Origin of the sequence: Mumia xiangluensis, from assembly GCF_010994095.1 — a bacterium.
Lineage (GTDB): Bacteria > Actinomycetota > Actinomycetes > Propionibacteriales > Nocardioidaceae > Mumia > Mumia xiangluensis.
On record NZ_WJYO01000005.1, the window covers coordinates 227783 to 340879 of the forward strand.

108 protein-coding genes (1 of these 108 running past the window's edge) are annotated in these 113097 nt (G+C 70.9%); 76 read left to right on the forward strand and 32 right to left on the reverse strand.

Annotated features, from left to right (window positions below; genetic code table 11):
* The 5 genes in view from rlmN to GH747_RS16535 are tightly spaced (each overlapping or abutting the next) and all read left to right on the forward strand, a layout consistent with a single transcriptional unit that may run on beyond the window.
* On the forward strand, positions 1-939 hold the 3' portion of the coding sequence (gene rlmN / locus GH747_RS16515) for a dual-specificity RNA methyltransferase RlmN (protein ID WP_149770717.1). The gene continues 192 nt to the left of window position 1, outside the view; only the last 939 of its 1131 coding nucleotides appear in the window; its start codon lies off the left edge, out of view; it ends in the stop codon at positions 937-939.
* A complete protein-coding gene (locus GH747_RS16520) occupies positions 932-1819 on the forward strand; it encodes an HAD family hydrolase (protein WP_149770718.1) in 888 nt (295 codons plus the stop codon). The genes rlmN and GH747_RS16520 overlap by 8 nt, the downstream gene beginning before the upstream one ends.
* Positions 1816-2544, forward strand: coding sequence for an enoyl-CoA hydratase (locus tag GH747_RS16525; RefSeq protein ID WP_149770719.1), 729 nt, complete (start codon positions 1816-1818; stop codon positions 2542-2544). Before GH747_RS16520 ends, GH747_RS16525 begins: the two co-directional genes overlap by 4 nt.
* On the forward strand, positions 2544-2948 hold the full coding sequence (locus GH747_RS16530; RefSeq protein WP_149770720.1) for a thiol-disulfide oxidoreductase DCC family protein: 405 nt from the start codon (positions 2544-2546) through the stop codon (positions 2946-2948). Before GH747_RS16525 ends, GH747_RS16530 begins: the two co-directional genes overlap by 1 nt.
* Positions 2945-3670 carry an AMP-binding protein gene (locus tag GH747_RS16535; protein WP_149770721.1) on the forward strand — a complete coding sequence of 242 codons (726 nt, stop codon included), beginning with the start codon at positions 2945-2947 and terminating at the stop codon, positions 3668-3670. The genes GH747_RS16530 and GH747_RS16535 overlap by 4 nt, the downstream gene beginning before the upstream one ends.
* Positions 3671-3676: 6 nt before the next feature.
* Here GH747_RS16535 and GH747_RS16540 read toward each other — a convergent pair whose 3' ends face one another.
* Complete coding sequence (locus tag GH747_RS16540) at positions 3677-4147, reverse strand: Lrp/AsnC family transcriptional regulator (protein ID WP_149770722.1); 471 nt, start codon at positions 4145-4147, stop codon at positions 3677-3679.
* 255 nt (positions 4148-4402) lie between these two features.
* Here GH747_RS16540 and GH747_RS16545 point away from each other — a divergent pair, with 255 nt between their 5' ends.
* The 4 genes from GH747_RS16545 to GH747_RS16560 are packed head-to-tail and all read left to right on the forward strand — an operon-like array spanning position 4403 to position 8376.
* Positions 4403-5551, forward strand: coding sequence for a polyamine ABC transporter substrate-binding protein (locus GH747_RS16545; RefSeq protein WP_149770723.1), 1149 nt, complete (start codon positions 4403-4405; stop codon positions 5549-5551).
* Complete coding sequence (locus GH747_RS16550) at positions 5535-6701, forward strand: ABC transporter ATP-binding protein (protein WP_149770724.1); 1167 nt, start codon at positions 5535-5537, stop codon at positions 6699-6701. Before GH747_RS16545 ends, GH747_RS16550 begins: the two co-directional genes overlap by 17 nt.
* A complete protein-coding gene (locus tag GH747_RS16555; protein ID WP_149770725.1) occupies positions 6701-7561 on the forward strand; it encodes an ABC transporter permease in 861 nt (286 codons plus the stop codon). The genes GH747_RS16550 and GH747_RS16555 overlap by 1 nt, the downstream gene beginning before the upstream one ends.
* A complete protein-coding gene (locus tag GH747_RS16560) occupies positions 7558-8376 on the forward strand; it encodes an ABC transporter permease (RefSeq protein WP_149770726.1) in 819 nt (272 codons plus the stop codon). The genes GH747_RS16555 and GH747_RS16560 overlap by 4 nt, the downstream gene beginning before the upstream one ends.
* A gap of 185 nt (positions 8377-8561) precedes the next feature.
* Here GH747_RS16560 and GH747_RS16565 read toward each other — a convergent pair whose 3' ends face one another.
* A complete protein-coding gene (locus GH747_RS16565; protein WP_149770727.1) occupies positions 8562-9938 on the reverse strand; it encodes an aspartate aminotransferase family protein in 1377 nt (458 codons plus the stop codon).
* A gap of 143 nt (positions 9939-10081) precedes the next feature.
* Between GH747_RS16565 and GH747_RS16570 the strand changes: the two genes are divergently transcribed.
* Positions 10082-11524 (forward strand): gamma-aminobutyraldehyde dehydrogenase, encoded by a 1443-nt coding sequence (locus GH747_RS16570; RefSeq protein WP_149770728.1) that lies wholly within the window; start codon positions 10082-10084, stop codon positions 11522-11524.
* A gap of 85 nt (positions 11525-11609) precedes the next feature.
* Here GH747_RS16570 and GH747_RS16575 read toward each other — a convergent pair whose 3' ends face one another.
* Positions 11610-12254 (reverse strand): response regulator transcription factor, encoded by a 645-nt coding sequence (locus GH747_RS16575; RefSeq protein ID WP_149770729.1) that lies wholly within the window; start codon positions 12252-12254, stop codon positions 11610-11612.
* Positions 12251-13417 carry a sensor histidine kinase gene (locus GH747_RS16580; RefSeq protein ID WP_149770730.1) on the reverse strand — a complete coding sequence of 389 codons (1167 nt, stop codon included), beginning with the start codon at positions 13415-13417 and terminating at the stop codon, positions 12251-12253. The genes GH747_RS16575 and GH747_RS16580 overlap by 4 nt, the downstream gene beginning before the upstream one ends.
* 140 nt (positions 13418-13557) lie before the next feature.
* Between GH747_RS16580 and GH747_RS16585 the strand changes: the two genes are divergently transcribed.
* From GH747_RS16585 to ispG, 5 genes are all read left to right on the forward strand, one after another.
* Entirely contained in the window at positions 13558-14505 is a 948-nt protein-coding gene (locus tag GH747_RS16585; protein WP_149770731.1) for an ABC transporter ATP-binding protein, read from the forward strand.
* Positions 14502-15296 carry an ABC transporter permease subunit gene (locus GH747_RS16590; RefSeq protein WP_149770732.1) on the forward strand — a complete coding sequence of 265 codons (795 nt, stop codon included), beginning with the start codon at positions 14502-14504 and terminating at the stop codon, positions 15294-15296. The genes GH747_RS16585 and GH747_RS16590 overlap by 4 nt, the downstream gene beginning before the upstream one ends.
* A gap of 62 nt (positions 15297-15358) precedes the next feature.
* The gene (dxr, locus tag GH747_RS16595; RefSeq protein ID WP_149770733.1) at positions 15359-16597 is read left to right on the forward strand and encodes a 1-deoxy-D-xylulose-5-phosphate reductoisomerase; all 1239 of its coding nucleotides are present in this window, start codon (positions 15359-15361) and stop codon (positions 16595-16597) included.
* Complete coding sequence (locus GH747_RS16600) at positions 16594-17898, forward strand: M50 family metallopeptidase (protein ID WP_149770734.1); 1305 nt, start codon at positions 16594-16596, stop codon at positions 17896-17898. The genes dxr and GH747_RS16600 overlap by 4 nt, the downstream gene beginning before the upstream one ends.
* A 37-nt stretch (positions 17899-17935) precedes the next feature.
* Entirely contained in the window at positions 17936-19084 is a 1149-nt protein-coding gene (gene ispG / locus GH747_RS16605; RefSeq protein ID WP_149770735.1) for a flavodoxin-dependent (E)-4-hydroxy-3-methylbut-2-enyl-diphosphate synthase, read from the forward strand.
* 397 nt (positions 19085-19481) lie between these two features.
* Here the strand turns inward: ispG and GH747_RS16610 are convergent, their stop codons facing one another.
* Positions 19482-19997 (reverse strand): DinB family protein, encoded by a 516-nt coding sequence (locus GH747_RS16610; protein ID WP_149770736.1) that lies wholly within the window; start codon positions 19995-19997, stop codon positions 19482-19484.
* Positions 19998-20083: 86 nt separating this feature from the next.
* Here GH747_RS16610 and GH747_RS16615 point away from each other — a divergent pair, with 86 nt between their 5' ends.
* The 8 genes from GH747_RS16615 to GH747_RS16650 all read left to right on the forward strand — a co-directional run bounded on the left by GH747_RS16615 (position 20084) and on the right by GH747_RS16650 (position 25935).
* Positions 20084-20926 carry a GNAT family N-acetyltransferase gene (locus GH747_RS16615; RefSeq protein ID WP_149770737.1) on the forward strand — a complete coding sequence of 281 codons (843 nt, stop codon included), beginning with the start codon at positions 20084-20086 and terminating at the stop codon, positions 20924-20926.
* A 13-nt stretch (positions 20927-20939) separates the two neighbouring features.
* Positions 20940-21524: a hypothetical protein gene (locus GH747_RS16620; protein ID WP_149770738.1), complete on the forward strand. Its 585-nt coding sequence runs from the start codon at positions 20940-20942 to the stop codon at positions 21522-21524.
* A gap of 13 nt (positions 21525-21537) precedes the next feature.
* Complete coding sequence (locus tag GH747_RS16625; protein WP_149770739.1) at positions 21538-21915, forward strand: DoxX family protein; 378 nt, start codon at positions 21538-21540, stop codon at positions 21913-21915.
* Positions 21916-21967: 52 nt separating this feature from the next.
* Positions 21968-22543: a hypothetical protein gene (locus tag GH747_RS16630; protein WP_149770740.1), complete on the forward strand. Its 576-nt coding sequence runs from the start codon at positions 21968-21970 to the stop codon at positions 22541-22543.
* Positions 22540-23109: a hypothetical protein gene (locus GH747_RS16635; protein WP_149770741.1), complete on the forward strand. Its 570-nt coding sequence runs from the start codon at positions 22540-22542 to the stop codon at positions 23107-23109. The genes GH747_RS16630 and GH747_RS16635 overlap by 4 nt, the downstream gene beginning before the upstream one ends.
* Positions 23106-23675 carry a hypothetical protein gene (locus GH747_RS16640; protein ID WP_149770742.1) on the forward strand — a complete coding sequence of 190 codons (570 nt, stop codon included), beginning with the start codon at positions 23106-23108 and terminating at the stop codon, positions 23673-23675. Before GH747_RS16635 ends, GH747_RS16640 begins: the two co-directional genes overlap by 4 nt.
* Positions 23676-23695: 20 nt before the next feature.
* Positions 23696-24097, forward strand: coding sequence for a hypothetical protein (locus tag GH747_RS16645; protein ID WP_149770743.1), 402 nt, complete (start codon positions 23696-23698; stop codon positions 24095-24097).
* A gap of 77 nt (positions 24098-24174) precedes the next feature.
* On the forward strand, positions 24175-25935 hold the full coding sequence (locus GH747_RS16650; protein ID WP_149770744.1) for a proline--tRNA ligase: 1761 nt from the start codon (positions 24175-24177) through the stop codon (positions 25933-25935).
* A 55-nt stretch (positions 25936-25990) separates the two neighbouring features.
* Here GH747_RS16650 and GH747_RS16655 read toward each other — a convergent pair whose 3' ends face one another.
* Genes GH747_RS16655 through GH747_RS16665 form a run of 3 tightly spaced genes read right to left on the reverse strand, consistent with a single transcriptional unit; the run spans position 25991 to position 28126 of the window.
* On the reverse strand, positions 25991-27136 hold the full coding sequence (locus tag GH747_RS16655; RefSeq protein ID WP_149770745.1) for a GNAT family N-acetyltransferase: 1146 nt from the start codon (positions 27134-27136) through the stop codon (positions 25991-25993).
* Between the two features lie 4 nt (positions 27137-27140).
* Complete coding sequence (locus tag GH747_RS16660) at positions 27141-27587, reverse strand: ferritin-like domain-containing protein (RefSeq protein ID WP_163695705.1); 447 nt, start codon at positions 27585-27587, stop codon at positions 27141-27143.
* Entirely contained in the window at positions 27584-28126 is a 543-nt protein-coding gene (locus GH747_RS16665) for a hypothetical protein (RefSeq protein ID WP_163695708.1), read from the reverse strand. The genes GH747_RS16660 and GH747_RS16665 overlap by 4 nt, the downstream gene beginning before the upstream one ends.
* Positions 28127-28272: 146 nt before the next feature.
* Here GH747_RS16665 and GH747_RS16670 point away from each other — a divergent pair, with 146 nt between their 5' ends.
* The 9 genes from GH747_RS16670 to GH747_RS16710 all read left to right on the forward strand — a co-directional run bounded on the left by GH747_RS16670 (position 28273) and on the right by GH747_RS16710 (position 37606).
* Positions 28273-28731 carry a ribosome maturation factor RimP gene (locus GH747_RS16670; protein ID WP_149770747.1) on the forward strand — a complete coding sequence of 153 codons (459 nt, stop codon included), beginning with the start codon at positions 28273-28275 and terminating at the stop codon, positions 28729-28731.
* Positions 28731-29732 carry a transcription termination factor NusA gene (nusA, locus tag GH747_RS16675; protein WP_149770748.1) on the forward strand — a complete coding sequence of 334 codons (1002 nt, stop codon included), beginning with the start codon at positions 28731-28733 and terminating at the stop codon, positions 29730-29732. The genes GH747_RS16670 and nusA overlap by 1 nt, the downstream gene beginning before the upstream one ends.
* A 124-nt stretch (positions 29733-29856) precedes the next feature.
* Positions 29857-30156, forward strand: coding sequence for a YlxR family protein (locus GH747_RS16680; protein WP_149770928.1), 300 nt, complete (start codon positions 29857-29859; stop codon positions 30154-30156).
* Positions 30157-30267: 111 nt separating this feature from the next.
* Complete coding sequence (gene infB, locus GH747_RS16685) at positions 30268-33246, forward strand: translation initiation factor IF-2 (RefSeq protein ID WP_149770749.1); 2979 nt, start codon at positions 30268-30270, stop codon at positions 33244-33246.
* A gap of 140 nt (positions 33247-33386) precedes the next feature.
* A complete protein-coding gene (rbfA, locus tag GH747_RS16690; RefSeq protein WP_149770750.1) occupies positions 33387-33869 on the forward strand; it encodes a 30S ribosome-binding factor RbfA in 483 nt (160 codons plus the stop codon).
* Positions 33866-34756 carry a tRNA pseudouridine(55) synthase TruB gene (gene truB / locus GH747_RS16695; protein WP_149770751.1) on the forward strand — a complete coding sequence of 297 codons (891 nt, stop codon included), beginning with the start codon at positions 33866-33868 and terminating at the stop codon, positions 34754-34756. The genes rbfA and truB overlap by 4 nt, the downstream gene beginning before the upstream one ends.
* A gap of 29 nt (positions 34757-34785) precedes the next feature.
* Positions 34786-36021 carry a phospholipase D-like domain-containing protein gene (locus GH747_RS16700; protein WP_149770752.1) on the forward strand — a complete coding sequence of 412 codons (1236 nt, stop codon included), beginning with the start codon at positions 34786-34788 and terminating at the stop codon, positions 36019-36021.
* A gap of 161 nt (positions 36022-36182) precedes the next feature.
* Positions 36183-36626: a hypothetical protein gene (locus GH747_RS16705; protein ID WP_149770753.1), complete on the forward strand. Its 444-nt coding sequence runs from the start codon at positions 36183-36185 to the stop codon at positions 36624-36626.
* Between the two features lie 92 nt (positions 36627-36718).
* Positions 36719-37606, forward strand: coding sequence for a serine/threonine-protein kinase (locus GH747_RS16710; protein ID WP_149770754.1), 888 nt, complete (start codon positions 36719-36721; stop codon positions 37604-37606).
* 12 nt (positions 37607-37618) lie between these two features.
* Here the strand turns inward: GH747_RS16710 and GH747_RS16715 are convergent, their stop codons facing one another.
* Genes GH747_RS16715 through GH747_RS16725 form a run of 3 tightly spaced genes read right to left on the reverse strand, consistent with a single transcriptional unit; the run spans position 37619 to position 40064 of the window.
* The gene (locus tag GH747_RS16715) at positions 37619-38284 is read right to left on the reverse strand and encodes a response regulator transcription factor (RefSeq protein WP_149770755.1); all 666 of its coding nucleotides are present in this window, start codon (positions 38282-38284) and stop codon (positions 37619-37621) included.
* On the reverse strand, positions 38281-39672 hold the full coding sequence (locus GH747_RS16720) for a sensor histidine kinase (protein ID WP_149770756.1): 1392 nt from the start codon (positions 39670-39672) through the stop codon (positions 38281-38283). The genes GH747_RS16715 and GH747_RS16720 overlap by 4 nt, the downstream gene beginning before the upstream one ends.
* A gap of 44 nt (positions 39673-39716) precedes the next feature.
* A complete protein-coding gene (locus GH747_RS16725) occupies positions 39717-40064 on the reverse strand; it encodes a hypothetical protein (protein ID WP_149770757.1) in 348 nt (115 codons plus the stop codon).
* A gap of 112 nt (positions 40065-40176) precedes the next feature.
* Between GH747_RS16725 and GH747_RS16730 the strand changes: the two genes are divergently transcribed.
* Entirely contained in the window at positions 40177-41133 is a 957-nt protein-coding gene (locus GH747_RS16730) for a bifunctional riboflavin kinase/FAD synthetase (RefSeq protein WP_323740639.1), read from the forward strand.
* Positions 41134-41147: 14 nt separating this feature from the next.
* Here the strand turns inward: GH747_RS16730 and GH747_RS16735 are convergent, their stop codons facing one another.
* Both GH747_RS16735 and GH747_RS16740 read right to left on the reverse strand, forming a co-directional pair.
* Positions 41148-42770: a multicopper oxidase family protein gene (locus tag GH747_RS16735; protein WP_205602991.1), complete on the reverse strand. Its 1623-nt coding sequence runs from the start codon at positions 42768-42770 to the stop codon at positions 41148-41150.
* A 98-nt stretch (positions 42771-42868) separates the two neighbouring features.
* Positions 42869-43090, reverse strand: coding sequence for a hypothetical protein (locus GH747_RS16740; RefSeq protein ID WP_149770759.1), 222 nt, complete (start codon positions 43088-43090; stop codon positions 42869-42871).
* 226 nt (positions 43091-43316) lie between these two features.
* Between GH747_RS16740 and rpsO the strand changes: the two genes are divergently transcribed.
* From rpsO to GH747_RS16755, 3 genes are all read left to right on the forward strand, one after another.
* The gene (rpsO, locus tag GH747_RS16745; RefSeq protein ID WP_228552979.1) at positions 43317-43580 is read left to right on the forward strand and encodes a 30S ribosomal protein S15; all 264 of its coding nucleotides are present in this window, start codon (positions 43317-43319) and stop codon (positions 43578-43580) included.
* 328 nt (positions 43581-43908) lie between these two features.
* Positions 43909-46152, forward strand: a complete 2244-nt coding sequence (locus GH747_RS16750; protein ID WP_149770760.1) for a polyribonucleotide nucleotidyltransferase — start codon at positions 43909-43911, stop codon at positions 46150-46152.
* Complete coding sequence (locus tag GH747_RS16755) at positions 46149-47477, forward strand: M16 family metallopeptidase (RefSeq protein ID WP_149770761.1); 1329 nt, start codon at positions 46149-46151, stop codon at positions 47475-47477. Before GH747_RS16750 ends, GH747_RS16755 begins: the two co-directional genes overlap by 4 nt.
* 2 nt (positions 47478-47479) lie before the next feature.
* Here GH747_RS16755 and GH747_RS16760 read toward each other — a convergent pair whose 3' ends face one another.
* Both GH747_RS16760 and GH747_RS16765 read right to left on the reverse strand, forming a co-directional pair.
* Complete coding sequence (locus GH747_RS16760; protein WP_149770762.1) at positions 47480-48166, reverse strand: ABC transporter ATP-binding protein; 687 nt, start codon at positions 48164-48166, stop codon at positions 47480-47482.
* The gene (locus GH747_RS16765) at positions 48163-49194 is read right to left on the reverse strand and encodes an FtsX-like permease family protein (RefSeq protein WP_205602992.1); all 1032 of its coding nucleotides are present in this window, start codon (positions 49192-49194) and stop codon (positions 48163-48165) included. Before GH747_RS16765 ends, GH747_RS16760 begins: the two co-directional genes overlap by 4 nt.
* A 174-nt stretch (positions 49195-49368) precedes the next feature.
* Here GH747_RS16765 and GH747_RS16770 point away from each other — a divergent pair, with 174 nt between their 5' ends.
* Together GH747_RS16770 and GH747_RS16775 are read left to right on the forward strand one after the other, a co-directional pair.
* On the forward strand, positions 49369-50613 hold the full coding sequence (locus tag GH747_RS16770; protein WP_205602993.1) for a sensor histidine kinase: 1245 nt from the start codon (positions 49369-49371) through the stop codon (positions 50611-50613).
* Positions 50610-51236 carry a response regulator gene (locus GH747_RS16775; protein ID WP_149770764.1) on the forward strand — a complete coding sequence of 209 codons (627 nt, stop codon included), beginning with the start codon at positions 50610-50612 and terminating at the stop codon, positions 51234-51236. The genes GH747_RS16770 and GH747_RS16775 overlap by 4 nt, the downstream gene beginning before the upstream one ends.
* Position 51237: 1 nt before the next feature.
* Here the strand turns inward: GH747_RS16775 and GH747_RS16780 are convergent, their stop codons facing one another.
* Entirely contained in the window at positions 51238-51651 is a 414-nt protein-coding gene (locus GH747_RS16780) for a TIGR03667 family PPOX class F420-dependent oxidoreductase (RefSeq protein ID WP_149770765.1), read from the reverse strand.
* A gap of 173 nt (positions 51652-51824) precedes the next feature.
* On the opposite strand from GH747_RS16780, the gene GH747_RS16785 reads away from it, so the two are divergent.
* The 3 genes from GH747_RS16785 (at position 51825) to GH747_RS16795 (ending at position 56147) form a co-directional block, all read left to right on the forward strand.
* Complete coding sequence (locus tag GH747_RS16785) at positions 51825-54533, forward strand: cation-translocating P-type ATPase (protein ID WP_149770766.1); 2709 nt, start codon at positions 51825-51827, stop codon at positions 54531-54533.
* Positions 54530-55747, forward strand: coding sequence for a kynureninase (gene kynU / locus GH747_RS16790; RefSeq protein WP_149770767.1), 1218 nt, complete (start codon positions 54530-54532; stop codon positions 55745-55747). Before GH747_RS16785 ends, kynU begins: the two co-directional genes overlap by 4 nt.
* Before the next feature lie 85 nt (positions 55748-55832).
* Positions 55833-56147: a hypothetical protein gene (locus GH747_RS16795; RefSeq protein WP_149770768.1), complete on the forward strand. Its 315-nt coding sequence runs from the start codon at positions 55833-55835 to the stop codon at positions 56145-56147.
* A 123-nt stretch (positions 56148-56270) separates the two neighbouring features.
* Here GH747_RS16795 and GH747_RS16800 read toward each other — a convergent pair whose 3' ends face one another.
* Together GH747_RS16800 and GH747_RS16805 are read right to left on the reverse strand one after the other, a co-directional pair.
* Positions 56271-56474 (reverse strand): cold-shock protein, encoded by a 204-nt coding sequence (locus tag GH747_RS16800; protein ID WP_149770769.1) that lies wholly within the window; start codon positions 56472-56474, stop codon positions 56271-56273.
* A 203-nt stretch (positions 56475-56677) separates the two neighbouring features.
* Positions 56678-57718, reverse strand: a complete 1041-nt coding sequence (locus GH747_RS16805) for an NYN domain-containing protein (protein ID WP_149770770.1) — start codon at positions 57716-57718, stop codon at positions 56678-56680.
* An 82-nt stretch (positions 57719-57800) separates the two neighbouring features.
* Between GH747_RS16805 and dapB the strand changes: the two genes are divergently transcribed.
* A complete protein-coding gene (gene dapB, locus GH747_RS16810; protein ID WP_149770771.1) occupies positions 57801-58553 on the forward strand; it encodes a 4-hydroxy-tetrahydrodipicolinate reductase in 753 nt (250 codons plus the stop codon).
* 379 nt (positions 58554-58932) lie between these two features.
* Here dapB and GH747_RS16815 read toward each other — a convergent pair whose 3' ends face one another.
* Genes GH747_RS16815 through GH747_RS16830 form a run of 4 tightly spaced genes read right to left on the reverse strand, consistent with a single transcriptional unit; the run spans position 58933 to position 61225 of the window.
* Positions 58933-59232: an AzlD domain-containing protein gene (locus tag GH747_RS16815; protein ID WP_149770772.1), complete on the reverse strand. Its 300-nt coding sequence runs from the start codon at positions 59230-59232 to the stop codon at positions 58933-58935.
* Positions 59229-60020, reverse strand: coding sequence for an AzlC family ABC transporter permease (locus tag GH747_RS16820; protein ID WP_228552961.1), 792 nt, complete (start codon positions 60018-60020; stop codon positions 59229-59231). The genes GH747_RS16815 and GH747_RS16820 overlap by 4 nt, the downstream gene beginning before the upstream one ends.
* Position 60021: 1 nt before the next feature.
* Positions 60022-60678: a DUF2461 domain-containing protein gene (locus GH747_RS16825; RefSeq protein WP_149770774.1), complete on the reverse strand. Its 657-nt coding sequence runs from the start codon at positions 60676-60678 to the stop codon at positions 60022-60024.
* Positions 60671-61225: a GNAT family N-acetyltransferase gene (locus tag GH747_RS16830; protein ID WP_149770775.1), complete on the reverse strand. Its 555-nt coding sequence runs from the start codon at positions 61223-61225 to the stop codon at positions 60671-60673. The genes GH747_RS16825 and GH747_RS16830 overlap by 8 nt, the downstream gene beginning before the upstream one ends.
* Positions 61226-61264: 39 nt before the next feature.
* Between GH747_RS16830 and GH747_RS16835 the strand changes: the two genes are divergently transcribed.
* The 19 genes from GH747_RS16835 (at position 61265) to GH747_RS16925 (ending at position 85118) form a co-directional block, all read left to right on the forward strand.
* Entirely contained in the window at positions 61265-62077 is an 813-nt protein-coding gene (locus GH747_RS16835) for a thymidylate synthase (RefSeq protein WP_149770776.1), read from the forward strand.
* Complete coding sequence (locus GH747_RS16840; protein ID WP_149770777.1) at positions 62077-62616, forward strand: dihydrofolate reductase; 540 nt, start codon at positions 62077-62079, stop codon at positions 62614-62616. The genes GH747_RS16835 and GH747_RS16840 overlap by 1 nt, the downstream gene beginning before the upstream one ends.
* Positions 62617-62836: 220 nt before the next feature.
* Positions 62837-63754 carry a 4-hydroxy-tetrahydrodipicolinate synthase gene (gene dapA / locus GH747_RS16845; protein ID WP_149770778.1) on the forward strand — a complete coding sequence of 306 codons (918 nt, stop codon included), beginning with the start codon at positions 62837-62839 and terminating at the stop codon, positions 63752-63754.
* Positions 63755-63757: 3 nt separating this feature from the next.
* Entirely contained in the window at positions 63758-65449 is a 1692-nt protein-coding gene (locus tag GH747_RS16850; RefSeq protein ID WP_149770779.1) for a ribonuclease J, read from the forward strand.
* 193 nt (positions 65450-65642) lie between these two features.
* Positions 65643-67013, forward strand: coding sequence for an MFS transporter (locus GH747_RS16855; protein WP_149770780.1), 1371 nt, complete (start codon positions 65643-65645; stop codon positions 67011-67013).
* Complete coding sequence (locus GH747_RS16860; protein ID WP_149770781.1) at positions 67010-69145, forward strand: molybdopterin oxidoreductase family protein; 2136 nt, start codon at positions 67010-67012, stop codon at positions 69143-69145. The genes GH747_RS16855 and GH747_RS16860 overlap by 4 nt, the downstream gene beginning before the upstream one ends.
* Entirely contained in the window at positions 69142-70692 is a 1551-nt protein-coding gene (locus tag GH747_RS16865; protein ID WP_149770782.1) for an FAD-dependent oxidoreductase, read from the forward strand. Before GH747_RS16860 ends, GH747_RS16865 begins: the two co-directional genes overlap by 4 nt.
* A 46-nt stretch (positions 70693-70738) precedes the next feature.
* Complete coding sequence (gene nirB / locus GH747_RS16870) at positions 70739-73324, forward strand: nitrite reductase large subunit NirB (RefSeq protein WP_149770783.1); 2586 nt, start codon at positions 70739-70741, stop codon at positions 73322-73324.
* On the forward strand, positions 73321-73731 hold the full coding sequence (gene nirD / locus GH747_RS16875; protein ID WP_228552962.1) for a nitrite reductase small subunit NirD: 411 nt from the start codon (positions 73321-73323) through the stop codon (positions 73729-73731). Before nirB ends, nirD begins: the two co-directional genes overlap by 4 nt.
* The gene (locus tag GH747_RS16880; RefSeq protein WP_149770784.1) at positions 73728-74852 is read left to right on the forward strand and encodes a uroporphyrinogen-III synthase; all 1125 of its coding nucleotides are present in this window, start codon (positions 73728-73730) and stop codon (positions 74850-74852) included. The genes nirD and GH747_RS16880 overlap by 4 nt, the downstream gene beginning before the upstream one ends.
* A complete protein-coding gene (locus GH747_RS16885) occupies positions 74849-75553 on the forward strand; it encodes a sirohydrochlorin chelatase (protein ID WP_149770785.1) in 705 nt (234 codons plus the stop codon). The genes GH747_RS16880 and GH747_RS16885 overlap by 4 nt, the downstream gene beginning before the upstream one ends.
* Before the next feature lie 145 nt (positions 75554-75698).
* A complete protein-coding gene (locus GH747_RS16890) occupies positions 75699-77150 on the forward strand; it encodes a basic amino acid/polyamine antiporter (RefSeq protein ID WP_149770786.1) in 1452 nt (483 codons plus the stop codon).
* A gap of 23 nt (positions 77151-77173) precedes the next feature.
* Positions 77174-78427, forward strand: a complete 1254-nt coding sequence (gene arcA / locus GH747_RS16895) for an arginine deiminase (RefSeq protein ID WP_149770787.1) — start codon at positions 77174-77176, stop codon at positions 78425-78427.
* Positions 78428-78623: 196 nt separating this feature from the next.
* Positions 78624-81158 (forward strand): FtsK/SpoIIIE family DNA translocase, encoded by a 2535-nt coding sequence (locus GH747_RS16900; protein ID WP_149770788.1) that lies wholly within the window; start codon positions 78624-78626, stop codon positions 81156-81158.
* Between the two features lies 1 nt (position 81159).
* Entirely contained in the window at positions 81160-82833 is a 1674-nt protein-coding gene (locus tag GH747_RS16905) for a helix-turn-helix domain-containing protein (protein WP_149770789.1), read from the forward strand.
* Positions 82834-82913: 80 nt separating this feature from the next.
* Positions 82914-83588, forward strand: a complete 675-nt coding sequence (gene pgsA / locus GH747_RS16910) for a CDP-diacylglycerol--glycerol-3-phosphate 3-phosphatidyltransferase (RefSeq protein ID WP_149770790.1) — start codon at positions 82914-82916, stop codon at positions 83586-83588.
* A 3-nt stretch (positions 83589-83591) separates the two neighbouring features.
* Positions 83592-84071 carry a CinA family protein gene (locus GH747_RS16915; protein WP_149770791.1) on the forward strand — a complete coding sequence of 160 codons (480 nt, stop codon included), beginning with the start codon at positions 83592-83594 and terminating at the stop codon, positions 84069-84071.
* A 124-nt stretch (positions 84072-84195) separates the two neighbouring features.
* Entirely contained in the window at positions 84196-84489 is a 294-nt protein-coding gene (locus GH747_RS16920) for a helix-turn-helix domain-containing protein (RefSeq protein ID WP_149770792.1), read from the forward strand.
* Positions 84490-84491: 2 nt separating this feature from the next.
* On the forward strand, positions 84492-85118 hold the full coding sequence (locus tag GH747_RS16925; RefSeq protein ID WP_163695711.1) for a GNAT family N-acetyltransferase: 627 nt from the start codon (positions 84492-84494) through the stop codon (positions 85116-85118).
* Between the two features lie 13 nt (positions 85119-85131).
* On the opposite strand, the gene GH747_RS16930 is transcribed toward GH747_RS16925, so the two are convergent.
* Genes GH747_RS16930 through GH747_RS16940 form a run of 3 tightly spaced genes read right to left on the reverse strand, consistent with a single transcriptional unit; the run spans position 85132 to position 91220 of the window.
* The gene (locus GH747_RS16930) at positions 85132-85932 is read right to left on the reverse strand and encodes a DNA-formamidopyrimidine glycosylase family protein (RefSeq protein WP_149770794.1); all 801 of its coding nucleotides are present in this window, start codon (positions 85930-85932) and stop codon (positions 85132-85134) included.
* Between the two features lie 2 nt (positions 85933-85934).
* Positions 85935-90518 (reverse strand): ATP-dependent helicase, encoded by a 4584-nt coding sequence (locus GH747_RS16935; RefSeq protein ID WP_149770795.1) that lies wholly within the window; start codon positions 90516-90518, stop codon positions 85935-85937.
* A gap of 45 nt (positions 90519-90563) precedes the next feature.
* Positions 90564-91220 carry a hypothetical protein gene (locus GH747_RS16940; RefSeq protein ID WP_149770796.1) on the reverse strand — a complete coding sequence of 219 codons (657 nt, stop codon included), beginning with the start codon at positions 91218-91220 and terminating at the stop codon, positions 90564-90566.
* A gap of 108 nt (positions 91221-91328) precedes the next feature.
* Between GH747_RS16940 and GH747_RS16945 the strand changes: the two genes are divergently transcribed.
* From GH747_RS16945 to GH747_RS16955, 3 genes are read left to right on the forward strand one after another with little or no spacing between them, the layout of a single operon-like run.
* The gene (locus GH747_RS16945; RefSeq protein WP_228552963.1) at positions 91329-92255 is read left to right on the forward strand and encodes an ABC transporter ATP-binding protein; all 927 of its coding nucleotides are present in this window, start codon (positions 91329-91331) and stop codon (positions 92253-92255) included.
* A complete protein-coding gene (locus GH747_RS16950; protein ID WP_149770797.1) occupies positions 92252-93106 on the forward strand; it encodes an ABC transporter permease in 855 nt (284 codons plus the stop codon). Before GH747_RS16945 ends, GH747_RS16950 begins: the two co-directional genes overlap by 4 nt.
* Positions 93106-93912, forward strand: a complete 807-nt coding sequence (locus tag GH747_RS16955; RefSeq protein WP_149770798.1) for an ABC transporter permease — start codon at positions 93106-93108, stop codon at positions 93910-93912. Before GH747_RS16950 ends, GH747_RS16955 begins: the two co-directional genes overlap by 1 nt.
* Before the next feature lie 14 nt (positions 93913-93926).
* On the opposite strand, the gene GH747_RS16960 is transcribed toward GH747_RS16955, so the two are convergent.
* Positions 93927-94703, reverse strand: a complete 777-nt coding sequence (locus GH747_RS16960; RefSeq protein WP_149770799.1) for a hypothetical protein — start codon at positions 94701-94703, stop codon at positions 93927-93929.
* A gap of 63 nt (positions 94704-94766) precedes the next feature.
* Complete coding sequence (locus GH747_RS16965; RefSeq protein ID WP_149770800.1) at positions 94767-95588, reverse strand: TetR/AcrR family transcriptional regulator; 822 nt, start codon at positions 95586-95588, stop codon at positions 94767-94769.
* A 142-nt stretch (positions 95589-95730) separates the two neighbouring features.
* Between GH747_RS16965 and GH747_RS16970 the strand changes: the two genes are divergently transcribed.
* The 8 genes from GH747_RS16970 to GH747_RS17005 all read left to right on the forward strand — a co-directional run bounded on the left by GH747_RS16970 (position 95731) and on the right by GH747_RS17005 (position 105801).
* A complete protein-coding gene (locus GH747_RS16970; RefSeq protein ID WP_149770801.1) occupies positions 95731-97965 on the forward strand; it encodes an MMPL family transporter in 2235 nt (744 codons plus the stop codon).
* Complete coding sequence (locus GH747_RS16975) at positions 97962-98156, forward strand: DUF3046 domain-containing protein (RefSeq protein WP_149770802.1); 195 nt, start codon at positions 97962-97964, stop codon at positions 98154-98156. The genes GH747_RS16970 and GH747_RS16975 overlap by 4 nt, the downstream gene beginning before the upstream one ends.
* A gap of 33 nt (positions 98157-98189) precedes the next feature.
* Positions 98190-99005, forward strand: coding sequence for an S-methyl-5'-thioadenosine phosphorylase (locus GH747_RS16980; RefSeq protein WP_149770803.1), 816 nt, complete (start codon positions 98190-98192; stop codon positions 99003-99005).
* Between the two features lie 60 nt (positions 99006-99065).
* Positions 99066-100298, forward strand: a complete 1233-nt coding sequence (locus tag GH747_RS16985) for a fibronectin type III domain-containing protein (protein WP_149770804.1) — start codon at positions 99066-99068, stop codon at positions 100296-100298.
* A 111-nt stretch (positions 100299-100409) separates the two neighbouring features.
* Positions 100410-102674 (forward strand): catalase, encoded by a 2265-nt coding sequence (locus GH747_RS16990; protein WP_149770805.1) that lies wholly within the window; start codon positions 100410-100412, stop codon positions 102672-102674.
* Positions 102675-102869: 195 nt separating this feature from the next.
* Complete coding sequence (recA, locus tag GH747_RS16995) at positions 102870-103976, forward strand: recombinase RecA (protein WP_149770806.1); 1107 nt, start codon at positions 102870-102872, stop codon at positions 103974-103976.
* A 2-nt stretch (positions 103977-103978) separates the two neighbouring features.
* Positions 103979-104560, forward strand: a complete 582-nt coding sequence (locus tag GH747_RS17000; protein WP_149770807.1) for a regulatory protein RecX — start codon at positions 103979-103981, stop codon at positions 104558-104560.
* Between the two features lie 32 nt (positions 104561-104592).
* Positions 104593-105801 carry a M28 family metallopeptidase gene (locus GH747_RS17005; protein ID WP_228552964.1) on the forward strand — a complete coding sequence of 403 codons (1209 nt, stop codon included), beginning with the start codon at positions 104593-104595 and terminating at the stop codon, positions 105799-105801.
* Here the strand turns inward: GH747_RS17005 and GH747_RS17010 are convergent.
* Complete coding sequence (locus GH747_RS17010) at positions 105713-107146, reverse strand: CapA family protein (RefSeq protein WP_149770808.1); 1434 nt, start codon at positions 107144-107146, stop codon at positions 105713-105715. The two genes, GH747_RS17005 and GH747_RS17010, sit on opposite strands and share 89 nt — an antisense overlap.
* A gap of 51 nt (positions 107147-107197) precedes the next feature.
* On the opposite strand from GH747_RS17010, the gene GH747_RS17015 reads away from it, so the two are divergent.
* The 3 genes from GH747_RS17015 to GH747_RS17025 all read left to right on the forward strand — a co-directional run bounded on the left by GH747_RS17015 (position 107198) and on the right by GH747_RS17025 (position 108795).
* Positions 107198-107758 (forward strand): GNAT family N-acetyltransferase, encoded by a 561-nt coding sequence (locus GH747_RS17015; RefSeq protein WP_149770809.1) that lies wholly within the window; start codon positions 107198-107200, stop codon positions 107756-107758.
* 22 nt (positions 107759-107780) lie between these two features.
* Positions 107781-108245, forward strand: coding sequence for a hotdog fold domain-containing protein (locus GH747_RS17020; RefSeq protein WP_149770810.1), 465 nt, complete (start codon positions 107781-107783; stop codon positions 108243-108245).
* A 229-nt stretch (positions 108246-108474) separates the two neighbouring features.
* Positions 108475-108795, forward strand: coding sequence for a hypothetical protein (locus GH747_RS17025; protein ID WP_149770811.1), 321 nt, complete (start codon positions 108475-108477; stop codon positions 108793-108795).
* A gap of 13 nt (positions 108796-108808) precedes the next feature.
* On the opposite strand, the gene GH747_RS17030 is transcribed toward GH747_RS17025, so the two are convergent.
* The 4 genes from GH747_RS17030 to GH747_RS17045 form a co-directional block, all read right to left on the reverse strand.
* On the reverse strand, positions 108809-109702 hold the full coding sequence (locus tag GH747_RS17030) for an amino acid ABC transporter permease (protein WP_149770812.1): 894 nt from the start codon (positions 109700-109702) through the stop codon (positions 108809-108811).
* Positions 109699-110352, reverse strand: coding sequence for an amino acid ABC transporter permease (locus GH747_RS17035; protein WP_149770813.1), 654 nt, complete (start codon positions 110350-110352; stop codon positions 109699-109701). The genes GH747_RS17030 and GH747_RS17035 overlap by 4 nt, the downstream gene beginning before the upstream one ends.
* Positions 110353-110435: 83 nt before the next feature.
* Entirely contained in the window at positions 110436-111350 is a 915-nt protein-coding gene (locus GH747_RS17040; RefSeq protein WP_149770814.1) for a glutamate ABC transporter substrate-binding protein, read from the reverse strand.
* 95 nt (positions 111351-111445) lie between these two features.
* Positions 111446-112174: an amino acid ABC transporter ATP-binding protein gene (locus GH747_RS17045; protein ID WP_149770935.1), complete on the reverse strand. Its 729-nt coding sequence runs from the start codon at positions 112172-112174 to the stop codon at positions 111446-111448.
* A gap of 332 nt (positions 112175-112506) precedes the next feature.
* Between GH747_RS17045 and GH747_RS17050 the strand changes: the two genes are divergently transcribed.
* Positions 112507-113049: a hypothetical protein gene (locus GH747_RS17050; protein WP_163695715.1), complete on the forward strand. Its 543-nt coding sequence runs from the start codon at positions 112507-112509 to the stop codon at positions 113047-113049.
* Positions 113050-113097: the final 48 nt, after the last annotated feature.

Consider the following 113097-nt stretch of genomic DNA (forward strand, 5'->3'; position numbering starts at 1 on the left):
GAGATGACGGATCTGCCCGCAGGCATCCGCGACCAGCTCGTCGAGGGCCTGATGCCGCACCTGATCACGCCGGTCAAGACGCAGACGGCCGACCGGGGGACGACCCGCAAGACGCTGTGGAAGCTGTTCGACGGCGCGCTCGTCGAGTCGGTGCTCATGCGCTACCCGGACCGCGCGACGATCTGTGTCTCGAGCCAGGCCGGCTGTGGCATGGCGTGCCCGTTCTGCGCAACAGGGCAAGGCGGCCTGCAGCGCAACATGTCGACCGGCGAGATCATCGAGCAGGTCGTCGACGGGGCCCGGGCGATGGCGCGGGGCGAGATCCCCGGCGGACCCGGCCGGCTGTCGAACGTCGTCTTCATGGGCATGGGCGAGCCGATGGCCAACTACAACGCCGTCATCGGCGCCGTACGCCGGATGGTCGACGACGGACCCGAGGGCCTCGGGATGTCCGCCCGCAACATCACGGTCAGCACGGTCGGCCTCGTCCCCCGGATCAAGCAGCTGACGGGCGAGGGCATCCCCGTCACGCTGGCTCTCTCGCTGCACGCTCCGGACGACGAGCTGCGCGACGACCTCGTGCCGATCAACACGCGGTTCAAGGTCGAGGAGGCTGTCGAGGCCGCATGGGAGTACGCCCGTACGACCAAGCGCCGCGTCTCCATCGAGTACGCGATGATCAAGGACATCAACGACCAGGCGTGGCGCGCCGACATGCTCGGTGACCTGCTCCGGTCGTACGGCGACTGGGGCTGGGTCCACGTGAACCTGATCCCGCTCAACCCGACGCCAGGCTCGATCTGGACCGCCTCGGACCCGGCGGACGAGCGCGAGTTCGTCCGGCGGCTCGAGGCCAAGGGCATCCCGACGACGGTGCGCGACACCCGTGGTCAGGAGATCGACGGCGCGTGCGGCCAGCTCGCGGCGGCCGATGCCTGAACTGCCCGTCGCAGCACCGGGTGCGGCACTGCTCGCCACCGATCTCGACGGGACGCTCCTGCGGACGGACGGCACCCTGTCCGCCCGGACCCGGGAGGCGATCGCGTCCGCCGAGGCGGCCGGCGTGCCGACGGTGTTCGTGACGGCTCGTCCGCCGCGCTGGCTCGACGACCTCGCCGATGCCGTAGGCGACGCGACCGGGGGAGTGGCGCTCAGCGCGAACGGCGCCTTCGTGTACCACGTGGCCAGCCGCACGGTCACCGAGGTGGGGACGATGTCGCCCGATGTGCTGCTCGAGCTCGGCGAGGTGCTGCGGGCGGCGATCCCGGGCATCGCGTTCGCGGTCGAGCGGGCGGACGGGATGCGGCGCGAGGAGCGGTTCGCCTACGTCCGCGAGAGTCCCACGGCCGACGACCTCGACGACTGGGCCCAGATCGCGGGTCGACCCGCCGGCAAGCTGCTCGCGAAGCTCGACGGCCACGACCCGGAGGTCTTCCACCAGCGCGTGGCCGCGGCGCTCGAGGGTCGCGCCGAGCTGGGCTTCTCGGGTGCGGTCGGGCTCGCGGAGATCACGGCGCGCGGCGTCACCAAGGCCTCGGGCCTCGCGCGGTGGTCGGCGCAGCACGGCTTCGCCCAGGAGGCGGTGTGGGCGGTCGGCGACATGCCGAACGACCTCCCGATGCTGCGCTGGGCCGGCCGTTCGTTCGCGGTGGCCAACGCTCACACCGAGGTGCTGGCGAGCGTGCACGAGGTGGTGCCGACGAACGACGAGGACGGGGTGGCTGCCATCCTGGACCGGATCTGCCAGGAGCGCGGCGACCGACCTCTCGACGGACGTCCCCTCCGCTCACCTTCCTTCGACGGACAGGAGCATCCGTGATCGACGTGACCCGTGACGGCGACGTGACCACCGTGGAGCTGCGACGCCCGGAGCGTCGCAATGCTCTCGACCTCGACACCTGTACGGCGCTGCGCGAGGCGGTCGTCGCGGCGGGGTCCGACGGGACCCGCGCGCTGGTGGTGACGGGCGAGGGCACGAGCTTCTGTGCGGGAGCGGACCTGACCGGCGTGTACGGCGACGCCTTCATCGAGGCGCTGTACGGGATGCTGCAGACCCTGACCGCGGCCGAGATCCCGATCATCGCCGCTGTCAACGGCCCTGCGATCGGCGCCGGCACCCAGCTGGCCCTCGCCTGCGACCTCCGCGTCGCTGCACCCACGGCTCGGTTCGGCGTCCCGACCGTCCGCAACGGCATGGCCGTTGACGCCTGGACCATCCGGACGCTCGCTGCCGTGGCCGGTGCCGGGACCGCGAAGGCCCTGATGCTCGGTGGCGACCTGATCGACGCCGACACCGCGTACGCCCGTGGGCTCGCCGACCGGCTCGGCGACCGGGATGCGGCGGTCGCGTGGGCGCACGAGATCGCCACGTTCGCGCCGCTCACCCTGGCGTTCAACAAGCTCGTCCTCAACTCCGACCCGTCCGACGCCGCCGCCGACGCCAGGATCGCGAAGGGCTTCGACGCGTGCTGGAGCAGCGACGACGTGCGCGAGGCCGCGACCGCACGCGCGGAGAAGCGTGCTCCGGTGTTCCGGGGGCGTTGATGGCTCCGGTGCTGGTCTTCGACGGCGACTGCGCGTTCTGCTCGAGCGCGGCGCGATGGGCGCAGCGTTGGGCCCCGTCGCGTCGTGCCGACGTCGTGGCGTGGCAGCACGCCGATCTCGATGCGCTCGGTCTGACCGCGGACGAGTGCAGCGCCGTGCTCCGGTGGGTCGACGGTGATCGGCGCAGCGCCGGGCCGGCGGCGATCGCCGACTACCTCCGTACGGCTCGGACCCCGTGGCCGGTGGTCGGCGCCGTCCTCGGGACGCGGCTGGTGACCGCGGCGGCCTGGCCGGTGTACCGGTGGGTGGCCGCGCACCGCCACCAGCTCCCGGGCGGCACCCCGCAGTGCGCCATGCCCGCAGCTGCGGCCCCCGGCCGTCCCTCGAACGGAGCCGACCGATGAGCGGTCCGACCTGGTTCACCCGGCCCGGCGAGGACACACCCGGGCGGTTGAACCTCGCGTACGACGCCCTCGACCGCCAGGTCGTCGCCGGACGTGCCGACGAGCCGGCGCTCCGGGCCGCCGCGGACGACCTGTCGTACGCGGTGCTGCTCGAGCGGGTGGCGGCGTTCGGCGGGCTGCTGGGTGCGCTGGGCGTCCGGGTGGGCCACGCCGTCGCGGTGCCGGCAGCAGTCTCGGTGGAGACCGCCGTGGCCGTGCTCGCTGCCGCGCGGATCGGCGCCACGGTGTGGATCGGCGGTGAGGTCGCCGACGTCGTACGCCGCAGCGACGCGGGCCTGGTCGTTGCCGACGGCCCGCAGATGGCGGACGTGGTCGCCGCGCTCGAGACCCTCGACCCCGTACCGCCCCGCGCGGTCGTCGTCGTGCGGGCGGGGGAGTGGGCGATCGACGAGACTCGTGACGTCGCCTGGGAGCCGGCGCTCAAGGCCGGAGCGACCGATCCTGCAACCGTCGTACCCGTTGATGCCGGGGCCCCGCTCGTCACGACGCCCGCCGAGGACGCGTACGCCGTGCACACCCACGCGGAGCTGGCCGCCGATGCGGGCGCCGGTGTGCCCGACGGGCCGGTTGAGGTGCCGCTGGCCGCGACCTGGACGGCCGCGCTCGTCGGCGACCTCCTCACCGGCTTGCAGACCGGGCGCAGCGTCGTCCTGCGCGACTGACGCGGGCTACACGCCCCAGGCGTAGGTCTGCTTGCGCAGCCGGAGGTAGACGAACGTCTCCGTCGTCGTCACCTCGGGGATCGAGCGGATCTTGCTGGTGATGAGCTCGAGCAGGTCGTCGTCGCTCTCGCAGACGATCTCCGCCAGCATGTCGAAGCGGCCGGTCGTGATGACGAGGTAGTCGATCTCGGGGATCCCCGCGAGCTTCTCGGCGACCGCGACGATGTCGCCGTTGACGCTGATGCCGATCATCGCCTGGCGGGCGAACCCGAGCTCGAGCGGATCGGTCACGGCGACGATCTGGATGACGCCGGCGTCCGTGAGCTTCTGGACGCGTTGGCGCACCGCAGCCTCGGACAGGCCGACCGTCTTGCCGATCGCCGCGTACGACCGACGGCCGTTGACCTGCAGCTCCGCGATGATGCTCCGCGACACGTCGTCGAGAGTGACGCCGTTGGTGCCCTTGCGCTCGGTCATGCGCTCATCCTGCCCGACCGGGGGTGCACCTGCCGAATGGATCCCCAAATGTCTCATCCGAAGCGGTTTCGTGCGCAGTTGCGGAGCGAAACCCTTTGAATTCGTTGCAGGGCCGTAAACATCCCACGGAATCCCTTGTCAGGGAGTAGTTTCGCGTGTGACGATCCCAGCCAGGTCTTGCGGCGCGCCGGTGCCGTGCGGCACCCCGGACGAAAAGAGGTCGGACACGGTGTTGAGGCAATCGTGGTGAGGCAGATGAGTCGCCGGACGCTGCTCCGAGGTGCGGGAGGAGCGGCCTTCCTCCTGGGCAGTGCCGCTGTGCTGCCGCTCTTCGGCACGCCCGACCGGCGACAGGATCCTGCGGCGTGCGCTGCGACGGACCGCAGCTCCGACGGTCGGCTGATCGTCTCCAACTGGCCCGAGTACATCGACCAGCCCGAGGACGGCTACGTCACGACGATGGCCGAGTTCGAGAAGGAGACCGGCATCACGGTCAGCTACACCGCTGACGTCAACGACAACAACGAGTTCTTCGCGAAGGTCGTGAACCAGCTCGGAGCATGCGAGCCGGTCAACCGTGACATGTTCATGCTCACCGACTGGGCCGCGGCGCGGATGATCCAGATGGGCTGGATCCAGCCGCTCGACCCGGCCAACGTCCCGAACCTCCACAACAACCTGATCTCGTCGCTGCGTGACCTGTCGTGGGACCCGGAGCGCGGCTACTCCGCTCCGTGGCAGGCCGGCCTCACCGGCATCGCGTACAACAAGGCGAAGGTCAAGGAGGTCCGCTCGTTCGACGAGCTCCTGAACCGCTCCGACCTCAAGGGCCGCGTCACTCTGCTCACCGAGATGCGCGACACCATGGGCTTCATGCTCCTGAAGAACGGAGCCGACCCCGCCGACTTCACCGACGACCAGTGGGGTGTCGCGATGGACGACCTCCGCAAGTCCTCCGACGCGGGGCAGATCCGCGCGTTCACCGGCAACGAGTACGTGCAGGACCTGGCGGCGGGCAACATCCTGGCCTGCGAGGCGTGGTCCGGCGACGTGCTGGCGGCAGGCGATCCGAACATCGAGTTCGTGGTCCCCGAGGAGGGGCTCATGATCTGGGCCGACAACATGCTGATCCCGAACCAGGCGGAGCACCACGCGAACGCCGAGAAGTGGATCGACTACTACTTCCGGCCGGACGTCGCCGCGAAGCTCGCCGCGTACGTCAACTACATCTGCCCGGTCCAGGGGGCCCAGGCGGAGATGGAGAAGATCGACCCCGAGCTCGCCGCGGACCCGCTGATCTTCCCCGACGACGAGACCCTCGCCAAGACCAACTCGTTCATGGCACTCGAGGAGTTCCAGATGCGTGAGTACGAAGGAGATTTTGCCGATGTCACTGGTGGCTGACCACGACTCGACCACGCAGGACCCGACGAGCGCCGGGCGGGACCTGGAGCTGCGCGCGGTCACCAAGTCGTACGGCGCGTTCACGGCGGTCAGGTCGCTCGACCTGGTCGTCCCACAGGGCTCGTTCTTCGCCCTGCTGGGCCCGTCCGGGTGCGGCAAGACCACGACCCTGCGGATGGTCGCCGGGCTCGACACGCCGACCGCAGGCACGATCTCGCTGGGCGACCGCGAGATCACCTACGACAAGCCGTACAAGCGGCCGGTCAACACGGTGTTCCAGAACTACGCGCTGTTCCCGCACCTCGACATCTCCGAGAACGTCGCGTTCGGGCTCAAGCGGCGTGGGGTGAAGGAGACCAAGAAGGCGGTCGCCGAGATGCTCGCGCTCGTGGAGCTCGAGAGCCAGGGGAGCAAGAAGCCCTACCAGCTGTCCGGCGGCCAGCAGCAGCGCGTCGCGCTGGCGCGTGCCCTGATCAACAACCCCGAGGTGCTGCTGCTCGACGAGCCCCTCGGCGCGCTCGACCTCAAGCTGCGCCGCGGGATGCAGATCGAGCTCAAGCGCATCCAGACCGAGGTCGGCCTCACCTTCGTCCACGTCACCCACGACCAGGAGGAGGCCATGACGATGGCCGACACGGTCGCGGTCATGAACGCCGGCGTGATCGAGCAGATGGGCGCCCCGTCTGAGCTGTACGACAACCCGGCGACGACCTTCGTCGCGAACTTCCTCGGGCAGTCGAACCTGCTCGCGGGCGACATCCTCGGCCCCGACGGCGACGTCGTGAAGGTCTCGGTGCAGGGCACCACGGTGTCGATCCCGATCGAGCGCTGCCACTCCGAGGGCGGCAAGGGCTGGGTCGGCGTACGCCCGGAGAAGGTCATGATCGCCGAGGTCGGCGGGGAGATCGACGCTCCCGGCAACCGCTTCGAGGGCGGGGTGGTGACCGACGTGAGCTTCGTCGGCGTCTCCACCCAGTACCTCGTACGCATGCCGTGGGGGCAGGAGCTGATGGTGTTCGAGCAGAACACCGGGCGTCGTCCGATCCTCGCGGTCGGCACTCCCGTCGACCTGTCGTGGCGTCCCGAGTACGCGTTCCTCCTCGATGCGAGCCAGGACGCCAAGGCGGGCGTCGAGGACGGGGACGACTGATGGCGCGGACCCGGCGCAGGGCCCGGTTCACGGGCTACTGGCTGATGCTGCCGTCGGCCCTGTGGCTGGCGCTGTTCTTCCTCGTCCCCTTCTACTCGCTGATCGCGATGAGCCTGTACGACCCGGAGGGCTCGTCGCTCACCGGCTACGACATGACGTGGCACTTCGCGAACTACGTCGACGTCGTCCAGGCTTACTGGCGGCCGCTGCTGCGCTCGTTCTGGTACGCCGCGCTCGCCACACTCGGCTGCCTGCTGCTCGGCTATGTGCTCGCGTACGCGATCGCGTTCAAGGCGGGCCGCTGGAAGAACCTCATGCTGGTGCTCGTCATCGCGCCGTTCTTCACCAGCTTCCTGATCCGGACGCTGTCGTGGAAGCTGATCCTCGCCGACGACGGCTGGATCGTGAACACGCTGCAGGCGGTCGGCATCCTCGGCCCCGACGGACGTCTCCTCGCGACCTCGTTCGCGGTCGTGATGGGACTGACGTACAACTTCCTGCCGTTCATGGTCCTGCCGCTCTTCGCGAGCCTCGACAAGATCGACCACCGGCTGATCGAGGCCGCCGGCGACCTGTACGCGTCCCCGGCGCGCGGGTTCTTCAAGGTGACCCTGCCGCTGTCCATGCCGGGTGTCGTGGCGGGCACACTGCTGACGTTCATCCCGGCGGCGGGCGACTACATCAACTCGGAGCTCCTGGGCAGCCCCAACCAGCGGATGATCGGCAACGTCATCCAGAACCTCTTCACCAACCAGGGCGACTACGCCGCCGCGGGTGCCCTGTCGATGACACTGATGATCATCATCACGATCGGCGTCGTCCTCTACATCCGGCGCGCAGGGACGGAGGACCTCGTATGAGCCCGCTCCAGAAGGTCGGTCGCTGGATCGGCGAGCACCTCGTGCTCGCGCTGGGTCTGCTCGTGCTGATCTACATGTTCGTGCCGATCGCGATCGTGGCGCTGATGAGCTTCAACGATCCGTCGTCGCGCAACGTCTACAAGTTCGACGGGTTCACGCTGCACAACTGGCTCAACCCGTGCGAGCCGTCGGGCATGTGCGCGTCGGTGGTCCGCAGCGTGGAGATCGGCCTCCTGGCGACGCTGGTGGCGACGATCCTCGGCACGCTGGCGGCGTTCGCGCTCGTCCGGCACCGCTTCGCCGGTCGCGGACCCCTCAACACGCTGATCATCCTGCCGATGGCGGCGCCCGAGATCGTGCTGGGCTCGTCCATGCTGGCGCTGTTCGTGTCGGCCGGGTTCGGCGGCAAGCTCGGGTTCGTGACGATCTTCATCGCGCACGTGACCTTCTGCCTGTCGTTCGTGATCATCACGGTGCGGGCGCGTCTGTCCGGGCTCGACGACAACCTCGAGCAGGCGGCGATGGATCTCTATGCCACAGAGAACCAGACGTTCTGGCGGGTCACGTTCCCGCTGGTCTTCCCGGGCATCCTCGGTGCGGCTCTGCTGAGCTTCTCGTTGTCGTTCGACGACTTCATCATCACGAACCTCAACGCCGGCCAGACGGTGACCTTCCCGATGTACGTGTGGGGAGTCGCGCAGCGCGGCATCCCGATGCAGGTCAACGTGATCGGGACGGCGATGTTCGTGATCGCGGTGACGATCGTGCTCGGCAGCGAGATCACGCGGCGCCGCAGGGCCAAGGCAGCCGCCTAGCCACCGCCGTACGACGGGCTCCGCCTCGTCTCGCCTGACCCGAGGGCCGTTTGCCACGCTCCCACCGCAAATGCCCGCCATGCACCGCAAACTTCCGGTGCATGGCGGGCATTTGCGGTGGGAGCGTGGCAAACGGAGGCCGCCGCCCCCGGGGTACCTGGGGACGGCGGCCTTCGGCGTACGGGTCAGAGTAGGTTCTGGCCCTCGGTGATCACCGAGCGCAGGATCCGCTCCATCTCGTCGAAGTGCTCCTGGTCGCAGATCAGCGGGGGAGCGAGCTGCACGACCGGGTCGCCACGGTCGTCGGCGCGGCAGTAGAGGCCCGCGTCGTACAGCGCCTTGGACAGGAACCCGCGGAGCAGGCGCTCAGACTCGTCCTCGTCGAAGGTCTCCTTGGTCGCCTTGTCCTTGACCAGCTCGATCCCGTAGAAGTAGCCGTCGCCACGGACGTCGCCGACGATGTCGAGGTCGAGCAGCTTCTCGAGCGTCGAACGGAAGCCGTCCTGGTTCGCTCGGACGTTCTCGTTGATGCCCTCGCGCTCGAAGATGTCGAGGTTCGTCATCGCGACCGCCGTCGAGACCGGGTGGCCGCCGAAGGTGTAGCCGTGCAGGAACGACTCGTGGCCCTTGAGGAACGGCTCCATCAGGCGGTCGGAGGCGATCATGGCGCCGAGCGGCGCGTAGCCGGACGTGAGGCCCTTGGCGCAGGTGATGATGTCCGGCTGGTAGCCGTAGCGCACGGCACCGAACATCTCGCCGAGCCGGCCGAAGGCACAGATGACCTCGTCGGAGACCAGCAGCACGTCGTACTCGTCGCAGATCTCACGGACCCGCTGGAAGTATCCGGGCGGAGGCGGGAAGCAGCCGCCGGCGTTCTGCACCGGCTCGAGGAACACCGCCGCGACGGTGTCCGGGCCCTCGAACTCGATCGCCTCGGCGATGCGGTCGGCGGCCCAGCGGCCGAACGCCTCCGGGTCGTCGCCGTGCTCGGGGGCGCGGTAGATGTTGGTGTTCGGGACGCGGAAGGTGCTCGGCACGAGCGGCTCGAACGGCGCCTTCATGTCCGGGATGCCGGTGATCGACAGGGCGCCCTGCGGGGTGCCGTGGTAGGCGATGTTGCGGCTGATGACCTTGTGCTTGGTGGGCTTGCCGGTCAGCTTGAAGTACTGCTTGGCGAGCTTCCAGGCGCTCTCGACGGCCTCACCTCCACCGGTGGTGAAGAAGACGCGGTTGAGGTCGCCCGGCGCGTACGAGGCGACGCGCTCGGCCAGCTGGACGGCCGGCGGGTGGGCGTACGACCACAGGGGCATGAACGCCAGCTCGCGGGCCTGCTTCGCGGCGGCCTCGGCGAGCTCCTCACGGCCGTGGCCGACCTGCACGACGAACAGGCCGGCGAGTCCGTCCAGGTAGCGCTTGCCTGCGGTGTCGAAGAGATATGCGCCCTCCCCCTTCGCGATCACGGGCACGTCCGAGGTCTCGTACGTGCTGTGGCGCGTGAAGTGCATCCAGAGGTGGTCCTTGGCAGCGCGCTGAAGGTGCGCGTCGTCCCACTGTTCGCTCATGACATCGAGTATCGCCCAGGATTGGCATTCGGGCAAAGGTTTACGTTGGTTGAAGGCCGTAACAGATACGAAATCCGCATCATTTGGCGCTGCTCGCCGTGCGATCCATTGTGGGGCTCCAGCAGTTGTGCCAGATTGAGGGCATGACCGAAACCATCGCGAACTTCGTCAACGGCCAGAAGGTGGCGGCGCGCGACGGCGCCACGTACGACGTGATCGACCCGACGACCGGACAGGTCTACGCGCAGGCGCCGATGTCGCGCGAGGCCGACGTCGACGCGGCGATGACTGCCGCGCAGGACGCCTTCGACAACGGGTGGCGCGACACGACCCCGCGCGAGCGGCAGGCAGCGCTCATCAAGCTCAACCAGGCGCTCGCCGACCGTGCGGACGACATCGTCGCCGCCGAGGTCAAGGACACCGGGAAGCCGCGCGGCCTCACCGTCAGCGAGGAGCTGCCGATGGTCGACGACGCGCTCACGTTCTTCGCCGGCGCGGCGCGGGTCCTCGAGGGCCGGGCAGCGGGGGAGTACATGGCCGGCCACACCTCGATGATCCGCCGCGAGCCGATCGGTGTCGTCGCGCAGGTGACCCCCTGGAACTACCCGCTTCTGATGGGCATCTGGAAGATCGCGCCCGCGCTCGCAGCGGGCAACACCATCGTCATCAAGCCCAGCGACACCACGCCGGCGTCGACGGCGCTCCTCGCCGAGATCGCGGCCGACATCCTGCCGCCCGGCGTCCTCAACGTCGTGTGCGGAGACCGCGACACCGGACGCGCGCTCATCGCGCACAAGACTCCGGCGATGGTCGCGATCACGGGTTCCGTCCGCGCCGGCATGGAGGTCGCGCGCTCGGCCTCGGACGACGTCAAGCGCGTCCACCTCGAGCTCGGCGGCAAGGCGCCGGTGGTGGTGTTCGACGACGCGGACATCGCGGCCGCCGCCGAGGCGATCGCCGTCGGTGGCTACTTCAACGCCGGCCAGGACTGTACGGCGGCGACGCGCGTGCTCGCGGCGCCCGGGGCGTACGCGGACTTCGTCGACGCCCTCACGGAGCAGGCGAAGGGCACCCGTACGGGCCTGCCCGACGACGAGGACGTCCTCTTCGGCTCGCTCAACAGCGCCGACCAGCTCGCGCGCGTCTCCGGCTTCGTCGACCGCCTCCCCGACCACGCCAAGGTGTCGGCGGGCGGGTCACGGCCCGGCGGAGACCTCGCCGACGGGTACTACTTCGAGCCGACCGTGCTGAGCGACCTGCGTCAGGACGACGAGGCGATCCAGAACGAGATCTTCGGGCCGGTGATCACGGTGCAGCCGTTCACCGACGAGGACGAGGCCGTGCGCTGGGCGAACGGCGTGCCGTACGGGCTCGCGTCGTCGGTCTGGACCAAGGACCACGGCCGCGCGATGCGGATGGCGAAGCGCCTCGACTTCGGGTGCGTGTGGATCAACACGCACATCCCGCTGGTGGCCGAGATGCCGCACGGAGGCTTCAAGCACTCCGGGTACGGCAAGGACCTGTCGATGTACGGGCTCGAGGACTACACGCGCGTGAAGCACGTGATGAGCAACATCGAGGCTTAGGGGTTTCGACTCGCTGCGCTCGCTCAACCAGCGGGAGGAGCGCTCGCTCAACCAGCGGAGCCTCGCGCAGCGAGTCGGAGCCTGCTCACACCAGCCCGGCGTCGTGGGCGGCGATCGCGACCTGGACGCGGTTCGAGGCGTCGAGCTTGGTCAGGATGCGCGACACGTGCGCCTTCACTGTGGCGATGCTCATGTGCAGCGTCGTCGCGATCTCGGCGTTCGACATACCGCGCCCGACCGCCACCGCGACCTCGAGCTCCCGCTCGCTGAGCACGGCGAGCCGGGCACGGGCGTCCCCGTCCCCGTCACCGGAGTCGCGGACCCGCCGGATCAGCTGCTCGGTGACGCTCGGCGACAGCATCGGCTCGCCCGCCGCGACCTTGCGGACGGCGTCGACGAGAACGTCGGGCGGGGTGTCCTTGAGCAGGAAGCCGCTCGCCCCGTGTCTCAGCGCCCGCAGCACGTAGTCGTCGGCGTCGAACGTCGTCAGCACCACGACCTGCGGCGCCGCCGGGAGGCGCTGCAGCTCGGCGGTCGCCGAGAGCCCGTCCATCCGCGGCATCCGGATGTCCATGAGGACGACGTCGACCGCCGTCGTACGGAGCACGCTGAGCGCCTCGGCACCGTCACCCGCCTCGGCCACGACAGCGATGTCGTCCGCGCCGCCGAGGATCAGCCGGAGGCCGGCGCGGACGAGCGCGTCGTCGTCGACGAGCGCGACCCGGATCATGTCGGCCACGGTAGCGCCAAGGTCAGCACGAACTCGTCAGCGCTGACGCGGTGGCTCAGCGTGCCGCCGACCAGCCCGGCACGCTCCGACAGCCCGACGAGCCCCAGGCCGGAGGTCGGGAGCGCCTGCCTCGTGGTGCCGACCCGCAGGGGGTTGCGCGCCTCGATGACGATGCCGTCGCCCGACTCACCACGCAGCGTCACCGAGACCATCGTGTCGGGCGCGTGCTTGTGCGCGTTGGTGAGGGCCTCCTGCACGACGCGGTACGCCGTGCGGCCCATCCGCTCCGGCGGTCCGTGCGGCGTCAGCTCGTCGGTGAGCGCCACCCGCATCCCGGCCGAGCGTGCGCCGTTGACGAGGTCGGGAAGGTCCCGCCAGGACGGCTGAGGTCGGTCGGCGGTGTCCAGCTCTGCGCCGCGCAGGATGCCGAGCACCTCGCGCAGGTCGGTGAGTGCCAGGTGGGCGTTGTCGCGGATGACCTCGGCGGCGGAGCGTACGTCGTCGGCGGGGAGGTTCGTGCGGTACGCGAGCGCTCCCGCATGCATCGCCACCATCGAGATGCGGTGGGCGAGCACGTCGTGCATCTCGCGGGCGATCCGGGCACGCTCGGCGATCCGGGCCTGCGCGACACGGCCGGCCTGCTCGGCCTCGGCGACACGGGCGCGCTCGCGCAAGGTGTAGAGGAGCTCGCGCCGCGACCCGATGTACATGCCGACGGCGAACAGCGTGACCATCATCAGGAGGCTGAGGGCGAGAACGATCTGCCACTCGTCGTCGCGCAACGTGGGGTCGATGAAGACGACGACCGTGGTCTGGACCAGCACGAGCGAGCCGACCCCGATGATCTCGGGCCAGCGTCGACGCGTGGCCAGCGAGACCCCGGCCAGCGCGGCGGGGCCGGCGGCCGTGAACGAGACCGCGGCGATCGCTGTCGTGAGCGCGGCCACCGCGACCGGCCACCGCCGTCGCTGCGTGACGAGCCCCAGGGCGAGGAGGCCGCCGGCCAGGTCCAGCCAGAACCACAACGGCGCGTGCTGCGCCTGCCACTCGGCGACCCCAGCCAGCCAGACGACGGCGCCGATGAGGACCACCGCGGCATAGCGCCAGAGCTGGCTCGGCCAGCGCAGCGGCGGTTGGTACGCCGCGGGGTCCACCTGGTTCACGGGATCCAGCCTAGGCAGTCGGCCACCTGCGGCGTACCGGCCGTTGGTCCACGGCCCGTCGACCTGCCCCCTACTTTCGGCTAGCCAGGACCAGCCCATAGGCCGATGCCTACGACCTGGTGCGGCGCGATGCTGGTGACATGATCCAGGTCCAGAACCTTTCCAAGAGGTACGGCGACCACCTCGCGGTGGACGACATCACCTTCACGTGTCGCCCTGGCACCGTCACGGGCTTCCTCGGCCCGAACGGCGCCGGCAAGTCCACGACGCTGCGGATGCTCACCAGCCTGACCATCCCGACGTCCGGCTCCGCCACGATCGGCGGGCACCGCTACAGCGACATCCCGAACCCGGGCGCCCAGATCGGCGTCCTCCTCGACGCCTCCGCCCAGCACAACGGCCGCACCGGCCGCGAGGTCCTCACCATCGCCGCACAGACGATGGGACTCGACCGCAAGCGCGTCGACGAGATGCTCGACCTCGTCGGGCTGTCGCCGAAGGAGGCCAAGCGCCGGGTCGGCAACTACTCGCTCGGCATGCGGCAGCGCCTCGGCATCGCGTCGTCGTTGCTCGCCGACCCGCAGGTGCTGATCCTCGACGAGCCGGCGAACGGTCTCGACCCGGCCGGCATCCACTGGATGCGGCAGCTGCTGCGCCACTACGCCGACCGTGGGGGCACGGTCCTTCTCTCGTCGCATCTGCTGCACGAGATCGAGGTCATCGCCGACGAGATCATCGTCATCGGCAACGGTCAGATCGTGGCTCAGGGGAGCAAGGATGAGCTGCTCGCGGGTGCGGGCACCTTCGTCCGTGCGCTGGAGCCGGACGAGCTCGCGCGTGCCCTCTCGGTCGCCGGCATCCACGTGACTCCGGCGACGGCCGACGGCTTCAGCACCGACGCCGATCCCGCCGACGTCGGCAAGGCGGCCGCCGCTGCCGGCGTCGCGCTCGTCGAGCTGCGGCCCGGCGACCGCGCCGGCCTCGAGGACCTGTTCCTCCAGCTCACCGCGGGCAACCAGCGTGACGCGCTCGCTCCCGCTCCCGCCCCGGGCTTCGGTCCGGCCGTCCAGCAAGGAGGCCAGGCATGACCGCCGTCGCCCCGGAGGTCGGCATCGACCTCAACCGTCCCCGCGTCCCGTTCACCCGGCTCGTCGGGGTCGAGCTGCGCAAGCTCGCCGACACCCGCGCCGGCAAGTGGCTGCTGGGCGCGATCGCCGCGATCAGCGTGCTGGTCATGGTGATCATGCTGTGGGTGGTCCTCGCCAACGACATCTCCGTGTCGTTCAAGGACTTCCTCATCGCCATGAGCGTCCCCATGGGGGTCCTGCTGCCGGTGCTGGGCGTGCTGTCGGTGACCAGCGAGTGGTCGCAGCGCACCGCCCTCGTCACGTTCACGCTCGAGCCCCACCGAGGTCGCGTGCTTGCGGCCAAGGTCGCCGTCGGCCTCGTCGTCGCCCTGTTCGCCGTGATCGTGGCGGCGATCGCGGCAGCGTTCGGCAACGTCATCGCCGGCGCCGCGTCGGACGCGACCGTCTGGAACGTCAACCTCCTCGAGCTTCTCGGCTTCTACGCGATGCAGGCGCTCGGGATCCTGATGGGCCTCACGTTCGGTGCGCTGCTGCTCAGCTCGCCGGCCGCGATCGTCGTCTACTTCGCCTGGGCCTTCGTCATCCCGACGATCTTCCAGGTCGCAGCGGCGTTCATCGGCTGGTTCGAGGACCTGCTCCCGTGGATCGACTTCGCCACCGCTCAGACGCCGTTGTTCGACGGCGGCTGGACCGGTGAGAAGTGGGCCCAGCTGCTCGTGTCCGGCACGATCTGGCTGATCATCCCGTTCATCATCGGCGCGCGCCGCGTCCTGCGGAGCGAGATCAAGTAGCCCGCGGCCACCCGCACTGCCCACGACGACGTCGCGGCGGTCGTACCTGAGACACTGATCCCATGGTGCAACCCCGCGACGTCGTCGTGCTCGGATCGACCGGTTCGATCGGGACGCAGGCGCTCGACATCGTCGCCGCCAACCCGGACCGCTTCCGGGTCGTCGGCATCGCGGCTGGCGGGAGCGACCCCGTCCTCATCGCGCAGCAGGCGATCGCGCACGAGGTCGAGGTCGTCGCCGTCGCGAAGGCGACGGCGGCTCAGGACGTCCAGCTCGCCCTGTACGCCGAGGCGCAGCGCCGCGGATATGCCGAGGGCCAGTTCCGCCTCCCGCGGATCCTCGCCGGCCCCCGCGCGGCCACCGAGCTGGCCGGCACGTCGTGCGACGTGGTCCTCAACGGCATTACCGGCGCCGTCGGTCTCGGGCCCACCATCGCCGCGCTCGAGGCCGGGACGACGCTCGCGCTGGCCAACAAGGAGTCACTCATCATCGGCGGCCCCGTCGTCACGGCGCTGGCGCGGCCTGGCCAGATCGTGCCGGTCGACTCCGAGCACTCGGCGATCGCGCAGGCGCTTCGCGGCGGCACCGCCGCCGAGGTCCGCCGGCTCGTCCTGACGGCGAGCGGCGGCCCGTTCCGGGGGCGTACGCGGTCCGAGCTCGGCGACGTGACCCCCGAGCAGGCCCTGGCGCACCCCAACTTCGCGATGGGCCCGGTGATCACGGTCAACTCGGCGACCCTGGTCAACAAGGGTCTCGAGGTGATCGAGGCGCACCTGCTCTTCGACGTGCCGATGGACCGGGTCGACGTGGTGGTCCACCCGCAGCAGATGATCCACTCGATGGTCGAGTTCGTCGACGGCTCCACGCTCGCCCAGGCGTCGCTGCCGTCGATGCTGATCCCGATCGCGCTCGGCATGGGCTGGCCCGACCGCGTCCCCGACGCCGGCCCGGGCTGCGACTGGACCCAGGCGTCCTCGTGGGACTTCGCGCCCCTCGACGACGAGGCGTTCCCCGCCGTGCGCCTGGCGCGCCAGGCAGGCGCGTTCGGCCGTACGGCCCCCGCGGTCTACAACGCCGCCAACGAGGAGTGCGTCGCGGCGTTCCTCGACGGGAACCTTCCGTTCCTCGCGATCGTCGACACCGTGGGCGCGGTGCTGGCCGAGCACCTCACCGACCCCGGCGTACGCTCGGCCTCAAGCCCCTTGACCGCCGATGACGTCCTCGCGGCGGACGCTGCGGCGCGCGAGCGGGCGCGGGAGCTGATGGCGGGCGAGGCCCGGACTGCACAGGAGGCACGATGAGCGCGACACCGTGGCTGTACGCCCTCGGTGCCGTCGTGCTGCTGCTCGGGCTCGCGGTCTCCATCGCGCTGCACGAGGTCGGCCACATGTACCCCGCCAAGAAGTTCGGCGCGAAGGTCACCCAGTACTTCGTCGGCTTCGGTCGCACGCTGTGGTCCACGCGCCGCGGTGAGACCGAGTACGGCATCAAGGCGTTCCCGCTGGGCGGCTTCGTCAAGATCCAGGGCATGCTCCCGCCGAACCCGGGCGACGAGCCCGGCGTCGTCCGCAAGTCCAACACCGGCATGCTGACACAGCTGGCCTTCGACGCGCGCTCAGCCGAGTACGAGCACGTGGCGCCGGAGGACGAGCCTCGCCTGTTCTACCGGCTGGCGTGGTGGAAGAAGGCGATCGTGATGGCGGGCGGTCCCGTCGTCAACCTGGTCATCGCGTTCGTCCTCTTCGCTGCGGTCTTCCTGACGATCGGCGCGAGCACCGCCACCACCACCGTGGACTCCGTCTCCGACTGCGCGATCCCGTCGAGCGAGGCCGGCCGTACGTGCACGGACGAGGACCCCGTCGCACCCGCGAAGCAGGCCGGTCTCGAGCCGGGCGACACGATCACCTCCTTCAACGGGGACGAGATCAGCAGCTGGGACGAGCTGACCCGCGCCATCCGCGCCAACGGCGACGCTCCTGCGACCATCGGCTACGAGCGGGACGGGACGGCCCAGACGGTCACCGTCAACACGTCGGTGCTCGCCCGCACGTCGTTGGACGATCCCGACAAGACGGAGAACGTCGGCTTCCTGGGCGTCGGCCCCACGCAGGTGTACGAGCGCCAGGACCTCCTCTTCGTCGCCTCGACGATGGGCGACATGACCGTCCAGACGGTCAAGGCGATCGGCTCGCTGCCCGAGAAGATGGTCGAGGTGACCAAGGCAGCCTTCGGTGCCGAGCGCGGCCAGGACACGCCGATGAGCCCGGTCGGCGCGAGCCGCGTCGCCGGTGAGATCACCTCCAGCGAGCTCACCACAGTGACCGACAAGGTCTACAGCGTCACGCTGATGCTGGCGAGCCTCAACCTGTTCGTCGGTCTCTTCAACCTGATCCCGCTGCTCCCGCTGGACGGCGGCCACATCGCCGGCGCCCTGTGGGAAGGCATCCGCAACGGCTGGGCCCGCCTGCGCCGCCGGCCGATCCCCGGCCCGGTCGACGTGGCGACCATGCTGCCCGTCGCGTACGCCGTGGGTGCCGTCCTCTTGGTGATGGGCGTCATCCTGGTCTATGTCGACATCGTGAACCCCGTACGCCTCACCTGAGGCCCGTCGCAACCCACCCGAGGAGAGTCGTACCCGCATGGACGTCAACCTGGGAATGCCGGCCGCTCCGCCGCCGGTGCTCCGGCCCCGCCGACCCAGCCGCAAGATCAAGGTCGGCAAGGTCGAGGTGGGTGGAGACGCGCCGGTCTCGGTGCAGTCGATGACGACGACGCCTACGGTCGACGTCAACGCGACCCTCCAGCAGATCGCCGAGCTCACGGCGGCGGGCTGCGACATCGTCCGTGTCGCCTGCCCGAGCCAGGACGACGCCGAGGCCCTCCCCGACATCGCGCGCAAGTCGCAGATCCCGGTGATCGCCGACATCCACTTCCAGCCGAAGTACGTCTTCGCCGCGATCGAGGCCGGCTGCGCCGCCGTACGCGTCAACCCGGGCAACATCCGCAAGTTCGACGACCAGGTCAAGGAGATCGCGCAGGCCGCGAAGGACCACGGCACGTCGATCCGGATCGGCGTCAACGCGGGCTCGCTCGACAAGCGGCTGCTCGAGAAGTACGGCAAGCCCACCCCGGAGGCCCTCGTCGAGTCGGCCGTGTGGGAGGCGTCGCTGTTCGAGGAGCACGGTTTCCACGACTTCAAGATCTCGGTCAAGCACAACGACCCCGTCGTGATGGTCCGCGCCTACGAGCTCCTGGCCGAGAAGGGTGACTGGCCGCTGCACCTCGGCGTCACCGAGGCAGGACCTGCGTTCCAGGGCACCATCAAGTCAGCGACGGCGTTCGGGGCGCTGCTGAGCCAGGGGATCGGCGACACGATCCGGGTCTCGCTGTCCGCGCCGCCGGTCGAGGAGGTCAAGGTCGGCATCCAGATCCTGCAGTCGCTGAACCTCCGCCCGCGCAAGCTCGAGATCGTGTCGTGCCCGTCGTGCGGACGCGCCCAGGTCGACGTCTACACGCTGGCCGAGGAGGTCACCGCCGGGCTCGAGGGCATGGAGGTTCCCCTGCGCGTCGCCGTCATGGGCTGCGTCGTGAACGGTCCGGGCGAGGCCCGGGAGGCCGATCTCGGCGTCGCGTCCGGCAACGGCAAGGGTCAGATCTTCGTCAAGGGCGAGGTCATCAAGACTGTGCCGGAGTCGAAGATCGTCGAGACCCTCATCGAAGAGGCCATGCGGATCGCCGAGGACATGGAGCCGGTCGAGGGCGCAGCGCCGTCGGTCGCCGTCTCCTAGGGCTCCGGCTCGCGGGGTTTCGACTCGCTGCGCTCGCTCAACCAGCGGGCGGCGCGCGGGGTTTCGACTCGCTGCGCTCGCTCAACCAGCGGGCGGCGCGCGGGGTTTCGACTCGCTGCGCTCGCTCAACCAGCGGGGCGGCGCGGGGGGTTTCGACTCGCTGCGCTCGCTCAGCCAGCGGGGCGGCGCGGGGGGTTTCGACTCGCTGCGCTCGCTCGACCAGCGGTGCGGCGCGGGGGGTTTCGACTCGCTGCGCTCGCTCAGCCAGCGGGGCGGCGCGGGGGGTTTCGACTCGCTGCGCTCGCTCAACCAGCGGCGCGGGCTCGCGGGGTTTCGACTCGCTGCGCTCGCTCGACCAGCGGTGCGGCGCGGGGGGTTTCGACTCGAGCGGTGCGGGCTACTCGCCGACCGTGTCGGCGGCGATCTCGGTGACGATGTCGAGGTGACCGACGTGCCTCGCGTACTCCTGCAGAAGGTGCAGCAGGATCCACGCGAGGTTCGGCGGGTCCTTCTCGAACCGGCCACCGGTCCCGGCCACGTCCAGCAGGTCCGCCTGCGCGACGATCGCGCGTGACCGCTCGGCCTGCGCTAGGAACCGCTCGCGCAGCACCGCGTACGTCTCGGCGTCCGCGACGTACCACTCCTCGGTGCCGTGGAGCGAGTCTCCCCACGGGTCGGAGACCTGCTCCGCGAGGAAACCCCACACCAGCCACCGGCGCTCGACGTACGTCAGGTGCTTGAGGAGCCCGAGCGGGGTCCACCGTGACGGGACCTGGCTCACCGCCCGCTGGTCGTCGGGTGTCGCGTCGAGCGTGCGGAGCAGCGCGTCGCGGAGGTGGTCGAGCTGACCTGCGAGCAGGGCCTGCGGGTCGCGGAGCTCTGTCGGGGGTTCTCCGAGGGGCTGGACGGTCATGCGGCCGAGCGTACGTCGGCGGTCGGCCCGTGGCTCTCGTCGACCCGTACGGATAGGCTCGACCCCAGCGACTCGGAGGAGGCCCGGTGCTCAGCACGACGACAGGCGTCCGCGTCCTGCGCGAGGGTGACCTGCCTGCGCTGCAGGTCCTGATCGACCGGGACCCGATCGTCAACCTGTTCGTCGATCATCGCGCTGCCAGCACCCGCCTGTCGCCGCGCTGGCTCGGCGGCGAGATCTGGGGCTACTTCGAGGACGACGCGCTGGTGTCGGCCTGCCACGTCGCCGCCAACATGGTGCCGGTGGAGGCGACTGCCGAGGCGGTGGCCGCGTTCGCCGAGCGGGCGAGGCTCACCGGACGCCTGTCCTCGTCGATCGTCGGCCCGCGTGCCGCTGCGGTCGGACTCTGGGAGCGCGTCCAGGAGGCGTGGGGGCCGGCACGCTCGCTCCGCCTGAACCAGCCGTTCCTCCAGACGGCCGACGCGCCTCTCGTGACGCCCGATCCGCGGTTGCGCGCTGTGCTCATCGACGAGGTCGACGTCCTCTATCCCGCAAGCGTCGCGATGTTCGAGGAGGAGGTCGGCGAGAGTCCCGAGCTCCCCGGCCGCAACAGCTATCGCGCACGGGTCACGCAGCTCGTCGCCCGCGGCTGGGCGTACGCGATCATCGAGGACGGCGAGGTCCTGTTCAAGGCCGAGGTCGGCTCGGCGTCGGCGAAGGGATGCCAGATCCAGGGCGTGTACGTCGCGCCGCAGCACCGCGGCAAGGGCCTCGGCACCGCCGGGATGGCGGCGGTCGTCGAGCGCGTTCGCCGCGAGGTCGCACCGGTCGTCTCCCTGTACGTGAACGACTACAACCATGTGGCTCGGGCCGTCTACGAACGCGTCGGATTCGTCCAGACCGAGACCTTCGCATCGGTCCTGTTTTGATGAGTACAGCCAGATGAGTACGGTCGCGCTCCGCCGGACGCTGATCGGGCTCGTGACGGCCGCGGCGCTCGGCGCCGGCTTCGTCGTCTCGCCGGCCGATGCCGCCGTACGCCGTCTCGACGACCCTCGCGGCGACGCGCTGGCCGCGCTCGACATCTCCGCGGTGAGCATCCGCAACGCGAGGTCGGTCGTCACGGTGACGCTCCGGGTCCCGCGGCTCGAGCGGCGAAGGGTCGGTGGCATCACGGTCTTCGTCCGGCGGAAGGTCGCGGGCCGACCGGAGTACGCCGCCTCGAAGGTACGCCGCGGGGACCGCTGGCGGACCACGTGGCAGGAGTTCGGGGCCAGCAGGCTGCCGTGCAGCGGTCTGCGCGTACGCCTGCGCGAGCGGCGCGTCGTCGTCTCGATCCCGCAACGCTGCCTGGGACACAACCGTTCGGCCGTCCGGATCCAGGCGTCCCTCTTCACCCGCGCGTACCTGCGCGGCAACGTCCCGGACGAGGTCGTCCTCAACCCGACGCCGGGCCCGACGCTCCCCATCGACGGGGTGCCGTCGGTCCGCGGGACGCGCATGACACCCTGGGTCGCACACCGCTGACGATGGAGGACCCATGGCCCGACCTGCACGTGACGTGACCGCCCTCGCGGTCCTGCTCGGAGCCGCCGGCGTCACCCACTTCGTACGCCCGCGGCCGTACGAGCGGATCGTCCCGAAGGCGCTGCCCGCCAAGCGCGAGCTCGTGTACGCGAGCGGTGTGGCCGAGCTCGTGTGTGCCGTCGGTCTGGTGCACCCGAGGACACGGAAGGCGGCGGGATACCTCTCGACCGCGCTGCTCGTCGCGGTCTTCCCGGCGAACATCCAGATGGCCGTCGACGTGACGCGGAGCCGACGCGCCTCGGCCGCTTTCAAGGCCGGCACGATCGCGCGGCTCCCGATGCAGCTGCCGCTCATCCGTACAGCGTGGAAGGCGACCCGCGAGGTCGGTTAGGCTTCGGCCACCCGCCCCGACCCCCGAGGGCGACCCCCGCAGGAGCACCCCCATGATCCGTACCCTCCGGACCGTTGCCATCGGCGCCGCGGCTGCCGCGCTCGTCGTCGGCATGACGGCATCACCGGCCGCCGCGAAGACCCGCACCTTCACGGACAAGCGCACCGACGCCGTCGCGGCGCTCGACATCACCAAGGTGAAGGTCAAGAACAAGAAGCACGCCGTGGTCGTCCGCATGACGGTCCCGGACTTCGACAAGTCGAAGCTCGGCAGCGTCATGCTGAGCATCCGCACGAAGTCGAAGGGCCGACCGACCTTCATGGTCACCAAGGCGCGCATCGAGGGAGCCGGTTGGATGCCGCCGATGTTCCTCGATCCGACCTCGGAGGACATCATCGTCGCGTGCAAGGGCGACCGCGTCACCTTCGGCGCGAAGTCCGTCACCGTCCGCGTGCCGCAGCGCTGCCTCGGGGCCAACCGCAAGGCCGTCCGGGTCCAGCCGGTGCTGATGGGCCGCGACCCCGAGCTCGAGATGCTGGAGGAGCTGCCCGAGCCCGGACCGGACGCCCCGCTCGACGCATACCCGACTTTTAGCGCGCGCATGTCGCCCTGGGTCGGATACCGGTGAGCCGCGCCCTTCGGGGTCTCGTCGTCGGCGCTGCCGCCGCGGCGCTCGTCGTCGGCGGAGCCGCGTCGCCGGCATCGGCCAAGACCCGCAGCTTCGAGGACGCTCGCGGCGACGCCCAGGCTGCCCTCGACATCACCAGGGTGAAGGTCACGAACAAAAAGCGTGCTGTGGTCGTGAGGGTCACGGTTCCCGGCCTGCAGCGCTCGAAGCTGGGCTTCGTCGGAGTCGCCATCCGGACGAAGGCCAAGGGCCGTCCCGAGTACTCCGCCCTCAAGATGCACTGGGACGCCGTCGGATGGATGCCTCTGATGCTGTCCGACGACACTGGCGAGGACGTTCCCTGCAAGGGTGACCGGATCCGGTTCGGCCAGCGCACGATCACCGTGCGCGTCCCGCAGCGCTGCCTCGGTGACAACGTGAAGGCCGTACGCGTCGGCGCGGCGATCGCCGCTCGGGACTGGTTGGAGCACGAGGAGACGGAGCCCGAGCCTGGCCCCGATGCCTGGGGCGATGCCTACCCGAAGATCACCGGCGACGGACTGTCGCCGTGGGTGCGCTACCGATGAGGCGTGCAGTGCTGGCGGTCGTGGTCGGCGCTGTCGCCACCGTGCTGGTCGCAGGCGCGTCGGCGTCACCTGCCGCGGCCAAGACCCGTACGTTCAGGGACCAGGCCGGCGACGCACTGCCGGCCCTCGACGTCACCAAGGTCAAGGTCCGCAACACGAAGCACGCTGTGGTCGTCCGCGCGACGATCCCCGACTTCAGGAGGCGGACCGCTGACGTGGTCAGCGTCGCCGTCCGTACCCAGGCCCCCGGGCGCCCGCTCTTCGTCGCCCAGAAGGTGCGACACCCCTCAGGGTGGGCGCCCGTCGAGCTGCTCGCGGGTGGCATGGAGGCGGTCGCCTGCAAGGGCGACCGCGTGCGCTTCGCCGCCCGCTCGGTGACGGTCCGCATCCCGCAGCGCTGTCTGGAGGGCAACCACAGCTCGGTGCGCATCGGCTTCGGTGTCGGTGGCCCGGGCTCGCAGGGGCTGGGACTGGACGAGCTCGAGAACCCCGGCCCGGATCTTGCCGTCGACGCCTATCCGAGCCTCGTCGTCGACAAGCTCTCGCCGTGGGTGCGCTACCGATGAGGCGCGCGAGGAGTGCTCTCGTGGGAGCAGCCGTCACTGCGCTCGCCGTGACCGCCGCGGCAGCGCCTGCTGCTGCCGCCTCGCCGGCAGGCCACGTCACCGAGGTCGACGTCACCGACAAGCCGCACTCCGTCGTCGTACGCCTCTCGGTCCCCGACCTCGACCGGGCCGCGCTGGACCGGGTCGCGGTCGAGCTGAAGCCTCGCGGACGCCAGACGACCTTCACAGTCGGCCGCTTCCGGTTCGACGGCCGCTGGGGCCGTGTCGTGCTCGTCCAGGACGACCTCGGGGCCGTCGTCCGCTGCCGGGGCGATCGCGTGCGGGTGCGTGCGCACCGCATCGTGGTGCGCGTCCCGAAGCGGTGCCTGGGCGAGCGGGTACGAGCCGTCCGCGTCCGCGAGGCGCAGGTCGGCTACCGCTGAGCCGGCCCGTGGCCGGCCGTTAGGCTGGGCACCGCACTCTCGTGCAGCAGATCCGTCCCCGAACCAGGAGTACGCCCGTGGTCACCCGCATGTCTCGTCTCTTCCTCCGCACGCTTCGCGAGGACCCGGCGGACGCGGAGGTCCCGTCGCACCGGCTGCTGGTCCGCGCCGGCTACGTCCGCCGCGCCGCCCCCGGCATCTACTCGTGGCTGCCGCTGGGCCTGCGGGTGCTGCGCAAGATCGAGACGATCGTCCGCGAGGAGATGGACCGGATGGGCGCGCAGGAGGTGTCCTTCCCCGCCCTGCTGCCGAAGGAGCCGTACGAGGCGACCGGCCGCTGGGTGGAGTACGGCGACAACCTGTTTCGGCTTCAGGACCGCCGCGGCACCGACATGCTGCTCGGGCCCACGCACGAGGAGATGTTCACGCTCCTCGTCAAGGACCTGTACTCGTCCTACAAGGACCTTCCGCTGTCGATCTACCAGATCCAGACGAAGTACCGGGACGAGGCGCGCCCCCGTGCTGGGCTCCTGCGCGGGCGCGAGTTCGTGATGAAGGACTCCTACTCGTTCGACGTGACCGACGACGGCCTGCGCCGTTCGTACGCCGACCACCGCGAGGCCTACATCCGGATCTTCGACCGGCTCGGTCTCGACTACGTGATCGTGCAGGCCGTCTCCGGCGCCATGGGCGGGTCCGCGAGCGAGGAGTTCCTCGCGACCGCGACCAACGGCGAGGACACCTACGTACGCTCGCCCGGCGGCTACGCGGCCAACGTCGAGGCGGTCACCACCGTCGCGCCGGCCCCGCTGGACGACGCCGCGATCGCCGCGCTGCCGGCCGCGCACGTCGAGGACACGCCCGACACCCCGACGATCGAGTCGCTGGTCGCGCTGGCCAACGAGCGGTTCCCGCGCGCCGATCGCCCGTGGACGGCTGCCGACACCCTCAAGAACGTCGTGGTGTGGGTGCGTCAGCCCGACGGCTCTCGCGAGGTCCTGGTGGTCGGCATCCCTGGCGACCGCGAGCTCGACCTCAAGCGGCTCGAGGCGCAGCTGGCACCCGGCGAGATCGACGCATTCGAGGACGCCGACTTCGCGAAGCACCCGGCGCTCGTGCGGGGCTACATCGGACCGGAGGCGCTGGGGGAGGAGTCGGAGTCCGGTATCCGCTTCCTCACCGACCCGCGGGTCGTCGCCGGCACCGCCTGGCTCACCGGCGCCAACCAGCCCGGCAAGCACGTGTTCGACCTGGTGTGCGGGCGCGACTTCACCGCTGACGGCACCGTCGAGGCTGCCGAGGTGCGTCCCGGCGACCCGGCCCCGGACGGCTCCGGGCCGCTGGAGCTCGCCCGCGGCATCGAGATGGGCCACATCTTCCAGCTCGGCCGCAAGTACGCCGAGGCGCTCGGCCTGCAGGTGCTGGACGAGAACGGCAAGCTCGTCACCGTCACGATGGGCTCGTACGGCGTCGGCGTCTCGCGCGCCGTCGCTGCCATCGTCGAGAACAGCCACGACGAGGCCGGCATCGTCTGGCCCGCGGAGGTGGCGCCGTACGACGTCCACCTGGTGGCCACCGGCAAGGACGCGGAGATCTTCGACGCTGCGGCGAGCCTGGCCGAAGAGCTCGAGGCCGCCGGTGTCGAGGTCCTCTACGACGACCGCCCGAAGGTGTCGCCCGGCGTGAAGTTCAAGGACGCCGAGCTGATCGGAGTCCCGACCATCGTGGTCGTGGGCCGCGGTCTCGCCGAAGGCGTCGTGGAGGTCAAGGACCGCTTGACCGGTGTGCGCGAGAACGTCCCGCTCGACGACGTCGTGGCGCAGCTCGCCGCACGCTGACCCGTACGCGCTCCGGCTCGCCCGCGTCCGCGCCCTCGCACCCTCACGGAGCGCGTCAGAAGATGACGAGGGGGTTGACCCGGTCGAGCTGGAGCATGTCCGCGAAGGTGCCGTCCCTGCGCACGGTGCCGGCACGCTCGCGGCCAACGACCTCGAACCCGCACGCCAGCGCCACGTCCAGCGAGGCCTGGTTGCCCTCGTCGATGCGGACGTACGCCCGCAGCGCGCCGAGTCCGCCGAGGTCGCGCGGCGTGAACGCGTGCTCGACCATGAGCTCGAGCGCGTCGCGGGCGTAGCCGTGCCCGCGCGCATCGGGGTGCAGCCAGTAGCCGATCTCGACGCCGACGTCCGAGCGGTGGGGGACGCCGACGGCACCGAGCAGCACGTCGGTCACGGAGTCCACGAGCGCCCACGCGAACGACGTCCCGTCCGCTGCCGCGTCCAGCGTCGACAGGCGGAAGGTCTCGGCGTCGCTCAGCGCGTACGGCGAGGGGAACGAGGGCATCCAGCGCTGGACGGCCCCGTCGTTGCCGCCCTCGACGACGCGGACATCGTCGGTGACGTCCAGCGGGCGGGCCGAGACGCGCTCGCCGCGAAGGTTCGGCAGCGACCACCAGAGCGTCTGCGGCTCGCGGGCGCTGTCGCGGTACAGCGTGCCGACCCATCCGTCACGGTAGACGCCCCGCTCGACCAGCCAGTGGCGTACGGTGCCGCCGAACGTGAATCCGCACCGCCACGCGAGCTTGCGAGACGCCCAGTTGCCCTGGTCGGCCCACCAGATCACGGTCTGGAGCCCGAGCGTGTCGAAGCCGTGATCGAGGAGGAGTCGGAGCGCCGCCTCCATCACGCCCTGCCCACGGAACGCGGGGTGGGCGACGAACCCGACCTCGGCACGGCTCATCCCCGCGTCGCGGAGCGTGACGGTCCCGGCGTAGCGCGGCCGCCCGTCGGGGCCCTGCGCCTGCACGGCGAACGCGTGCTCGGTGCCGTCCCTCCATCCGTCGGGCACCATCTCGGTGACGAAGCCGGTGCCCATGGCGATGTCGTAGCCGAGCGGGATCGTCGTCCATCGCAGCGTCACGATGTCGCGGCACTGCACGACGAGGTCGTCGACGTCGTCCAGGCGGTGGGGACGCAGGCTGACCCGTCCGTCGGTCAGCACCGGCACGTCGTCAGGGAAGCGGGCGGCCTCGAAGGGCATGACGTCACTCCGTCCCAGGAAGAGCGCTCGGGTCGCCGCCCCACGCCAGCAGGGCGGTTGCGGAGTCGCTCGTCGCGTCGACCGCGTACGTGCGCGCCGCGCCGGAGGTCACCCCGACCACGGCCAGCCAGCTGCTGACGAGCCCGGACTCGGTCTCCTGCGCGAGTCGCCGCACGTCGGCGGTAGTGGCGACCGCGCCCGTGTCGTACGCCGGGGCAGGCTCGACCGGCGTCTGCTCGTCCCGCGTCAGCAGGGCGATCAGGTCGTCGCGCCGCTTGCGGTGGACCGCGTACGACGACGTCGCCTGGCGCTGGATCGCGGAACCGGGTTCGACCCTGCCGGCCACGAACCCGTACGCGTACACGGCGCCGTGCTCCCCGGCGAGGGCGTTCTGCAGAGCGTCGGTGGGATCGACCTCGACCGCTGTCGGATCCTCGTCGTGGGTCCTCATGCGGCGGCCCTCGTCGTTCGGAGGACGACCGCGTCCTGGGCGTAGCCGGCGCTCAGCGACGCCAGCAGGCGCGCGACGCCCTGGTCGGTCGCGGCGCCGCAGTCCTCGCGGCGCGCGGCCTGAGCCTCCTGGCTGCGCGTCGCCAGCGCGCGCACTGCGGCGGCGGGGCGTGCGGGGACGGGCGTGGGGGAGGCCGACGTCGGCGAGGTGCCTGCCGACGGGGGAGTGGCCGTCGGATCGCCCACCGCACGGTCGAGCTCCGCGAGGCGCTCCTCCGCACGTGCGACCAACGGCGCGAGAGCCGTCGCGAGCGCGGCGTGCGTGGCCGCCGTCGTGCGTACGGCGTCCAGCAGGTCCGCCTGCTGCTGACGCGCGTCCGCGAGCAGGCCGTGGTCGGGGTGGACCTCCGGATCCGGCGTCGACGGCGTCCGGTCCAGCCACGAGCAGCCGGAGACGGCGACGAGCGTCAGGAGCCCGCCTCCGACCAGCAGCCGACGACGGTCGACGCCGAGCGGGCGGTGCTGCGGTCCGGGTCTCACGGAGCGAACCTATCGGAGGGTCGTACGGCGCCGCGGCTGTGCCGTCGCTGCGCGCTCCGCACCAGCCCCTAGAATGGGACGTGGTCGATCCAGCACCACCGCGGCGCAGCACGCCCGCGGCACAACAGAAGACGGAGGCGCGCCCCATGGCTACGACACCGGTCCCCGACAGCCTCCAAGCGTTGTTGGACGACATCGTCCGGTCCCACGGAATGGACCTGGACGCCGTCGAGCTCACGAACGGCCGCATCCTCCGTGTCGTGCTCGACGCCGAGGGCGGCCTGAACCTCGACGACATCGCCGACGTGACGCGTGCCGTGTCCACCGCGCTGGACAGCGACGACTCGCTCGGCCCCGACCCGTACACGCTCGAGGTGGGCTCGCGCGGCACCAGCCGCCCGCTGACGCTGCCGCGGCACTGGTCGCGCAATGCCGGCCGGCTCGCGAAGGTGACGCCGGTCGACGGCCAGACCTTCACCGGCCGCATCGTGTCGGCTGACGATGCGGGGGCGGTGCTGCGCACCGAGACTGGGGAACGAACCGTCACGTACGCGGACGTGAAGAAGGCGAAGATCGAGCCCGAGCTCAATCGGAAGGACGTCTGATGGACATCGACATGGCTGTGCTCCGCACGCTGGAGCACGAGAAGGACCTGCCGCTGGAGGTCGTCGTGACGGCGATCGAGCAGGCTCTGCTCGTCGCGTACCACCGGACCCCGGGCGCCCGCAGCAACTCCCGCGTCGAGCTCGACCGCAAGTCCGGGCACGTGGTCGTCTGGGCCCGGGACCGCGTCGAGAACGAGACGGGCGGCTTCACGCTGACCGAGGAGTTCGACGACACCCCGAGCGACTTCGGCCGGATCGCCGCCACCACGGCGAAGCAGATCATCCTGCAGCGTCTGCGCGACGCCGAGGACGAGCAGCGCTTCGGCGAGTTCTCGGCGCGCGAGGGCGACATCGTCTCCGGCGTCATCCAGCAGGGACGCGAGCCGGGCGACGTGCTCGTCGACCTCGGACGCGTCGAGGCCCTGCTGCCGATGGCGGAGCGGGTGCCGGGAGAGTCGTACGTCCACGGCGACCGCATCAAGGCGTTCGTGACGAGCGTCCGCCGCGGTCCGCGCGGCCTGCAGGTCCAGGTCTCCCGGACCCATCCCAACCTCGTCAAGAAGCTGTTCGCGCTGGAGGTTCCCGAGATCGCCGACGGCACCGTCGAGATCTCCGGCATCGCCCGGGAGGCGGGACACCGCACCAAGATCGCGGTCCGCTCGACGCAGCCGGGCGTCAACGCCAAGGGGGCGTCGATCGGACCGATGGGTCAGCGCGTCCGCAACGTCATGTCGGAGCTGCACGGCGAGAAGATCGACATCGTCGACTACTCCGAGGACCCGGCGGACTACATCGCGCACGCATTGTCGCCCGCGCAGGTGACGTCCGTCACGGTCGTCGACGCCGACGCGAAGGCGGCGCGGGTCGTCGTGCCGGACTTCCAGCTGTCGCTCGCGATCGGCAAGGAGGGCCAGAACGCCCGTCTTGCCGCACGCCTGACCGGATGGCGCATCGACATCCGACCCGACACCGAGGTCGTCGAGGGCGCGAGCGGCGCCTGATCCAGCGCTGCGGGACGGCCCGGACGACAGTCCCAGGGCCGACCCGCTAGACTGAACGACGGTGAATCACTCGTCTCCGTCCGGTGGTGCGTCTTCCGACGCAGTCCCGGAGATCCCGGTCCGTGTGCGGCCTGTCCGTACCTGCATCGGGTGTCGAGCTCGAGTCGACAAATCCGATCTGGTTCGTGTCGTGGCGATCCACGGTGAGGCGATCACAGTCGTCACACCCGATCTCCTCGGCTCGGCGCCGGGACGCGGGGCGCATCTGCACCTCGATCTCGCGTGCCTCGAACGAGCGAAGCAGCGCAAGGCGTTCGCGCGGGCCCTCCGGGTGGAGGGACCTCTCGACACCGAGCAGGTCGACGCTCTCGTCCGAGAATCAACCAGCAAGACGCAGCCGGCGCCGCCCACGGGCGGCGCATAGACAGAAGTGGAGCACACGCTCATGAGCACTCGATGAGTTCCGTTCGATGAGCATGCACATCAACTAGCGGTTTGCGCCCTTCCGGGCTCGGACCGCCCTTGAAGGAGAGAAGTGGCAAAGGTCCGAGTCCATGAGCTCGCTAAAGAGCTCGGAGTCACCAGCAAGGACGTCCTTTCGGCGTTGAACGACATGGGCGAGTACGTCCGTTCGGCCTCGTCGACCGTCGAGGCGCCGGTCATCCGTCGCCTCGAAGAGAAGTACGGCGACCAGTTCCGCGCCCAGGGCGCGAAGAAGACATCCAAGAAGGCAGCGGCCGCCAAGTCGGCGCCCGCCGCCAGCTCCGCCGCACCTGCGGCAGAGTCCACCCCCGCGACCGGTGGAGCCCCGCTCCCCGGCCCGCGCAAGAAGGCAGAGGCGCCTGCCGCACCGGCAGCGCCCGCCGCACCGGCGGCTCCGGTCGAGCCCGAGGCTCCGGTCGCTCCGGCGGCCGAGGCGCCTGCCGCTCCGGCGGCTCCGGTCGAGCCCGAGGCCCCTGCCGCGGCGGCTGCTCCAGCAGCTCCGAAGCCCGGCGGTCCTCGTCCGGCACCACGTCCGGCCCCGCGCCCCGAGACTCCGGCCGCACGGTCGGACGCCGCTCGTCCCGGCGCACCGGCAGCTCGTCCGGGCGCAGGCCGTCCCGGCCCGCGTCCTGGCGGTTCGGGCGGTGCTGGCGGTGGCCGTTCCGGTGGTCCCCGTCCGGGCAACAACCCGTTCTCCTCGACGCAGGGCATGCAGCGCCCGGGTCGAGACGGCGGCCCGCGTGACAGCGGCCCGCGCGAGGGCGCGCCCCGCGAGGGTGCCCGTGAGGGCGGTGCGCCCCGTCCGGGCATGCCGCCCCGTCCGCCGGCCTCCCGCGACGGTGCACCCGCACCGCGTCCGGGCATGCCGCGTCCTAACCCGGCGATGATGCCCAAGCAGAGCTCGATCGGTCCGTCGCGCGGCGGTCCCGGCGGCGGCCGTGGTCGCGGTGGCGCCCCGGCTGGTGCCGGACGCCCCGGCGGCGGTGGCGGCGGCGGAGGCCGTCCTGGTGCAGGCGGTCCCGGTGGTGGCGGCGGTGGCCCTCGTCCCGGCGGCTTCGCCGGCGGCGGCGGTCGTCCCGGCCCCGGTCGCGCAGGCCGTGGCGGCACGCAGGGCGCGTTCGGTCGCGCCGGTGGGCCCGTCCGTCGTGGACGCAAGAGCAAGCGCGCGAAGCGTCAGGAATTCGACCAGATGCAGGCGCCGGCGGTCGGGGGTGTCCGTGTCCGCAAGGGTGACGGGCAGACCATCCGCCTGTCGCGTGGCGCGTCGCTGACCGACTTCGCCGAGAAGATCGGCGCCGACGCGGCGTCGCTCGTCCAGATCCTGTTCGCCCTCGGCGAGCTGGTGACCGCGACCCAGTCGGTGAACGACGAGATCCTGCAGATCCTCGGCGAGGAGCTGAACTACGACGTTCAGGTCGTCTCGCCCGAGGACGAGGACCGTGAGCTGCTCGAGTCGTTCCAGATCGCGTTCGGCAACGACGAAGGCGACGACGAAGACCTCGCCGCGCGTCCGCCGGTGGTCACCGTCATGGGTCACGTCGACCACGGCAAGACCAAGCTGCTCGACGCCATCCGCTCGGCCAACGTGGTCGACAAGGAGGCCGGCGGCATCACCCAGCACATCGGTGCCTACCAGGTGGCGACGGACGTGGACGGCGCCGAGCGCCGCATCACCTTCATCGACACGCCGGGTCACGAGGCGTTCACCGCCATGCGTGCCCGTGGTGCTCAGGCGACGGACATCGCGGTGCTGGTGGTCGCGGCCGACGACGGCGTCATGCCGCAGACGGTCGAGGCCCTCAACCACGCGAAGGCCGCCGGCGTGCCGATCGTGGTCGCCGTCAACAAGATCGACAAGCCCGACTCCGACCCGACGAAGGTCCGCGGCCAGCTCACCGAGTACGGCCTGGTTCCCGAGGAGTACGGCGGCGACACGATGTTCGTCGACGTCTCCGCGAAGTCGCAGCTGAACATCGACGGCCTGCTCGAGTCCATCGTGCTGACCGCCGACGCGTCGCTCGACCTGCGCGCCAACCCGAACCAGTCGGCCGAGGGTATCGCGATCGAGGCCCACCTCGACCGTGGCCGCGGCCCCGTGGCGACGGTCCTGGTCCAGCGAGGCACGCTCCGCGTGGGCGACTCGATGGTCGCCGGTCCGGCTCACGGTCGCGTCCGCGCCATGCTCGACGAGCACGGCGACAACGTGGAGCAGGCAGACCCGTCGCGTCCCGTCCTGGTGCTCGGCCTCACCGCCGTACCCGGCGCCGGCGACAACTTCATGGTGGTCTCCGACGACCGGATGGCCCGGCAGATCGCCGAGAAGCGGGAGGCGCGCGAGCGCAACGCCGCTCTCGCGCAGCGTGCCGGCCGCCGTACGCTCGAGGACTTCATGCAGCACATGGAGAAGGGCGAGACCGACGAGCTGCTCCTCATCCTCAAGGGTGACGGTTCCGGTTCGGTCGAGGCGCTCGAGGACGCACTCAGCAAGATCGACGTCGGCGAGGACGTCGCGCTGCGGGTCATCGACCGCGGTGTCGGTGCGATCACCGAGACCAACGTGATGCTGGCGGCCGCGTCGAACGCCGTGATCATCGGCTTCAACGTGCGTCCGCAGGGCAAGGCGACCGAGGTCGCCGACCGCGAGGGTGTCGACATCCGCTACTACTCGGTCATCTACCAGGCGATCGACGAGATCGAGGCGGCCCTCAAGGGCATGCTCAAGCCGGAGTTCGAGGAGGCCCAGCTCGGCCGTGCGGAGATCCGCGAGATCTTCCGCTCGTCGAAGATCGGCAACATCGCCGGCTGCATGGTCACCTCGGGCACGATCAAGCGGAACTCCAAGGCGCGGCTGCTCCGCGACGGCGCGGTTGTCGCGGACAACCTCGACATCGCGAGCCTGAAGCGCGAGCGCGACGACGCCTCCGAGGTCCGCGAGGGCTTCGAGTGCGGCCTCACGCTCAAGGGGTTCAACGACATCAAGATCGGCGACATCGTCGAGACGTTCGAGATGCGGGAGATTCCGCGGAGCTGAGACCGCACGGTCAAGGCTCAAGCCGTACGGTCGTGGTCTGAGGCCGTAGAACGCGGCTGAGTGCTCGGAAACAGCATGAGGTGGTGGGGTGTCGTACCAGTCGGTGCGGCACCCCGCCGCTCTTTCGAGAAGGAGTTCTGATGGGAAGCATGCGCGTCAACAAGGTGGCCGACCGCGTGAAGGTCGTCGTCGCCGAGATGCTCGACCGCCGGATCAAGGACCCGCGCCTGGGTTTCGTGACGGTGACCGACGTCCGCGTCACGGGTGACACGCAGCACGCGACCGTCTTCTACACCGTGATGGGCGACGCCGAGGAGCTCGACGCGACCGCGGACGCGCTCGAGAGCGCCAAGGGGCTCATCCGGTCCGAGGTCGGCAAGCAGCTCGGGATGCGGCACACGCCGTCCCTCGAGTTCGTGCGCGACGCCGTGCCGGAGAACGCACGCCAGATCGAGGACCTGCTGAACCGTGCTCGCGAGCGCGATGCGCGGGTCGCCGCGAAGGCTGCCGGCGCCGAGTACGCCGGTGGGGCCGACCCGTACAAGTCCAAGGCCGACGACGCCGACGACCTCGACGAGATGGACGATTCCGACGAGTCCGCTGACGGCGGCTCCCGGGCGTGAGCACGGCCGACGCGCCCACCGGGATCGTCGTCGTCGACAAGCCGGCAGGCTGGACGTCGCACGACGTGGTCGGGCGGATGCGACGCCTCGCAGGGACCCGCAAGGTCGGGCACGCCGGGACGCTGGACCCGATGGCGACCGGCATCCTCGTCCTCGGCCTGGGCCGGGCCACGCGCCTGCTCGGGCATGTCGCCGGTCACGACAAGGACTACGAGGCGACGATCCGGCTCGGGGCCACCACGGTGACCGACGACGCCGAGGGCGACGTGCTCACCACGAGCGACGCGTCCGGAGTCGACCTGGACGCCGTCCGTACGGCGACGCTCCCGCTGATCGGCGAGATCGACCAGGTGCCCTCTGCCGTGTCGGCGATCAAGGTCGACGGTCGCCGTGCCTATGCGCGTGTCAGGGACGGCGAGGACGTCACCCTCCCGGCGCGCCGCGTGACGGTCGAGCGCTTCGACGTCTTCGACCTGAGGTCCGGACCGGACGGCACCGTCGACGTCGACGCCCGTGTCACCTGCTCCAGCGGCACCTACGTCCGGGCGCTCGCCCGTGACGTCGGCGCCGCGCTCGGCGTGGGAGGCCACCTCGCCGCGCTGCGCCGTACCCGGGTCGGCGGCTTCACCCTCGACGCCGCCCGCACGCTCGACCAGCTCGCCGAGGAGCTCGCGGTGATCTCCCTCGAGGATGCCGCTCGCGCCGCCTTCCCGTCCGTCGACCTCGACGCGGACGCCGCGAAGATCGTGCGGCACGGTCGCGCGCTCGCGTCGTACGATCTCGGGGCGCCTGGCCCGGTCGCCCTGTTCGACCCCGACGGGACGTTCCTCGCCCTGTACGACCAGCAGGGCGCCGACGCGCGGTCGGTGGCCGTGTTCGTAGGCTGACGCGGGCCGCGCCCCCTACGCTGTCAGCCATGGCGACGATCCTGAACCTGGTGCTGTGGTTCGTCGCGATCTGGTTCATCCTGATCGTGCTCGTCGCCGCGGTGCTCATGATCGTCGACGCCCGACGCAAGCGGCGCGCCGGCGACACCGACGAGGTGAGCTTCCCTCGGCTGCCCCCGATCTCGGAGAAGCTCGGCGACTCGAGGATCACGCTCTACACCTACGGACGTGACCTCTTCGACGCCATGCTCGCCGAGATTCGCGGCGCGCAGCACGAGGTCCACCTCGAGTCCTACATCTGGAAGGACGACGAGCTCGGCCAGCGCTTCAAGCGTGAGGTGATCGCCGCCGCCGAGCGCGGAGTGAAGGTGCACGTCATCTACGACGTCTTCGCGAACCTGGTCGTCAAGAGCTCGTTCAAGCGGTTCCCGAGGTCGGTCCAGGTGATGCGGCACCCGTGGTTCACGCCGTGGATCTTCCTGCTGCGGATCCGCAAGACCGGCCGTGACCACCGCAAGATCCTGGTGGTCGACCGGAAGGTGGGCTTCGTCGGCGGCTACAACATCGGGTCCGACTACGCGACGAAGTGGCGGGACACCCACATGCGGGTCGAGGGGCCGCTGACCTGGGAGCTCAACAATGCGTTCGTCGACTTCTGGAACGCCCACCGCAAGGGTGCGCAGCCGGAGCTGGTCGACACCGGCGACATCGAGTGGGAGCCGCGGTTCAAGGCGCACCGCAACGCCCCGATCCACCTGTCGTTCCCGATCCGCAACATGTACCTCGACGCGATCGACCGGGCGAGCGTACGCGTGTGGATCACCCAGGCCTACTTCATCCCGGACCTCGACATCCTCGCCGCGCTCCTGCGGGCGGCGGGGCGCGGCGTCGACGTCCGGGTGATCGTGCCGGAGATCTCCAACCACGTGCTCTGCGACTGGTTGTCGCGCGGCTTCTACTCGCAGCTCCTCCGCGGTGGCGTGAAGATCCTGCTCTTCCAAGGCGCGATGGTGCACGCGAAGACGGCGACGATCGACGGGCGCTGGTCGACGATCGGCACCGCGAACATCGACCGGCTGAGCCTCACCGGCAACTACGAGGTGAACGCCGAGGTCATCGACGAGGGGGTGGCGGCGATGATGGACCGGATCTTCGAGAACGACTGCACCGCGACCCGCGAGCTGACGCTCGAGGAGTGGTCCAGCCGCCGCCACCGGGCCCGCTTCAGCGAGGCCGTGCTCGTCCCGCTCCGCCCCCTCCTGTAGGGCCCTGCGGCGCCGATCGGCGGGTGAACGGAGGGTGAACGCACCGTGAGAGCGCTCTCACGGTCGACTCACACGGGTCTCACCGTGCCTCGACATCGTCTGTGGTGTCAGGAAGCACGCAGACCGGCGTCCTCGCCGGCAGAGATCACGAGGGGAACACCATGAGCAGCACGTTCATCCGGACCGGCGTCGCCGCCCTGGGCGCGACGATCGCCCTGGGAGGTGTCGCATGGGGTGCGTCGTCGATGTCGACGGCGAGCGCCGAGACGCCGGCCGTCACCAAGAGGATCGACGGCAACGACGCCCTGGTGCTGGTCGCCGACGACGACGATGACGACGACGGCGCGCGCAAGGCAGACGACACGAACACGCGCAGCAAGGCGAGCCGGTCGAGGGTCAGCCGGGGCACCCTGCACAGCCGCAACTCCGGCCGCAGCCGCGACCGTACGAACAGCCGCAAGACGAAGGTGAGCCGCGACCGCGATCGCAGCCGCGCGGACAAGACCAGGGACTGGACCCGCGACGGTGGAGACCGCACGCGTGACCGCTCCGCCAACCGGACCAACGACCGCAGCAAGAACGACACCCGCTGGCGTCGGGGCTGACGAGCAGGGGAGCCGGGCGTCCCGCTACGCCCGGCTCCCCGGAGCACCCCGTCACGCCGACCATCCCGTACGACCGTCGAAGTAGGGACACCATGACCGAAAAGCTCGCCTCCTGGGAGCTCGCCCGCGGCGACTCGCTCACCGACGACCTCATCGCCATGCGCCTCCTCGGAGGAGGCAACGCGTACGAGGCCTACCTCTGCTTCGACGAGGTCCTGCACGCACCCGTGGTCGTCAAGGTGGTCCGTCCGGACCAGGTCGACGACGAGGTGACGCTGCGTGGGCTGGAGCGCGAGGCGCAGATGCTCGACGAGCTGGCGCACCCCGCCGTGGTGCGCAAGTTCGGCCTCGACCTCGACGGTCCTCGGCCCCACCTGATCCTCGAGAACATCGACGGGCCGCGACTCTCGAGCCTGGTGCGCAAGCACGGTGCGCTCCCGGTCCAGCAGCTTCTGCCGCTGGGGCTCGAGCTCGCGTCGGCGCTTCACTACCTCCGCGTCCGCGACGTCGTCCACCTCGACGTCAAGCCGAGCAACGTCATCATGGGATCGCCCGCGAAGCTCATCGATCTCAGCATCGCCCGCCGCACCGAGGCTGCCCAGGAGCTCACGTACGTCGTCGGCACAGACGAGTTCATGGCACCGGAGCAGGCCGACCCGCAGGGGTACGGCGCGCCCGGGCCCGCCAGCGACGTGTGGGGCCTCGGCGCCACGCTCTACCTCGCGACCAGCGGCTACGCGCCGTACGCGATCGGCGAGGAGGACGATCCGCTCGAGGTCCGCTACCCCCAGCTGGTGAGCCGGCCGCGGCCCATGCCGTACTTCGTGCCCGTCGAGGTTGCCGAGCTGGTCTACCGCTGCATGGCGCCGGCGCCGCAGGACCGCCCGGAGCCGGCCGAGGTCGCGGGTCTGATCGAGCCGCTCATGGAGGCCATGCCGAAGGCGCGCCTGGCAGGCTTCAAGATCGCCGCCACCGGCTGACCGCGGGCCCGCTCAGGCGCCGAACCGGTAGCCGACCCCGCGCACCGTGCGGATCAGGTCGGCCCCGAGCTTCTTGCGCAGGTAGCCGACGTAGACGTCGACGACGTTGGAGCCGGGGTCGAAGTCGTACCCCCAGACCTGCGACAGCAGCTGCTCGCGTGACAGCGCGTGGTCGGGGTTGCGGAGGAACACCTCCGCGAGGGTGAACTCGCGAGAGGACAGCTCGACCTCGGTGCCGCGGACGCTCGCGACCCGCCGACGCAGGTCCAGGCGTACGCCGGCAACCTCGAGCACGTCGTCGCTGGGCCCGCCGGCGTGGACGGCCCGCAGCCGCAGTCGGACACGGGCGACCAGCTCGTCGAAGCGGAACGGCTTGCTCATGTAGTCCGCGGCACCACCCTCCAGCGCGGCGACGGTGTCGGTCACCGAGTCGCGTGCCGTCAGCACGATCACCGGGAGCGCCGGTCGCTCGGCCGCGAGCCGGTCCAGGATCGAGAAGCCGTCGAGCAGGGGGAGTCCGATGTCGAGGACGACGAGGTCGAAGTCGCCGGTCAGCGCGTAGTCCTGGCCGGTGATCCCGTCGGCCACGATCGTCACCGTGTAGCCCTCGGCGCGCAGGCCCTTGGCGACGAAGGACGCGATCCGGTCCTCGTCCTCGATCACCAGGATGCTGCTCATCGTTCTCCTTCGGGGCTGACGGTGCTGGTTCGGGTGGCGGGCAGAGTCAGGCGGAACGTCGCTCCCTCGCCCGGTCGGTGCGGGTCGAGCGACACGGTGCCGCCATGGGCGTCGGCGATGGCCGACACGATCGACAGGCCCAGCCCGAACCCCTCACCTCGCGGTGCGCTGCCGCGGCGGAAGCGTTCGAAGAGCACCTCACGGTCGGCCGGGCTCACGCCGGGGCCGCTGTCGCGCACCCACAGCGTGGTGCCCTCGTCGTCCACGGCGCAGCCGACGGCGATCGTGTCGCCGTCGGCCGTGTGGCGCACGGCGTTCTCGGCGAGCTGGAGGACGGCCTGCGTCGTACGGCGGGGGTCGAGGTGCACGACCGCGCCCTCCGGGGGTGCGGCGTCGAGGATCCACGCGCGCGGTCCGAGCGCGCGGCACTTGTCGAGGATCCCGGTGACGAGGGCGACGGCGTCGACGGGCTCGGGCTGGACGAAGTCGGGCCGCCGCGCCTTCGCCAGGACCAGCAGGTCGTCGACGAGGAGGCTCATCCGGTCGACCTCGTCCAGCAGCAGTGTGCGCGTGGACGCGACCTCGTCGGGGTCTCCGACGTCCAGCAGCTCGAGGTGGCCGCGCAGGACCGTGAGCGGGGTCCGCAGCTCGTGGCCGGCGTCGTCGAGCAGCTCGCGCTGCGACGCGAACGCCTGGTCGAGGCGCTCCAGCATCTCGTTGAGGGTCTCGGTCAGGGCCGTGAGGTCGTCGCTGCCGGTGACGGGGATCCGACGGCTGAGCTCGCCGCCGTCGGTGATCCGGGCGGCCGTCGCCTGGAGGGTCCGGACCGGCCGCAGGAGCCGTCCCGCGATCAGCCATGCGACGAGGGTGATGACCAGCCACGAGCCGAGTGCGACGGCGACGTAGGTGAGGAGCATGCTGCGGATCTCCGCCCGCTGGGCGGTGACGTTCCAGGCGACGACGAAGGCCGCGTGCTTCTCCTCCGGCCCCAGCACGGGGCGTACGGCGACGACGTGACGACCTGACGTGGTCTCGACCACCGTGCTGCCCCCCTCGGCGCGGAGCCGGTCGACGGCGCTGACGAAGTCGGGGGAGGAGAACAGCGACGAGTCACGTCGCCCGAGGAAGCGCCGGTCACCGTTGCTGGAGAACGCGATGATCCGCTCGTGCGCGTTCGGCTGGTTGCGGGTCATGAACGTCGTCAGGAGCCGGTCCGGGTCGGCGAACGGCGCGTTCGTCGCGGGGTCGACGCCGCGCTCCTGCAGGGTCTGGAACTCGCGCAGCTCCTGGGTGATCTGCTCCCGGACGTGGTCGTCGACGCGGCGCAGCTCGACGAAGTACGCGGCGAGGCCGGCGCACAGCAGGGCCACGCCCGTCAGCAGCGCCACCACACCCGTGATGCGCTGGCGTACGGAGAAGGCGGTCCGGGTGCTCAGTCGTCGTCCCCGTCATCGTCGGCCCCGTCGTCGTCATCGCCGTCGTCGTCGTCGAGGTCCCGTGGCGTCGGCGCCTGCTGCTGGAAGTCGTCGTCGTTGTCGTCGCCGCGGTCGTCAGCGCCGCCGTCGTCGTCGCGGTCGGTCTTCGGCGGCGCCGTGGGCGAAGGCGTCGGGGTCGGAGGAGGGGTGGTCGTCGTCGGGGGCGCCGACGGGGCGATGCGCAGCGGCTGGGTCTCGCCCGGCGCGGGCGCCGACGAGCCGAGTCCGGCGAACGCCGCCGTTGCTCCGACGACGGCGACGAGGACGCCGAGGAGGGCGAGCGCGATCTTCGTCGAGAGCGTCATGTCCCCAGCATTCTCCCGCAGGGCCAAGAGAACATGAAGTCCGGATGAGAGAACTCTCATGGAGCGGGGGAGCGACCGACGGCGCGGACGTCGTCCGTGGCACAGTTGCCCTGTGAACGTGTGGCGAGCGATCGACGGAGCGCAGGTAGGCGCCCGCAGCGCACCGAGCGTGGCGACCATCGGCGTCTTCGACGGCGTCCACGCCGGGCATCGTCGCGTGCTGGCGCGGGCGAAGAACCTCGCTGCGGAGACCGGGGCACGCCCGCTCCCCGTCGTGGCGGTCACGTTCGACCCTCACCCGACCGCCGTGTTCGCGCCGGACCGCGCGCCGTTGATGCTGACGACGGTCGAGCAGCGGATCGACCTGCTGCGCGCCGCCGGGGCCGACGAGGTCCGCGTGCTGGCGTTCTCGGCGGAGATGGCCCGGTGGACCCCCGAGGAGTTCGTCGACCGCATCCTCGTCGGCGAGCTCCGCGCGGCAGGCGTCGTCGTCGGCGCGAACTTCACCTACGGCAGCCGGGCTGCGGGCGACGCCAGCACGCTCGTCGCGAGCGGGTCGGAGCACGGTTTCGTGGCGGAGGGGCTGGGCCTCGACGGCCGCGACGACGTCGTCTACTCGTCGACGTACGTGCGTGGCCTCGTGGCCGAGGGCGACGTCGCCGAGGCGGCACACGTCCTCCAGCGCCCGCACAGCATCCGCGGCGTCGTCGTCGAGGGCGACAAGCGCGGTCGCGAGATGGGTTTCCCCACCGCCAACGTCCTCCCGCCGTACGGCATGGCGGTGCCGGCGGACGGCGTGTACGCAGGCTGGCTGCGGCGGTGCGACGGCGGCGACCCTCTGCCGGCGGCGATCAGCGTCGGCAGCAACCCGACGTTCGACGGGGTCCAGCGCCGCGTCGAGTCGTACGCGCTCGATCGCGACGACCTCGAGCTGTACGGCGTCGAGGTCGAGGTCTCGTTCGTGTCCCGCATCCGCGGCCAGGTTCGGTTCGAGGGCATGGAGGCGCTCGTGCAACGCATGCGGCACGACGTCGTCGAGGTCCGCGAGGCCCTCAGCGCCACGCACTGAGGGCGGGCTCCGGGTCAGTGGTGGTGGCGAGGCGTCGGTGACGCTTCGTCGGACGCGTCCGGCGTGTCCGACCCTCGTCCTGCCGGCACCACGACGAACTGCCCCATCGCGCCGGCGTCCTCGTGCCGCAGCAGGTGGCAGTGGAACATGTACGGCGTGTCCGCCGCCTCGTCGGTGCCGGCCGGGAGGTCGAAGCGCAGCGCGACGCGGACCTGCTTTCCCGGGCGAACGCTGACGGTGTCCTTCCAGCCGCGCTGGTCGGGCGACGGCTCCTCTCCGTCGACGTCGAGCACCTGGAACTGCACGTCGTGCACGTGGAAGTTGTGCGGGCTGCCGTCTCGGGCCGACAGCTCCCAGATCTCGGTCGTTCCCGCCTCGACCTGGGCGTCGATGCGGCTCATGTCCATCTCGAGCCCGTTGATCGCCTGCGAGCTCACCGCGAACGCGCGGGTCCGTACGGCGTCGTCGGGATCGACGTCAGGCGCGGGTGCGAGTCGACGGGGGAGCGGTGCTGAGGGGGTGAGCCGGTCGGCGGCGCGCAGCTCGAGGACGTCGAGGTGGTCGTCGTCGCCGGCGAGCCGGTTCGAGTCCGCGACCCGCTCAGGCAGCGGCGCGCTGCGCAGGACGGTGCGTTCGCCCGGCTCCATGGTCACGACGATCTCGGCGCGCTCGCCGGGCGTGAGGACGATCTCCTCGAGCTGGGACGGCTGCTCGACGAGACCGCCATCGGTGCCGACGAGGGCGAAGGAGCGCCGGTCGGAGAACGTGAACGTGAACGTCCGCGCGCTGGAAGCGTTGAGCAGGCGGTAGCGGGTGCGTTCGGCCGTCACCTCGTCGTACGGCCCGGGTGTGCCGTTGACGAGGATCGTGTCCCCGAGCAGCCCGACGGGGCTGAGGAACGACCCGTTCTCGTCGAGACGTCCGTCGTCCTCGAGCTGGACGTCCTGCACGATCAGCGGGACGTCGTCGACGCCGTAGGTGTGGGGGAGCGCGGGTCCGTCGTCTGTCGAGGTGGTGCCGGGCGACCCGGCGTCGTCGAGGACGAACATCCCCGCCAGCCCGCGTCGTACGTGTGCAGCGGTCTCGCCGTGCGGGTGCGGGTGGTACCAGAGGGTGGCCGCGGGCTGGTCGATCGTCCAGTGCGGCTTCCACGTCGTGCCCGGTGCGATGGCCTGGTGGGGGCCACCGTCCATCGCCGGCGGCAGGTGCATGCCGTGCCAGTGCACGGTGCTGGTCTCACCGACGTCGTTGGTGACCTCGACGCGGACCTTCTCGCCCCGGGTCGCCCGGAGCGTGGGACCCAGGAAGTCGCCGTCGAACCCCCACGTCGGGGTCGGGCGCGGCGCCCCGAAGTCGGACTCGCCCTCCTGCATGCGCAGGGCGAACACGCGGGTGCCGTCGGCCTCGACCCGCGACTCCGCGAGCGGGGGCACGGCCAGCGGACGGTCGAAGTCCACCGTGCCCACCGTGTCGACCTTGGCGTTCAGGAGCGAGACCGCGATGAACACGGCGAATCCTCCGACCGCGAGCACCGCGAGGGACACGACGCCGCCGAGGACGATCAGCACGCCACGGCGCCGACGACGGCGCGGCGGCGGGGCGTACGGGGCGTACGGGCTGGGTTCGGATGGCGTCACGCGAACCAGCCTTGCCGGGGAGCACGACCGATTCCAAGGGTGACGCGGTGAAGTCAGGGATGGTTCCGGGCAGACCCTGACAGGGATCTGCGGGGGCCTCAGTCGCGGTCGAAGTCGTCGTCCAGGGCGACCTCCCACGCCTGGTCGATCTGGTCGGCCTCGGCCGCCTCGGCGAACGGATCCACCTCGTCGACGTCGATCCGCGGCGTAGGATCGAGGTCCGGATCAGGCGTGAGGCGCTCGTCGGCCGGGTCGTCGTCGAGCGGGGCCTCGGTGTCGTACGCCTCGGTCTCGAAGGGATCGGTCTCGAACGTGGACATGTGGCTCACCTCCGTGATCGCCTTCCTTCGATGGTGACCTCGGGGACCGGGCAGCGCAAGAGCGCCGGGGTGACCGATTAGGGATGGCTTCACGCCGCTGATATCCTGGTCGCTGCCGTCAGAACGGCCACGGATCCAGAGTGCCCGGGTGAACATGCCCCGGCGCGCCGTGCAACGACCAGAAGGAGACCGCGTGAGCGCGACCAAGACCTACACCCCGGCCGAGATCAAGGATGTCGACCGCAAGGACATCATCGCCGAGTTCGCCACGACCGAGGGCGACACCGGTTCTCCGGAGGTCCAGGTGGCCCTCCTCACGGCGCGCATCGCGCACCTGACGGAGCACCTCAAGACGCACAAGCACGACCACCACAGCCGGCGCGGCCTGCTCCTGATGGTCGGTCAGCGTCGTCGCCTCCTGAACTACCTCCAGAAGAACGACATCACCCGCTACCGCAGCCTCATCGAGCGCCTCGGTCTGCGCCGATGAGCTGAGCGACGAGCGGCCCCTCCGCCACGGACGGGCCGCTCGTCGCATGCACGGGGCGTCCAGGCTCGGGCAGACTGGGCAGGGACACCCCCGACTGACAACTTCACATCGCACCACCAGCAGACGGAGCAGCGCACGGGGCGACGCTCGGTCCTCGGTAGTGGTCCTCGGATGGCCCGCACGCAACCGCGTGCCGCAGCACTTCGCGGACCTCGATCGAAGACCGGCGCCCACCGGGGCCGATGGCGCACCCAGACGGTGTGCACACCCGCTCGCGTGACTGCTCCGCGAGACGCACGCGCCGGACGCGCGTGAGAAAGGGATACCCATGACGGGACCCGAGATCCACTCCACGACTGCCGTGATCGACAACGGTCGCTTCGGCAAGCGGGAGATCCGCTTCGAGACCGGTGTGCTGGCCCGCCAGGCCGCCGGCTCCGTGACCGCCTTCCTCGACGACGACACGATGCTGCTGTCGGCGACGACGGCCGGCAAGCACCCCAAGGACCACTTCGACTTCTTCCCGCTGACGGTCGACGTCGAGGAGCGCATGTACGCCGCGGGACGCATCCCCGGCTCGTTCTTCCGCCGCGAGGGCCGCCCGAGCGAGGACGCGATCCTCACCTGCCGCCTGATCGACCGCCCGCTGCGCCCGACCTTCAAGAAGGGCCTGCGCAACGAGGTCCAGGTCGTCATCACGGTGATGGCGCTCAACCCCGACGTCGCCTACGACGTCCTCGCGATCAACGCCGCCTCGGCGTCGACGCAGATCTCGGGGCTGCCGTTCTCCGGTCCGATCGGTGGCGTCCGCGTGGCGCTCATCGACGGCCAGTGGGTGGCCTTCCCGAAGCACTCCGAGCTTGAGAACGCGGTGTTCGACATGGTCGTCGCCGGCCGGATCGCAGGCGACGACGTCGCGATCATGATGGTCGAGGCCGAGTCGACCGAGGTGACCTGGGACCTCGTCCGCGGCGGCGCCACCGCGCCGACCGAAGAGGTCGTGGCCGAGGGCCTCGAGGCTGCGAAGCCGTTCATCCGCACCCTGTGCGAGGCGCAGGCCGCGCTCGCCGCGTCGGCTGCCAAGCCGGTGCAGGAGTTCCCGGTCTTCCTGGACTACGAGGACGACGTGTACGCCGCGGTCGAGGCCGCTGCTGCCGAGGACATCCGTGCGGCGCTGACCATCGCGGGCAAGGCGGAGCGCGAGGACAAGCTCGACGCGATCAAGGCCGACGTGCTCGACAAGCTCGGCGAGGAGTTCGCGGGCCGCGAGAAGGAGATCGGCGCGGCTGTCCGCTCGGTCACCAAGCAGCTCGTCCGCCAGCGCGTCCTGACCGACAAGATCCGCATCGACGGCCGCGGCCTCGCCGACATCCGTACGCTCCACGCCGAGGTCAGCGCCATCCCGCGCGTCCACGGCTCGGCGCTGTTCGAGCGCGGCGAGACCCAGATCCTGGGTGTCACGACGCTCAACATGCTGACGATGGAGCAGAAGCTCGACACGCTGTCGCCGGAGCGCAGCCGTCGCTACCTGCACAACTACAACTTCCCGCCGTACTCGACCGGTGAGACCGGCCGCGTCGGCTCGCCGAAGCGTCGCGAGATCGGCCACGGCGCGCTCGCGGGCCGCGCGCTCATGCCGGTGCTGCCGACGCGCGAGGAGTTCCCGTACGCGATCCGCCAGGTCTCCGAGGCGCTGAGCTCGAACGGCTCCACCTCGATGGGCTCGGTCTGCGCGTCGACGATGTCGCTGCTCAACGCCGGCGTGCCGCTGCGCGCACCGGTCGCGGGCATCGCGATGGGCCTGATCTCGGGTGAGGTCGACGGCTCGACCGAGTACGTGACGCTGACCGACATCCTCGGCGCCGAGGATGCCTTCGGCGACATGGACTTCAAGGTCGCCGGCACGCGCGAGTTCGTCACCGCGCTGCAGCTCGACACCAAGCTCGACGGCATCCCGGCGTCGGTCCTCGGAGGCGCGCTGACCCAGGCGCGCGACGCCCGGTTCGCGATCCTCGACGTGATGAACGAGGCCATCGCCGAGCCCGACGAGATGTCGCTCTACGCGCCGCGGATCATCACGATCCGGATCCCGGTCGACAAGATCGGCGAGGTCATCGGCCCCAAGGGCAAGGTCATCAACCAGATCCAGGACGACACGGGCGCGCAGATCACGCTCGAGGACGACGGGACCGTCTACGTCGGCGCGGAGTCGGGCGAGGCTGCCGAGGCAGCACGTGCGGCGATCAACGCGATCGCCAACCCGACGATGCCCGAGGTCGGCGAGCGCTACCTCGGCACGGTCGTCAAGACGACGAACTTCGGTGCGTTCGTCTCGCTGATGCCCGGCAAGGACGGCCTGCTGCACATCAGCAAGCTCCGCGACCTCAACGACGGCAAGCGCGTCGAGAACGTCGAGGACGTCGTCAAGGTCGGCCAGAAGGTCATGGTCGCGATCGCCGAGATCGACGACCGCGGCAAGCTGTCGCTGATCCCCGCCGTCGAGGAGTCCGCCTCCTCCGACGAGGCACCCGCCGAGGGTGCCGACGAGGCCAAGGCCGACAGCGCTTCGTGACCGTCCCGCTCGACCCGGCGCAGCCCCCGGGCACCACACGCACCCTCCTCACCGACGGAGGTCTGGTTCGACGCACCGTCCTCGAGGGCGGGCTGCGTGTGGTGACCGAGGCGATGCCGGGCGTGCGGACGGCAACGATCGGCATCTGGGTGGGGGTCGGATCTCGCGACGAGACCCCCACCCTGTCCGGTGCCTCGCACTTCCTCGAGCACCTGCTGTTCAAGGGGACGCCGAAGCGCTCGGCGCTCGAGATCTCGGCCGCGCTCGACGCGGTCGGTGGTGAGATGAACGCCTTCACGGGCAAGGAGTACACGTGCTACCACGCACGAGTGCTCGACGACGACCTGCCGCTGGCGGTCGACGTCCTCGCCGACATGGTCACCGACTCGGTGATCACCGCGGACGATGTCGAGGCCGAGCGTGACGTCATCCTCGAAGAGATCGCGATGAACGAGGACGATCCCGACGACGTCGTCCACAGTCTCGCGACGTCGCTCGCCTGGGGAGACACCCCGCTCGGTCGCCCGGTCGCCGGCGACCCCCTCACGATCCGTGGCCTGTCGCGAGCCCAGATCCTCCGCTACTACCGCCGTCGGTACGTGCCGTCGTCGATCGTCGTGTCCGTCGCCGGCAACGTCGACCACGATCGAGTCGTCGCCCAGGTCGCCACGGCGTTCGAGTCGGCGCTCACGGCCGCGGGCGACGCCAGCCCCGCGGCGGCCCGCAAGGCCGGTGGGCGCAGCATGCGCTTCCGCCGTGCGCGGGGGCTCGTCACCCGCCCGACCGAGCAGGCGAACGTCGTCGCCGCGCTCCCCGGCATCGCCCGCAGCGACGAGCGGCGTCACACGCTCGGTGTGCTCAACGCCGTTCTCGGCGGCGGCATGTCGTCGCGCCTCTTCCAGGAGATCCGCGAGAAGCGCGGCCTCGCGTACTCCGTCTACTCGTTCGGCGCGAACTACGCGGACGCCGGGATGCTCGGCGTCTACGCGGGCTGCGCGCCCGGCAAGCTCGGCGACGTCCTCAAGGTCGTCGGCGACGAGCTCGGTGCCTTCGCCGACCACGGCCCGACCGAGGACGAGCTCGAGCGCGGCAAGGGCCAGCTCAAGGGCAGCGTCGTCCTCGGACTCGAGGACCCGGCGTCACGGATGTCCCGGATCGCCAAGGCCGACCTCCTCAACGGAGAGATCGCCGGTCTCGACGAGATGCTCGCTCGCATCGACGCCGTCACGCTCGACGACGCCCGTGAGGTTGCCCAGATGTTCGCCGGCAAGCCCGCGCTCGCGGTTGTCGGCCCGTTCGAGTCGCTCGACTCCATCGACGCCTGACGTCACCGCGGCGTGACTGCGGCGACGACCCGCCCGTCGGCGAGCTCGGTCCGGCTGTCGACGAGGTCCAGCGTGTCGAGGTCGTGAGTGACGAGCACGGTCGCGACCTGCTGCTCGTGCGTCAGCCGTGCCAGGAGTCGTACGACCTCGCGGCTGCGGGCGGAGTCGAGCGCCGAGGTGGGCTCGTCGACGAGCAGCAGAGCGGGATCGTTGACGAGGGCGCGGGCGATCGCGACGCGCTGACGCTGTCCTCCTGACAGCTGGTGCGGTCGCCGTGCGGTCTCGCGCTCGAGCCCGACGGCTGCGAGCAGGTCGCGGCACCTCTCGTCGGTCACCTGCCGGCGGTTGCCCGCGACACGCGCCGCCAGCTGCAGCTGCTCCAGCGCGGTCAGGGAGCCGAGGAGGTTCGCCTGCTGGAAGACGAACCCGATCCGGTTACGCCGCACCTCTGCGTCCTCCCGGCGCGAGCGCCCCGTCAGCTCGTCGCCGTCCAGACGCACCACGCCGCTGTCAGGGCGCTGCAGGAGCCCGGCGACGGCGAGCAGGCTCGACTTCCCGGATCCCGACGCCCCGGTGACGGCACGGACCTCTCCTGCCCGGACCGCGAGCGACACCCGGTCGAGCGCGACGAGCGTCCGGTCCCCGTCGGGGTAGGTCAGCGTGACGTCGTCGAGGATGAGCCTGGTCATCGGGAACCTCCGAGGGCGGTGAGGGGATCGACGTTGACGACGCGACGCAGGGCGGCTGCGGCACCGGCCAGCCCGAGCACGACGAGCAGGAGCAGCGGGCCGAGCGTGGTCGAGGCGTCGACGACGAAGGGGACCTTCGACGACACCGCGAGCCCGGCCGCGGCGCCGACGAGCGCGCCGGTCCCGGCGCCGACCACGAGGACGATCGCGGCCTGGGCGAGCGCGTCGCGGAGCAGGTAGGTGGTCCGGGCACCGATCGCCTTGAGCACGGCGAGGTCGGCGGTGCGCTGGATCGTCCACACCGTGAAGAACGCGCCGACCACGAGGGCGCTCACAGCGAGAAGGAGTCCGCGGATCAGCGTGAGCGACCCGTTCTCGGCGGCGTACGAGCCGACCGCGGCGCGCGCGTCGGTGCGGGTGAGGATCTCGAGCCCGTCCGGTGCTTCAGCAGGGTCGAAGGTGTCGTCCGTCGCGAGGGCGACGGCTGTCGCGTCCTTCCCGCCGCTGCCGGGGAGCGACTGCCAGACGTCGAGGGGAACCCAGACGGCAGGCAGGTGGTTGAGCAGGTCGCCGTCGACGGTTGCAGCGACCCGCAGCGTCGATCCGCCGATCGGGACGGACTCGCCGACCTCGAGGCCCAGAGACCGGTCGGCGACGAGCGTCTCCGGTGCGAGGGTGTGGGGAGCGAGGGCGCTCCCGGGCTCTGCGCCGAGCACGGCGACGGCGTCCTCGTCGATCCGATCGGTGGTCACCCCCCACGCGTCGGCCTCGAGCACGCCAGGTGTGCGGGCGAGGTCGTCGACGTCGCGGGTGGTCACGGTGCTGGTGGCGAACCCGTCCTGACCTGGCGCGGCGGACAGGGCGACCCGGTATGAGGGGAGGCGGTCGAGCGCTCCCACGCTCTGGGCGGCGAGCCCGGCGGTCAGCCCGGACAGGATCACGACGAGCAGGCTGAGCAGCGCGATCACGGCTGCCATCAGCGTGAAGCGTCCACGGGCGCTGCGCAGCTCGCGGAGGGCGAGGAACACGGTCACTCCTTCGATCGGGGGTGCTTCCAGCCTGTCTTCGGCTCGGGCGCCGGACATCGCCCGTGGGCAGGGTCGTGGGTGGTCCCTGAGGACGGCCGCCGAATCCATCGAACGATGGATCGGCCCGCCATCACGGGAGATCGGGCGCGGTGACGGGCTACCGTGGCCGTGACGATGACCGACGTGGACGCCGCCGTCCGGCGAGACGGCTCCGACGAGACAGCCGTGCTGCGCACCATGCAGCTCGGTCAGCACGCGTTGTTCGTCGCGCTCCTCGCGATCGGCGCGGTCCGTGCGGGTGACGTGGTGTCCGTCGGCGGGGCTGTGCTGCTCGGGGGCTGGTACGCGAGCGGGTTCGCGGCGGTGCGCCGACGGCCCGACTCGTGGCGTGCCCGGGTGTGGCTCGGCGGCCTCGTCCTCGGGTGGTTGCTCCTGGTCCTCTGGTCGGCGGAGTTCGCCTGGGTCGCCTTCGCGATCTTCTTCATCTGCGTCCATGTCCTTCCCGTGGTCCCGGCGGTCGCGGTGGTCGTCGTGATGACGGGCGCTGTCGTTGCGACCCAGCTGGCGCAGGACGACGGCAACGTCGTCGCGCGCGTGCTCGGACCGTGCATCGGGGCGGCGGTCGCGGTCGGGATGGGTCTGCTGTACGAGAGGCTCGTCGCGCAGGACGCGCGGCGTCGCGCGCTCGTCGCTGCCCTCGTCGGTGCGCGCGACGACCTGATCGCCGCCCAGGACGCCCTCGTCGCCGCGCAGCGGGAGGCGGGAGCGGAGGCCGAGCGGGCGAGGCTCGCGCGCGACATCCACGACACCCTCGCCCAGGGCTTCTCGTCGATCGTCCTGCTGTCCCGAGCCGGCCTGACCGGGGCGGAGGATCCGCGCGCGGTGCTCGGCCGCATCGAGCGCACCGCGGCCGACAACCTCGACGAGGCGCGCCGGGTCGTCCACGCGCTCGCGCCCCTCGACCTCGACGGAGGTGTGCCGCTCACGGGCGCGTTGGCGCGGCTCATCGACCGCGTCACCGACCCGGGTGCGCCTGTCACCGGGCTGACGGTCGACGGGACCCCGCGGCCCACGCCGACGGCGTACGACGTTGCGCTGCTGCGCCTCGCACAGGGCGCGCTGGCGAACGCGCGCCAGCACGCGCAGGCGTCGAGGGTGCAGGTGACGCTGACCTATGCCGACGACGCCGTCCGACTGGACGTCGTGGACGACGGGGTGGGATTCGATCGAGAGCTGGTCTCGGCGGGGCGGGCGCGGTCCGGGTACGGGCTGCGCGCGATGCAGGAGCGCCTTGAGGAGCTCGGTGGAGCGGTCGAGGTCGAGACCGCGCCGGGGCGGGGGACGGCTGTCGCAGCGACGCTCCCGCTGGTGGCGCCGGCGGCCGACACCCTCGGGCCGGCTGGTCAGGAGCAGACATGACCCCCGTGGACGCCGTGCTCGTGGACGACCATCCGGTGGTCCGCGCGGGGCTTCGGGCGCTGCTGGGCGCGAGCGGCGCGGTGCGGGTGGTCGGGGAGGCGTCGTCCGGGGAGGAGGCGCTCGAGGTCGTCGCGCGCACGGGGCCGCAGGTCGTGCTGATGGACCTGCGGCTCGGCGCCGGCATGGACGGGGTCGCGACGACGTCCGCGCTGCGACGTCGTGCGGATCCGCCGTACGTGCTCGTCCTGACCACCTACGACACCGACGCGGACATCCTCAGGGCGGTCGAGTCCGGTGCGGCCGGCTACCTCCTGAAGGACACACCACCCGACCAGCTCGTCCAGGCGGTGGTCCAGGCCGCTGCCGGGGAGACCGTGCTGGCACCGGTCGTCCAGCAGCGGCTGGTGGACCGCCTCAAGAACCCGACGGTCGAGCTGTCGGCCCGTGAGCTCGAGGTGCTGGCGAAGGTCGCGGACGGGCTGTCGAACCGCGAGGTCGCGCGAGCGCTGTTCATCAGCGAGGCCACGGTGAAGTCGCACCTCGTCCACGTGTTCGGCAAGCTCGGCGTCGACAGCCGGACGGCGGCAGTTGCGGCGGCGCGCGAGGCCGGCCTGCTGCCCTGAGCTACCAGTGGCGAAGGCGCGCCGGCGAGACCTTGACCGGTGCGGAGTAGGACTCCGCGAACGACTCGGGCGTGAAGCCGAGACCGGAGATCTGCTGGGCGTACTTCTGCACGTACGCGTCCCACACCGCCGACGGCATCGTGTCCTCGACCGTCCCTGTGCCGTTGATGACGACGACGGCGCCACCCGTACGGTCGCTGTTGAGGTTGAGCGCGACGTGCGGGTTCGCGGCGAGATGGTCGATCTTGGCCGCCTCCGGCTGGCTTCGGATCCAGACCTGCCCGTCGGCCCACACGCACCACACGGGTGTGGGCGTGGGCTCACCGGAGGCGTTCACCGTGGTCAACCAGATCACGTCGTCGCCGTTGAGCCGGTCGACCACGGCTGAAGGGATCGTCGTCGGGTCGAGCGTCATGGTTCCCCCTGGTCTCGCCGGCCGGCGCCGGCGTCTCGTCTCGACCGTAGCGCGCGAGTCTGGCCCCGGTCCTCAACAAATTGAACGACCACGGGCGTACGGACGTGGTGACCGGCACCCGCGCACGGGGGCGTGCGGGTGCGGTCACCGCCCGGGCACGGTTCGATGAGGGCATGCAGCAGATCACCGACGAGCCCCCCGTCTGGGCGACGCCCGTCGACGAGGTGCTCGCGCGCCTGGACACCTCTCGCGACGGACTGACCGGCGAGCAGGCACGCCAACGGCTCGCCGAGGTCGGCCCCAACCGGCTTCCGCCGCCCGAGCCGACCCCGTGGTGGAAGCGGGTGCTGGCTCAGTTCCAGGACACGCTGATCTACATCTTGCTGGCCTCCGCGGCGGCGATGGCCGTTCTCGGCGACTGGCTGGACTTCACGGTGATCCTCGCGGTGGCGGTCATCAACGCCGTGATCGGCCTGATCCAGGAGGGTCGTGCGGAGAAGGCGCTCGCGGGGATCCGTTCCATGCTCAGCGTGCAGGCCGACGTCCGCCGTGACGGCGGCTGGGAGCGGCTGGACGCCGACGAGCTCGTCCCCGGCGACGTCGTACGCCTGCGCGGCGGTGACAAGGTGCCGGCGGACCTGCGCCTGGTCGCGGCGTCCAACCTGCAGGCCGAGGAGTCGGCCCTGACGGGGGAGTCGGTGCCGTCGAGCAAGGACGCGGAGGTCGTCGCGTCGGAGGCGGGCGTCGGCGACCGATCGGACATGGTCTTCTCCGGCACGCTCATCACGCAGGGCAGCGCCCGGGGCGTGGTCACGGCGACCGGTCAGGGCACCGAGGTCGGGAAGATCCAGACCCTCGTCGACGAGGTCGAGCCGCTCGAGACGCCGTTGAGCCGCCAGCTCGACGCCTTCGGCAAGGCGCTCGCGCTCCTGATCGCCGTGCTGGCGGTCGTGATGGTCGTGGTCGGGCGCGTCGTCCACGACTTCGAGGGCGCCGAGCTGGTCGCGGCGACGATCGGGTTCGCGGTCGCCGCGGTGCCCGAGGGTCTGCCGGCGCTGGTGACGATCATCTTGGCGCTCGGCGTCCAGCAGATGGCGCGCGAGCGAGCCATCACCCGGAAGCTGCCCGCGGTCGAGGCACTGGGCTCGGTGACGACGATCTGCTCGGACAAGACCGGCACTCTCACCAAGAACGAGATGACGGCACGCACCGTGGTGACGCGGGCGGCGTCGTACGAGGTGACCGGCATCGGCTACGCCCCCGAGGGGGAGGTCCGGCGCGAGGACCGGGCCCTGACGGTCGCCGACCGCGACGACCTGGCCGCGCTCGTGACCGTGATGGCGCGCTGCAACGACGCGGTCGTACGGCGCGGCGAGGACGATCAGTGGGTGCTCGTCGGCGTCCCGACCGACGGCGCCCTGCGGACGCTCGGCCTCAAGGGTGGGTTCGACGCGCAGGGGTGGGACCGGCTCGACGTGCTGCCGTTCGACTCGCAGACGAAGTACATGGCGACTCTCGACAGCGATCCCGACGGTGTGGTGATGCTGCTCGTGAAGGGCGCGCCCGACCGTGTCCTCGACCGCTGCGCACGGCAGCGCTCGGCCGACGGCGGCACCGAAGCCCTCGACCGCCCCTGGTGGGAGCAGCACATCGACGCCCTCGGCGCCCAGGGCCTGAGGGTGCTGGCCGCAGCCGTCGGACCGCCGCCGGCTGAGGACCGGGTGACGGACGCCGACGTGAGCGAGGGGCTGGAGATCGTCGGGCTCGTCGGCATCGTGGACCCGCCGCGCCCGGAGGCTGTCGACGCCATCGCGCAGTGCCGCCGCGCAGGGATCCGCGTCAAGATGATCACCGGCGACCACGCCGGCACCGCGCTCGCGATCGGCAAGGAGATGGGCATCGTCCGCGGCGATGGCATCGGGGTCCTCACCGGGGCCGAGCTCGAGGAGATGAGCACCGAGCAGCTCCGTGCGGTCGTCCGCGACGTCGACGTCTACGCGAGGACCAGCCCGGAGCACAAGATCCGCATCGTCTCGGCGCTCCAGCACCACCGGGAGGTGGTCGCGATGACCGGGGACGGTGTGAACGACGCGCCGGCGCTCACGCAGGCCGACGTCGGCGTCGCCATGGGGATCAAGGGCACGGAGGCGACCAAGGAGGCGGCCGACGTCGTGCTCGCGGACGACAACTTCGCGACGATCGAGCGAGCGGTCGAGGAGGGCCGGCGGATCTACGACAACGTCCGCAAGTCGGTGCTCTTCCTGCTCCCCACCAACGGCGCGCAGGCGCTCGTGATGCTGGTCGCCGTGGTGTTCGGGATGACACTGCCCCTGGAGCCCGTGCAGGTGCTCTGGATCAACATGGTCACCGCCATCACTCTCTCCCTCGCCCTCGCGTACGAGCAGGCGGAGCCGGGGATCATGGACCGCGCGCCGCGCGACCCGAGGTCGTCGGTCGTCGATCTCGCGTACGGGTGGCGGATCATCGTCGTCTCCGTCCTCATCGGTGGTGCGACCCTGCTGGTGTTCACCACGACGTACGACTCGGGCCTGAGCCTCGAGGAGGCGCGCACCGCGACCGTGACGATGCTCGCGCTCGGCCAGCTCGCGTACCTGTTCAACAGCCGCTACCTCGACCGCTCGAGCCTCACTCTCGCGGTGCTCCGTGGCAACAAGGTCGTCTGGATCGCGTCGGCGGCGATGGTGCTGTCGCAGATCGGGTTCGTCTACCTGCCCTTCATGAACACGTGGTTCGGCTCGGCGCCCGTCGGGCTGGACATCTGGGGATACACCGCGGCACTCGCGGTCGCGGTCTTCCTGCTGGTCGAGGTGGGCAAGGCGGTGGACCGGCGGCGTGGGACGCATGGTGAGATCAGGGCATGACTCCGACGTACGACGACGCCGTCGCGCTGGACCGCGCAGATCCGCTCGCCCCCTTCCGGTCCGAGTTCCTCATGACGGACGACCCGGTCGCGTATCTCGACGGCAACTCGCTCGGACGGCCGCCGTTGCGCACCCTCGAGCGGGTCGAGCAGACCCTGCGCCACGCCTGGGGGGAGCGGCTGATCCGCAGCTGGGAGGAGGGGTGGCTCGACCTGCCGGAGCAGGTCGGTGACCGACTCGCCACGGCGTGCCTCGGTGCTGCCGCGGGGCAGACCGTCGTCGCGGAGTCGACGTCGGTGAACATCTTCAAGCTGCTGCACGCCGGCTGCAGCCTGCGCCCGGACCGGGACGAGATCGTCGCGACCGACAGCGACTTCCCGACCGATCGCTACCTCGTGGACTCCGTCGCTGCTGCGCGCGGGCTGACGGTGCGCTGGGTGAGGCCCGACCTCGTCGAGGGCGTCACCGAGGCCGCGCTGCGCGAGGTCCTGTCGGAGCGTACGGCGCTGGTGCTGCTGAGCCACGTCGACTACCGCTCGGGCGCGATGCTCGACGTCGGAGCGGTCACGGCGCTCGTCCACGAGTTCGACGCGCTCGCCGCCTGGGACCTGTGCCACTCCGCAGGCGTCGTCCCGCTGGCGCTCGACGCCGACGACGTGGACCTCGCCGTCGGCTGCACGTACAAGTACCTCAACGCCGGCCCTGGCGCCCCCGCGTTCCTGTACGTCGCCGAGCGGCACCTCGGGTCCGTACGGCAGCCGATCACCGGATGGTGGAGCAGCGCGGACCGGTTCGCGATGGGCCCGACGTACGAGCCAGACCCGTCGATCCGAGCGATGCTGTCGGGGACCGCGTACGTTCCGGGCATCGTCGCCGTGGACGCGTCCGTGTCGCTGGTGGCGGAGGCCGGCATCGAGGCGATCCGCGCGAAGGCGGTTGCTCTGACCGACCTGTGCGTCGAGCTGGTCGACGCCTGGCTCGCGCCGTACGGGTTCGTCGTCGCGTCCCCGCGCGACTCGGCACGCCGTGGCGGCCACGTCACGATCCAGGGCCCGCGAGCACGGGAGGTCGCCGACGCGATGTACGAGGCGCAGGTGATCCCCGACTTCCGCAACCCCGACATGATCCGGCTCGGGTTGTCGCCGCTCACCACCTCGTACGCCGAGCTGTGGCGGGCCCTCGACGTCACGCGGCGGATCGTCGACGCGATCTGACCGTGACCTCGATGGCGTAGGCTCGAGTCACCGGCTCGACGTGCCCCCCGCAGCGCGCCGCCGGTCGACGGAGAGCTGGTGTCCGATGAGCGACCACCCCGACCCTGCCCCCACGACGACGGGGCGCACGCGACGTCCCACCCGTGATCTCAGCACGATGGGGCAGAGCGACGTGCGGCCCGAGCGCCCGCGCATCATCGCCTGGTGCCCGGGGGCGGGCACGCCCAGTGCCCCGATCCTCGCCGCGCTGCGGGCCGAGGGGTTCGACGTCTGGATCGGCTCGCGACGAGAGCCGGCCGGCAACTTCGAGGTCTCGTTCCTGGCCGCGGACGCGGAGCGGGTGCGCGCGATCATCGCCGCCGTCGACCCCGCAGCGACGCCGTTGACGGTCGGCCGCTGAGTCACCGTGGCGGCGGGTGACCCGCTGCACGGCCCCGTCGCGACGCCCACCGAGCAGACGAGAGCCCCCGCCTCCCGGAGGAGACGAGGGCTCTCGCGGATGCGTCCGTGACGGACGCGGATGTCAGAGCGGCCGGATGTTGGCGGCCTGCAGGCCCTTGGGGCCCTGCTCGACGTCGAACTCGACCTTCTGGTTCTCCTCGAGCGAACGGAAGCCGGTGGCCGCGATCGCGCTGAAGTGCGCGAACACGTCCTCGCCGCCGCCGTCGGGTGCGATGAAGCCGAATCCCTTGTCGGCGTTGAACCACTTCACGGTGCCAGTAGCCATGTCTGTCTCCCTCAGGTTGTGCGCACGCGACTTTCGCGAGCGACTGGTGTCGCGAGCACATCAACCTGGGAAAGCACCAGGACGCTCGAAAACGAGCTGCCTGATCGATTCTGCGGCTTGAGGCCGTGCAACTGATTCGACCGTACCACCCGCCGCCCGCCCGCACGCGTCGCCGATCCGGGTGTCGGAGAGCTGCGAGGTGCCTAGCCGCGGGCGCTGGCCGCCGGGTGCAGACGGACCAGACGAGCGGTGCTGCTCTCGTCCAGCTCGGCCAGGGCGTCGCGGGACTTGATGAAGTCCGAGAACGACTTGTACCCGAGCGACTTCTCGTTGAACGACGGGTCCATCCGCTTGATCTGGCTCTTGACCGCCGAGCTGTGCAGCCACTCGGCGTCGTCCTTCTCGTGGCCCAGCCGCAGTGCGCGCTCGAGCAGGCGGGTGGCGACGTCCTGCGGGTCCTCGGGCTCGGGCTCGGGGGGCTCGTGCCCGGGCTCGGCGAAGACGGGGATCGTGGCCTTGGCGCGGCGGGTCGACTGCTTCGCCGGGGCGGGAGCGTCGTCGGGGTCGGCGGTGGCGTCGTCGTCCGGCACCGGCTCGGCGGCCTTCGCCGCGCGCTTCCGGGTGGTCTTCGCAGGCTTGTCCGCGGCCTTCTCCGCCAGCGGCGGTGGCGGCTCGACGCCGGGGAGCGCGTCGTAGGTGACCATCTCGTCGCACGCCGCAGCCAGGCTCTTGCTCGTCGATCCGGCGACGCCGACGCCGACGACGTACCGTCCGAGCCGCTTGCAGCGCTGCGCCAACGCGATGTAGTCGGAGTCGCCGGCGACGATCACCACGTGGGTCAGGTCCGGGAGGCGGAACATGTCCTCGACCGCGTCCACGGCCAGGCGGATGTCGGCGCCGTTCTTGCCGTACGCCGCCGCGGGGAACAGCTGGACGAGGTCGACGGCCCGGCTGACGAGCTGCCCGCGGTAGTCGGCGTTGACCGGCGCCGACCAGTCGGCGTACGCGCGGGTGAGCACGAGGGTGCCGAACGAGGAGGCGAAGTCGATGACGGCGCCGACGTCGACGGTGGCTCGCGCGACCTTGTCGGCGTACTCGGGGTCGGCGGCGCGGTCGGCCGTCTCGAACGCGCGAGACTTGTCGCGCTGGAACGAGTGTCGGCCGTTCACCTGGTCGTACCGCGAGATCACGATGTTGTCGAAGTCGATGTAGACGGCGACGCGGGTGTCACCTGGCTCTGCCATGCATGCTCTTTCCGATCGGGGAGGTGTGCGCTCCTGCCAGTCTGCCGGACCGGGCGCGAGCGTGGGTGGGATGATCGGGCGCATGAGCGAGTTGAAGGTCGGCGTGCTGGGTGCCCGGGGGCGCATGGGTTCGGAGTCGGTGCGGGCGATCGAGGCCGCCGAAGGGTTGTCCCTGGTGGCCGCGCTCGACGCGGACGACGCGCTCGAGGGGCTGGTCGACGCGGGCGCGGAGGTCGTCGTCGACTTCACCAACCCCGCTGCCGTGATGGACAACCTGCGCTTCTGCGTCACGCACGGGATCCACGCCGTCGTCGGGACGTCGGGGTTCGACGACGCCCGGATCGACGAGGTCCGCACGATCGCGGCGGAGTCACCCGAGGTCGGGGTGCTGATCGTCCCCAACTTCTCGATCGGGGCGGTGCTGATGATGCGGTTCGCGCAGATCGCTGCGCCGTACTTCGAGTCCGTCGAGATCGTCGAGCTCCACCACCCGGGCAAGGTCGACGCGCCGTCCGGCACGGCGACCCGTACGGCGGAGCTGATCGCCGAGGCGCGGCGGGAGGCGGGCACGGGGCCGAGCCCCGACGCCACCACGTCGGACCCGCTGGGCGCGCGCGGCGCGGTGTTGGATGGCGTCCACGTCCACGCCGTACGGTCGCGGGGTCTCGTCGCGCACCAGGAGGTGCTGTTCGGCGACGTCGGCGAGACGCTCACCATCCGGCACGACTCGGTGCACCGGGAGTCGTTCATGCCGGGTGTCGTCGCCGGGGTGCGCGGTGTCGGCAGCCGCCCGGGCGTGACGGTCGGCCTCGACGCCGTGCTCGGCCTCGCGTAGCAGCGCCGTACGCCTGCCCGCGCCCGCGCCGTACGCGCCGCCCGTCCCTGACACCGCCCGCCCCTGACGCCCCGGCGGTCCCTGACGCCCCGGCGGTCCCTGACGCCCCGGCGGTGAGTGTGGTCCCAGGCGGCGGTGCTCGGGTGGGACCAGGCTCACCGCGTGCGGGGTGGTGCGGGTGGTTCGAGTGCGGAGGTGAGTGTGGTCCCAGGCGGCGGTGCCTGGGTGGGATCAGGCTCACCGCGTGCGGGGTGGTGCGGGTGGTTCGAGTGCGGAGGTGAGTGTGGTCCCAGGCGGCGGTGCTCGGGTGGGACCAGGCTCACCGCGTGCGGGGTGGTGCGGGTGGGTGCGGCGCGCAGGGTGGTGCAGGGCGTGCGCGTCAGAGGAGGCGGACCAGGGCTGCGGCGAGCGCTGCGGCCCCCACCACCACGAGGAACGGCGCACGTGCGACCAGCAGCACGACGGCCACCCCGACTCCGACCACGCGGGCGTCGACGGCGAGCGCCTGGCCCGTCGCGAACACCTGTACGGCGACCAGCGCGCCCAGCAGGCCGACCGGGATCAGAGCGGCGATCCGCACGGTCAGCGGGTGCTCGAGCACCCGGTCGGGAACCGACAACCCGGCCAGCTTCAGCCCGTAGCAGGCGATCGAGGCACCGATCACGCCCCACCAGATCACGACTCGGTCTCCTTGTCGCCTGCACCGCTCGGGTCGGGCGGGTCGTCAGGGTGGTGTCCGTGCCCGTGGTGGTGCGGCTCGGCAGGGTGCTCGAGCGAGTCGGTGATCTCCGCCTCCGACTCTCGTCGCGTCAGCCAGAGCCCGACCACGACCGCGACCGCACCACCGATGATGATCGGCGCACCCGCCGGGGTGAGCGGGACGGCGCCGATCGCGACCAGCGCACCGATCGCCGCGACGACGCGCTGCGGCCAGGCCGTCAGCCGGGGCCACAGCAGTGCGAGGAAAGCGGCGCCGACGGCGGCGTCCAGTCCGTACGTCCGGGGGTCGCCGAGGGCGTTGCCGGCGAGCGCGCCGACGAACGTCATGAGGTTCCAGAGGACGAAGATCGACGTGCCGGTCACGTAGAAGCCGATGCGGGCGTGCCGGTCGGACTCCCGCGCCACCCCCATCGCGGTCGACTCGTCGATGACCAGGTGGGCCGCGAGGAGGCGACGCCATCCGTGCACGCGCAGGCGGGGCGCCATGCCGAGCCCGTAGAACATGTTGCGGCTGCCCAGCAGGAACGCGGTCACACCGCCGGTCAGCGGGTTGCCGCCGGACGCGACGACGCCCGCGAACGCGAACTGCGACGCCCCGCTGAACATCAGCAGGGACAGCACGCAGGTCTGCGCCACCGTCAGCCCGGACGCCGTCCCGATCGCGCCGAACGAGATGCCGTACGCGCCAGTGGCGAGGCCGACCCCCAGCGAGTCGACCACGATGCTGCGATCGGTCGGCTCGGTCACCTCAGGCGACATGCTTGGCGTGCCAGTCGAGGAGCGGGGTCAGCGCACGCCAGTCGGCGGCGACACGCGTCGCGAGCGTGGGCGTGCTCATCCAGTCCGGAGTGCCGTACCACCGCATGAGGGTGAGCGTGTTGTGACGGAGAAGGTCGATCCGCGGGTGGTCCGCGGACCAGCCCCGTGGCTGCGTCTTGACGGTGTCGCCGCCGACCTCGAAGCCGCCGCGCTCGGCGCCGTCCAGGATCCGCTGGAGCGCCGCGCCCTTCCGTGCGTCGTCGACCGCCTGGCGGAACCGGTGCTTGCGCTCGGGGCTCGCCTCGTACCAGCCGGCTCCGACACGGATGCCGGACGCGTCGATCTGGACGTAGTAGCCGGTCGACGGCGCAGTGCCGACGAACGCGCCCTGGTGGGTCTTGTACGGCGTCTTGTCGGCGGCGAACCGGACGTCACGGTACGGACGGAACACCTTCGCGGCGCCGAACTCGTCTGCGAGCGCGTCGGTGAGCGCCAGCATCGGGCGGCGTACGAGGGCCTCGTAGTCGTCCTTGTGCGCCGTCCAGTACGACTTGGAGTTGTCGTCCTCGAGGTCCTCGTAGAAGTCGGCCGCGGCCACCGTGAAGCCGATCGGCCCGTGGCCCGGGCTGGGATGAGCCTCAGCCATCGTCACCCACCAGCGTCGTGTGCAGCCGCACCTGCTTCAGCCGCACGGAGCCGTCGCCGACGGGGTCGACCTCGCGGTGAGCGCCATCCGCCTCCCAGCCCGTGCTGGCGACGAAGGCCCGCAGAGCGTCGTCGCGGGCGTCGAGCCACATGGTGGCCCGCGTGAACCGGTCGGCCCGAAGGGTGTCGGCGGCGGCCTGCAGCAGCCGCGAGCCGTGCCCCGTACGGCGGTGCTGCGGCGCCACGGTCAGCTCGCTGATCTCGCCGTCGACGATCGGGTCGGCGTCGTCGTCGGGGGAGGGGGAGGTGACCGCGAAGCCCCGGACCGTGCTGTGCTCCAGCGCCACCAGCACGCGGTTGCGGGCGTCGCCGGGCTTGTCGAGCGACGCGACCCACTTCGCGGCGAAGAGCTCGGGAACGATCTGCGCGAGGATCTCGGGCGGGAGGACGTCGGCGTAGCGGGCTCGCCAGGCGGCGGCCTGGAGGTCGGCGATGGCGTCGGCGTCGGCGCTCCACGCGACCCGGACGCTGGTGTCGGCAGTGGTCACGTCCTCGATTCTGTCAGGTGGGTGTCGTAGCGTTGCCACGTGCGCGCCTACCTCGACCTCGTCCAGCGGATCCTCGACGACGGCGTCCGCAAGGACGACCGCACCGGCACCGGCACGCTGAGCGTGTTCGGCCACCAGATGCGGTTCGACCTGCGCGAGGGCTTCCCGCTTGTCACCACCAAGAAGGTCCACGTGCGCTCCGTCGTGGCGGAGCTCCTCTGGTTCATCGCCGGCAGCACCAACACCGCCTACCTCAAGGAGCACGGCGTCTCGATCTGGGACGAGTGGGCCGACGAGCAGGGCGAGCTGGGGCCGATCTACGGCTACCAGTGGCGCTCGTGGCCGACTCCCGACGGTCGGCACGTCGACCAGCTCCAGGGCGTCGTCGACGCGATCATCGGCGACCCCGACTCCCGGCGCCACATCGTGAGCGCCTGGAACGTCTCCGACATCCCAGACATGGCGCTCGCGCCGTGCCACACGATGTTCCAGTTCTACGTCGCCCCTGGGGTCGACGGCGGGCCCGGGCGCCTGTCGTGCCAGCTCTACCAGCGCTCTGGAGACGTCTTCCTGGGGGTGCCGTTCAACATCGCCTCGTACGCCCTGCTGACGCACATGGTCGCCCAGGTGACGGGCCTCGAGGTCGGCGACTTCGTGCACACCCTCGGTGACGCCCACCTCTACACGAACCACCTCGACCAGGCCCGCGAGCAGCTCGCTCGTACGCCGCGGCCACTCCCGCAGCTCGAGCTCGACCCGGGGGTGACCTCGATCGACGGCTTCACGCTCGACTCGGTCAAGATCACCGGGTACGACCCGCATCCCGCGATCAAGGCACCGATCGCGATCTGATGCCCGACGACCTCGAGCCCGGCCGTGGTGCCCCCCGCACGACCGGCGGCCACCGCGCACGCATCACCCTCGTGGCCGCAGTCGGCTCCAACGGCGTGATCGGCCGCGACGGCGACCTCCCGTGGCCGCCCACGGGTGATCTCGCGCAGTTCAAGGCCCTGACGACGGGTCACGTCCTCGTCATGGGACGCACGACGTACGACTCGATCGGGCGGCCGCTGCCGCACCGCATCTCGGTCGTGGTGACCCGGCGGACGGGCTGGCAGGGACCTGACGAGGTCGTGGTCAGTCACGACGTCGACGGTGCGCTCGACCTCGCGTCGGAGCTCGATCCCGAGGTCTTCGTGATCGGCGGTGCGCAGATCTACGCCCAGACGCTGACGCGTGCCGACCGGCTCGTGCTGACCCACGTGGACCTTGCGCCCGAGGGGGACGTGTGGTTCCCCGAGGTCGACTGGAGCCAGTGGCGCGAGGTCGATGCCGTGCCCTACGACGGCTACCGCATCGCGACGTACGACCGCATCCGTTCCCGCGACTGAGCGGTGTGAAGGCCGGGATCGCGATGTGATCCAGATCACATGAGACATTCGTGTGAGGGGTGTAACACCCGGCGGACGACGAACGATGTAACCCGTGTCCCGGTCCTGTCCGGGCCCCCGAACGGACAGGACCGGGATCTTCCATGTCCGGCTCCGGGCGCTGCGCCACCCGTGTGTGGCGGCCGAACCCCCGCGGCACGCAAGCGGTAGCGTGGACTCCATGACCTCACCGCTCGCAACACCGGCGGCGCCGTTCGGCCGGGTGCTGACCGCCATGGTGACGCCCTTCACGACCGACGGCGACCTCGATCTCGACGCCGCGGCGAAGCTGGCGACCCACCTTGTCGACGAAGGCTCCGACGGCATCGTCGTCAGCGGTACGACGGGCGAGTCACCGACCACCAACCCCGACGAGGACGGGCGGCTCCTCGCCGCGGTGCTCGAGGCCGTCGGTGGACGCGCCTCGGTGGTGGCGGGCGTCGGCAACAACGACACGCAGGCCTCCGCACGTCTGGCGCGGCAGGCTGCGGCCGAGGGCGCGCACGGGATGCTCCTGGTCTCGCCGTACTACAACAAGCCCCCGCAGGCGGGCCTCGTCCGCCACTTCACGACCGTCGCCGACGCGGGCGGTGGCGTGCCGGTCATGCTGTACGACATCCCTGGCCGAGCAGTGGTCCGGATCGCCCCCGAGACGTACGAGACGATCGCCCAGCACGAGGCGGTCGTCGCCGTGAAGGACGCCGTCGGCGACCTCGCCTCCGGCTCACGCCTCATGCGGGAGACCGGTCTGGCGTGGTACTCGGGCGACGACCCGCTCAACCTCGCCTGGCTCGCGTACGGCGCCGCCGGCGTCGTCTCGGTCGTCAGCCACGTCGCGGCCGCGCAGTACGCGTCGATGGTGCAGGCCGTCGACGAGGGCCGCATCCGCGACGCCCGGGCGATCAACGACGAGCTCCTCGACGTCGTCGGCGCGATCATGTCGCCGACCTCGCAAGGAGCCATCATGGCGAAGGCAGCGATGCAGCTGCTCGGCATCATCGACAACCGAACCACGCGATCCCCGTACGTGGACGCGACCGACGAGCAGGTGGCCGGACTGGCACGCGTGCTGCGTGACGCCGCCCTGCTGAAGGACTGATACATGAGCCATCCGCACCCCGAGCTCGGCGCACCCCCGGAGCTTCCCACCGACGGACTCCGCGTCATCGCCCTCGGCGGCCTCGGCGAGATCGGTCGCAACATGACCGTCTTCGAGCACGCCGGCAAGCTCCTCATCGTGGACTGCGGTGTCCTCTTCCCCGAGGACCACCAGCCCGGTGTCGACCTGATCCTCCCCGACTTCGCGCCGATCCGGGACCGGCTCGACGACATCGTCGCGATCGTGCTGACGCACGGTCACGAGGATCACATCGGCGGCGTCCCGTACCTCCTCCGCGAGCGTGGCAACATCCCGCTCGTCGGGTCCAAGCTGACGCTCGCGCTGGTCGACTCCAAGCTGCGCGAGCACCGGCTGAAGGACGTCCCCAAGTACGTCGTCGCCGAGGACGAGACCCTCGCGCTCGCGCCGTTCGACCTCGAGTTCGTGGCGGTCAACCACTCGATCCCCGATGCGCTCGCCGTGGCGATCCGCACCGAGGCCGGCCTGGTGATCCACACCGGCGACTTCAAGATGGACCAGCTGCCCCTCGACGGCCGGATCACCGACCTGCGAGCGTTCGCGCGGCTCGGCGAGGAGGGTGTGGACCTGTTCCTCACCGACTCGACCAACGCCGACGTCCCGGGCTTCACGACCACCGAGCGGGAGATCGCGCCGGTGCTGGACCGCGTGTTCGCGCAGAGCCAGAAGCGGATCATCACCGCCTGCTTCGCCTCGCACATGCACCGTGTGCAGCAGATCATCGACGCGGCGGTGAAGCACGGTCGCAAGGTCGCCTACATCGGGCGCTCGATGGTCCGCAACATGCAGATCGCCCGCGAGCTCGGCTACCTGCACGTGCCGGACGGTGTGGTTGTCGACGGCCGCAAGATCTCCGAGTACCGTCCCGAGGAGCTCGTGCTCGTCTCGACCGGGTCTCAGGGCGAGCCGATGGCCGCGCTGTCGCGGATCGCCGCGAACTCGCACGACTCCGTCCGCATCGAGCCCGGCGACACCGTCGTGCTGGCGAGCTCGCTGATCCCGGGCAACGAGAACGCCGTCTACCGCGTGATCGACGGACTGACGCGCCTCGGCGCCAACGTCGTCCACAAGGGCAACGCGCTCGTGCACGTGTCCGGTCACGCGTCTGCCGGCGAGCTGCTGTACTGCTACAACATCGTGAAGCCGAGCAACGTCATGCCCGTGCACGGCGAGACCCGGCACCTGCACGCCAACGCCAAGCTCGCCCGCGCCACGGGCGTCGAGGCTGATCGCGTCGTCATCGCCGAGGACGGGTTCGTCGTGGACCTGGTCGACGGTCGCGCGCGTGTCACCGGCAAGGTCGACTGCGGCTACGTGTACGTCGACGGCTCGTCGGTCGGCGACATCACGGAGTCGGAGCTCAAGGACCGCCGGATCCTCGGCGACGAGGGCTTCATCTCGGTCATCGTCGTCATCGACTCGCAGACCGGCAAGCTGGTCAGCGGGCCCGAGATCCAGGCCCGCGGCTTCGCCGAGGACGACTCGGTGTTCGGTGAGATCAAGCCGCAGATCGAGCAGGCGCTCGCGAACGCGGTCGGCGACGGCACGTACGACACGCACCAGCTGCAGCAGGTCATCCGCCGTACGGTCGGTCGCTGGGTATCCGGCGCGCACCGCCGGCGCCCGATGATCGTGCCCGTCGTCCTGGAGGCGTAGCCGCTCCGGTGGTCGAGCAGGGCGAGCCCTGCTCGACCAGCCGGGCCTCACCCGGGCCTCACACGGGGCTCGGGCGGCGTGTGCGTGAACAGTTACGGTCACGCCACGCCCAGGGCAGTCAACGGGTAACACCGCGTTCCTAACGTCGACTCCACGATCCCGGCACCAGGCCGGGGCTCTCCAAGGAGTCGTCATGGCGCTCTCGACTGCCGGCGAACAGCCGGGCACCACGACAACCACCGCCGCGCAGCGTCGCCGGACCGGACGATGGATCGACCAGTGGGACCCGGAGGACACGGAGTTCTGGGAGCAGGAGGGGCGCCCGGTCGCCCGCCGCAACCTGATCGTCTCGATCTTCGTCGAGCACCTCGGATTCACCGTCTGGATGCTGTGGAGCATCGTGGCGGTCAACCTGAACAATGCCGGCTTCTCGCTGTCAGACTCCCAGCTGCTGTGGCTGGTGGCGGTGCCCAGCCTGGTCGGCGCGACGATGCGCCTCCCGTACACGTTCGCGGTCGGGCTCTTCGGAGGCCGCAACTGGACGATCGTGTCGGCCCTCCTGCTGCTCGTCCCGTGCTTCGGGCTCATGTGGGCCGTCCAGCACCCGGACATCCCGTTCTGGGCGCTGCTGACCGTGGCGGCGACCGCGGGCCTCGGCGGCGGCAACTTCGCGTCGTCGATGACGAACATCTCGTACTTCTACCCGGAACGCGAGAAGGGCTGGGCGCTGGGCCTCAACGCCGCCGGCGGGAACATCGGCGTGGCCGTCGTTCAGGCGCCGTTCGTCGTGACCGCGGTGATCACGGCCGGAGGATCCCTCGTCCTGTGGCGCGCCGGCTTCATGTGGGTGCCGCTGATCCTGCTGGCCGCGTACCTCGCGTGGAGGCTGATGGACAATCTCGGTACGGCGCAGGCGGACTTCTCGACGTCGGCGGCAGCCGCGAAGCGTCCGCACACCTGGGTGATGTCGTTCCTCTACATCGGCACGTTCGGCTCCTTCATGGGGTACGCCGCCGCGTTCCCGCTGCTCATCAAGATGGAGTTCGCCGGCGTGAACCCGGCGTCGTACGCCTTCCTCGGGGCGCTCGTCGGCTCCCTGGCCCGCCCGTTCGGCGGTAGGTGGGCCGACAGGGTCGGTGGTGCGCGGGTCACGGCGGCGTGCTTCGTCGTGATGGGGCTGGGCGTCGGTCTGGCGGTCCTCGCGCTCCGTGCCGAGTGGTTCGCCGGCTTCCTCGGCTCGTTCCTGCTGCTCTTCGTCGCGACCGGCATCAGCAACGGCTCCACGTACCGGATGATCCCGTCGATCTTCCGCGAGACCGCCGGTGAGGGCGAGGAGGAGCTGCTGCGCTCCAAGCGTGAGGCTGCGGCGGCGATCGGGATCATCGCGGCGGTCGGCGCGTTCGGTGGCTTCTGCGTCCCGCGGATCTACGCGACGGCGGCCGAGCGCTCCGGCTCGATCGAGCCGGCGATGCTGGTCTACATCGGGGTGTACGCCGTGATGCTCGCGGTCACGTGGTTCTTCTACCTTCGCCCGAGCGCACCGATGGCGAAGGCGCGAGTGTGACCGACACGCACTGCCCGTACTGCGCCCTGCAGTGCGCGATGCGGCTGGCTCCCGGGGCAGACGGCGACCTCGCCGCCTCGCCCCGGGAGTTCCCGACGAACCGGGGCGGCATGTGCCAGAAGGGCTGGACGAGTGCCGACCTGCTGCGTACGGCCGACCGGATCACAGCGCCGCTGCGACGCGATCCCGACGGGCGTTTCGTCGAGGTCTCGTGGGACGACGCGCTCGACGAGATCGCCGCCCGCGTGAGCAAACTCCAGGACGCCCACGGTCGAGACACGGTCGCCGTCTTCGGCGGGGGCGGGCTGACCAACGAGAAGGCGTACCTGCTCGGCAAGTTCGCCCGGACCGTCCTGCGCACCCGCTTCATCGACTACAACGGACGGTTCTGCATGTCGTCCGCGGCAGCGGCGGGCAACCGGGCGTTCGGGATCGACCGCGGGATGCCGTTCCCGCTGACCGACCTCGGGGGAGCCGACGCCGTGCTCCTGCTCGGCAGCAACCTCGCCGACACGATGCCGCCGGCGGTGCAGCACCTCGGCGGCGTACGCGAGAGGGGTGGGCTCGTGGTCGTCGACCCGCGGCGCAGCGCGACGGCGCGGCTGTGCGACGACGGCGCGGGGGAGCACCTCCCACTGGTGCCGGGCACCGACCTCACGCTGCTGCTCGGGCTCACGCACATCGTGCTCGCCGAGGGTCTGGCCGACGCCGACTTCCTCGTTGAGCGCACGAACGGCCTCGACGACGTACGCCGCAGCGTCGCAGCCTGGTGGCCGGAGCGGGTCGCGTCCGTGACGGGCATCGACGAGGGTCGTCTCCGCCGGATCGCGCGGCAGCTCGCGGCAGCATCCCCGTCGCGCGGCGGCGCCGGCGCGTACGTCCTCACCGGACGCGGGGCCGAGCAGCACGTCGACGGTACGGACACGGTGACCGCCGCCATCAACCTCGCGCTGTGCCTGGGCCTGCCGGGCCGGGTGGGCAGCGGGTACGGCTGCATCACCGGCCAGGGCAACGGTCAGGGTGGTCGGGAGCACGGACAGAAGTCGGACCAGCTGCCGGGCTACCGGATGATCGACGACCCGTCGGCGCGCGAGCACGTCGCCGCCGTGTGGGGCGTGGAGCCGGACTCCCTCCCCGGCAAGGGCGTGCCTGCCGTGGACCTGCTCATGCGCCTCGGTACCGACGACGGCCCGAGGGCATTGTTCGTCCACGGCTCGAACCTCGTCGTGAGCGCGCCCGACGCGCGGACCGTCACCGAGCGGCTCGCGTCCCTCGACCTGCTGGTCGTCTGCGACTTCGTACCCTCGGAGACCGCGCTCCTCGCCGACTTCATCCTCCCCACGACGCAGTGGGCCGAGGAGGAGGGCACGATGACGAGCCTCGAGGGCCGTGTGATCCGCCGGCGCGCCGCGGTGACGCCGCCTGCCGGGGTCCGCAGCGAGCTGGACATCCTTGCCGGCCTCGGCGCGCGACTCGGTGCGGCCGTCGCCTTGCCGACGGACCCGCGCGAGGTCTTCGACGAGCTGCGACGCGCCTCTGCCGGCGGGAGGGCCGACTACGCCGGCATCTCGTACGCCCGCCTCGACGCGGGCGAGGCGCTGTACTGGCCGTGCCCCACGGAGGAGCACGCAGGGACGCCGCGGCTGTTCGCAGAGGGGTTCGCCCACGGTGACGGCCGCGCCCGCATGGTCGCGGTCAGCCCGCGCGGCCGCGACGACGACCTGACCCGTGAGTCGCCGATCTTCCTGGTCACCGGACGCGTGCTCCAGCACTACCAGTCCGGTGCCCAGACCCGGCGCGTCCGTCGCCTCAACGACGCGGCGCCCGCGGCGTACGTCGAGCTCCACCCGCAGCTCGCCGCCCGCCTCGGCATCGAGGGCGTCGAGGAGGTCCGGGTGACGTCGAGCCGCGGATCGATGGTCGCGCAGGCGCGGATCAGCGCCGACATCCGACCGGACACGGTCTTCGCGCCGTTCCACTTCGCCGGGCTCGCCCGGATCAACAGCGTCACCAACGCCGCCACCGACCCGATCTCGGGGATGCCCGAGTTCAAGGTCTGCGCGGTGGCGGTCGAGGCAGTCGGACCGACAGGGCCGTCGGTGCACCCCGAGCTCGAGGAGGTCGCACGATGACACGTCAGCCACGCAGGACCCGCGTCGTGGTGGTCGGAGCCGGCATGGTCGGCATCCGGTTCGCCGAAGAGGTGGCCCGCGCCGATCGCGAGGGCCGGTTCGAGGTGCTGGTGCTGGGGGAGGAGGCGTACGAGCCGTACAACCGGATCCTCCTCACCGAGCTTGTCGCCGGGCGCGCCGACCTCGCGAGCCTCGCGCTGGCTCGTCCGGACGGAGTCACGGTCCGGCTCGCCGCGCGGGTCCAGGAGATCGACCGCGAGGCCCGTACCGTCCAGGTCGACGGTGAGGCGATCCCGTACGACCACCTGGTGCTGGCGACCGGGGCGCAGGCGCGGGTGCTTCGCGTCCCCGGCCTCGACGGCGACCCCGGTGACCCGCTCCCCGGCGGCGTGTTCGTGCTGCGCTCGGTCGACGACGCGCGGGGGATCACCGCCGCGGCGCTCAACGCGAAGCGGGCGGTCGTCGTCGGGGGCGGGCCGCTCGGCGTCGAGGCGGCCTGCGGGATGCGGCTGAGGGGTGTCGCTGTCGACGTGATCTCGTTCGCGGGCCACCTCCTCGACCGCGACCTCGACCCCGAGCCTGGCCGGCTCCTCGCGGCGGCCGTCGGCGACCTCGGCGTCACCTTCCACGGCAACGCGGCACTCGCAGGGGTCACCCACAGCGACGGGCACGTCGACGGTGTCGGCCTCGACGACGGTCGTACGCTCGCCGCCGACCTGGTCGTCCTCGCCGCCGGCGCGGTGCCGGAGACCGCGCTCGCGGCTGCGGCCGGCCTGGAGGTGGCGCACGGCATCGTCGTCGGCGACGACCTCGCCACCACCGTCGATCCCGCGGTCTTCGCGATCGGCGACTGCGCCCAGACGCCGTCCGGGGTCTCCGGGCTGGTCGCGCCGGGGTGGGAGCAGGCCCGAGCGCTGGCGCAGCGGCTCGTCCACGGCGAGATCGGCGAACCCGTCCCGGTTGTGCTCGCTGGCGCGGCCATGCGCCTGAAGGCGGCAGGCGTGAGCCTGGTCTCGATGGGGCGCAAGGCGTCGAACGCCGACGGGGCACGGGTCCTGACGATGAGCGACCCGTACGCCCGCCGCTACGTCGAGGTCGTCCTCGACGGCGACGAGCTGGTCGGGATGACCTGCCTCGGGGCCGCCGAGCTGTCCTCGACGCTCAGCGTCCAGTTCGGGCGGCCCGGCGTCGTACCCCTTGACCCGCTCCAGCTCCTCGCGCCGAGCGCCGGCCAGGCCGACGCGGCGGCGGGCTCTCCGACCACGATGCCGGGCAGCACGACGGTGTGCCGCTGCAACGGCGTGACCAAGCGCGATCTCGTCAAGGCGTGGGAGGGCGGCGCGTGCTCGGTCGACGCGCTCGCGACCACCACCCGCGCCACCACGGGCTGCGGTGGGTGCACGTCCCTCGTCCGCGGCATCTGCGACTGGCTGCAGACGTCGGACCCCGATGACGGGGTTTCGACTCGCTCCGCTCGCTCAACCAGCGGGGACGGTGTCTCACAGGTCGAGGTGCTCGACCGTGAGCCGGTTGTGAAGGGTGCGTAACCCCATGAACCAGGACCCGAAACACCCTCTTCCTAACGTCTCGGACATGGATACCGAGACTGCTCGCAAGAGGCTCGTCGTGATCGGCGCCGGCATGGTCGCGCACCGGCTCGTGGAGGCCCTCGTCGAGCGCGGCGCGACCGACGAGTGGACCATCGACGTCTTCGGCGAGGAGTCGCGTCCTCCGTACGACCGGGTGGCGCTCACCTCGTTCTTCTCCGACCGCGACCCCGACGACCTCGTCCTCGGTGACGGCTCGCTGTGGACGGTCGACGGGGTGCGTCTTCACCGCGGTGTCCAGGCGACGGGGATCGATCGTGAGGCGCGGACCGTCAGCGCCCGCGGGCGGACCTATCCGTACGACGCGCTCGTGCTCGCCACGGGGTCGTACGCGATGGTGCCGCCGATCGACGGCAAGGACACGCCCGGCTGCTTCGTCTACCGGACCGTCGACGACGTGGCCGAGCTGAGGGCGTACGTCAACGAGCTCGCTGCCCGGCTCGACCGGCCTGTCCGCGGCGCGGTCGTGGGCGGCGGGCTGCTCGGGCTCGAGGCCGCAGGCGCGCTGCAGGCCCTCGGCGCCGAGTCCACGGTGATCGAGTTCGCGCCGTGGCTGATGCCGATGCAGGTCGACGAGGCCGGCGGGCGCACGCTGCGCCGGATCATCGAGCAGCTCGGCGTGCAGGTGCGTACGGCGACCGCCACCGCGAAGGTCCGTCCCAACCGGCGCGGGACCGTCGGATCGATGGAGTTCGCTGACGGTGGCGGCAGCATCGACGTGGACGTCGTCGTGTTCGCGACCGGCGTGCGTCCCCGCGACGAGCTCGCCCGCGAGATCGGCCTGAGCATCGGCGAGCGCGGGGGCGTGGCCTGCGACGACGCGTGCATCACCGACGACCCGTCCATCTACGCGATCGGCGAGGTCGCGCACATCGCCGGCCGCACCTGGGGGCTCGTCGGACCGGGCTACACGATGGCCGAGGTCGTCGCGGACCGGCTCCTCGGCGGCGACGCCACGTTCACCAGCGGTGACCTCTCGACCAAGCTCAAGCTGCTCGGGGTCGACGTCGCGAGCTTCGGCGACGCGTTCGCCGGCACCGAGGGGAGCCTCGAGGTCGTGTACGCCGACCCGGTCGGTGGCGTCTACAAGAAGCTGGTGATGTCCGACGACGCCAAGACGCTGCTCGGCGGCATCCTCGTCGGCGACGCGGAGGCGTACGCATCCCTGCGGCCGATGGTCGGCAGCGAGCTCGGATCCGACCCGACCGCATGGCTCGTCCCGGACGGTGTGACACCGATCGGGGGCGTGTCCCTTCCCGACGAGGCGTCGGTGTGCTCCTGCAACAACGTCACCGCTGGGGCGATCCGGTGCGCGGTGCGCGGCGAGGGAACCGCCGAGCCCTGCCACGACCTGGGCTCGGTCAAGGGCTGCACGAAGGCCGGTACGAGCTGCGGCTCGTGCCTCCCGCTCGTCAAGAAGCTGCTCGACGAAGAGCTCACCGCGGCGGGCATCGAGACCTCGAACGCGCTGTGCGAGCACTTCGCGACCAGCCGCGCGCAGCTGTTCGACATCGTGCGCGTCACCGGCATCCGGACGTTCTCCGAGCTGGTCGCGACGCACGGGACCGGACGCGGCTGCGACATCTGCCGGCCCGTGGTGGCGTCGATCCTCGCGTCGCTCGAGACCGGGCACGTGCTCGACGGCGAGGCTGCGGCGCTCCAGGACACCAACGACCACGTCATGGCCAACATGCAGAAGGACGGCACCTACTCCGTCGTTCCCCGCATCCCTGGCGGCGAGGTCACGCCCGAGGGGCTGATCGCGATCGGGCAGGTCGCGGCCGACTTCGGGCTGTACACGAAGATCACCGGCGGGCAGCGGATCGACCTGTTCGGCGCCCGCATCGACCAGCTGCCCGCCATCTGGAAGCAGCTGATCGACGCCGGCTTCGAGTCCGGGCACGCGTACGGCAAGTCGCTGCGGACCGTGAAGTCGTGCGTCGGCTCGACGTGGTGCCGCTACGGCGTGCAGGACTCGGTGGGCCTCGCGATCGCGCTGGAGCTGCGCTACCGCGGGCTGCGGTCGCCGCACAAGATCAAGCTGGGCGTCTCCGGGTGTGCTCGCGAGTGCGCCGAGGCCCGGGGCAAGGACGTTGGCGTGATCGCCACCGACAAGGGCTGGAACGTCTATGTCGGGGGCAACGGCGGCTTCACCCCGCGGCACGCCCAGCTGTTCGCCGAGGACCTCACCACCGAGGAGCTGGTCGCGGTGATCGACCGCTTCCTGCTCTACTACGTCCGCACCGCCGACAGGCTTCAAAGGACCGCGGCCTGGCTCGAGACGATCGAGGGCGGGATCGATCACGTACGATCTGTGGTGATCGACGACAGTCTCGGCATCGTGGCCGACCTCGATGCAGCGATGGCGGTGCACGTCGACAAGTACGAGGACGAGTGGGCAGCGACGCTCGCAGACCCTGACAAGCTGAAGAAGTTCACGAGCTTCGTCAACAGTCCTGACACCCCCGACCCGGACCTGGTCTACGTCGACGAACGCGGTCAGCGCCGACCCGCCACCCCGCAGGAGCGGGCGACGTTGATCGCCGGGACGACGCTGGAGGTCCGATCGTGATCCCCTCGCAAGAGCTCGAATGGGTGCGCGTCTGCGCGCTCGACGCCCTGACTCCCGACCGTGGGGCCGCCGCTCTGGTGCACGGCCGCCAGGTCGCGCTGTTCCGGCTCTCCGGTGACGAGGGCGTGCACGCCCTCGGGCACCGCGACCCGTACTCCGGCGCCAACGTGATCGCGCGCGGCCTGGTCGGCAGCGTCGGTGACGTGGCTGTCGTGGCGTCGCCCCTGCACAAGCAGCGCTTCCGCTTCGACGACGGGAGCGCGGTCGAGGATCCGGGCGTCCGCGTCGGCGTGTGGGGGACCCGCGTGGTCGACGGCTTCGTCGAGGTCACGACCGTTCCCGTCGTCGAGCCGGAGCCGCCGGTCCAGGCGCCCGCCTCGCTGGTCGAGGCCGTGGCGGCGCCGTGACCCCGCTCGGCCCGGTGCTCGCCGGGACCGCGATCCTCGTGACGGCCCAGCGCCGCGCCGACGACCTGGCGCTCGCGCTGGGCCGGCGCGGTGCGGTGGTGTCCGTGGCGTCCGCGCTGGGCGTGGAGTCGCACATCGACGAGGAGACGCTGCTCGCGCACACCCGTCGGCTCGTCGCGGAGTCCGCCGACGTCGTCGTCGTGACGACCGGCATCGGCTTCCGTTCGTGGCTGGACACCGCTGAGGCAGCAGGGCTCGGCGAGGCGCTGGTGGAAGCGCTGACCCGGACGCGCCTGGTCGCTCGCGGTCCCAAGGCGCGAGGTGCCCTTCAGGCTGCGGGGCTCGTGCCGGACTGGGTGGCGGAGTCCGAGACGTCCGCCGAGATCGCCGACTTCCTGTGCACCGACGGCGTCGAGGGCTTGCGGATCGTGGTCCAGCACCACGGCGCCGGCGACGACGGGCTCGAGGACAAGCTGCGCGCCGCCGGTGGACATCCGGTGGGTCTTGTCGTCTATCGGTGGGGGCCGCCGCCCGATCCCGAAGCGGTCCGCGCCTCGGTGCGCGATGCCGCGGCGGGGGCGTACGACGCGGTGGTCTTCACGTCCGCTCCCGGCTCGGCGGCGTGGCTGAACACCGCCCGTGACGAGGGCGTGCTCGCCGAGATCGTCGAGCTCACCGAGGCCGGCCTCCTCACCGTCGCCGCCGTCGGCCCGGTGACCGCGGAGCCGCTGCGGAACGCGGGGATCCTGCCGCTGGTCCCGGACCGCGGACGCCTCGGCTCACTGGTCCGCACGCTGATCATGGAGCTCGGCGACGACCACGAGGCCGTACGCACGCCCGCGGGAGCGTTGCGCGTGAGGGCCAGTGCCGTCACCCTCGACCACGAGGTGGTGGCGGTGTCGCCGAGCGGGCTCGCCGTGCTGCGTGCCCTGACCGCCGTACCCGGAGCGGTCGTGTCGCGCGAGGCGTTGCTGCGCGTGCTTCCCGGGTGCTCGACCGACCCGCACACCGCGGAGGTCGCAGTCGCGCGGCTGCGTGACTCGTTCCGAGGACGGGCGGTCGTCGAGACCGTCGTCAAGCGTGGGTACCGCATCAACCTCGACCACGGGAGCCCGGCATGACGACGTTGGTGGCGTGCAGCCACGGCACCCGCGACGCGGCCGGCCAGGCGGCGATCGCACGACTCGTCGACGCGGTGACCCGTGCCCTTCCGGGGCTCGCCGTCGCACCGACGTACGTGGACGTGCAGCAGCCGCAGGTCGCGGAGGTGGTGGGGGAGACCGGGGGACCGACCGTCGTCGTGCCGCTGCTGCTGTCGTCCGGGTACCACGTCCACGTCGACATCGCGTCCGCGGTCGCGGGGCGCGACGAGGTGGTGGCGGCGCCTGCGCTCGGCCCGGACCCGGTGCTGGCCGGGCTGCTCGTCAAGCGGCTCCGCCAGGTGGGGCTGCGGTCGACGGACAAGGTCGTGCTCGCCGCCGCCGGGTCGTCGGACCCGCAGGCGCGCCGTGATACCGAGCGGGCGGCGGCACTGCTCGCGACGGCGCTCGGCCGTCCGGTCGCGCTCGGGCACGTCGGTGGACCTCAGCGTCACGTTGCTGAGGTCGTCGAACAGCTCGGCCGAGACCGTACCTCCGGGCGCACCGTGGTCTCCCCGTACCTGCTCGCGCCCGGTTGGTTCCGCGACCGCCTCGACGGAGTCGGAGCGGACCTCGTGAGCGCGCCGCTGCTGGATGGGGGTGAGCCCGACGCGAGGCTCACAGGACTCGTCGTGCGCCGATTCCTCGACGCCCGCGGCAGGGCGTACGCGCAGGCGGCGTAGCGATGAGTGCGGTCCATAGGTGTCACCAGCTGGCAGCCATGGACCGCGTTGACCGCTCCGTGTGGTTTGACGCGGCGGTTCCGTCGTGCGGCGAACCGCGCTGACCCCTAACGTCACCCCTGAAGGCGCGACCAGGGGAGTTCGGATGAGTACGACCGAGGCTGCGACACCCTCGACGATCAACAAGCTGACCCTTCCGACACTCACCGCGATGGTGGTCGGCGGCATGGTGGGCGCGGGAGTGTTCTCGCTCCCGGCGCGCTTCGGGGTCGCGACCGGCATCCTCGGGTCGCTGATCGCCTGGGCGATCGCCGGCACCGGCATGCTCATGCTCGCGTTCGTGTTCCAGAACCTCGCCAACCGCAAGCCCGACCTGGACTCGGGCGTCTTCATCTACGCCAAGGCGGGATTCGGCGACTACGCGGGCTTCAACTCGGCGATCGGGTTCTGGGCGAGCGCCGTCGCGGGCAACACGTTCTACTGGGTCTTCATCACCGCCACCCTCGGCGCGTTCTTCGAGGGCTTCGGCGACGGCGACACGGTGCTGGCGGTGGCCCTCGGCACGGCGGGTGTGTGGTTCTTCCACACGCTGATCTCCCGAGGGGTCCGCGACGCGGCGGTCATCAACCGGATCGTCACCGTCTTCAAGATCCTCCCGATCATCGTGTTCATCATCGTGCTGTTCCTGAACTTCGACGCCGACGTGTTCGCCGACAACTGGACCGCCTACGGGTACGGCGACCTCGGCAACCTCGACGAGCAGGTTCGCAACACGATGATCATCACCACCTTCGTGTTCATCGGCATCGAGGGCGCGAGCGTGTACTCGCGCTACGCCAAGAAGCGCTCCGACGTCGGGCGCGCGACCGTGCTCGGGTTCCTCAGCGTGCTGTCGCTGTTCGCGCTCGTCACGCTCTCGAGCTACTCGGTGGTGCCGCAGCCGGAGCTCGCCGACACCCGGCAGCCGTCGATGGTCGGCGTCTTCGAGTCGGTCGTGGGGGACTGGGGCGAGATCTTCATCAGCGTCGCCGTCATCGTGTCCGTCCTCGGCGCCTACCTGGCGTGGACCCTGATGGCGGCCGAGGTCATGTTCATCCCGGCCCGCAACGACGACTTCCCCCGCTTCCTCGGCCAGGAGAACTCCAAGGGCACCCCGATCACCGCGCTCGTCGTGACCTCGCTCGGCGTCCAGGCCCTGCTCGCACTCACCCTCGTCATCGAGGACGCGCTCAACTTCATGCTCGACCTGAGCACCAGCCTCGCGCTGCTGCCGTACTTCCTCGCCGCCGCGTACGCCCTCAAGCTCGGCCTCACGGGGGAGTCGTACGAGGGCGAGTCGTCGCGGGTCCGGCGCAAGGAGACGATCATCGCCGGCGTCGCGACGGCGTACACGCTCTTCCTCTTCGACGCCGCCGGACTGGAGTTCCTCATCCTGTCGGCGCTGATCCTCGCGCCCGCCACGGTTCTCTACGTGAAGGCGCGCACCGAGAACGGCCGTCGTCTCTTCACCCCGACCGAGGTCGCGCTGTTCGTCGTCATCGTCGTCGCGGCGGTCGGCGGCGCCATCGCGCTGTGGACCGGCCGCATCACCCTCTGACCTCCAAGAAAGGCTGCTGAGCAATGAGCGACAACGTCTCCGCCTCGTACGGCGTCCACTCCGAGGTCGGACGGCTGCGCAAGGTCCTCGTCTGCCGGCCCGGGCTGGCGCACCGCCGACTGACCCCGACCAACGCCGACGACCTCCTGTTCGACGACGTGATGTGGGTGGAGAACGCGCAGCGCGACCACGCGGACTTCGTCAACAAGCTCACCAACCGCGGCGTCGAGGTGGTCGAGCTGCACGACCTGCTCGCGCAGACCGTCGCCATCCCCGAGGCACGCGAGTGGCTCCTCGACCGCAAGATCGTGCCGAACGAGGTCGGCCTCGGGCTCCTCGACGGCACTCGCGAGTATCTCGAGTCGCTCGACCCGGCGCCGCTGGCGGAGCTGCTGATCGGCGGGATGGCGACCGTCGACCTCCCGGAGGACTTCCGCACCCCGTACGTCGCGATGGCGAGGGAGTCGACCGGCGTCCAGGAGTACCTGATGCCGCCGCTGCCGAACACGCTCTACACGCGCGACACGACCTGCTGGCTGTACGGGGGAGTGACGCTGAACCCGCTCTACTGGCCGGCCCGGCACGACGAGACCCTGCTGATGAAGGCGATCTACTCGTACCACCCGGACTTCGTCGGCTCGACCGTGTGGTGGGGCGACCCCGAGCAGGACTGGGGGCAGGCGACGTTCGAGGGCGGCGACATCATGCCGGTCGGCGACGGTGTCGTCCTCATGGGCATGAGCGAGCGCACGTCGCGACAGGCGATCACCCAGGTGGCGCAGGCGCTGTTCGCGCAGGGTGCCGCCGAACGCGTCGTCGTCGCGGGCATGCCGAAGCTGCGGGCTGCGATGCACCTCGACACGGTGTTCACGTTCGCCGACCGCGACATCGTGACGCTGTACCCGCGGATCATGGACGGCGTCCACACGTTCTCGCTCTACCCGAGCGACCAGGCTCCGGGTGTCGAGGTCGTCGACGAGGGGGAGGGGCGGTTCGTCGAGGTCGTCGCCGAGTCGCTGGGGCTGCCGGAGCTGCGGGTGATCGAGACCGGTGGCGACGTCTACGCGTCGGAGCGCCAGCAGTGGGACTCCGGCAACAACGCCGTCGCGCTCGAGCCGGGCGTCGTGTTCACCTACGACCGCAACACCGAGACGAACGCCCTCCTGCGCAAGGCGGGGGTCGAGGTGATCACGATCGTCGGTGCCGAGCTGGGTCGTGGCCGCGGCGGCGGGCACTGCATGACGTGCCCGATCGTCCGGGAACCCGTGGACTTCTGACGCTCCTCGCCGCGTGGCGGTGCCTCAGCGTCCACCGGCGCGCGTGCGGTGGACGCTGAGGCACCGCCGGGCGGAGGTGCTGGACGCTGAGGCACCGCCGGGCGGAGGTGCTGGACGCTGAGGCACCGGCGAACTGGGCCGAGCGCCCGGCGTGGGCTACCGAGGATCGGCGCGGCACGCCCTTAGGCTCGCCATCATGGCGAGCCGTACGTCTTCCCCACCGCGAGGGTCGTCTAAGAAGAACTCGCGGTCGTCCGGCGGCCAGGACCGACGTCCGCAGCAGCAGCGCGGCCGCGGCTCGACGAAACGTCGACCGCCCGCACCGCCGCCGAGGACCGGCCCTGGCCCGTTCACCCGTGCCTTCACGGCGCTCGGCCGCGGGATCGCCGCGATCTGGATGGGCATCGCCCGCATGCTGGGCGCGATCGTCCGCAGCATCGGGACGGCCGCGCGCGACCTCGACCCGGAGCACCGCCGCGACGGCATCGGTCTCGCACTCATCGGTCTCGGCGTGGTCGTCGTCGGTGCTGTCTGGTTCCAGGTCGACAGCCCCGTCACCCACGCGGTCGCCGAGGCAGTCTCCAACAGCGTCGGGCTCCTCGCCTGGACCGTGCCGCTCGCCCTGTTCGTCGCGGGCGCTCGCACGATGCGCAACCCCGAGGCCAACGGGCCGCTCGGCCGCCAGGTCATCGGGTGGGCCGCGCTGGCCGGGGGCGTCCTCGGCATCGTCTCCATCGCCAACGGCATCCCGAAGCCGTCCGACGCCGGCGGCGAAGGCATCCGAGACGCCGGCGGCGCGATCGGGTTCGGCGTCTCCAAGCTGCTCGACGACCTCCTGCGCACCCCGTACGTCACGGTGCCGCTGCTCGTCCTGCTCGCGTTCTTCGGGCTGCTCGTGATCACGGGCACCCCGGTCTACCGCATCCCGGACCGCATCCGCGGCGCGCGCGACCTGATCATCGGCACCCGGAACCACGAGCCGCTCGACGACCAGGCACCCGAGGAGCCAGCCACCCGCAAGCGTGGCCCGCGCGGCGGCACCGGCAGCGACGTCCCGTACGACAACCCGCTCGTGGTCGGGCCCGACGAGGAGCCCACCGTCGATACCGGGGCGCGCAAGGGCAAGCTCAAGAAGGCCGCGCCCGACGAGGACACCGTCGGCGTCGACGTGCCCGCGGCCGACGCGGCGCGCGCCGACGAGCCCGTCGAGCTGCCTCCGATGACGCCTCTGCCGGCCCGTGCCGAGCAGCTCGCGCTGTCGGGCGACATCGTCTACACGCTGCCGGCCGACAAGATGCTCCGCGAAGGCACTCCGCACAAGGCGCGCACCGCGGCGTCGGACGCGGTCGTCGCCCGGCTCACGACGGTGCTCGAGGAGTTCGGCGTCGACGCCGAGGTCACGGGTTACACCCGCGGCCCGACGGTCACCCGGTACGAGATCGAGCTCGGCCAGGGCGTCAAGGTCGAGAAGATCACCGCCCTCGCCAAGAACATCTCGTACGCCGTCGCCTCCAACGAGGTCCGGATCCTGTCGCCGATCCCCGGCAAGTCGGCGATCGGCATCGAGATCCCCAACACCGACAAGGAGACCGTCTCGCTGGGCGACGTCCTGCGGTCCAACCGGGCCCGCAGCGACCACCACCCGATGGTCGTCGGGCTCGGCAAGGACGTCGAGGGCGGGTTCGTGGTCGCCAACATGGCGAAGATGCCCCACCTGCTGGTCGCCGGTGCGACCGGCTCGGGCAAGTCGAGCTTCATCAACTCGATGATCTCGTCGGTGCTGATGCGAGCGACGCCCGACGAGGTCCGGATGATCCTCGTCGACCCGAAGCGCGTCGAGCTCACCGCGTACGAGGGCATCCCGCACCTCATCACCCAGATCATCACGAACCCCAAGAAGGCCGCCGAGGCGCTCCAGTGGGTCGTGCGCGAGATGGACCTCCGCTACGACGACCTGGCCAACTTCGGGTTCCGGCACATCGACGACTTCAACAAGGCGGTCCAGGCCGGGACGGTGAAGGTGCCGCCGGGCAGCGAACGCGTCCTTGCCCCGTACCCGTACCTCCTCGTCGTCGTCGACGAGCTCGCCGACCTCATGATGGTGGCGCCGCGCGACGTCGAGGACTCGATCGTCCGCATCACCCAGCTCGCGCGTGCCGCCGGGATCCACCTGGTGCTCGCGACCCAGCGCCCCAGCGTCGACGTCGTCACCGGCCTGATCAAGGCCAACGTGCCCAGCCGACTGGCGTTCGCGACGTCGTCGCTCGCCGACAGCCGCGTGATCCTCGACCAGCCGGGCGCCGAGAAGCTGGTCGGCGGCGGTGACGGCCTGTTCCTCCCGATGGGGGCGAACAAGGCGCTGCGCATGCAGGGCGCCTGGATCACCGAGAAGGAGATCCACGAGGTCGTCCAGCACTGCAAGGAACAGCTGCAGCCGGTCTACCGCGAGGACGTCACCGCGCCGCAGGCCACCAAGCGTGAGATCGACGACGACATCGGCGACGACCTCGAGCTCGTCCTGCAGGCCGTCGAGCTCGTCGTCAACACCCAGTTCGGCTCGACGTCGATGCTCCAGCGCAAGCTGCGCGTCGGCTTCGCGAAGGCCGGGCGGCTCATGGACATCCTCGAGTCCCGCGGTGTCGTGGGACCGAGCGAGGGCTCGAAGGCGCGCGACGTGCTGATCAAGCCCGACGACCTGGACGAGGTACTGGAGACCCTGCGAGGGGAGTGACATGACGGATCGGCTGGACACGGATCGAAGCGCCGCGGATCGACCAGACGCGCCCGGTGCGGCGACGCTGCGTGACGAGGTCCTCGAAGTACGCCGCAGCGCGGGGGCGCTGGCGCTGGTCGCCGCGGGCGCGGGCGCTCTGGCGGTCCTGTACGCCGTGCGCGCCCTCGACGGTTCAGCCGTCCTGTGGCCCGTCGTGCTCGTCCTCCTCGTGCTGGCAGCGCTCGCCGGGCGTGGCTGGTGGGACGGACGCAGCCCCCTGCTCGTCGCCGACAACCTCGGTGTCCGGTTCCGCCACGGGCGCGACTGGCGAGGCCTGCCCTGGGAGGCGGTCGACCACGTCCTCGTCGACGAACCGAGCGGGATCCTCCGCGACGGCGCGCTCGAGGTGGTCGCCACGGACGGCACGGCGTACGTCGTACCGCTCGGCCTGGCGGTCCGGGCGAGCCATGAGGACCTGGCGCAGACCTTCGCCGCCCTGTCGGGCGACGACCGAGTGGTCGTCCGGCGGCAGCCGGAGGGCGACGCCACAGTGACGCCGGCCGAGCCATCCGCCGAGCCGTCCGAGCCCTCCCCGCCCTCCGCGCCGCTCGAGGCCTCCTCCGCGCCGCCCGCGCCGACCTCCGCTCCGCCCGCGCCGACCTCCGCGCCGCTCGAGGCCTCCTCCCCGCTGGTCGAGGCGCGAAGCGATCGAGACCCGACCTCACCCGACAGCAGCGGTGTCCCCGTCTCCGCCCCAGCCCGCATCGACCTCGGTCTGGTCCAGAGCGCCGGCACCTCGGCGCTCGCGCCCGGGTTCAAGGTCGTGACCGCCCTGCGCGCCAGCCGCGGCCGACCCGAGCTCGTGATCGACCGGCCGATCGAGGTCACGCCCGCGCCGACGACGAAGGCGGCGCCTGCCGAGCCGGACGAGGAGCCCGTCGACGCTTCCCCGGAGACCGCGGCCGACCCCGCGACGCTGGGAGCGATGCTCCGCCAGTCCCGCGAACGCGTCGGCGTCACGATCGACGACCTGGCAGCGCGTACCCGGATCCGTCCCCACGTCATCGAGGCTCTGGAGGACGACGACACGAGTGCGTGCGGAGGCGACTTCTACGCGCGCGGTCATCTGCGGGCGATCGCACGCGTCGTCGGAGCCGATCCCGACCCCTGGATCAGCGCGTACGACGCGTCGTACGCTCAGGCACCGATCCCGGCTCGCGCCGTGTTCGAGGCCGAGCGCTCCACCGGTGCACGCACGATCCGCGTCGCCCACGGCGGCCGCAGCTGGGTGGCGCTGACCGTCGTCGTCCTGGTCCTGGCGATCATCTGGGGGATCGGGCAGGTGGTGGTGGGGGGCGAGGACGGTACGGCGCCGGCGACCGTGCCGACGGAGGCTGCGCCAGCGCCGGCCGACCCGTCCGCGCTCGCGGGCCTCGGCGCTCCCACGACGAACCACCTCGTGGTCCGCGGCAAGGAGAAGAAGCCGACGAAGGTCACCGTCACCGACTCGCGCGGAACCACGATCTGGTCGGGCGACCTGGCGAAGGGCGAGTTCCGGCGCGTCAGCGTCGTCGGCCCCGCAACAGTGACCGCCGGGCGCGGAGATGCCGCCACCGTCGCCGTGAACGGGGACAAAGCACGCCGTCTCGGCGACGACTCAGGGAAGGCCCGCACCACAGTCGGTGATTCTTGAGGGTGGCGATAGGCTGGACGACGGTCCGCGGAGAGGGGCACCGCCCGACCAGATCCCCTTGACCGGCCCGAGGAGACACGATGAACGCAGGTCACCCGAACACCGGCCAGGCCAGTGGCGCTACGACGCCCGCGAGCGGCGAGGCTCCCAGCAACTACAACATCGCCAACGCACTGACCGTCCTCCGGATCGCGTTCGTCCCCCTGTTCGGCTGGCTCCTGCTCATCGACGGCGGCGGCGACACGACCCTGCGCCTGGCGGCGTGGGCCGTCTTCGTGGTCGCGATGGCGACCGACCGCATCGACGGCAACCTCGCTCGCAGTCGGGGCCTGATCACCGACTTCGGCAAGATCGCCGACCCGATCGCCGACAAGGCGCTCACGGGCATGGCGTTCGTCGGGCTCTCGATCATCGGTGCCCTCCCGTGGTGGGTGACGATCGTGGTGCTGGTCCGCGAGTGGGGCATCACGGTCATGCGGTTCGCGGTGATCCGCTACGGCGTCATGCCGGCGTCTCGCGGTGGCAAGCTCAAGACGGTGCTGCAGGCCGTCGCGCTCGGTGCGTACATCTTCCCGATCGAGGCGCTGCTGCCCGACTGGATGATGTGGATCGCCTACCTCTCGATGGGCGCCGCGGTGCTCGTCACGGTCGTGACCGGCTTCGACTACGTCGCCCAGGCGGTCCGGATGGTCCGCGAGGCCAAGAGTTCGACACCTGCCACCGATGCAGGCGCCGGGCAGCACCCGTTGAGCTGACCGGTGACCGGTTCCGCGGATCCGAGCCGCATCGTCGCTGCTCTGCGTGACCGGGGGGAGTCGGTCGCCGTGGCGGAGTCGCTGACCGGTGGCGCGGTGTGTGCCCGGCTCGTGGACGTTCCGGGCGCGTCAGACGTCGTCCGTGGTGGTGTCGTCGCGTACGCGACCGAGCTGAAGGCGACCCTTCTCGGGGTCGACGAGCTGCTGCTCGCAGCCCACGGTGCGGTGGACCCCGATGTCGCTGCGGCGATGGCTGTGGGCGTACGCACCCGGCTGGGCGCGGCGTACGGGCTCGCGACCACCGGCGTCGCCGGACCAGGGCCGGCCGAGGGCAAGCCGGCGGGCACCGTGTACGTCGCCGTCGCCGATTCAGAGGGCGCCGAGTCGCGGCTGCTGACCCTCGACGGAGACCGGGCCTCGATCCGTGCCAGTACTGTTGACGGAGTCCTGGAGCTGCTCGCCGAGCGCCTCCGGACGCGGTGATCGTTGCTGCGCTCTGACCGCATTCCGGCGGTCCGTTGCCGTTCTGGCTCCTGGTGCGCCTAGAGTGGTGGGAAGAACGCGGCTCGACGAGGAGTTGTACTACATCCGAGAGCGGAGGTGTGAGATGACGGTGCTTCGACGTCTGATCGGAGAGGTCCTGCGTGCCCGACGGATGGCCAAGGGCATGACGCTGCGCGACGTCTCCGCCGCTGCCCGTGTCTCGTTGGGCTACATCTCCGAGGTCGAGCGTGGTCAGAAGGAGCCCAGCTCGGAGCTTCTCGCCGCGCTCTGCGACGCCCTCGACGTGCCGATGTCGCAGGTTCTGCGTGATGTGAGTGCTCTCCTCGAGATCCAGGAGCAGTCGACGATCGACGCCTCGATCGCGCTCACGCCGGCTCCTGACTCGGTCGGCGTCTGAGCTTGTCGCAGCCGGCACAGCTGGCGTCGGCGCGCCTTCGGTACGACCGACTCCAGGCAGCTGACGCCGACGACGTCCTCGCCGTCTACGGTGACCCGGCGACCTGGCGGCACCTGCCGGCGGGCCGGTACGCGAGCCGTGACCGCGCAGCAGCGATGATCGATCGATCCGAGGCGAGCTGGGAGACCGCCGGTCTGGGGGACTGGGCCGTACGCTCCACAGCCGACCTCGGCTCGCTCCCGTCGGGCACCTTCCTCGGCACCGTCGGCATGACCTGGACCGACCTCGGAGACGGGCTCTCAGCCTGGAACCTCGGCTACCGCTTCACGCCTGCGAGCTGGGGTCTCGGTGTGGCGACGGAAGCAGCCCGTACGGCGCTGGCAGCAGTCGCGGCCAGCGGCAGTGAGGATCCGGTGACGGCGCGGGCTCTGACCGCCAATCCGGCGTCGATCCGCGTCCTGGGCCGCGTCGGCCTCACCCTCGCGTGGCGCGGTGCGACCGCAACGGTGGACGGCTCGGCCCATCCCGCCCCGGCAACGCTGCCGGCGACGGTCACGACCGAACGCGTCGTGTACGCGGACCGGCCGCTGCCGCCAGACCTGCTCGCGGCGCTGGTCGCCCTCGGCTGAGGGCCACGCCTCGTCATCCGTGCGCCGGCTGGCAGCGCGGGCACCAGTAGGTGACGCGCTCGTCGACGTCTCGGGACTGCGTCACGACCGGCGCTCGCCGCTCCACGCGCGTGCCGCACCGCCGACACGGCTCGCCGCCCCGGCCGTACACCCAGGTGCGCTCGCCGCGGCGGCGTACGCCGGTGGTGACGATCTCGGCGAAGTCGCGGTTGACGAGCAGCATCCGGCGCGCGGTCCGGATCGTGCGGGCAGGGTCGGGGTCGTCGGCGACCTGCGAGTCCGGGTGGAGTCCGTGCACGAACATGATCTCGTTGCGGTAGACGTTGCCGATCCCCGCGAGGTTGGCCTGGTCGAGCAGCGCGTCGGCGAGCCGGCGCCCGGGGTCGGCCGTCAGCCGCCGCAGCGCCTCAGCCGCATCGAAGTCGGGATCGAGGAGATCGGGTCCGAGGCGTGCCACGACGGCTTCCTCGTCGGCGCGGCTCAGGACCTCGACGACGCCGAGGGCGAAACCGACGGCCTGGATCTGCTCGGTCTCGAGGACGATGCGCGCCTCGTGCGCCGGGCGGGTCCAGCGTGCACCGAGGTCGTACACCAGCCACGCACCCTCCATCTTGAGGTGCGTGTGGATGCTGACGTCCTCGCCGACGTGGGCGAAGAGGTGCTTGCCGCGGCTCACCACCTCGTGCACGGTCTCGCCAGCGAGATCGACGGTCGCGAACGCGGGCACGCGGAAGTCGCTGCGCACCAGGGTCCTGCCCCCGAGAGCACGGTCGAGACGTCGCGCGGTGCGCCAGACGGCGTCGCCCTCGGGCACGGTCAGCCCCGGATGCGCAGGCCGCGCGGTGTCGCGTGGAACCCTGCCTGCGCGAGAGCGTCGCCGAGAGCGGTGCCGAGCACGGCCTCGCCGTCGGCCTTCTCGACCGTCAGCCGGCCGAGGGCGCCATCGCGTACGGCGGTGGCGAGTGCGTCGATCGCCGGCTGGAGCCGCGCCGCGCCCTCCGGGTCGTCGAGGTCGTCGAACGTGAGCAGCGTGCGGCCGCCACGCTCGACGTACAGGGAGAGGGCCCCGTCGACGAGGACGACGAGCGCGCCGGCCTTGCGCCCCGGGCGGTGGCCGCCCGCCGTGACGGGCCAGCCGAGCGCGGCGCCGTACGGGTTGGCAGGGTCGGTCGCGGCGAGCGTGACGGCGCGGCGCTCGGGGTCGGAGCCGGGCTCGAGCGAGTAGGAGCGGAGGCGGTCGACCGCGCCGGCCGTCGCGAACTGGGCGGCCCCGAGCCCGTCGACGAAGTAGCCGCGTCGTGCGCGCCCGGCCTCCTCGAATCCGCTGAGCACCTTGTAGACGGCAGCGAACCCGCCGGTCACGCCCTCGCTCACGGCCGTGCCGCGGGTGACGAGACCGTGGCGCTCCAGGAGCTGCTCGGCGGTCGCGTGCGCACGGACGGTCGGGTTGTCCTCGGGCCGCGGCACGAGCGCCCACCGGCCGCCGACGGTCGGCGGGCCCGTACGAGTGGGCATCGAGGGACGCGCGAACGAGGGGGCGCGGCGGCCACGGATGCGCGGCGCGCCGCGCGCGGGGCGGTGCGCCGTCCGGCCGGCGCCGACGAGGGTGCGTAGCGGTGCGAGCGTGTCGTTGGTGAGGTATCCGGCCCACACCAGGTCCCACAGGGCATCGGCGAGCTCGGTGTCCGGGACCGTCGGTGCGTCGCTGCCGGTCGCGACGGCGTCCGCGAGCTGGCGGAAGAAGTAGGCGCCGCCGGACTGGACCACGCCCAGCACGGCCTCCTGGAGGGCGGTGAGCTCGAGCTCGGAGGGCGGCGCGAGGGTCAGGGGGGCGGTGTCGGCGAGGTGAAGCGAGACCCAGCCGTCGTTGCCGGGGAGCGAACCGACCGCCGACCACACGACCTCGCCCGCGGCGGTGAGCTCGTCGAGCATCGCGGGGGAGTAGTCGAGGACGCGGGACCGGAGCACCAGCGGCTCCAGCGCGGACGCGGGAACGGATGCTCCAGCGAGCTGCTCGACCACCGTGACGAGACCGTCGACCCCGCGCAGCCTGCCGCCCACGTGCTGCCAGGCGGGGAGGAAGCGTCCGAGCGTCTCCGGCGAGACCGGCTCGACCTCCTTGCGGAGCGCGGCCAGCGACCGGCGGCGCAGCCGGCGGAGCACCTCAGCGTCGCACCACTCGGAGCCGCCCGCGCCGGGCGTGAACTCGCCCTCGGTGACGCGACCCTGACCTGCGAGCCTGCGCAGCGTCTCCGAGACCACCGCGACGCCGAGCCCGAAGCGCGCGGCGACGTCACCGGCGACGAACGGGGCGTGCGTACGGGCGAAGCGGGCGACGAGGTCGCCGAGCGGGTCCTCCACAGGAGCGACGAACGCGTCGGGGACGCCCATCGGCACCGGCACACCGAGCGCGTCGCGCAGGCGCCCCGCGTCCTCGACCGCCACCCACCACTGCGCGTCGGCGAAGCTCACGCGCAGCACGCGCCGCGTCTCGGCCAGCTCGACCAGCCACGCACCGGACTCCGCCGGCTCGGTGCAGCGCTCGGCGACCTCGTCGGACGTGAGCGGCCCGAGGAGCCGGAGCAGGTCTGCGACACCCTCGACGCCCCGGGCCCGGCGGTCGGGGTCCAGCCGCTGGAGCTCTGCCTCGGTCTGGGCGATCACGGCGGCGTCGAGAAGGTCGCGCAGCTCGGCGCGTCCCAGCAGCTCCGACAGCAGCGACGAGTCGAGCGAGAGCGCGGCCGCTCGGCGCTCTGCGAGCGGGCTGTCGCCCTCGTAGAGGAATGCCGCGACGTAGCCGAAGAGCAGCGACTTCGCGAACGGCGACGGCTCCTGCGTCTGCACGTCGACGACCCGCAGCCGGCGACTCTCCAGGTCGCGCATCATCTGCACCAGCGAGGGGACGTCGTACACGTCCTGGAGGACCTCGCGGACCGTCTCGAGGACGATCGGGAAGGTCGGATAACGGCGGGCGACCTCGAGCAGCTGCGCCGCGCGCTGACGCTGCTGCCAGAGCGGGCTGCGACGGCCGGGGTCGCGGCGGGGGAGCAGCAACGCCCGCGCTGCACACTCGCGGAACCGGGCGGCGAACAGCGCGGACCCGCCGACCTCCTCGGTGACCAGGTCCTCGATCTCCTCGGGCGTGAACGCGAACAGCTCTCCGCCCGGAGGCTCGGCGTCGGTCTCCGGCAGGCGTACGACGATGCCGTCGTCGCTGGCCATGCTCGCGGAGTCGAGGCCGTAGCGCTCTCGCACGCGAGCGCCGACAGCCAGCGCCCACGGCGCGTGCACGGCGAGCCCGAGCGGCGAGTGGAGGACGAGGCGCCAGTCGCCGAGCTCGTCGCGGAACCGCTCGACCACCAGGAGGGTGTCGTCGGGCACCCGCCCGGTGGCGGCCCGCTGCTCGTCGACGAGGGCGAAGAGGTTGTCGATCGCGTACGGGTCGAGGCCGGCCGCCTCGCACCGTGCGCGGGCCTCGTCGCGGTCACCGGTGGCCATCGCGCGGGTGAACGCCCCCAGGGCCCGGCCGAGCTCGATCGGGCGCCCGGGGTTGTCGCCCCGCCAGAACGGCAGGCGGCCCGGCTGGCCGTACGCGGGTGACACGAGCACCCGGTCGTGCGTGATGTCCTCGATCCGCCAGCTCGTCGCCCCGAGCGCGAAGACGTCGCCGACGCGCGACTCGTACACCATCTCCTCGTCGAGCTCCCCGACCCGGGCGCTCCCGCGGGCGGTGGACTCGGCACCGACGAGATAGACGCCGAAGAGGCCGCGGTCGGGGATCGTCCCGCCGGACGTCACAGCGAGCCGCTGCGCGCCCGGGCGGCCGGTGATCGTGTTGGCCACGCGGTCCCAGACGATGCGCGGCCGCAGCTCGGCGAACTCGTCGGACGGGTAGCGCCCGGCGAGGAGGTCGAGCGTGGCGTCGTAGGCGGAGCGGGGGAGCGTGGCGTACGGCGCGGCGCGGCGGACGGTCTCGTACAGGACGTCGACGTCCCACGCCTCCAGCGCACAGCCGGCCACGACCTGCTGGGCGAGGACGTCGAGGGGGTTCGTGGGGACCTTCAGCTCCTCGATCGCGCCGCTGACCATCCGCTCGATCGTCACCGTCGCCTCGAGGAGATCGGTGCGGTGCTTCGGGAAGACGACCCCGCGCGAGACCTCGCCGACCTGGTGGCCGGCGCGGCCCACACGCTGCAGCCCGCTCGCGACCGACGGCGGTGACTCGACCTGGACGACGAGGTCGACGGCGCCCATGTCGATGCCGAGCTCCAGGCTCGACGTCGCGACCACGCACGGCAGCCTGCCGGACTTGAGGTCGTCCTCGATCAGGGCCCGCTGCTCCTTGCTGACGGAGCCGTGGTGTGCCCTCGCGAGGAGGGGCGACACCCCGGCGGCGGTGCCGGACTGGCCGGGCGTCGCGGCCGCGGGAGAGCCGGTGTCGGGGAGCTCGACGCCGAGGCGTCCCGCGTGGATCTCGTTGAGCCGTGCCGTCAGCCGCTCGGCGAGCCGGCGCGAGTTGGCGAAGACGATCGAGGAGCGGGCCGCCTCGACGAGGTCGACGACACGCTCCTCGACGTGCGGCCAGATGGATGCCTGGTCCCGCGGGTCCGGGTCGTCGTCGCCACCGTCGGAGCCACGCGTCGGGAGGGCCGTCATGTCCTCGACCGGCACCACGACCGAGAGGTCCCAGCGCTTCTCCGACTCCGGCGCCACGACACGGACCGGGGCGGCGCCGCCGAGGAACCGCGCGACCTCGGCGTGCGGGCGTACGGTCGCCGACAGGCCGATGCGCTGCGCTGGTCGCTCGAGGAGCGCGTCCAGGCGCTCCAGGCTGAGGGCGAGGTGCGCGCCGCGCTTGGTGCCGGCGACCGCGTGCACCTCGTCGACGATCACGGCCTCGACGCCGCGCAGGGACTCGCGCGCTGCTGAGGTCAGGACGAGGAAGAGCGACTCGGGGGTGGTGATGAGGATGTCGGGCGGGCGTGTCGACAAGGCCCGGCGCTCGGCTGGCGTCGTGTCACCGGAGCGCACCCCGACCGTCACGTCGCGGGGCGGCTCGGACTCGCCCGACGCGGCGAGGCGCTTCGCGGTCTGCGTGATGCCGACCAGGGGGGAGCGGAGGTTGCGCTCGACGTCCACGGCGAGCGCCTTGAGCGGGGACACGTAGAGGACGCGCGTCCGGCGTTTGGCGTCGTCGGGCTCGGGACCGGTGGTGAGGCGGTCGAGCGCCCACAGGAAGGCCGACAGCGTCTTGCCGGAGCCGGTCGGCGCGACGACGAGAGCATGGTGGCCGTCAGCGATCGCGTCCCACGCCCCGACCTGGGCGGTCGTCGGCGCAGGGAAGGCACCCCGGAACCACGCGGCGGTAGCGGGGGAGAAGCGGTCGAGCACGTCGGGCACCCGTCCATCCTGCCTCGCGGCACCGACAGTTGCGGGCGGAGGCCTTCAGCCTCGCTTGACCGACGTCCGGATGCGGTGCCACAGGGGGTCCGCCTCGCTGAGGCCCGACACGATCCGGAGCACGCCACCCATCTGGCCCAGCCCGCACAGCAGGGCGAGGACGCCGACGGCCGCAGCAGCGAGCGTCACCGTGCTGGTGCCGGTGACCACGTCTCGGACGGCGACGGAGATGCACGCCACGGCGAGCAGCAGCGCGAGCGTGCTGGTCGTCACCCGGACGAAGATGCGTGCCTCGACGTTCACGGTCCGCGCCCCGAGCCAGCCGGCAGCGGTCCGTGTCCGGCCACTGACCTCGTACGGGAGACGTGTCCACGCCGCGGCGGCCCGGGTGAGCCGCCGTCCGCTGCGCCACAGCAGGGCCAGGACCGAAGTCCCGGCCAGCCCGATCCCGCCCGCGACCAGCACGGCGACCACGTCGACCAGGTGGACGCCGACGTCGAGCGCGTACGCGGTGGAGGCGATGCCGAGGGCGGTGAACAGTCCGAGGATCGCCACGACGAAGGCGAAAAGCCCCAGCGACCAGCGCGACCAGCGCTCGTAGTCGTCACGCAGCTGCGCCGCGGCGCGATCAGCGTCCGCCGGCGACGGCGAAGCGACGTCCAGCCAGGGCAGCGACTCGGGGCGGATCAGGCGGAAGGGCATCGCCGACACGGTAGACCACGCTCCGGGTCGCGATCCCTGCCGGACCGCGGTGCGGCGGCCGCCGTTAACGACAAGACAATCGTCGGCGCACCTCCCTAGGCTCGAACAGTGAGCCAACCGATGATCGAGGCGCAGGCACTGCGCAAGGCGTACGGCGACTTCGAGGCCGTCAAGGGCATCGACGTGAGTGTCGAGCGCGGCGAGGCGTTCGGGTTCCTCGGGCCCAACGGCGCAGGCAAGTCGTCGACGATGCGCATGGTCGCCGCGGTGTCGCCGCTGACCGGCGGGAGCCTGCGGATCCTCGGCCTCGACCCGGAGTCCGACGGCCCGGCGATCCGCGCCCGGATCGGCGTCTGCCCGCAGGAGGACTCGCTCGACGGCGACCTGACCGTCCGCGACAACCTCGTCGTCTACGCGCGCTACTTCGGGATCGGGCGTCGCGATGCCGCCCGCAAGGCCGACGAGCTGCTCGAGTTCGTGAAGCTGACCGAGAAGGCTCACGGCATGGTCGAGGACCTGTCGGGCGGCATGAAGCGACGACTGACGATCGCACGCTCGCTCGTCAACGAGCCAGAGCTCCTGCTGCTCGACGAGCCGACCACCGGGCTCGACCCGCAGGCGCGCCACGTGGTGTGGGACCAGCTCCACCGCCTCAAGCAGACCGGGGTCACGATCGTCCTCACCACGCACTACATGGACGAGGCCGAGCAGCTGTGCGACCGGCTGGTCGTGATGGACGGCGGCCTGATCGCGGCGGAGGGGTCACCGCTGTCGCTGATCGCGCGCTACTCGACGCGCGAGGTCGTCGAGCTCCGCATGGGCGTCGGCGAGAACGAAGCCGCGGCCGAGCGCGTCGAGGACCTCGCCGAGCGCGTCGAGGTTCTCCCGGACCGCGTGCTGCTCTACGTCGCCGACGGCGAGAAGGTCGTCGAGGAGGCGATGGCGCGCGGGCTCGAACCCCGGAGCACGCTCGTACGCCGCTCGTCCCTGGAGGACGTGTTCCTCCGGCTGACCGGACGGTCGCTGGACGCATGAGCACCGGCACGCAGTCGCCGACAGGCGTCCGAACGCCCGCAGGCGCGCCGACGGTCTGGCAGGCGCTGGCCCGCCAGGCGCCGTACTACGCGACGGTGCTCCGCCGTACGTGGCGCGGCTCGGCCTTCTCGTACTCCGTCCTTCCCGCGCTCACGCTGGCCTCCCTCGGGCTCGGGCTCGGGACCTTCGTCGACGACGGCGGCGCCGGCTCCACCGGCGAGGGCACCGCAGCGCTCGGCGGACTCTCGTACCTCGCCTTCATCGCCCCGGGCATGGTCGCGGTGACGGCGGTGATGGGCGCTGCCGGCGAGAGCACGTTCCCGGTCTACGCGGGGTTCACCTGGACCAAGATCTACTACGCGATGCGCGCGACCTCGCTGCGGGTGCGCGACCTCGTCAACGGGGCCACCGCGTACGTGGCGGTCCGGGTGCTGATCGCGGTGGTCCTGCTCTCCGTGGTGGTCGCGCTGTTCGGCACGATCAGCAGCGTGCTCGGCGGGTTCGCGCTGGTCGGCGCCGCGCTTCTCGTCGGGGTCGCCCACACGACACCGGTCATCGCGTACGCGGGGTGGGCGAAGGAGGACACGGCGCTCGGGCTGGTGTTCCGGCTCGGCATCATCCCGATGACGCTGTTCTCCGGCGCCTACTTCCCGGTGGACCAGCTCCCTGCTGCCGTGGAGGCCCTCGCCAAGGTCCTCCCGGTGTGGCACGGCGTCGAGCTCTGCCGGATGGCCACGACCGGTGAGGTCACGTCCGCGGCGTGGGTCCACGTCGGCTACCTGGTGCTGGTCACCGCCGTCGGCTGGGTGCTGGCGCAGCGGCAGTTCGCCCGTCGGCTGGGGAGGATCTGATGGCGTCCTCGACGGTTCTCCGGGGCACGTCGCGCGGCGCGGCCCACCCCACCGCCTACCCGCTCCTGGAGCGTCACGTCCGCGTCTACAAGCGCGCGCCGGCGGCCTTCGCGTCGGGATTCCTCGAGCCGCTCTTCTACCTGCTGTCGATCGGTGTGGGGGTCGCCGCGCTGGTCGGCGAGGTCACGCTCGACGACGGGCGCACGATCAGCTACACGGCCTTCCTCGCCCCGGCGATGCTCGCGACGCAGGCGATGAACGGCGCCCTCTTCGACGCGACGTACGGGTTCTTCTTCCGGCTCAAGTACGAGAAGCTGTACGACGCGGTGCTCGCGACGCCGTTGCGGCCGGTCGATGCCGCGGTCGGCGAGGTCCTGTGGGCGACCGTCCGCGGCGCCGCGTACGCTGCCGCGTTCGTCGTGATCATGGCGGCGCTCGGACTGACCTCGTCGTGGTGGACGCTGCTGGCGCTGCCGGCCGCGCTTCTGATCGCGTTCGGCTTCGCGGCTGCCGGACTGGCGCTCACGACGTGGATGCGCTCGTGGCAGGACTTCGAGTTCATCCAGGTCGCGATCATGCCGATGTTCTTGTTCTCGGCGACCTTCTACCCGCTGTCGGCCTACCCCGACTGGATGCAGACCATCGTGACCGTGACGCCGCTCTACCAGGCCGTCGACCTCGTGCGTTCGCTCACGACCGGCGCGGTCGGACCCGAGCTGCTCGTGCCGATCACATACTTCGCCGTGATGGGCGCGTTGGGGCTGCGGGTGGCGGGTCGCCGGGTGGGGGTGCTGATCCTGCGTTGATCGGCGACGCCGGGCTACCTCTCGAAGAGGCGTGCCCCGAACCAGTCGTGCCGCGGCCGCCAGCCGTGGTTGCGCAGCACCGTGAAGACCGGCACCTTGGCGTCGGCGGGCTGGATGTGTGCGACGCCGTCCCAGGAGGTGCGCCGAGCATCGCCACCGCCGACGACGACCTGGCCGTCGGCGCCCTCGGAGATCGTGAGGGACTGCTGGAGCGCGGTCTTGCCCTTCTTCCAGCTCCATGCGCCGCGGGCGGAGACACCGTCGGCGCCGACGGTGGTGCGGGTCGACGCCGTCGCGGAGTGCTCGGTGAACCGGTAGTGCGCGGTCGACGGGTCGAGGGTCAGGTCCATCCGCCAGGCGTAGGCGACGCTCCCCTTGACGAAGAGGCTCTGCCAGCGCACCTCCTCGGACTTCCACCGGACCTCGACGTCCACGCCGTCGGGCGAGCGGCTGGCGGTGATCGCGTAGGGCAGCTCGTCGCCGTTGATACCGACGAGATCCCCGACGACGCGGTCGACGGCCGACGGGGCATCCGGGGTGGCGATCGGTGCTGCCGGCACCTGCGCCTTCTTTCGTGCCGCCACCACCCGCAGGCCGCGCCGCAGCGTCCACAGGGCGCGCGCGACGAGCGTCACGAACGCGATGACGACGAGCACGACGCCGAGGGCGGTCTGGTCGGCGATGAACGCCGTGAAGGCCGCCGCCACGAGGGCGTACGCGAGGATGACGACTGCCTTCCTGCTGATGACGGCGAAGCGCTCCTCCGGAGTCGGAGACCCACCCGTGCTCATGCCTGCTCGCTCTCGCTCTCGCGGTCGTCGTGACGGTGCGGCAAGCGTGCCACGTCGTCGGTGTCAGCCGGCGAGCACCTCGGCGACGACCTTCTGAAGGTCGTCGCGGCGTGACTGGAGGCCGAGCAGCTCGCCGCAGTCGGTCATGGTGTCGCGGAAGAGGGCGCCGTTGGCGACGACCTGGGCGTCGATGTGCCCGAACACCTCGAGCGCCGTCGTCCCGTACAACCGCGCCCACGACCGCATGAACGCCCACGACGCCTCGTCGGGAACCTCCTGGCCGGTCTTCTCGGTGAGCGCGTCGCCGAGGTCCGCCTCGTCCGGGGGAGGGACCGTCCCGGCCTCCGGGTAGCCCTCGCGCTCCCAGACCTCCATGACGAGTCCGCCGAAGAAGCTGCCGAAGCGGTGGGCCGCGGCGGCGCAGTCGGCGCCGAGCACGGCGGGGGAGGGCTGCGGGGTGGACGGGGGTTCGCCGTGCAGGTCGGCGGGGAGGTCGGCCGTCTTCACCATGCTCGTGATCGGGTTGGCGAACGTCAGCCCGAACTCTTCGCGGTGCGCCAGCGACCACTGCCGGAAGGCAGCCGCGCCGGCGACGAGCTGCGCGGCGGGGTCTCCGGCGTACGGCGCCGCCGTGGCCTCGAGCGTCTCGAGCAGGTCGTCGTACACGCGGGCTGCGACGCGCAGCGTCAGGTCCTCGAGGCTGCTGACGTAGCGGTAGAGCGCGGGTGCGGTCATGCCCATCCCGTTGGCGACGGCGCGCAGCGAGATCTCGTGGGTCTCGACGAGCTGGGAGCGGGCGGTGCGCACGATCTCGTCGAGAGTCGCCAGGCGCTGCTGGTCGCGCCGCGTCGGCTTCTCGGTGGCCTGCTCGCCCTGCGTCGTCATGGTCCCTACCTTGACAGGCCCGGACGTGGATGTCCCGGACCCCTTGACATCGGTTATCACTGTTCAGCATAGTAAACACCGTTAGCGGTGAACAGTGTTAACACCTGTGAACGGCATTCACTCACATGACGGGGGAAGAACGATGGAACGCTGGGGACGCTTCGTCGCACGACGCGCACGATGGGTGCTCTCGCTGGGGCTGCTGGTCGTCCTGGCTGCCGGGGCGTACGGGACGGGTGTCTTCGGCGCCCTGAGCGACGGAGGCTTCGACGACCCGGGCAGCGAGTCGTACGCTGCCTCGCAGCTCATCGAGGACAACGTCGGCCGGCACGGCGCGGACGTGATCGCGGTGTACGAGAGCAAGGACATGACCGTCGACGACGCGCCGTTCCGCGCCGCTGTCGCCGAGGTCGTCGCAGGGCTGCCGGCCGATGCGGTGGAGCACGTCGTCGCCTACGGCCCGCCCGGCACCGAGTCGCTGGTCTCCGCCGACCGGCACGCCACGAGCGTCGTGATCACGCTCGCCGGCGACGGCCAGGACGCCCAGATGGAGGCGTACGACGAGGTGCGGCCGACGCTCGACACCGCGGCCGTCGAGGACGGGACCGTCGACGTCGACGTGGCAGGGCAGTGGGCGGTCTTCGACGACGTCAACACCAACGTGTCCGAGGACATCGCGCGCGCCGAGATGCTGTCGATGCCTCTTGTGCTGCTGCTGAGCCTGGTGGTGTTCGGGTCCGTGGTCGCTGCCCTCATGCCGGTCGGTATCGGGGTCGTCGCCGTGCTCGGAGCCCTGGCCGTGGTGAGGCTGCTCACCACCGTCACCGACGTGTCGGTGTTCGCGATCAACATCATCACGCTGCTCGGTCTCGGGCTCGCGATCGACTACGCGCTGTTCGTGGTGAGCAGGTTCCGTGACGAGCTGGCCGTCCGCGGCGACGACCGCGACAGCGTCCGCGAGGCCGTCGCGGCCACGATGCGGACCGCAGGCCGTACGGTCCTCTTCTCCGGCATCACCGTCGCCGTCGCGCTCTCCGCGATGCTCGTCTTCCCGCAGTCGTTCCTGCGATCCATGGCGTACGGCGGGGTGGCGGCCGTGCTCGTCGCCATGGTGGCGGCGCTGACCGTCCTCCCGGCGACGCTCGCGGTTCTCGGCCGCCGCATCGAGGCCGGCGCGATGCCGTGGCGGCGCCGTGCCCGTCGTCCGTCCCAGGGATGGGCGCGGTTCGCGCACGCCGTGATGGCACGTCCGGTCGTGAGCCTGGTGCTCGTCACCGGCGTCCTGCTCGGGCTGGCCAGCCCGTTCCTCAACGTCGCGTGGGGCGGGGTCGACCACCGGGTCCTGCCGGCGGACGCGCCGTCGCGGGTGGCGACCGAGAAGCTCGAGTCCGACTTCGGGGGAGCGACGTCGCAGGCCGAGGTGTTCCTCGCGACCGAGGACGAGGCGGACGTCGCCTCGTACGTGGCCGCCCTGAGCAACGTCGACGGTGTGACCCAGGTGCAGCCGGTCGCGAGCACCAGCGACGGGGCGGGCTCGGCGGCCGACGGGGGTGCCGCCGAGCCCGGCACGTTGATCGACGTGGTGTGGGACGGGTCCGCCCAGAGCGGGGAGTCGCGAGACCTGGTGCGCGACCTGCGCGCCGTGGACGCACCCGCCGACGCCTACATCGGGGGCACCTCGGCGGAGACGGTCGACATGCTCGACACGATCGCCGACCGGTTGCCGCTGATGGTCGGGCTGATCGTGGTGGCGATGCTGGTCCTGCTGTTCGTCGCCTTCGGCTCGGTCGTGCTGCCGATCAAGGCGGTGCTCGTCAACATCGTCTCGATCACCGCCGCATTCGGCGTCGTGACCTGGATCTTCGCCGACGGACACCTCGAGGGCCTGCTCGGGTTCACCTCGCTCGGCTACCTCGACGGGACGCAGCCGATCCTGATGTTCGCGATCCTCTTCGGGCTGTCCATGGACTACGAGGTGTTCCTGCTGTCGCGGATCCGTGAGCAGTGGGACGCTACGGGCGACAACGAGGTCGCGGTCGCCACCGGGGTCCAGAAGACCGGGCGCATCATCACGAGCGCCGCACTGCTGCTGGCCGTCGTGATCGGTGCGTTCGCGACGTCGGGGATCGTCTTCATGAAGATGCTCGGCGTCGGGATGCTCGTCGCGCTGCTCCTCGACGCCACGCTGGTCCGACTGGTGATGGTGCCGTCGACGATGAAGCTGCTCGGCCGCTGGAACTGGTGGGCGCCGGGGCCGATGCGCCGGTGGTGGGAGCGGTACGGCGTGCGCGAGGGCGCCTCTGAGCCGGCTGCCGTCGTCAGCGGCGACGGTGCCGAGGGCGGCGACGAGGAGCGCTCCCGCATACTGGCCCGGTGAGGCACAGCGAGCTCTGGGAGCGCATGGACCAGCACCTCGGCGCGGGATACGCGCCGGTGTGGGCCGATCAGCAGGTCCTGAGCGAGCTCGACGGCCGCACGGTCTCCGAGGCGCTGGACGCCGGAGAGGCCCCGAAGACGGTGTGGCGCGCGGTGTGGGAGGCGCTCGACCTGCCGCAGTCCGAGCGCTGACGCGGCGGCGCTCATGCTGGCAGACTCGCCAGCATGAGCGCCGTACAGTCCACGCCCGAGGTCGCCGTCATCGGCGGGACCGGCTTCTACACCTTCCTCGACGACGTCCGTGAGGTCGAGGTCGACACCCCGTACGGCCCGCCGTCCGCGCCCGTCGCGGTCGGCACGGTGCCGACGGAGGACGGTCCCCGGGCGGTGGCGTTCCTCCCGCGGCACGGGCAGGGCCACCGCTTCCCGGCACACTCCGTCCCGTACCGCGCCAACCTGTGGGCGCTGCGGAGCCTCGGCGTACGCCAGGTGCTGGCGCCGTGCGCGGTCGGCGGGCTGCAGCCCGAGCTCGGCCCCGGGACGCTCGTGGTCCCGGACCAGCTGGTCGACCGGACGACCACGCGCACGCAGACCTACTACGACCACGGCGCAGTGCACGTCTCGTTCGCCGACCCGTACTGCCCCCGCCTGCGCTCGGCACTGATCGACGGTGCACCCGGCGAGGCCGTCGACGGCGGCACGCTCGTCGTCATCGACGGGCCACGGTTCTCGACCCGTGCAGAGTCGCAGTGGTACTCCCGCGAGGGTTGGTCAGTGATCGGCATGACCGGTCACCCGGAGGCGATCCTCGCCCGCGAGCTCGCGCTCTGCTACGCCACGGTCGCCCTCGTGACCGACCTCGACGCCGGCGTGGAGGCGGCCGAGGCCGTCAGCCACCAGGAGGTGCTGCGCGTGTTCGCCGAGCACCTCGGCGGGCTCCGCGACGCGCTGCGGGACGTCGTCGGCACCCTCGGCACCGACCGCGCCTGCGACTGCCCGCACGCGCTCGACGGTCTTGACCTGCCGTTCGCGCTGCCGTAGGGAGCACCCGCGCGCAAACAGCGCCCGAGCGGCCCGCTCCCGCCGCTACGCTCGCCGCTCATGACGACGTCTTCGAAGTCGATCGCGCTCGCGGCCGTGGCGACCGTGGTTGCGGCGCTCCTCGCGGTGGTGCCTGCGGGTCCCGCAGCTGCGGACCCCCTCCCCACCACGGACCTCCCACGGTGCGGGTCTCCCGGCGCGGGCCGGCCCTGCCTCGGAGCCGTCACGCGCAACGGGGTCGTCGTCCCGGTGGGGGACCCGACGTGGCAGATCTCGGCGAAACGGGCCGAGATCGAGGGCGCACACGTGCTCATGCTGCACGCGCTTCGCGCAGGGAGCTTCGACCTCGGTGCCCCGGCGCTCGCCGACCGGTGGACGGTGACGCTCGAGACCGGCGCGATCGTGCCACGGTCTGTCGCGGGGTACGCCCGCGATGCAGTGGTGAGCCGGAGCGTGACCGGCACGGGTCACCGCATCACGGTGTCGCTGCGGCCGGTCACGATCTCCGGCCAGTGCGACATGTCCGCCTGGCCGTGGAGGTGCCCGGAGTGGGCTGCCGACCCCGACCCGATCGACAACCACGAGTGGGACGCGGCCTGGTCGCTGGACCTGTCGGACTTCGGCCAGTGGACCGACCCGGTGCAACGGGCGGCCGCGTACGGGATGGACTTCTTCACCAACGCCGCCGCTGCCAGCATGCCTCCCGCCGTGGTCGTCGACCCGAGCACCGGCGCCGACATGCTGCGCATCGACCTCGCCAACCGCCACTACCGGGAGGACGGCGTGACAGTGGTGCGGGGGCGCACCGAGCTGAGCATCCCGCACGCGTTCCTGCGGGCGGCGTACGGAGTCCCTGACCCGGCGACGCTGACTCCGGCCGGCGTGACGGTCAGCGGCGCCGCCGGCGCGACGACCACGGTGGCGCACGTCGGCGGCCGGTTGCGGATCGTGATCGACGGCATGACGTTCTCGCACCGACGCCTGTTCGTGCGGCGCGGGACGATCACGCCGACACGCCCGACGAAGGTGAGGGCAGCGCGTACGACGTCGCGCAAGGCCGTCGTGCGCTTCCGGAAGGCGACGGCCCGTGGAGCGGCGGTGCGAGGCTACCGGGTCACCTGCAAGGCGACCCGTGGTGCACACGTGCGTCGCGCCAAGGTCGGGCCGGCCAAGCGCCGCGTCGTCGTGACCAGGCTCAAGCCGGGTCGCGCGTACTCGTGTCGCGTGGTCGCCCTCTCCAAGGCCGGGACGGGCGCACCCAGCAAGGCGGTCAGGGTCAAGGCGCGCCGCTGACGGGTGCTCGGAGTTCCAATTGTCGGCAGTCGGCCGCGTGCTCGCGCGGCAGAGGGGTACCTGACAGTACGTGCGACAAGGCACGAGCCCCCTGACGACCGAAGGAACGACATGGATCTCAAGCAGCTCGCCAAAGAGACCTTCGACCGGATCGTGAATGGTCTTGCCAGTGCCGACGAGCCCCCGATCCCCGGCGCGCCGGGCCCGGAGCCCGTGAGCCTCGACGAGCCGACCGAGCCGCGCGAGCCGTTGCCGCCCAAGCGCGACCAGAGCGCGCCGGCCACCCGCACCGCCACCGGCGTGGAGACCGGTGCGCCGGTGAGCGCCCGGGCGCAGAAGGAGACCTACCTGACGACCTCGAGCGGGGTACGGCTTCGCGACACCGACCACTCGCTCAAGGCCGGAGAGCGCGGCCCGACGCTGCTCCAGGACCACCACCTCCGCGAGAAGATCACCCACTTCGACCACGAGCGCATCCCGGAGCGCGTCGTTCACGCACGGGGCGCCGGTGCGCACGGCGTGTTCGTCGGCTACGGCACCGCGGACCCGGTCTGCCGGGCGGCGTTCCTGCGCGAGGGCGCCGAGACGCCGACCTTCGTCCGCTTCTCGACCGTCCTGGGGTCGCGCGGCTCGGCGGACACCGTGCGGGACACCCGCGGATTCGCGACCAAGTTCTACACCGACGACGGCAACTTCGACCTCGTCGGCAACAACATCCCGGTGTTCTTCATCCAGGACGGCATCAAGTTCCCCGACGTCATCCACGCCGGAAAGCCGCACCCGGACCGCGAGATCCCACAGGCGCAGAGCGCTCACGACACGTTCTGGGACTTCGTGTCCCTGCACACCGAGGCGCAGCACCACACGATGTGGAACATGTCCGACCGGGGGATCCCGCGGTCCTACCGGATGATGGAGGGGTTCGGCGTCCACACGTTCCGCGTCGAGAATGCGGCGGGGGAGACCTCCCTGGTGAAGTTCCACTGGAAGCCGCAGCTCGGCGTCCACTCCGTGACCTGGGAGGAGGCACAGCTGATCAGCGGGGTCGACCCGGACTTCCACCGCCGCGACCTGTACGACGCGATCGAGGCGGGCGCCTACCCCGCGTGGGAGCTGGGTCTGCAGGTCTTCCCGGACAACCCGGAGCAGATGTTCGAGGGCATCGACCTGCTCGACCCGACGAAGATGGTGCCGGAAGAGCTGGCGCCGGTGCAGCCAGTGGGCCTGATGGTGCTCACCGCGAACCCGACCAACTTCTTCGCGGAGGTCGAGCAGATCGCCTTCCACGTGGGCCATCTCGTACCCGGGATCGACGCCACCGACGACCCGCTGGTCCAGGCGCGCCTCTTCTCCTACGTCGACACGCAGCTGACCAGGCTCGGTGGCCCGAACTTCAACCAGCTGCCCGTCAACCGGCCGCACACCGAGGTCAACGACATGCTCCGCGACGGCTTCCACCAGCACGCGGTGCACGCCGGCGTGGCGCCGTACCGTCCGAACTCGCTCGACGGCGGGTGCCCGTTCCACGCCGGTGCCGACGTCGACGGATCCTTCGAGCACCTCGCCGTACGGGTCGCCGAAGGCACGAAGGTACGCGCGCAACCCGCGTCGTACGACGACCACTTCAGCCAGGCGAGGCTGTTCTGGCTGAGCATGTCGGGAGTGGAGCAGGAGCACATCGTCCGTGCGTACACCTTCGAGCTGGGCAAGTGCTACGAGCAGGTGATCAAGGAGCGCCAGCTCCAGTGCCTCGCGAACATCGACCCCGTGCTCTGCGAGGAGGTCGCCACGGGCCTCGGCCTGCCGGTGCCGGCGCCGACGATCGCGCTGGTCGATCCCGAGCCCAGCCCTGCCTTGTCGCAGGTCGGCGAGGCGTGGCCGCCCGACGGTCGTACGGTCGGCATCGTCGTCGATCCTGACGGGGACCTCTCCGATGTGGAGGACGTCCGTACGGCGGTCTTGGCGGCGGGGATGGTGCCGCTCGTGATCGCCCCGCACGGTGGGACGGTGGGTGAGGGCATCACCGTGCAGCGCACGTTCGCGACTGCTCGGTCGGTGGAGTTCGACGTCCTCCTGGTCGCCGGGTGCCCGGTCCCGGCGCCGGACGCGCTCCCGCTGCGCGACGCGAAGGCCGGCGCAGCAGACGCGACCGAGCTCGACCCGCGGGTGGTGCTGTTGATCGAGGAGTGCTTCCGGCACGCCAAGGTCATCGGTGCCTGGGACGACGGTGGTGCCGCCCTCGACGCCGCTGGTTGCAGCGGTGGCCTCGGGATCGTCCGCGGCGATGACGGTGCCGCGGTGCTCGCTCAGGTGCAGGAGGAGATGGCGCTGCACCGGGTGTGGGACCGGTTCGGTGGGGATCCCGTCTCTTCGTGACCCTCCTCGACGCATTCCTACGACACGCGGCGTGTCGGTAGTCGCATCGAACACGTGTTCGGACTAGTGTCATCCCCAGGTCGACGGACGGGCCCGGTTTCCCCAGCACCTCGCGCCACGCGCACGAAGTGTCGGTGCCGGTCCCTACCGTCGTAGACGACCGGCGGACACAAGAGATGTGAAGGGACCACGCTGATGGCTGCTGACCCGGGCAAGGGCGCACCGAAGGACCGCGACAAGGCACTCGACGCCGCGATGGCGCAGATCGAGCGTTCGCACGGCAAGGGATCGGTGATGCGCCTCGGTGAGCGCGGCAAGATCCCGATCGAGGTCATCCCCACCGGGGCGACCTCGCTGGACATCGCTCTCGGCATCGGCGGGCTCCCGCGTGGCCGCATCGTCGAGATCTACGGGCCGGAGTCCTCCGGCAAGACGACGGTCGCCCTGCACGCGGTGGCCAACGCCCAGCGCGCCGGCGGCATCGCGGCGTTCATCGACGCCGAGCACGCGCTGGACCCTGAGTACGCGAAGGCCCTCGGCGTCGACACCGACGCGCTCCTCGTGTCGCAGCCGGACTCCGGTGAGCAGGCGCTGGAGATCGCCGACATGCTGATCCGGTCGGGCGCGCTCGACATCATCGTCATCGACTCCGTCGCGGCGCTCGTGCCCCGCGCCGAGATCGAGGGCGAGATGGGCGACAGCCACGTCGGTCTGCAGGCGCGCCTCATGAGCCAGGCGCTGCGCAAGCTCACCGGTGCGCTCCACGGCGCAGGCACGACCGCGATCTTCATCAACCAGCTCCGCGAGAAGATCGGCGTCATGTTCGGCTCGCCGGAGACCACGACCGGCGGCAAGGCGCTCAAGTTCTACGCCTCGGTCCGTCTCGACGTCCGCCGCATCGAGACGCTCAAGGACGGCACCGACATGGTCGGCAACCGCACCCGCTGCAAGGTCGTCAAGAACAAGATGGCCCCGCCGTTCAAGCAGGCCGAGTTCGACATCATGTACGGCCAGGGCATCAGCCGCGAGGGCAGCCTCCTCGACGTCGGCGTCGATGCGGGCTTCGTCCGCAAGGCCGGCGCCTGGTACACGTACGAGGGCGACCAGCTCGGCCAGGGCAAGGAGAACGCCCGCAACTTCCTGCGCGACAACCCCGACCTCGCCAACGAGCTCGAGAAGCGCATCATGGAGCACCTCGGCATCGGTGCCGCGGTCGACGAGCCGGCTGAGCCTGCGGTGACGCCCGCGGCTGCTGGAGCGGCCAAGGGCGCCAAGGCCGAGAAGGCCACGGTCGACTTCTGAGGATGGCTCGCACGCAGCGCTCGGGATCCTGGCGACGCCGGGATCCCGAGCCCGACGCGGAGCGCGACCTCGGTCCGGAGCCGGACCACGAGGCCGTTGCCCGCAAGATCCTCCTCGACCGTCTGGCCGAGCAGCCTCGCTCACGCGCCGAGCTCGCAGCTCAGCTCGCCCGCCGCAACGTTCCTGACGAGATCGCCGAGCAGATGCTCGACCGGTTCGAAGCGGTAGGTCTCGTCGATGACGAGGAGTTCGCGCAGCTCTGGGTGCGTTCCCGGCAGCAGACGCGCGGCCTCGCCGGTCGCGCCCTCGCACTCGAGCTCCGTCGCAAGGGCATCGACGACGAGATCGTGCGCGACACGATCGACACCATCGACCCGGAGTCGGAGGAGGCGGCGGCTCGGGCCGTCGTCCGCAAGAAGCTGCGGGCGATGCGCAACGTCGACGAGCAGGTGAAGATCCGCCGGCTCGTCGGCGCGCTGGGACGCAAGGGATACGGGCCGGGCCTTGCCTACCGGATCGTCCGCGAGGAGGTCGGCGCCGCCGAGGATCCGTTCGACGCGGACGACTGGGACGACGACGCCTGACGCCCTCGTCCCACGCGTGCCAGCATGGGGGAGTGCACGGAGTCCTCGCCGGTGTCTCGTGCCTGCTCCTCCTGAGTGCGTGCAGCGGGAGCGGGCCTCAGGGTGAGCCGACCTCGGCCGGGCCGGCCCCGGCGACGTCCGCGGAGAGCGCTACGAGCGGCGGCGCTCCGACGAGCGGCGGCGCTCCAGGGTCCGTCGCACCCGAGGACACAGCAACGCCGGGTGAGCCCGGCACCGGTGCTCCCGCGACCGACCCGCCGAAGCCCGAGGCTCCGGCCGCCGACGTCGTCGCAATGCGGGCTGCCGTACGCCACCTCGCGGGCGTGATCGGACCGCGCCTGGCCACGGCACCGGCGTATGGCGAGGCCGCGGCGTGGTTCGGCGACGAGATGCGCGGCTTGGGCTACACCGTGTCGCAGGAGGCGTTCCGTGTCCCGGGTGGGGACTCGTGGGGAGTGCCCGTTCGCGCCGGACGGTCGATGAACGTGATCGCGGATCCGCCGGAATTCGACCCGTCTCGCCCACACCTCGTCGTCGGCGCGCATCTGGACACGGTGGCCGTGTCGCCGGGGGCTGAGGACAACGCGTCGGGAGTCGCGGTGGTCCGGGAGCTGGGGCGGTTGGCGGCGTCGTACGGGACGCGGTTGCCGGTGCGCTTCATTGCGTTCGGCGCGGAGGAGCCACGTGGTCCGGGCGACGACCTTCACCACTTCGGCTCGCAGCACCGGGTGGCGGAGATGTCAGCTGCCGAGCGCCGGGCGCTCCGGGCCATGGTGTCGCTCGACCGGGTCGGCGTACGCGGCTCGTCGGTGCCAGTGTGCGACGGCGGCACGAGCGACGGGCAGGTGGTCCGCGAGCTGGTCGCGGCCGCCGGCGGGATCCCCACGACGACATGCGAGAACCGCGCCAGCGACCACTGGTCGTACGAGAAGGCGGACGTTCCTGCGGCGCGGCTGGGGAGCATCCCGTACGCGGGCTACCACTCCGCGGCCGATCGGCCTCGCGTCGTCGATGATCGGCAGCTCCGCTGGGTCGCCACCGTCACCTGGCGCTGGCTGCAGCAGCCCCCGCTTCGTCCCCGATTTGTGGACTTTGACAAGGAATCAGGCGCCCGATTCTTTGTCAAAGTCCACAAGTCGGGGACGGGGCGGGTCAGGGAATCGCGTACGGGCCCCGGCTGGTCTCCCACGCAGTGGCGAGGACGCGTTGGGCTCGACCTGCCCGCGCCGGTCGTGGCGTGAAGCGGTCGTCGATCACGTACGGGACCAGTCGCGCGGCCTTCACCACGCCGTCCCACAGCACGAGTTCCAGTACGGCCCCCTCCCGCGTCCGTTGCTGGAAGTCCATGTCGAAGACGAAGTTGCCGAGCGAGTGCACGACGAGCGTGTCCCCGACCTGCTCGAGCCCCTGCAGCCAGTGCGGGTGGCCGCCGACCACGACATCGGCTCCGGCTCGGGCGACGACCCGCGCCACCCGACGCTGGGACGCCTCCGGCACGTTCGTGTACTGCGTGCCCCAGTGCGTCATCACCACCACCGTGTCGACCTCCGCGGCGAGCTCCCGCACCTGCTGCTCGAGCCGCGCCAACCGTGCTTCGTCCATCGGGCCCGTGCGCGGAGGCATGTCGAGCCGGTTCGTCCCCGGCGTCGAGGCGGAAGCCGCCGGTGTCTCCCCGATGGAGTCCACCGCGATGAACCCGACCGTCGTGTCGCCGCGGGTCACGACGAGCGGGCGCTCGGCCTCCGCGCGGTCGAGCCCTGCGCCGACGTACGGCAGCCCACCGGCGCGCAGGCGCGCGAACGTGTCGCGCATCGCTCGTGGGCCGAAGTCGCCCAGGTGGTTGTTCGCGAGTCCGATGACGTCGAAGCCTGCGGCGCGCAGCCCGCGCCTCACCGACGGGTCAGCACCGAACGAGTCACCGCCCTGTGTCGGCGAGCCGCGCTGCGAGAGCGTCGACTCGAGATTGCCGACGGCGATGTCGGCACCAGCAAGACGTTCGGCGAACCCACGGAACACTGCGGTCGGGTCACCGACTCTGTCTAGGTACGCACCGACCCGGCGGCCGAGCATGATGTCGCCGGTGATCGCGAGCGTCACGATGTCCGGCTCAGGCACAGGTGCGGCGGAGCGCAGCGGATACGCCGCCGGGTTGCGCATGGGGTCGATGCTGCCCACCCGGACGGCGCGGACCGTCTCGTCGACGGCCGCCGCGGGCACGTACCCGATCAGATCAGGGTCGCGTCCCACACGTGCGATGACTGCCTGGGCATCGGCGAGGCGTTCGGCGGACGGGACGTCGGAGCGGTCGGTGACCAGGCGCAGCCCGGACAGCGATCCCGACCCGAGGAGCCGTACGGCGCCGTCTGTCGAGAGGACCCGCAAGGGGGAGTGGTGGTGGGTGACGAGGACGCGAGCGGTCTCGTCGGCCGGGGTCTCGGCAGGCTCGACGGGCGCTGACGGCTCGGTCGACGGCGAGGCCGCAGGCGAGGTCGGCTCGCCCGGCGAGGCGGGGTCGGCCGGCGAGGACGGAGACGTGCAGCCGGCGAGGAGGATGCCGGCGGCAAGAAGGAGCGCGGTGCGTCCCATCTCTTGAGGTTAGACGCGACCCGGGCGCAGGCACGCGGTTAGCCTCTGGCCATGACGATGAGGGGAGACGACTCGATCGCGTTCCGCCTGATGCGCGAGGACGATCTCGGGCTGCTCGTCGCGTGGCGCCACGAGCCGCACGTCCTGACGTGGTTTCGCGACCCACCGGTCGATGTCGCGGACGCACGAGCGCGGTACGGCGCACGCTTGCGAGGCGGCGATCCGACCCGGATGTGGGTGGTCGAGGTCGACGGCCGACTGGTCGGCTCGCTCCAGGACTACCCGGTCGACTCCGACGACGACCTGGCCGTGCGCGTGCAGCTGCCCGGTGCTGTCGGGTTCGACTACCTGATCGGCGATCCGAGCGAGGTCGGGCGCGGGCTCGGCACGCGGATGCTGGCCGCGTACCTTCGCGACGTCGTACTCCCCGCGCATCCCGACGCGCCGTGGTTCGTGGCCTGTCCCGACGCTCGGAACGCGGCGTCGCTGCGGGTGCTCGACAAGCTCGGGTTCGAGCAGCGGCAGTGGATCCAGATGCCGGGGGAGGAGTACGCCGAGATCGTGTGCCGGGCTTCTCGAGATCACCTCGAGACCACGGTTACCCATGAGTAACAAACCTGCTAGTGTCCCGTCCATGAACCAGACGCTCGCCCTGTACAAGCGCATCTCGGCCCTGCCACTGGGCGACCGGCTCTTCGGTCTCGCCTTCTCGCTCAAGGCTCCCTACTTCCGTACGGTGCGCCCGCGGGTCCGCGAGATGCGTCCGCACCGGGCCGAGCTCGTCCTCCCCAAGCGGTGGGGCGTCCAGAACCACATCGGCACCGTGCACGCGATCGCGGTCTGCAACGGCCTCGAGGCCGCGATGGGGCTGCTCGCCGAGGCGACCGTCCCGAAGGGCTACCGCTGGCTCCCGAAGGGCATGGACGTCGCCTACCTCGCGAAGTCGACCAGCGACCTCGTCTGTGTCGCGGAGACCACCGAGGCCGACTGGGCCAACGCGCCGGAGGTCGACGTCACGGTCCATGCGACGCGCGACGACGGCACTCGCGTGGTCGAAGGTGTCATCCACCTGTGGGTCACGCCCGTTCCCAGCCGCTGATCGGGGTTTCGACTCGCTTCGCTCGCTCAACCAGCGGAGGGTACGACGCTTGCCCGCAGCGGAGGGTACGACGCTTGCCCGCGGCGGAGGGTACGACGCTTGCCCGCGGCGGAGGGTACGACGCTTGCCCGCGGCGGAGGATGCGACGCTTGCCCGCGGCGGAGGATGCGACGCTCAACCACCGGAGGATGCGACGCTTGCCGCAGCAGAGGATGCGACACTTGCCCGCGTGACCAGCACTGTGCCCGTGACCAGCGACGCCAACGCCTACTGCACCCTATCCGTACGCCGCGTCGGCGGCAGCCGCGACGTGCACGACTACGCACGGATCCTCGGGGTGCGCGACGGCTTCCTCTTCCTCGAGGACGGCATGCTCACCGATCGCTCGGGCAACGGCATCCGTACGGCGCAGGTGCACGCGATCCCGCTGGCTGAGATCGCCGCCGTCGACGTGGAGACCCACGCCGACGACGACGAGAACAGCGAGACCACCATCGGGCTGGAGTCGGCGGGGATGCTCAACTTCGACGGCAGCGTCTACGTGCGCTGAGGGAGCGACCGGACTAGTACACGCCGCCGCCCTGTCCGCTGTGTGTCGTCCGGACACGCTCGGCCGAGATCTCCTCCTCGGTCTCGCCGAGGACACCGACAGCAGTGAGGTTCAACTTGTGCCCGCCACTGAACTTCTTCTGCGCCCAGCGTGCGAGCACCTCGAGGATCAGGTTCACGACGAGGTAGAGCATCAGCAGCACGAGTGTCGCCGGAAGCTGGTTCTGGAACGTTAGCCAGATGCTCTTCATCTCCGTGGTGAGTCCCGGGGCGAGGATCGTGTAGCCGAGCGACGTGTCTTTCAGCGCGACGATGCACTGACTGATGATCGACGGCAACATGATCTTGACCGCTTGGGGGAGCAGGACCGACGTCATCACCTGGTACTTGCGCATACCGAGTGCGTACGCCGCCTCAGACTGCCCCTTCGGAAGCGCGTTGATGCCAGCGCGGAAGACCTCGGCGAGCACCGATCCGTTGTAGAGCACGAGGCCGATGACCAGTGACTGGAACGACTTGTCGAGCTGCAGCCCATTCAGTGTCCAGATGAAGATGATGAGCATCAGCAGCGGCACGGCACGGAAGAACTCGACAACCAGCCAGGACGGCCATCGGATCCACGCATGCTCCGAGAGCTTGCCGATGCCGAAGATCACGCCGAAGACAACCGCGCCCGCGATCGCGAAGGCCGCGGCCTTCAAGGTCTCGAGGAGCGCGCGTCCGATCAGCTCCATGTAGGTCGGTGTGACGAACGGCTCCCACAGATCGCCCTCCAGCTGGCCGTTCTGGTTCAGCAGCCGGATTGTCCAGAAGATCCCGACGAGCACCAGCAGCACTGTGACGATGCCGACGATGCGATTGACGAAGCGTGCGCGTGGCCCCGGGTTGTCATACAGGACGGTGCTCATCGCTCTGCCCTCCAGCGGCGCTCGAGCATGGCAGCGCCGAACGAGATGAACTCGACGATCACGATGTAGCAGATGGCGATCGCGACGAAGATGATGATGCGGTCGGTGGCGTACTCGTTGAGTAGCTGCTTCGACCGGAAGGTGAGTTCGAGGCTGCCGAACGCCATCGCGATCGAGGTGTTCTTCGTAAGGGCGATCAAGACGCTTGCCAGCGGCGGGACCACGTTGCGAAACGCCTGGGGGAGCACGACTTGCGTCATGGTCTGCCCGAACCCGAAGCCGAGCGAGCGGGCCGCTTCGGCCTGCCCTAAGGGGATGCCGTTGATTCCCGACCGGAGGCTCTCGGCGACGAAGGCCGCGGTGTAGAGCCCCATGGTGCTGACAGTCTTGATGAAGATGTCGTTGTTGAACGTGATCCCGATCTGCGGGAGGCCGAAGAACGTGATCAGCAACAGGACCAGGAGCGGCGAGTTGCGGAAGATCGTCACGTAGACGGCTGCAATGCTTCGCAGCACCGGCACGGGACTGACGCGGAAGACGGCGATGATCGTGCCGACGATCAAGGCGATCACCGCGCTTGCGGCGAGAAGTCGAAGGGTCCATCCGAATCCAGAGAGGATGAGGTCCCAGTTCTCGGTCAAGGCATCCACGTGCACCTCCTCACAGGGGTCGTAGTTGAACAGGCCCGTCAGACGGGGCCGACCCGTAGGCCGACCCCGTCAGTGGTGATGGGTCAGGGGCAGGGATCGACCGTCGGCTGGTCCGGCGTGTCGATGCCGGACTTGCCGAGCGTGTCGTCGAATGCGGCCTCCCAGTCGCCGTCCTCGAACGCGCCCTCGAGCGTGTCGTTGATGAACTCGCAGAGCTCGGCCGAGTCCTTGTTGTAGCCGATGCCGTAGCGCTCCTCGGAGAACGGATCGCCCACGACCTTCGTCGTGCCCGGGTCCTGCGCCGCGTAGCCCGCAAGGATCGCGCCGTCGGTGGTGACGGCATCCACCGAGCCGGTCTTGAGCTGATCGACGCACTGCGAGTAGGTGTCGAAGCCGGCCGGGGTTGCGCCGTACTTCTCCTCGACGGTGGCGATCGACGTCGAGCCAGTCACCGAGCAGACCTTCTTGCCCGCGAGGTCGTCCGGGCCGTTGATGTCAGTGTTCGACTCCTGCACGAGCAACTGCTGGCCCGTGACGTAGTAAGGCCCAGCCTGGCCGACAACCTGGCGACGCTCGTCGGTGATCGAGTACGAGGCGATCACGAAGTCGACGGTGCTGTTCTGGAGGAACGGCTCGCGGTTGTCGGAGATGGTCTCGACCCACTCGATCTTGTCGGGTGCGATGCCGAGCTTCGCGGCGAGGATCTGGCCCATGTTCGGGTCGAAGCCCTCGGGAGCGTCCGCCCCGGCGGCCTTGAAGCCGATGCCAGGCTGATCGAACTTCACGCCGATCTTGACGGTGCCCGCCTCGGCGATCTCCTTCATCCGGGTGCCGTCGTCGAACTCGTCGGCGGCGTTCTCCACGACCTCGGGGCTGAAGCCGCCGCCGCCGCCGTCGCCGTCACCGCCGTCGTCGTCGCTGCCCGCATCGCCACATCCGGCGAGCGCGAGGGCTGCCGCCGCGGCGACGACAGCGATCTTGGTCCTTCGGATCTTCATGACTTCTCCCTTTGCCTTCACGAGCGCCGCGGGTGCGGCTCCGCCATCGGTTTGGATCGGTGCTGCGTTCGGTGGTGCAGAGGTGGTGCGAGGGGTCAGTGCTTGAGGATCTTCGCGAGGAAGTCCTTCGCACGGTCGGTCTCAGGGTGGTCGAAGAACTCCTGGGGAGTGTTCTCCTCGAGGATCTGGCCGTCGGACATGAAGACGACGCGGTCCGCAGCCGTACGGGCGAAGCCCATCTCGTGGGTGACGACGACCATCGTCATGCCGGCCTTGGCCAGCGCGACCATCGTGTCGAGCACCTCCTTGATCATCTCGGGATCGAGCGCGGAGGTCGGCTCGTCGAAGAGCATGACCTTCGGGTCCATCGCGAGTGCTCGGGCGATCGCCACGCGCTGCTGCTGCCCGCCCGACAGCTGGGCAGGGTACTTGTTGGCCTGCGAGTCGACGCCGACGCGCTTGAGCAGCTCCATCGCGCGCTTCTCGGCGTCGGCCTTCGACTTCTTGCGGACCTTGATCGGCCCGAGCATGACGTTCTCGAGGACGGTCTTGTGCGCGAAGAGGTTGAACGACTGGAACACCATGCCGACGTCGGCACGCAGCTGGGCAAGTTTGCGGCCCTCCTCGGGAAGGAGGGCGCCGTCGATCGCGATGGTGCCCTGGTCGATCGGCTCGAGCCGGTTGATCGCTCTGCAGAGCGTCGACTTGCCCGAACCGGACGGGCCGATGACGACCACGACCTCGCCCGGCTTGACGTGGAGGTTGATGTCCTTGAGGACGTGCAGCTCGCCGAACCACTTCTGGACATCGTCCATGGCGACCATCGTGGCGGCGGTGGCGGTCGAGCTGCCCGAGCCTGTCGGCGCAGGCGTGACCGAGTCGTACGAGTCATCCGACATGTGAAAAAACCTAAGGGGAACGACACTCCGGTGCTAGCCAGGCACGCACTCGCCCGGGGGTTGTTGTCAGAACGTGACCGCGCGATTGGTTGCGGCCCAGAAGGCTCCGGTGTCGGTATCGGGCCTCGCTGACCCCGGTGTGTGGGATGTTTCCGGCACCAGAACCGAGGTTCCGCCACAAGCACGGGCTTGGTGGCTCGAACCCCACCCGAATTGGAGGACACGTGGAACGCCACATCTCAGTCCGAATAGCAGTCATGCTGGCAGCGGTCGTAGGTCTCCTCGCGCTGCCGTTCCGGGCGGAAGCCGCCCCGGCATGGGAGGTCAACTACGCCGTCAAGCAGGATTCGAGCGAAAGCCCAACGTTGGCGAGATGCGCCTTGGGTTTGAGTGCATGGCACGGGGGCCTCAACGAATGGGAGGCACACGCGACGGCGTGCTTCATCCTTGCTGGTGATTACATGGCCGTGGCGGACGGTAAGGCCGACGGGCACGCTGTCGTGATGAAATGGGAATTTCGCCCCAGTGAGGGAGCGGCGGTATCGCGCCGAGGGATCTGCATCTATACCGGCGGCAGCAAGGTCCCCTACAGGACCGGGACCTGTAACAAGGACCTTCCGGAGAAGGGGCTTTTGCGGATCTCAGCAGGAATCCGCATGGTCTCGGGGTCGGAAAGTCTTTCTGACATGCGCTTCGGGAACCAGGTCTGCCTGGCGCTCAACGGTTCCTCCGCCATTGGATTCAACGGCGAAGGGTGCGACTTGATCTGGTCCGGCCAGTACCCGTGGCCATGGAGCTGACGACTCCCGCTGGCCGTCGTCCGCGCGCTTGATTTCGCAGTTGCGCCA

Excerpts from the sequence above, each read along its gene's own strand:
- GH747_RS16670 (WP_149770747.1), top strand. The coding sequence starts at position 28,273 with ATGGCTACGACACCGGTCCCCGACAGCCTCCAAGCGTTGTTGGACGAC.
- GH747_RS16590 (WP_149770732.1), top strand. The coding sequence starts at position 14,502 with ATGACCGCCGTCGCCCCGGAGGTCGGCATCGACCTCAACCGTCCCCGC.
- GH747_RS16805 (WP_149770770.1), bottom strand. The coding sequence starts at position 57,718 with ATGGCAGAGCCAGGTGACACCCGCGTCGCCGTCTACATCGACTTCGAC.
- GH747_RS16715 (WP_149770755.1), bottom strand. The coding sequence starts at position 38,284 with ATGAGCAGCATCCTGGTGATCGAGGACGAGGACCGGATCGCGTCCTTC.
- GH747_RS16545 (WP_149770723.1), top strand. The coding sequence starts at position 4,403 with ATGAGTCGCCGGACGCTGCTCCGAGGTGCGGGAGGAGCGGCCTTCCTC.
- rbfA (WP_149770750.1), top strand. The coding sequence starts at position 33,387 with ATGGGAAGCATGCGCGTCAACAAGGTGGCCGACCGCGTGAAGGTCGTC.
- GH747_RS16585 (WP_149770731.1), top strand. The coding sequence starts at position 13,558 with ATGATCCAGGTCCAGAACCTTTCCAAGAGGTACGGCGACCACCTCGCG.
- arcA (WP_149770787.1), top strand. The coding sequence starts at position 77,174 with ATGAGCGACAACGTCTCCGCCTCGTACGGCGTCCACTCCGAGGTCGGA.
- GH747_RS17040 (WP_149770814.1), bottom strand. The coding sequence starts at position 111,350 with ATGAAGATCCGAAGGACCAAGATCGCTGTCGTCGCCGCGGCGGCAGCC.
- GH747_RS17020 (WP_149770810.1), top strand. The coding sequence starts at position 107,781 with ATGAACCAGACGCTCGCCCTGTACAAGCGCATCTCGGCCCTGCCACTG.
- GH747_RS16960 (WP_149770799.1), bottom strand. The coding sequence starts at position 94,703 with ATGAGCACGGGTGGGTCTCCGACTCCGGAGGAGCGCTTCGCCGTCATC.
- GH747_RS16965 (WP_149770800.1), bottom strand. The coding sequence starts at position 95,588 with ATGACGACGCAGGGCGAGCAGGCCACCGAGAAGCCGACGCGGCGCGAC.
- GH747_RS16900 (WP_149770788.1), top strand. The coding sequence starts at position 78,624 with ATGGCGAGCCGTACGTCTTCCCCACCGCGAGGGTCGTCTAAGAAGAAC.
- GH747_RS16800 (WP_149770769.1), bottom strand. The coding sequence starts at position 56,474 with ATGGCTACTGGCACCGTGAAGTGGTTCAACGCCGACAAGGGATTCGGC.
- GH747_RS16885 (WP_149770785.1), top strand. The coding sequence starts at position 74,849 with ATGACGACGTTGGTGGCGTGCAGCCACGGCACCCGCGACGCGGCCGGC.
- GH747_RS16785 (WP_149770766.1), top strand. The coding sequence starts at position 51,825 with ATGCAGCAGATCACCGACGAGCCCCCCGTCTGGGCGACGCCCGTCGAC.
- GH747_RS16750 (WP_149770760.1), top strand. The coding sequence starts at position 43,909 with ATGACGGGACCCGAGATCCACTCCACGACTGCCGTGATCGACAACGGT.
- GH747_RS16770 (WP_205602993.1), top strand. The coding sequence starts at position 49,369 with ATGACCGACGTGGACGCCGCCGTCCGGCGAGACGGCTCCGACGAGACA.
- GH747_RS16520 (WP_149770718.1), top strand. The coding sequence starts at position 932 with ATGCCTGAACTGCCCGTCGCAGCACCGGGTGCGGCACTGCTCGCCACC.
- GH747_RS17000 (WP_149770807.1), top strand. The coding sequence starts at position 103,979 with ATGGCTCGCACGCAGCGCTCGGGATCCTGGCGACGCCGGGATCCCGAG.
- GH747_RS16795 (WP_149770768.1), top strand. The coding sequence starts at position 55,833 with ATGAGCGACCACCCCGACCCTGCCCCCACGACGACGGGGCGCACGCGA.
- GH747_RS16985 (WP_149770804.1), top strand. The coding sequence starts at position 99,066 with ATGACGACGTCTTCGAAGTCGATCGCGCTCGCGGCCGTGGCGACCGTG.
- GH747_RS16760 (WP_149770762.1), bottom strand. The coding sequence starts at position 48,166 with ATGACCAGGCTCATCCTCGACGACGTCACGCTGACCTACCCCGACGGG.
- GH747_RS16775 (WP_149770764.1), top strand. The coding sequence starts at position 50,610 with ATGACCCCCGTGGACGCCGTGCTCGTGGACGACCATCCGGTGGTCCGC.
- GH747_RS16840 (WP_149770777.1), top strand. The coding sequence starts at position 62,077 with ATGCCCGACGACCTCGAGCCCGGCCGTGGTGCCCCCCGCACGACCGGC.
- GH747_RS16575 (WP_149770729.1), bottom strand. The coding sequence starts at position 12,254 with ATGATCCGGGTCGCGCTCGTCGACGACGACGCGCTCGTCCGCGCCGGC.
- dxr (WP_149770733.1), top strand. The coding sequence starts at position 15,359 with ATGGTGCAACCCCGCGACGTCGTCGTGCTCGGATCGACCGGTTCGATC.
- GH747_RS16725 (WP_149770757.1), bottom strand. The coding sequence starts at position 40,064 with ATGACGCTCTCGACGAAGATCGCGCTCGCCCTCCTCGGCGTCCTCGTC.
- GH747_RS16950 (WP_149770797.1), top strand. The coding sequence starts at position 92,252 with ATGAGCACCGGCACGCAGTCGCCGACAGGCGTCCGAACGCCCGCAGGC.
- GH747_RS16630 (WP_149770740.1), top strand. The coding sequence starts at position 21,968 with ATGATCCGTACCCTCCGGACCGTTGCCATCGGCGCCGCGGCTGCCGCG.
- GH747_RS16850 (WP_149770779.1), top strand. The coding sequence starts at position 63,758 with ATGAGCCATCCGCACCCCGAGCTCGGCGCACCCCCGGAGCTTCCCACC.
- GH747_RS17045 (WP_149770935.1), bottom strand. The coding sequence starts at position 112,174 with ATGGTCGCCATGGACGATGTCCAGAAGTGGTTCGGCGAGCTGCACGTC.
- GH747_RS16940 (WP_149770796.1), bottom strand. The coding sequence starts at position 91,220 with ATGCCCTTCCGCCTGATCCGCCCCGAGTCGCTGCCCTGGCTGGACGTC.
- GH747_RS16920 (WP_149770792.1), top strand. The coding sequence starts at position 84,196 with ATGACGGTGCTTCGACGTCTGATCGGAGAGGTCCTGCGTGCCCGACGG.
- GH747_RS16570 (WP_149770728.1), top strand. The coding sequence starts at position 10,082 with ATGACCGAAACCATCGCGAACTTCGTCAACGGCCAGAAGGTGGCGGCG.
- GH747_RS16660 (WP_163695705.1), bottom strand. The coding sequence starts at position 27,587 with ATGAGGACCCACGACGAGGATCCGACAGCGGTCGAGGTCGATCCCACC.
- GH747_RS16625 (WP_149770739.1), top strand. The coding sequence starts at position 21,538 with ATGGCCCGACCTGCACGTGACGTGACCGCCCTCGCGGTCCTGCTCGGA.
- GH747_RS16600 (WP_149770734.1), top strand. The coding sequence starts at position 16,594 with ATGAGCGCGACACCGTGGCTGTACGCCCTCGGTGCCGTCGTGCTGCTG.
- GH747_RS16560 (WP_149770726.1), top strand. The coding sequence starts at position 7,558 with ATGAGCCCGCTCCAGAAGGTCGGTCGCTGGATCGGCGAGCACCTCGTG.
- GH747_RS16620 (WP_149770738.1), top strand. The coding sequence starts at position 20,940 with ATGAGTACGGTCGCGCTCCGCCGGACGCTGATCGGGCTCGTGACGGCC.
- GH747_RS16530 (WP_149770720.1), top strand. The coding sequence starts at position 2,544 with ATGGCTCCGGTGCTGGTCTTCGACGGCGACTGCGCGTTCTGCTCGAGC.
- GH747_RS16535 (WP_149770721.1), top strand. The coding sequence starts at position 2,945 with ATGAGCGGTCCGACCTGGTTCACCCGGCCCGGCGAGGACACACCCGGG.
- GH747_RS16710 (WP_149770754.1), top strand. The coding sequence starts at position 36,719 with ATGACCGAAAAGCTCGCCTCCTGGGAGCTCGCCCGCGGCGACTCGCTC.
- dapB (WP_149770771.1), top strand. The coding sequence starts at position 57,801 with ATGAGCGAGTTGAAGGTCGGCGTGCTGGGTGCCCGGGGGCGCATGGGT.
- kynU (WP_149770767.1), top strand. The coding sequence starts at position 54,530 with ATGACTCCGACGTACGACGACGCCGTCGCGCTGGACCGCGCAGATCCG.
- GH747_RS16780 (WP_149770765.1), bottom strand. The coding sequence starts at position 51,651 with ATGACGCTCGACCCGACGACGATCCCTTCAGCCGTGGTCGACCGGCTC.
- GH747_RS16980 (WP_149770803.1), top strand. The coding sequence starts at position 98,190 with ATGAGCGCCGTACAGTCCACGCCCGAGGTCGCCGTCATCGGCGGGACC.
- GH747_RS17015 (WP_149770809.1), top strand. The coding sequence starts at position 107,198 with ATGACGATGAGGGGAGACGACTCGATCGCGTTCCGCCTGATGCGCGAG.
- GH747_RS16905 (WP_149770789.1), top strand. The coding sequence starts at position 81,160 with ATGACGGATCGGCTGGACACGGATCGAAGCGCCGCGGATCGACCAGAC.
- GH747_RS16970 (WP_149770801.1), top strand. The coding sequence starts at position 95,731 with ATGGAACGCTGGGGACGCTTCGTCGCACGACGCGCACGATGGGTGCTC.
- GH747_RS16705 (WP_149770753.1), top strand. The coding sequence starts at position 36,183 with ATGAGCAGCACGTTCATCCGGACCGGCGTCGCCGCCCTGGGCGCGACG.
- GH747_RS17010 (WP_149770808.1), bottom strand. The coding sequence starts at position 107,146 with ATGGGACGCACCGCGCTCCTTCTTGCCGCCGGCATCCTCCTCGCCGGC.
- GH747_RS16610 (WP_149770736.1), bottom strand. The coding sequence starts at position 19,997 with ATGACCGTCCAGCCCCTCGGAGAACCCCCGACAGAGCTCCGCGACCCG.
- GH747_RS16540 (WP_149770722.1), bottom strand. The coding sequence starts at position 4,147 with ATGACCGAGCGCAAGGGCACCAACGGCGTCACTCTCGACGACGTGTCG.
- GH747_RS16825 (WP_149770774.1), bottom strand. The coding sequence starts at position 60,678 with ATGGCTGAGGCTCATCCCAGCCCGGGCCACGGGCCGATCGGCTTCACG.
- GH747_RS16700 (WP_149770752.1), top strand. The coding sequence starts at position 34,786 with ATGGCGACGATCCTGAACCTGGTGCTGTGGTTCGTCGCGATCTGGTTC.
- dapA (WP_149770778.1), top strand. The coding sequence starts at position 62,837 with ATGACCTCACCGCTCGCAACACCGGCGGCGCCGTTCGGCCGGGTGCTG.
- GH747_RS17050 (WP_163695715.1), top strand. The coding sequence starts at position 112,507 with ATGCTGGCAGCGGTCGTAGGTCTCCTCGCGCTGCCGTTCCGGGCGGAA.
- GH747_RS16990 (WP_149770805.1), top strand. The coding sequence starts at position 100,410 with ATGGATCTCAAGCAGCTCGCCAAAGAGACCTTCGACCGGATCGTGAAT.
- pgsA (WP_149770790.1), top strand. The coding sequence starts at position 82,914 with ATGAACGCAGGTCACCCGAACACCGGCCAGGCCAGTGGCGCTACGACG.
- nirB (WP_149770783.1), top strand. The coding sequence starts at position 70,739 with ATGGATACCGAGACTGCTCGCAAGAGGCTCGTCGTGATCGGCGCCGGC.
- GH747_RS16955 (WP_149770798.1), top strand. The coding sequence starts at position 93,106 with ATGGCGTCCTCGACGGTTCTCCGGGGCACGTCGCGCGGCGCGGCCCAC.
- ispG (WP_149770735.1), top strand. The coding sequence starts at position 17,936 with ATGGACGTCAACCTGGGAATGCCGGCCGCTCCGCCGCCGGTGCTCCGG.
- GH747_RS16865 (WP_149770782.1), top strand. The coding sequence starts at position 69,142 with ATGACACGTCAGCCACGCAGGACCCGCGTCGTGGTGGTCGGAGCCGGC.
- GH747_RS16550 (WP_149770724.1), top strand. The coding sequence starts at position 5,535 with ATGTCACTGGTGGCTGACCACGACTCGACCACGCAGGACCCGACGAGC.
- GH747_RS17030 (WP_149770812.1), bottom strand. The coding sequence starts at position 109,702 with ATGAGCACCGTCCTGTATGACAACCCGGGGCCACGCGCACGCTTCGTC.
- GH747_RS16655 (WP_149770745.1), bottom strand. The coding sequence starts at position 27,136 with ATGCCCTTCGAGGCCGCCCGCTTCCCTGACGACGTGCCGGTGCTGACC.
- GH747_RS16855 (WP_149770780.1), top strand. The coding sequence starts at position 65,643 with ATGGCGCTCTCGACTGCCGGCGAACAGCCGGGCACCACGACAACCACC.
- GH747_RS16740 (WP_149770759.1), bottom strand. The coding sequence starts at position 43,090 with ATGTCCACGTTCGAGACCGATCCCTTCGAGACCGAGGCGTACGACACC.
- GH747_RS16555 (WP_149770725.1), top strand. The coding sequence starts at position 6,701 with ATGGCGCGGACCCGGCGCAGGGCCCGGTTCACGGGCTACTGGCTGATG.
- recA (WP_149770806.1), top strand. The coding sequence starts at position 102,870 with ATGGCTGCTGACCCGGGCAAGGGCGCACCGAAGGACCGCGACAAGGCA.
- GH747_RS16565 (WP_149770727.1), bottom strand. The coding sequence starts at position 9,938 with ATGAGCGAACAGTGGGACGACGCGCACCTTCAGCGCGCTGCCAAGGAC.
- GH747_RS16640 (WP_149770742.1), top strand. The coding sequence starts at position 23,106 with ATGAGGCGTGCAGTGCTGGCGGTCGTGGTCGGCGCTGTCGCCACCGTG.
- nusA (WP_149770748.1), top strand. The coding sequence starts at position 28,731 with ATGGACATCGACATGGCTGTGCTCCGCACGCTGGAGCACGAGAAGGAC.
- GH747_RS16890 (WP_149770786.1), top strand. The coding sequence starts at position 75,699 with ATGAGTACGACCGAGGCTGCGACACCCTCGACGATCAACAAGCTGACC.